This is a genomic window from Sorangium sp. So ce367, assembly GCF_051520455.1.
Classification (GTDB): Bacteria; Myxococcota_A; Polyangia; order Polyangiales; family Polyangiaceae; genus Sorangium; species Sorangium cellulosum_B.
Map to the genome: position 1 here is coordinate 3,329,270 of NZ_CP150334.1, position 115,343 is coordinate 3,444,612.

A 115,343-nucleotide genomic window follows, 5' to 3' on the forward strand; every position below is an offset into this window, starting at 1 on the left:
CTCCCTCGTGCTGACGCGCGGGTAGCCGAGCGTCCGCCGGATCGCGGCGTTGGGGGTTGCGTCTTTCATTTGTTTCACCTGTCCGAAAGGTTGATCATGCTCCAGCCCGCCCGGCTGAGCAAATCGCCGGTTTTGGCCGGAATTTCGGCCTCCTCTGCGTGTACTAAAAGTTCCGCTACTCTGGCGCGGCGGCGTCGGCGCCCTCCTCGGGAGCGCGGCGCCGTGGGTCTCGCCGCACGACGTGCTCGCGGAGCTGGTCGACGGGGAGGTGATCGTCCGCCGCAAGGAGAGCCGCTTTCCGGGGGACGAGGAGTTCATGTTCCGCCACGCGCTCCTGCGGGAGGGGGCCTACGAGATGCTCACCGAGACGGATCGCGTCCTCGGGCACCGGCTCGCGGCCGCCTTCCTGGAGGAGCGAGGCGCGAGCGATCCCGCGATGCTCGCCGAGCACCTCGAGCGCGGGCTGGACCTTCCGCGCGCCGGGAGCTTCTACCTGCGCGCCGCCGAGCAGGCGCTCCGGGGGAGCGATCCGGACGCGGCGATCGCGCGCGCCCGGCGAGGGCTCGAGTGCGGCGCACCGGACGCGGTGCACCTCAGCTTGCTCGGCGTGCTCTCGGAGGTCCACGCGTGGCGCAGCGAATGGGACCAGGCCTTCCTGTACCTCGACGAGGCGCAGCGCCTCCTGACGCCAGGGAGCATGCCCTGGGTGAGGACGGTGCCCGCGAAGATGACCGCGGACATCCACCTCGGCAGGCTCGACGAGCTCATGACGACGGTGCGCACGCTGCAGGCGGTCGAGCTCTCCCCGGAGGGGGTCGCCTCGGCGGCGTTCGCGCTCGCGGCCGGGAGCTACTACGCGGCGCAGCTGGGCGAGTTCAGGCTCGCCGACGCGCTGACCAGGCGGGTGCGCGAGGTGACCGAGCCGGTCGCGGAGCGGGACCCCGTCGCGCGCGGGTGGCTGCAGACCGCGCTGGCGTTCCACGAAGCGTGGAGGGACGGGGATCTGTGGACGGGCCTGTGCATGGCCGAGGCGGCGCGCGCGAGCTTCGTGCAGGCGGGGTACTGGCGCGGCTCGATCGTCGGGCAGGTGGCGATCGGGATGAACGCCCTGCTGCTCGGCGATCTCCGGCGGGCGGAGCGCGAGCTCGGCGAGACGATGCCCGCGGGGGAAGAGCTCGGGCCGGTCTCGTGGCTCCGGACGTTCCTGTGCATCGAGGTGCAGATCGATCTCGGCGCGCTCGACCGCGCGCGCGCCGAGACGGGGAGGATGCTGGGGGTGGGGCTCGAGCGGCGCACCCCGCTGCAGCAAGGGTTCGCGCGCTGGGCGCTCGCGAGCCTGCTCCGCCGCGAGGGAGACCTCGAGGCCGCGGAGCGCGAGGCGCTGGCCGCGATCGAGCTCCTCGCGTCGTTCCCGCTGGAGCAGGTGGGGGCGAAGGCGCTGCTGTCCTCGATCCTGCTCGCCGCGGGCCGCGCCGCGGACGCGCTCGCCACGGCGCGGGAGGCCGCGTCGGCCCACGAGCGCTGGAGCGCGCCGGGGTACAAGAGCACGCTGGCCGAGCTCGTCCACGCGGAGGCGCTTCACGCGGCGGGCGATCGGGAGCGCGCGTCCGCGGTCATCGCCGGCGCGCGCGAGCGGCTTCTCGCGCGGGCAGAGGCGCTGCCAGCGGCGCACCGCCCGAGCTTCCTCGACATCCCCGAGAACGCGCGCGTGCTCGATCTCTCCCGGCAGTGGCTGCGCGCCGCGAGCTGACGCGCCGCGGGCGCCAAGCATCGGCCGGCAGGCGGCCCGCTCCGCCGGACCGCCGCGCCCTGGCGCGCAGGCACGCCGGCGTATGGTAAAAATGTCCTGTGCCTTCCACGAACTCGGTGCGCTCCCCGCGGCTCCACCCCGTCTCAGCGGGCTTGCGGGCGCTGGCCGGCGCGTGCTGCGCCTGGGCGATGGGCTGCGCGGAGAGCGCGCCCTCCTCGACGGCGCCGGCGGCGCGGGTCGCCTCGACGGCGCGGGCGGCTCCGGCGCCCGCCGCGAGCGCCGCGCCTGCTGGCACGCCGCCGGCGTCTCCGCCGACAGCGGGGGCGCCATCTGGCGACGCGCCGGCGCGCGAGCGCTGGGTCGGTACGCTGGAGCTGACGAAGGGCTCGCAGCCCCTCATCGCCGGGAGGATGATGTCGAGCGAGGACGCCGAGCGCTGGCTCGGCCCCGAGTGGCGCGCGCTGACCGGGCAGCGCGTCCGCGTGCTGGCGGTGCTGCGGGACCACGTCTGCGAGCCGCACGCTCAATGCATGATCGGGGGGATCATCCCGCTGCTGGAGCAGGTCGCGTCCGTCGAGCTGTGCAGCGGCGCGGGCTCCTCCGGCGGCGCAGCGGTCGTCGATTGCGCGCCGTCGCCCGCCCAGAAGGAGCGCTGTCAGGACGAGTGCCGCACGTTGAGCGAGGACTGCGGTCGGCGCGCCGACGGCGACCGCGGAGGGCTGCGCCGCTGCGGGTGCGCCAAGGTCACGTGCGAGAACGGCTGCGAGGAGACCGGCGAGCCCGCCTTCACGTGCAGGTGACCGCTCCCTGCCGGCAAGGGCAGGGGGCCAAGGGGACAAAACGGCGAAGGCCGCCTGGCACCCGCCAGACGGCCTCCGCAAACGAGCCTTCGCTGCGCTGGATCAGGCGCCTTCGCGCGCGAGCACAGGCGCCGGCGCCGGCCTGGCCGGGGGCTCGCTCTCGACGGCATGCGCGCCGCCCTCGCCGAGCGAGTAGGCCTCTTCGCCGTGGAGGGCGACGTCGAGACCCTCGTCCTCGATCTCCTCGTCGACCCGGAAGCCCATCACCGCGCTGATGCCCTTCACGAGCACGAAGGTGACCACCGCCGCGTAAGCCGCCGCGACGGCGGCCGCGATCGCCTGCTCGGTGAGAAGCGCCGAGTTGCCCTTGATCAGGCCGTCCTGGCCGGCCGAATTCCACACCTTGGAGGCGAACACGCCGGTGAGCAGCGCGCCGAGCAGCCCGCCCACGCCGTGGATGCCGAACGCGTCCAGGCTGTCGTCATAACCCAGCTTGCCCTTCAGCATCACGGCGCCGTAACACACAGCGCCCGCCGCGAGCCCGATCGCGACAGACGCCATCGGGCCGACGAAGCCCGCCGCCGGGGTGATGGCGACGAGGCCCGCGACGAGCCCCGACGCCACGCCGAGGAGCGACGGCTTGCCGAAGCGCACGGCCTCGATCAGGGCCCACGCGAGCGCCGCGATCGCCGCGGCGATGTGCGTGTTCACGAACGCCACCGAGGCGAGCCCGTTCGCCGCGAGCGAGGAGCCGCCGTTGAAGCCGAACCAGCCGAACCACAGGAGTCCGGCGCCGAGCAGCGTCATGGTGAGGTTGTGCGGCACGATCTTGCGCGTCGGGTAACCCTTGCGCTTGCCGAGCATGATCGCCATCACCAGCGCGCTCGCGCCCGAGGCCAGGTGAACGACGGTGCCGCCGGCGAAGTCGAGCGCGCCGCGCGCAAGGAGCCACCCGCCCGGGTTCCAGACCCAGTGGCAGATCGGGCTGTAGACAAGGAGCGACCAGAGCAGCGTGAACACCACATACGACGAGAACTTGATGCGCTCCGCATAGGCGCCCGAGATCAGCGCCGGCGTGATGATGGCGAACATCATCTGGAACGCCATGAACAGGAGGTGAGGCACCGTCGTCCCGACGCGCGGCTCGGTGCCAACGTTGTTCAGGAACGCGTAGTCGAAGCCGCCAATGAACCCGCCCTTGGATTCGGCGAACGCCATCGAGTACCCGAGCGTCACCCACGCCAGGGTCACGATACCCATGGCGAAAAAGCTGTGCATGAATGTGCTGAGCGTGTTCTTCGTTCGGACCATGCCCCCGTAAAACAGGGCCAGCGCTGGCGTCATCAGCAGAACCATTGCCGACGAGACCAGGAGCCAGGTGGTGTCCGAGGCGTTGATTTCGTTCACTGGTGGCCTCCTCGACGGCGACACTAAGAGAACGCAGTTTTCCGGAATGTTTCGTCGGCATATACTTCGCGACAGCACGAAACATACCGCGACGACGCAGCGAGTCAGCGCGTGGGCGCCTCCGCGGTCAGCGCGCCGGGGGACTCGCTCCTACAGCGGGTCGATGGATTTGCAGTGAGACTATATCGCCGGTGGGGCCGAGGGGGCGTGAGACGGCGGGAGATGACGCGTTATCCGCGCCCGCTGGACTCGATGCTCTCGCGCACGCGATCGAGCGCGGCCCGCACCTCGGGATCGCGATCGAGCGCAGACGGCGGCGCCGGCAGTCGGAGCGACCAGTTCTGCGGCCCCACCGTCCCCGGGACGTTGATCCGGTCGCGCGTGGCGAGCACGTCCTGGAGGAGCAGCAGCACGAGCTCGCTCGTCGAGCCGAGGATCAGGTCGAGCAGCGCGCGGTGGGTCTCCTTCGTGAACTGCGGGCCGAGCTCCTGCCGGCGCGGCGCGAGCTGCGGCAGCTCGAGGACCCCTGCGCGCTCCCGGTCGTCCCGCGACTCCCACCACACCACCACGGAGTCGGTGTCGTGCGTCCCGAAGCAGGCCACCGAGAGCGCCGGATACTCCGCCGGATCGCGGAACACGACGTCGTTCTTCTCCCAGATCAGCACCTTGTAGCCAGGCACCCCGAGCTCCGAGAGCGACTCCCGGACCCACCCCGGCACCGCGCCGAGATCCTCCGCCACGAGCTGCGCCCCGGTCTCCGCCGCCCCCGCCAGCATCGCCCGCACGACCCGATCGCCGTGGTCGCGCTGCTCCGCCTCCTCCGCGGGATCGAAGGTCGCCCTGGGCCGCTCCCCCCCAGGGGGCGTCTGCCCTTGCTCCGGGAAGATGTACGTCCGGTAGAAGCCGACCAGGTGATCGATGCGGAACCGGTCGTAGAGCAGCCCCGTGTAGCGGCAGCGGCGCCTGAGCCACGCGAAGTCGTTCTCGCGCATCCGGGCCCAGAAATACGGCGGGAGCCCCCACCGCTGCCCCTCGGTGTCGAACTGGTCGGGCGGCGCGCCGACCGTCATGTCGTGCCGGAACTCGCCCTGGTGCGCCCACACGTCGGCGCTGTCGCGCGACACCATGAACGGGAGATCCCCCATGATCTCCACGCCCTTACCCCGGAGATCCGCGCGCGCCGCCTCCCACTGCGCGTGCGCGAGCCACTGGACGTACTCGTAATAGAGGATGTCCCGCGCGCGCTCGCGCCGCAGCGCCTCGAGCGCCTCCGGCCTGCGCTCGCGGATCGCCTCGGGCCAGTCCCACCACGCCCTGCCCTCGAAGGCGTCCTTGAACGCGCGGAACTGCGCGTAGTCGGGCAGCCAGTCCGACTGCCGCTTCACGAACTCGCCGAGCTCGGCCGCGCGCGGCGTCTGCTTCGCGTGGTGCTCGCGCTCGAACACGTCGAAGGCGAAGCGGAGCGCCCGACCCTTCACGCGGCGCACGAGATCGTAGTCGACGCGCGCGCTGCTCCGCGCGCGATCGAGTGCCCCGAGGTCGTCGCCGAGCGCCTCGCCGAGGCGCTCGGCCGGGAGCTCGGGCACGGCGGACAGCGAGATGAACATCGGATCGATCCCGAACGCGGAGAGCGCCATGTACGGCGACGTCTCGCCCCCCGACACCTCGCCGAGCGGCAAGAGCTGCACGAGGCGCAGGCCAGCGGCGCGCATCCACGCGGCGAACTCGGGGAGATCGCCGATCTCGCCGATGCCCCACGAGCGATCGCTGCGCAGGGAGAAGAGCGGCACCGTGACGCCGGCGATGCGGCGGCGCGCGGCGGAACGGGGACCGGAAGGGGACGGTGAGCTCTGGGACTGATTTTCAGCAGAGGGGGAAGACATGGGCGTTTTTCGCTTGGCTCCAGGCGTTCGGGGGCGAAGTCTATCCCGGGTCGCGCCGCCCTGGATGCTCCTTCTTCGACCGTGCGGTAGCGCCGCCGCGCCGCCGTCGAGGCCGTCGAGACCGCGGCCGCTGCCGAGCTCGCGAGGAGGGCCGCGACGTCGCGCGCGGCGCGGGGGCGGGCCCGCCGTGCGGCCGGGGGGCGGGCGATCCCGGGGGCGGCGACCGAAAAATCAAGCCGCGCGCGCTTGTGTCTCGACAGCGGCGCCGATCTCGCGAATAGGGCGGCTTCACAGGTTTTTCAGATGACCAGACGCATATGGCCCGGCACGCCCACCCCACTCGGCGCCGTCTTTGACGGCGAGGGGGTCAACTTCACGCTCTTCTCCCAGTCCGCCACCAAGGTCGAGCTCTGCCTCTTCGAGGCCGTCGACGACGTCGTGGAGCGCGAGCGCATCGAGCTCCCCGAGCGGACGGCCCACGTCTTCCATGGCTACGTGCCGGGGCTCAAGCCCGGCCAGCTCTATGGCTACCGGGTGCACGGGCCCTACGACCCGCGCTCCGGGCAGCGCTTCAACCCGGCGAAGCTCCTCGTCGATCCCTACGCGTACGCGCTCTCCAGCGAGCCGAACTGGAAGGCGCCGCTCTTCGCCTACGACCGCGGGGGGCACCCCGAGCGCGGCGAGGGCGGCCCTGGCCGGCCCAAGGAGGCGGGCCGGGACGGCGCGGCGCCCGAGAAGGGCGAGGGCGGGCGCGGCGGCAAGACGGCGAGCGATCGCCGCGCCGCCGAGGCGCGCGGGAAGGACTCCACGCCGCCGCCCCCGCCGGCCCCGCTCGACGACCTGGAGATCTGCCACCGCGACAGCGCCTGGGGCGCGCCGAAGTCCGTCGTCGTCGACCACCGCTTCGCGTGGGACGGCGACCGGCCGCCGGCGACGCGCTGGCAGGACACGATCATCTACGAGGTCCACGTCAAGGGCTTCACCCAGCGGCACCCGGGCATCCCGAAGGAGCTGCGCGGCACCTACGCCGGGCTCGCCTCCGAGGCGGCGATCGCCCACTTCAAGAAGCTCGGCGTGACGGCGATCGAGCTGCTCCCCGTGCACGAGATGGCGAGCGAGCGCGAGATCTGGGAGCGCGGCCTCGTCAACTACTGGGGTTACAACACGCTCGCGTACCTCGCGCCCGCGGGCCGCTACTCGTCGAGCGGGCGGCTCGGCCAGCAGGTGACCGAGTTCAAGGCGATGGTGAAGGCGCTCCACGCCGCCGGCATCGAGGTGATCCTCGACGTCGTGTACAACCACACGGCGGAGGGGAATCACCTCGGCCCGACGCTCTCCCTGAAGGGGATCGACAACTGGACCTACTACCGGCTCGTGCCGCACAACCCGCGCTACTACATGGACTTCACGGGCTGCGGGAACACGGTGAACACGCGCCATTACCAGACGCTCCAGCTGGTGATGGACAGCCTGCGGTACTGGGTGACCGAGATGCACGTCGACGGCTTCCGCTTCGATCTCGCGTCGGCCCTCGCCCGCGGTCACCATGACTTCGACCGCCTGAGCTCGTTCTTCGACATCATCCATCAGGATCCCGTCCTCTCGCGCACGAAGCTCATCTCCGAGCCGTGGGACGTGGGCGAGGGCGGCTATCAGGTCGGCAACTTTCCGGTCCTCTGGACGGAGTGGAACGATCGTTACCGCGACTCGGTGCGCCGCTTCTGGAAGGGGGATCTGCTGGCGGCCGACCTCGGTTATCGGCTCACCGGGTCGAGCGATCTGTACGCGTCCAGCGGGCGCCGCCCTTACGCGAGCATCAACTTCGTGACGGCGCACGACGGCTTCACGCTGAACGATCTCGTCTCGTACAACGAGAAGCACAACGAGGCGAACGGCGAGGGCAACCGGGACGGTACGAACAACAACCACAGCTACAACCACGGCGTCGAGGGCCCCTCCTGCGACCCCGCGGTCGTCGAGCTGCGCGAGCGCCAGAAGCGCAACCTCCTCGCGACGCTCCTCCTCTCGCAGGGCGTGCCGATGATCAACGCCGGCGACGAGATCGGAAAGACGCAGCTCGGCAACAACAACGCCTACTGCCAGGACAACGAGCTCTCCTGGCACGACTGGGACCTCGACGAGCGGCGGAAGCAGCTCTTCGAGTTCACCTGCCGCCTCATCGCCCTGCGCCGCAGCCAGCCCGTGCTGCGCCGGCGGATGTTCTTCTCGGGCGGTTACGTGCACGGGAGCGGGCTCAAGGACATCGTGTGGTTCCGCCCCGACGGCGCCGAGATGACGCCGGAGGACTGGACCCACCCGAACGCCCGGGCGGTCGGCTACCTGCTCGGGGGCGACGCCCTCTCGGCGCTCGGTCCGCGCGCCGAGCCGATCTCCGGCGACACGCTGCTCGTGCTCATCAACGCGAACCACTCGCCGCTGGAGTTCGTGCTGCCCGCGATCGAGTTCGGCGAGCGGTGGGAGGTGCTCATCGACACCCGCACCGCCGGGGAGCCGGCGCGCACGGTGCCCGCGAGGGCAGGGGGAGAGCGCTACCTGCTCGTCGACCGGTCCGTGGCGGTGCTGCGGCTCCTGGAGCGCAAGGAGAAGAAGAAGGTCAAGCGGGTGAAGGCGCAGCGGGCGTAGTCGTCCCGACGCGCGCTCTCTCTCTCGGACGGCGATGGGTTGATGTCGCCCGTGAAGCGCTGTTCGAACCCGTTCTCGCCACGCGAACCCATGCCGCGCGACCGGTGTCGTGCGGTGCAACCGATGTCGTGTCGCGGCCCGGACGCGCACATCGGCGGCGGACCGGGGTGCATGAAGGGGCGCTGCTGCTTCGGCGCGGCGCGCGGCGTCCGGTAGCCATCACCCTCGGCGCCAACCATCAACAAGTACAGCACCGCTGCGCCTCGCCACGCTGCCGCGTGGGCCTTCACGTGCACGTGCGCGAGGAGGGCGGGGGTTCGCCGTTCAAAGGCATCCGCATTCGCGATACGCTGAGATCATGTCGTCGCCTCTCTCCTCAGGTCGTTGTCCCATGGACGCATCGACCGGTCCGGGGAACGGCGGCGGCACGAAGATCACCGGCGTGTTGCAGCCGCCCTCCCTGGGTCGACCGCCGGATTCCTCGGCGAGAGACGCCGCGCGCGACGCCACCACGCTGGGCGGACAGCCTGGGCCGCTCGGTCTTCCTCCTCCGAGCGGCGCAAGGCGGGACGAGGCGCGCTGCGCGCTCCTTCCGGGCCGCGTCGTGGCCGGGCGGTACCGGCTCGTGCACCCGCTCGGCCAGGGCGCGATGGGCGAGGTGTGGTGCGCGCACGACAGCGTCCGGCGCTTCGATGTCGCGCTCAAGTTCCTCGTGCTCCCGCGCCAGAACCTGGCCATCGACGCGATGGAGCGCTTCCGCTTCGAGGCGCAGGTCGCGGCCCAGCTCGGGCGGAAGACCGATTTCATCGTCACGGTGCACGACGCCGGTGAGGATTCCGAGGCGGGCCCGTACCTCGTCATGGAGTACGTGCGCGGCCGGTCCCTCCGGCAGCTGATCCACGAGCGAGGGCCGGTGCCCGCGCCCGAGCTGGCCGCGCTCCTCCGTCAGATCGGAGAGGCCCTCTCGGTGGCGCACGGCCTCGGGATCGTGCACCGCGACATCAAGCCGTCGAACATCCTGCTCCGCGAGGGGCGCGACGGGCGCCTGCGCGCCAAGGTCGCCGACTTCGGGATCGCCAAGTGGATCCGCCAGGATCTGGCGGCCGATTTCCCCCGCCAGACCGCGGAGGGCGTGGTGCTGGGCACGCCGGGCTACCTCAGCCCGGAGCACACGTGCGACGGGCACGCGGACCCGCAGCTCGACATGTGGGCCCTCGCGGTGGTCGCGCACGTGGCGCTCACCGGCGAGCAGCCGTTCGCCGGCCGCACCATCGCCGATGTGCTCGCCTCCATCCTGGGGAGCGCGCGCCCCCCGCTGTCGACGCTGTGCCCCGGCGCGCCGCCGGAGCTGGAGACGTGGTTCGCGCGCGCCTTCGCGCTGGATCCGGGGGAGCGGTTCCCCTCGATCGAGCCGATGATCTCCGCCTTCGTGGCCGCGGTCGGCCCTTCGGCTGCGCCGATCGCGCCGGCGCCCGCCGCGCCGGCGCGGCGGACCGGGTTGCACCTCGCGGCGGCTGGCCTCGTCGTGGCGCTCGGGCTGGGGCTCCTGCTCACCACCGCGCTGTCCTCGCAGCGCCTGGAGGCCACCGCCGAGCTGCGGGTGATGAGCGGCGAGGTGCTCTCCGCCGCCCGCGGCGCTCTCGTGGCGCAGGCGCCCGCGGCGCCCCAGGCGGGCGCGACCTCGACGGTTCCCGCGGCCGGGCCCGCGACGGCGCCGCCCCCCGTCCCGCAGCCTCCGGAGCCCGCGCCGCTGCCAGCCGCGGCGCGCCCCGCCCCGACGCCTCCGGCGTCCACGCTGCCGTCAGCCGCGGCGCGCGCCGTCTCGACGCCTCCGGCGCCCGCGCTGCGGCCAGCCGCGGCGCGCACCGTTCGTGCGCCCGGCGCGCCGGCGAGCACAGGCAAAGCGCCCGCGCGAAAGCGAGACGCTGGCACACAGAAGAGCGCGATCTTCTGAGCGTCGATGCGCGCAACAGATCGTTTGCCACGCGAGTCCAGCGGCCAGGGCCCCTGAAGGAAGCCTTTGCCCGCGGCTCCTGGGGGGCGAGGCGCGGTATAGTCCGCGCCGGATATGAGCCTCCCGTCGCGTCCTCCCGAAGCCATCCTGCGCGCCGATGGGGATCCCGACGACCGCGGCGCCCCTGGGGCGTCGCGGGGCCTCGAGAGCGACGGCGAGGAGCAAGAGCGGGCCCAGGCGCGGATCGCCGGCGAGCAGCGCCTCCTGGAGATGCTCGCCCGCGGCGAACCGACGTCCGCCATCCTCGAGGGCGTCGTCCGTCTCGTGGAAGGCACCGAGAGCGGCCTGCATGCCTCGATCCTCCTGCTCGACGAGGACGGGCGGACATTGCGGCACGCCGCGGCGGTGACCTTGCCGCGGAGCTACACCGAGGCCATCGACGGCGCCGCGATCGGCCCCGAAGCGTTCTCGTGCGGCACGGCGGTGTGGCGGCGGGAGCGGGTGGTCATCGCCGACATCGAGGCGGATCCGCTCGGGGCTCTCTTCCGGGCGCAGGCGCTGGCTCACGGCCTTCGCGCCTGCTGGTCGGTGCCCATGCTGTCGTCCGACGGCCGGGCGCTCGGCGCGTTCGGCATCTACGCGACGGAGCCGCGGACGCCGACGACGGCCGACCTCGAGCTGCTCGAGCGGTGCGCGCACGTGACGAGCATCGCGATCGAGCGCAGCCAGGCGGAGGAGGCGCTCCGGCGCAGCGAGGCCTACCGCGCCGAGGCAGAGCGCCTCAGCCGCACCGGGAGCTTCGGTTATGACATCGAGACCCGGGAGTTCACGCTGTCCGACGGCGCCTGCGAGATCGTCGGCTTCCCCCGGAAGCCCCGACCCACGCTGGCGCAGCTGGCCAGCCGCATCCACCCGGGCGACCGCGAGCGGGTCGCGGACATCGTGCGGCAGGCGCTGCGCGACGGCGCCACGTTCGACCACGAGCACCGCCTCGTCATGGACGACGGGTCGGTGAAGCTGGTCCGCGTCCTCGGCGGGACGCGCGTCGCCGCCTCCGGAAGGATCGAGCTCGTCGGCGCCGCGACGGACATCACGGCGAGCAGGCGCGCGGCCGACGAGCTGCAGCAAGCGCAGGCGGCCCTCATGCACGTCACGCGCGTCACGACCCTCGGGGAGCTCGCGGCCTCCATCGCCCACGAGGTGAACCAGCCGCTCGCGGCGATCGTCGCGGACGCGAACGCCGCGCTGAACTGGCTCGCGGCCGATCCGCCCGACCTCGGGAACGTGCGCGCGTCGCTCAACGCGATCGTCGGCGACGGCGAGCGCGCAGGCCAGGTGCTCCTGCGGATCCGCTCGCTGCTGTCACGATCGGCGCCCCATCACCGCCTGTGCAACCTCAACGACGTCATCCGCGGGGTAGTCCCGCTCGTGGCCCCGGAGCTCGGGCGTCACGGCATCTCCGTCCGGCAGGCGCTGCTCCACGATCTGCCGCACGTGCCGGGAGATCCCGTGCTGCTACAGCAGGTGGTCCTGAACCTGCTGCTCAACGCGGGCGAGGCCTCGAAGGACGTGCCGCCGGCGCGGCGCCGCGTGGTGGTAAGCTCGCTCGTCGAGCGGCGATCGAGCGGGTCCTTCGTGCACGTCGCGGTCGAGGACGCCGGCGTCGGGTTCGGCGGCGGGAACGACAGGGCGCGCCTGTTCGACGCGTTCTACACCACCAAGGAGAACGGCCTCGGCATGGGCCTGTCGATCAGCCGCTCGATCATCGAGCGTCACGGCGGCAAGCTGTGGGCGAGCGAAAACGAGACATTCGGGGTGACGTTCCAGTTCGCGATCGAGGTGGCGCCGTGATCGCGGAGGCGTCCGTGGTCTCGAGCTCCTCACCGAGACGTTCCGCGCCGAGGAGCTGATTCGCGCGATCCGTGAGGCGCTCGCCTGGCGGAGGGCGGTCCGCGCCCGCCGCGCCGCCCGCGCGAGCCAAGCAACGGGGCCTGACCTCGACACCCGACCTTGGTCGGGTTCTCTGCGCCGGCCGTGTCGCAGTACATCGTCCGCTCCGAGGACCAATGTCAAGGAGCCGTGCCATGAATGCAATCTCCAGCGCCGTCACCGTGCCCAACCAGTTTGTCGAGTCGAGCGGCCGGAAAATCGCCTATCGCTCCGTGGGAATGGGAAAGCCGATCGTGCTGTGCACGCGCTTCCGCGGCAACATGGATGTCTGGGATCCCGCCTTCCTCGACGCCCTGGCGGCCCACGGCTTCCGGGTGATCACGTTCGATTACAGCGGCCTCGGCCTCTCGACGGGCGAGAGGAGCTACGCCCCTCCCTCGCTCGCCAGGGACGCGATGGACCTGATCGAGGCGCTGGACTTGAAGGACGTGGTGATCGGCGGCTGGTCGCTCGGCGGGCTGGCTGCCCAGGTCGCGGTGGCCATGTTTCCGGAGCGGCTCAGCCACGCTGTCCTGATCGGCACCTCGCCGCCCGGCCCGAACGTCAAGCCCGCAGAGCAGCTGTTCTACGACACGGCGGTGCTTGCTTCGTACGGCCTGGACGAGGAGATCATCCTGTTCTTCGAGCCGCGGTCCCAGGCGAGTCGGGAGGCCGCGCGGCGCTCGGTCGATCGCATCGCGCAGCGAACGCAGGATCGCAGCGTCCCCGTCCCCGTCGACTGGGCCGCTGCCTACCTCGGCGACAGGCCGCACAGCCCGCTCTTCCCCGCCGATGCCGTGCTGGAGGCCTTGAAGGTCACCCACCTGCCGATCCTGCATGTCGGCGGGGATCACGACATCATCTTTCCGGTCGAGAACTGGTACGCGCTCAACCAGCAGCTGCCGACGGTGCAGCTCTTGACCTACCCGCGGGCCGGCCACGGGCCTCACCACGAGCACCCGGAAGCCACGGCCCAGCACATCGCGGCCTTCGTGCGCAGCACGTCGTGACCGACGCCCGCGGAGAGCGCCGCGGCGCCCGCGCGTCGATCTCCGCCGGGTCCTCCGGCGCGCCGTGATCGTCCGGCCGACCCGTCATCCGGCGGGCGCGCGGCCCGGGGTCGACGGCGTCGACCGCGGCCGAGCGAAGAGGCGGAAGAACGTGCGAGCCAGCCGCCTGTCGCCCTGGAGCTCGACCGGCGCGTCGGCGAGCTTCTGGTCCCCGAAGACGACCGCCCGCAGCGTGGCTGGGTCGGTCGCGATCACGGCGTCCGGCGTGCGCGGAGCGCCCCGCGCGAGGGTGATGGTCGCGCGATCGACCTCGATCGAGAACCGCTCTTCGCCGAGCCGGAGCTCGTAGGTCGCGCGGAGGTCAGCCGCCTCGCCCGCGACGAACGTCGCCTCGAGCGCGATCAGCAGCGCATCGACGCTCAGGGCGCCCGCGGGCCGGACGGGCGAGCGCGCGCCCCAGCGGCCGAGCTGCACGAGCAGCGGATGGAGCTCGCGGCCCCAGTCCGTGAGCTCGTAGGTCGGCGCGCCGACCTTGTGCCGCCGCACGACGCCGCCGCCCTCGAGCTCGCGGAGCCGCTGCGACAGCACGTTGGGGCTCGCGCCGGCGAGGCCGTCGCGGAGGTCCGTGAACCGCTTCGGGCCGAGCAGGAGCTCACGCACGATGAGGAGCGCCCACCGCTCGCCGACGAGATCGAGCGCTCGCGCGATGCCGCAGGGATCCCCGTAGCTTCTCAGACCGGTCATGGCGGCCACATCCTACCGCACTTACGCAGCACTTGCGAAAGAGGACAAAATGGTCCTAAAATAGGACTAACGCAGAAGCGGACATCAGGAGGAACAGCATGCGCAAGCTCACCGTCTTCAACCAGATCTCGCTGGACGGTTATTTCTCGGACGGCCACGGCGACATGAGCTGGGCACACAAAGCGGACGCGGAGTGGGGCGCGTTCGCTGCGGAGAACGCGCGCGGCGGGGGCGAGCTCGTCTTCGGCCGCGTCACCTACGAGCTCATGGCGAGCTTCTGGCCCACCCCCGCGGCGCTGGAGCGGGCTCCCGCCGTCGCCGAGCGGATGAACAGCCTGCCGAAGGTCGTCTTCTCGAGGACCCTCGACAGGGCGTCGTGGAACAACACGCGGCTCATCAAGGGCGATCTCGCGGAGGAGGTGCGCAAGCTGAAGGCGGAGCCCGGGCCGAACATGGTAATTATGGGGAGCGGCAGCATCGTCGCCCAGCTGACCGACGCGCGTCTGATCGACGAGTACCAGCTCGTGGTGAACGGGATCGTCCTCGGCAGCGGAAGGACGCTGTTCGAGGGGGTCAAGGAGCGGGCGAACCTCCGGCTGACGAAGACGCGCAGCTTCAGCAACGGGAACGTCGTGCTCTGGTACGAAGCGACGGCGTGACAGGGCCTGACGGAGGCGCGCTGCGCCGGCGGGCTGGCTGCGGTCTCCGGGATCCACGTCGAGGCGAGGACATCGTCGCTCGGATCCGTCTGACGGACCGACCTCAGCGCTACCGAGGGTTTCTCGGCACCCGGAACAACGTCACCGTATGCTGGAAGAACGCCGGCGCCGCGACCACCCTCCGGGCCGGATCGAGCCCGAGGTCGTTGATGGCGGTGAGGCCGTCGTCCCTGAAATCACGCACCAGGGTCGAGCTCGTCGGCGTGACCCAGTAGATGGCCGGAGGCGCGTTCACCGAGACGAGGTATCCCTCGCCGTATCGCTCGATGCCGTCCAGCTTTGCCTCGAGCGTCCCGAACCGCGTGAGGTCCTTGCTCTCGAGATCGAGCATCCAGACCTTGCCCAGCGAGGCGGGATCCCTGAAGGTGCCGAGCGTGACGATGGCCAGCTTGTCGCCGTCCACGAGCAGGCCGTTTGGAACGTTGAGGAGCGGGGACCAGAAGAACGGAGCGCATCGAGCGTCCTTGCAGCGCCACACGGTGCGGGTGAAGCTGTCGCTTATATAGACTGTGCCATCCTCGGCGAGCGCGAGATCGTTGAGGAAGATCGCGCCGAGCGCCGGGATCCTGCGCACGTCCTTGGTGGCGAGATCGATGATCAAGAGCTCATCCATGTCGGAGGTGTAAAGCTTGCCCTGCGCGACGCGGATGCCCTTGGGCGCGTTCATCCCCGAGAGCCATTTTGCCTCGACGATGTTGCCGCACCGGTCGAGCTTGCTGATCCAGCCGCGACCGTCCTTGAACCTGGGCCTCTCGAGCATCTCGTCAGGGACGCCGGCCATGTTGGCGACGTACCACGCGTCCGTCCCCTCGTCCCAATAGGCGCTCTCCGGCGCCTCGAAGCCGGCGTCCAGGCCGCCCACCGTTCGCGGGAAGCGCAGGCAACCGTCGCCGGAGGCATCGCCGTGCGAGAGCGGGGTAGCGGCGGGCGGATCCTCCGCGCGGACAGGCGGATCGTCGGCGGAGCAGGCAGGGAGCGCGAGCAGCGACAGGAGCGCGATCGCGGCGAGCGGAGAACGGTTCGCGGGCATGGGTGCCTCCTCGCGGCGGCGCATCGTCGCGAACACTCGCGGCGATCGCGCCATCACAATGCCCGCCAGGGTAGGCGACGCGACATCAACTCACCTGTCAGGATGGACCGCAATCCAGTCTACGGAGCGCCGCTGTGGCGTCAGCCTTCGTCGAGGGTGGAGTCGCCGCCGTTCGTTGCGCCCTGGATACCGCACGTGGCGTCGGACCAGCGCTCGAAGGTGCGCTCGGACGGGACATCGAGCGCGACGGAGCTCACCGGCGCCGGAGGAGCGCAGCCGCGCTGGGCGGCGCTGGAGGGATCGTCTGCCGCCGCGTGCGATCGTCGCGGTTCAGCCTCGACGTCCTCGAGCTGATCCGGCGACGGGTGCTAGCCGGCCAGCGACTCCGTCCGTGCAGCCGCGACCCACTCCGCGAGGCCAGGGTGCCGCCACATCGCCTCGGCGTACGCTGCCGCGGCGCCCGCGAGCGGGACGGCGTAGGTGCGGAAGCGCGTGACCACCGGCGCGAACATGGCATCGGCGATCGTGAAATGCCCGAAGAGGTACTCCCCCTTCTGACCATGCGCCCGCCGGCACTCGGTCCAGATCGACGTCACACGATCGATGTCCGCGTCCACGGCGGCGTCGCGCGCGATCGGGGCGATCTCCCGGCGGAGATCCATGGACATCGCGTTGCGCAGCGCCGTGAACCCGGAGTGCATCTCGCTCGACACCGACCGGGCGAGCGCGCGCGCCGCACGATCGCCCGGCCAGAGCCGCGCCTCGGGGAAGAGCTCGGCGACATACTCGCAGATCGCGAGGGAGTCCCAGAGGACAAGGTCACCGTGCCGCAGCGCTGGCACGCGCCCCGAGGGGGAACGCCGGAGGAGCGCCTCGCGCGACCCCGGCTGGTAAAGGGCGATGACCTCCTCCGTGAACGAAGCGCCGGTGTGCCTCAGCGCGAGCCAGGCGCGGAGCGACCAGGTCGAATACGTCTTCGTACCAAGATACAGCACCAGCGGTTCCATGACACCTCCCGTCGGCTCGCCGTCGGACGACGAACGCGCCGGCTTCTAACTCAGGCGCTGGCGTATGTCTCGTCCGATCTCGCGGTGACCTGGGCGTCGCCCACGAGCTGGCCGAAGTCCATCTTGAGGACGCGATCCGCCAGCCCGAAGTACCTGTCGTCGTGGCTGATGACGAGGATCGTCTTGCCGCTGGCCCTGAGCTCCGGGAGGATCTGGCGATAGAAGAAGTCCTTGAACACCGGATCCTGGTCCGCCGCCCACTCGTCGAACAGGTAGACCGGCCGGTCTTCCAGGTAGGCCGTGAGCAGCGCGAGGCGCTTTCTCTGCCCCTGCGACAGCGACGTCGTGGAGAGGACGCCGCCCTCGACAGACACCTTGTGATCGAGCTGCAGGCGAGAGAGGTAACCCCGCGCGCGCTGGGTGAGCTCGGGAGAGTCGAGCCCGATCAGGCTCTCGAACAGGTGGAAATCGAAGAACACCACCGAGAAGAGCTCCCGGTACGCCTGCCGGTTCCGGTCGGTGATCACCTCGCCGTCGAGCCGGATCTGGCCCGACTCGGGCGCGTAAAGGCCCGCGATCAGCTTCGCGAGGGTCGTCTTGCCGCTGCCGTTGCCTCCGACGAGGAAGATCAGCTCGCCGCGCCGCACGCTGAGGTGGATGGGGCCCAGCGTGAAGGTGTCGTCCTTTCCCTCGGACCTGTAGGCGTGCGTGACCCCGGCGAGCTCCAGCCGCTTCCACCTCTCGGGGAGCGGGGCCTCTGCCTCTGCCCCGCTCGCCTCGACGTTGAGGCTCGCGCCGAGGTCCTCGACCTTCTGCACGGCGATGCCCGCCCGGCTCAGGGCCGGGAGCGCGCCGATAAGGACCTGCATGGGCGTCATCAGGTAGAGGAGGACCAGGGCGTAGCCGACCGACGCCTCGGAGCTCGCCTCCTGGAAGAGCGGCACGACGAAGAGCGTCACGCCGATGATGGTGAACACCATCGCCTGTCCCCACCCGTTCGCGGCGGTGAGCGCGACCATGCCGCGCAGGTTGCTCGCCTGGACGACGCCGGCCTCCCCCTCGAGCGACGTCGCGAGGAACGCCTCGCGGCGCCGCGCGTGGAGCTTCAGCTCCTTCACGCCGCGCGTGAGCGCGCGGAAGGTCTTCATCAGCTCCTCGGTCGCCTCGCGCGCGCGGCGGAAGTGCCGTGTCGCCCGGCTCATCGGGAGCTGATACCCGACGATGCCAAGGACGATGAGCGTCAGCACCGACGCCAGCATGACAGGAGACATCCACCCCATGTAGAGCAGGCCTCCGACCACGATGACGAGGTTGATGCAGACGATCGGGATCTGCATCAGCGCCGTGGTGATCACGGGGACGTCGTCCGTGAGCGCGGTCAGCGCCCGTGACGGGCCGATCTCCTCGATCTGGCGGAGCGGCGCGCCGAGGATCTTCCGGCAGATCTTCACCCGGAGATCGAAGAGCGCCCCCTGGCTGAGGCGCGTGAGCAGGATCTCCGAGTGGTAGCGGGCGAACGGGAGCAGCAGGCACACCGCGGCGAAGCTCCACATCACCGCGCCGCGCTTGCGCTGCAGCGCCTCGTTGATCAGCACGAGGAGCGCCGTGTTGCAGGCGCCGCAGAGCGTCCCCGCGAGGATCGCGAGGACGAGGATCCGCCGGGAGTAGCCGGCGACGAACGCGAGGAGCTTCATGGGCGATCGGTGGTGGTGGGGCGCTCCCCTCGCGCCGACGGGCCGCGGGCGGCCGCGACGAGGATCTGGCCGAGCGATATCCCGCCGTCGTTCGGCGGGACCAGCCGGTGGCAATACGGGGTGAGCCCCTCGCTCTCGAGGCGTCGGAGCGCGTTGATCAGGACGAACTCGTTCATGAAGACTCCGCCGCTCATGACCACGCGGCGCACATCGAACTTCTCCGCCAGGCGCAGGCACACCGCGGCGATCACGTCCACGATCGTCGAGTGGAACCGGCGGCTGAGGTGCGCGGGCGTGGCGTCCGGCTGGTCGAGGGCGCGCAGGAGATCCCGGACGAGAGGCCGGTAGTCGACCACGAGGCGGCCGTCCCGCTCGTCTATCCCGTACTGGAGCGGCGGCGCTGTCCGGAAGTCCCTGTCGAGCAGCGCCTCCATCTCGATGGCGGCCTGCGCCTCGTACTCGACCTCGTGGCAGATGCGGAGGAGCGAGGACACGCCGTCGAACAGCCGGCCCATGCTCGTCGTGGCCGTCGCGTTCAGCCTCCGCTGCGCCATCTTCACGAAGACGTCGCGGCGCTCCTCCGCGACGTCCATGAGCGCCGGGACGCGGATCCCGCCGAGCTCTTCCCCGAACGTCTCCACGAGCAGCGAGATCGCGACGCGGATGGGCTCCTTGACCGCCTTGTCGCCGCCGAGGAGGTACATCGGCCGGAGGTGGCCGGCGCGCACGAATTCACGGTAGTCGCCGACAAGGAACTCGCCGCCCCAGATGCTGTCGTCGAGGCCGTAGCCGGAGCCGTCGAAGATGACGCCGATCACCCGCTCGTTCAGCCCGTTCTCGGCCATGCACGCGGCCATGTGGGCGTGGTGGTGCTGCACCGTCGCGACCTCCGCGCCGGCCTGGCGCTTCGCCGCCCGCGTGGAGCGGAACGCCGGGTGCATATCGCAAGCGACCGTGTCCGTCTGCACGGACAGGAGCCGCTGGACGTGCGACGAACAGTCGATGTGCGCGCCGAACGTCGCGTCGTTCTTGAGATCGCCGATGTGCTGGCTGATGAAGACCTGGTTGTCCTTGCCGACGGCGACGGTCGTCTTCAGCTCGCCGCCGAGGGCGACGACCGCACCGACGTCCTGCGGGAGGTGGATCGGGTACGGGGCGTAGCCCCGCGAGCGCCGGATGAACGAGACGAGCGGCGCGTCGAGCCCCTCCGCCTCCGTGAGCCGGACGACGGAGTCGTCGACGCGGGTGCGGATATCGCGGTCGTGAAGGACGAAGTAATCCGCGATGTCGCGGAGCTGCGAGAGCGCCGTGTCGTTGTCGAACGCGATGGGGTGTCCGGAGAGGTTCCCGCTCGTCATGACGAGGACGTCGAGCGCCGGGTCCTCGAGCAGGAGGTAGTGCAGCGGCGTCGAGGGCAGCATGACGCCGAAGCTCGGGTTCCTCGGGGCGATCGCCTCGGACAGGGCGCCTGGCCGCCTGCGCAGGAGCACGATGGGGCGCTGCCGGCTCTCGAGCAGCGCCCGCTCCGGGTCGCTGAGCGAGACATGGCGGCGCGCCGCCTCGGCGTCGGCCACCATGATCGCGAACGGCTTGGCGTCGCGGCGCTTGCGGCGGCGCAGCTCCCGCACCGCCGCCTCGTTGCGCGCGTCTGCCACGAGGTGGAAGCCGCCGAGGCTCTTCACCGCGAAGAGCGCGCCCTCGCGCAGCCGCTCGATGGCGAAGCGCACCGGATCGTCGGCCTCGATCGGCGCGCCGAGCCGATCGGTGAGCGTGAGCCGGGGGCCGCACGCGGGGCACGCGTTCGGCTGCGCGTGGTAGCGCCGATCCTCGATGTCCTCGTACTCGCCCGCGCAGGCGGGGCACATCGGGAAGCTCTTCATCGTGGTCTGCGGCCGGTCGTACGGCATGTCGCAGATGATCGAGTAGCGCGGCCCGCAATGGGTGCAGTTGATGAACGGGTAGCGGTGACGGCGGTTCGAAGGGTCCCTGAGCTCCCGCAGGCAGTCGGCGCAGACGTCCGAGTCGGGCGGGATGAGCGTGTCGGTGCTGCGCAGATCCACGCTGCCGCGGATCTGGAAGTCGTCGTACCGGGGGGCGGGCTCGGCGAGCGCCTCCTCGCGGACGCCCGTGATCCGGGCGAGCGGCGGCGGCGACTCGACGAGCGCGCGCAGGAACGCCTGGATCGCCTCGTCGCCGGCCTGCAGCTCGAGCAGCACGCCGCGGGAGTCGTTGAGGACCCAGCCGCGCGCCCCGACGGCGCGGGCGAGCCGGTGCACGAAGGGCCTGAAGCCGACGCCCTGGACGATGCCCGAGACCCGGAATCGGCGGGTCACGGTCGCCGGCCGCGCGTCAGCAGAGTCGGGGGAGTTCGGCTCCATAAAGCTCCTCGAGCAGGGTTTGAGTCCCATCGGGCTCGGTCATGGACACGACGGGCTCCGCCGCGGCCTTGACCTCCCCGATGACCGCCGCGTTGCGGCCGTAGGGGTGCGCGCGGAGGATCCCGAGCACGTCACCCGCCTTGTCCGCCTCCACGAACAGGCAGAGGCACCCCTCGTTGGCGAGGTGGATGAGGTTGATGCCGAGCATGTCGGCCGCCATGACGGCCTCCGGCAGCACGGGCAGCGCCGCGCGCGCGAAGGAGAGCTCGGCGCCCGACGCGCGGGCGAACTCGTGGAGGACGGCGCACAGGCCGCCGCGCGTCACGTCGCGGATCGCCGCCACGGCGCCCTGGGGCACGCCCTTGAGGACCGCGTCGATGAGCCCGTTGAGCGGCGCGCAGTCGCTCTGCACCCGCTTCTCGAAGCCGAGCCCCTCGCGGACCGAGAGCAGGTGGATGGAGTGGTTGCCGAGATACCCGCTCACGATGATCTTGTTGCCGGGCCGCACGGCGCGGCTCACGAGCGGCGGGCGCTCGAAGACGCCCACGCCGGCCGTGTTCATGAAGAGCCGGTCGGCCTCGCCCTTGCCGACGACCTTGGTGTCGCCGGCGACGATCTTCACGCCGGCCTCCCGCGCCGCGTCGCGCGCCGACTCGAGGGCGCGGAGGAGCAAGGGGATCGGGAAGCCCGCCTCGATGATGAGACCCAGGGTCAGGTAGAGGGGCCTCGCGCCGCTGACCGCGAGATCGTTGACGGTGCCGCAGACGGCGACCTTGCCGATATCGCCGTTGCCGAAGAACAGCGGCGTGACCACGAACGAGTCCGTGGTGACGGCGATCCGGCCGGTGGGCACCTCCAGGATGGCGCTGTCCTCCATCGCGCCGATGTACGTGTCGCCGAGCGTCGCGGCGATCCGCTCGACGAGCTCCCGGCTCAGGCGGGCGCCCGTCCCGTGGTCGAGGACGACCTCTTCGTTCTCTTTCGCGTGTTCTTTCGTCATGTGAGGCTCCAGCGTTGGCACCGCAGAGCTGCGGTGAGGGTCGTGAAAGAGACGAGGCCGCCCGGCTGCGCGGCCTCGTCGTGCCTTGTCAGCCGAGCAGCTCTTCCCGGCTCGGCAGGTCGTCGCTCTGGCGCAGGCGCTTGATGATCTCCGCGCCGGGGGCGATCGCCGCGCAGTACGACGCCATCCACTCGAGGGAGCGCTTCTTGTCCTCCTCCTTGAGGGAGAACACGCCATCCTCGGGGACCCAGACCTTGTACCCGCGGAAGAAGCCGTCCGCCGCCGTGGTCTGCACGCAGATCTGGGTCTGGATGCCCGTGACGAGGATCGTCTTGACGCCGAGCTCCTTCAGCTTGTCGTCGAGGGGCGTCTCGTAGAACCCGCTGTCGCGGTGTTTGACCATCACGATGTCGGACGGATGGACGAAGTCCTTGATCAGCTCGGCGTTGGGCGTGCCCTTGATCGCCGGGATCTCCTTCCCGCGGAAGCGGCGCTGGATCTGCGGATCGGCCGGATCATTGATGAGCTGGAGGTGGACGACGACGTGCCCCAGGGCGCGGATGGCGCCGAGGAACATGTTGAACTGCGGCGCCACCCTGGAGAGGAGCTCGCGACCTCCCGGCATCTTGTCGATGAACTCGTACTGAAGGTCGTTGGTGAGCACTGCGATGTTGGGCATGATGTTCCTCTTGGATTCGGTTGATGGATTCGAGACGAGTCAGTCAAAGGCCCTTGCCTGGCAACGAGCGCGGCAGAGCGGCGAAGCGCGGCGGCGAGAGCGCCGATCACCCCGGCGGCCGGGCGGCTCCGGCGCCTTTGGGCGGGGCGCCGGGGTCCGCCTCGAGCAGCGCGGCCCGGAGGCGCTCGGCGAGCGCGCCGACGTGAGGCTTTCGGAGCAGCGTGTAGTGGTCGCCGGCCGCGACGTGGCTCCGCAGGCCGGGGGCCCACTTCGCCCACGCGGGCCGCGGATCTCTCCGCGGTGAGGCCTCGGCGCGGAAGAGCTCGACCCGGGCCGAGACCTCGCCGGGGGCGTAGCGCGCGAGCAGCGCCGCGTTCCGCTGGAACGCGTCGAGCAGCGCCTCCAGCTCGCCGAGCGCCGTCCCGCGGGGCAGCGCGCCGAGCTCCTGCGCGCGCTCCAGCAGCCACGCGGCGTCGGCCGCGCCGCCGTCCGGCCAGGCGAGGGCCGCGGCGGCCGGCGCGCCCGCGATCCGCGCGAGATCCGCGGCGAACTGCGCGATCGGCGGGAGGTCGTCGCCGGGCTCGTCGAACGGGGGGAGGTAGGCGTCCAGGAGGACGACGGCGGCCACGCTGCGCCCGTCGCGCTCGAGGACGCGCGCCATCTCGAACGCCACCACGCCGCCCATCGACCAGCCGCCGAGCAGGTAGGGCCCCTCGGGCTGGACGCGGCGGAGCTCCTCGCAGTACGCCTCGGCCATCTCGCCGACGCTGGCGAGCGGCCGCGGGGGGGTCTCCAGGCCGAACGCCTGGATGCCGTAGAAGGGACGATCCCGCCCGAGCTCGCGCGCGAGATCCGCGTAGCAGAGGACGTTGCCGCCGATGGGGTGAACGAAGAAGAGCGGCGCACGGGCGCCCCCTTCGTGGAGCGGGACAACGACGGAGGCGCGGCCCCGCGGCGCTCCCCGATCCTCGCGCAGGAGCGCCGCGAGGCCCTCCACCGTGGGCGCGCGGAACAGGCTCGTGAGCGGCAGATCGCGGCCGAAGCGCCCGCGGATCTCGGCCATGAGCCGCACCGCGAGCAGCGAGTGCCCGCCGAGCGAGAAGAAGTCGTCGGTCACGCCGACGCCGCCCTCGCCGAGGAGCTCCTCGAACAGCGCGCAGAGCTCGAGCTCGAGCCCGGTCCTCGGCGGGACGCGCGCTCCGCCCGCGAGCGCCGCGAGCGCCGCGGGCACGGAGGCGGCGAGCGCCCGGCGATCGATCTTGCCGCTCGGGGTCTGCGGCCACCGCTCGACCGGCGCGATGACCGGCGGGACCATGTAGTCGGGCAGCCGATCGGAGAGGTACCCGCGCAGCGCGTCGCTCGCCGCGGCGCGCCCGCCGCGCGGGATGAAGAAGGCCGCGAGCCGCACGTCGCCCGGGGCGTGCTCCCGGGTGACCACCGCCGCCTCGGTCACGTCGGGGTGCGACGCGAGCACCGCCTCGATCTCGCCGAGCTCGATCCGGAAGCCCCGGATCTTGACCTGCTCGTCGAGCCGGCCGAGGAAGTCGATCTCACCGCTCGGCAGCCACCGCACGAGGTCGCCCGTGCGGTAGAGCCGCGCCCCCTGCGCCTCGGGGAACGCCGCGCGCACGAAGCGCGCCGCGGTGAGGTCGTCGCGGTTCAGGTAGCCCCGCGCGAGGCCGATCCCGCCGATGTGGAGCTCGCCGGGGATGCCGATGGGCGCCGGCTGGCCCCGCGGGTCGAGCACGTACGTCTGCGTGTTCGGCAGCGGGCGGCCGATCGTGGGCCGCGCGACGTCGGGCGCGTACTCGGCCGCGGTCGCGAGCACCGTCGCCTCGGTGGGGCCGTATCCGTTGACGAACCGCCGGCCGCGCGCCCACCGCCGCGGCAGCTCCGCGGGGCACACCTCGCCGGCCACGCACAGCACGCGCAGGTCCGGGAGCGTGTCGAAGCCGACCGCCATGAGCGCCGAGGGGGTCAGCGACGCCACCTGGATCCGCTGCTCGCGCAGGAGGTCGACGAGCCCGGGCCCGGGCATGAGCGCGTCGGCGCGCGCGAGGCACACGACGCCGCCGGCGGAGAGCGGCACGAAGATCTCCATCACGGAGACGTCGAAGCTCAGCCGCGTGAACTGGAGGACGCGGGTCCCCGGCTCGACGCCGAGCAGCTTCCGCTGCGCCATGGCGAAGGCGGAGAGCGAGCGGTGCTCGATGAGCACCCCCTTCGGGCGCCCTGTCGAGCCGGAGGTGTAGATGACGTACGCGAGGTCCTCGGGGAGCGACCCGGCGTCGGGGGCGTCGCTCCGCTCTTGCGGGAAGGCGTGCTCGCTCTCGCCGAGCCGCACGACCGGCGGCAGCGCCGCGGGCAGCGCGGCGAGGAGCTCCGGCTGGGCGACGAGCAGCGCGGGGCGCGCGTCCTCGATCATGAAGGCGAGCCGATCGCGCGGGTAGGTCGGGTCGAGCGGCATGTACGCGCCGCCGGCCTTCAGCACCGCGAGGAGCGCGACGATCATGTTCGGCGAGCGCGGCAGGCACACGCCGACCAGCGCGCCGCGCCGCACGCCGCGGGCGCGGAGGTGGTGCGCGAGCTGGTTGGCCCTCCGGTCGAGCTCGCCGTAGCTCACCGTCGCGCCCTCGAAGAGGAGCGCGGCCCGCCCGGGCGCCTCCCTGGCCTGCGCCTCGAACAGGCGGTGCGCGCACGCGGGCTCCGGCGCGGGCTGCGCCGATCGGCCCCCGCTGAACGCGTGCAGCACGAGGTCGCGCTCGTCGCGCCCGAGCAGCGGCAGGTCGCCGACGCGCAGCTCGGGCTGCGCGGCGCTCGCCGCGAGCAGGGCCTCGAGGTGGCCCCGCCAGCGCTCGATCGTGGCCCTGTCGAACAGGTCGGCGCTGAACTCGATGCCGCCGGAGACGGCCTTGTCGTCCTCCTCGAGCGCGAGCAGGAGGTCGAACTTCGCGGTCGCTGTGTCGACCTCGAACGGCGAGGCGTCGAGGTCGCCGAGCTTCCGCGGGCGCTCCGGCGCGCCCTGGAACGCGAAGGCCGCCTGGAAGAGCGGGGTGCGGCCGAGGTCGCGCTTCACCTGAAGGGCGTCCACGACCTGCTCGAACGGGACGTCCTGGTGCTCCTGGGCCTCGAGCGTCGCCTGCCGGACCCGCCGCACGAGCTCGACGAACGTGGGGTCGTCGTCGATGTGGACGCGCAGGACGAGCAGGTTGACGAAGAAGCCGACGAGCGGCTCCACCTCGACCTGCGTGCGGCCGGAGACCGGCGAGCCGACGGCCACGCCGGCGCGGCCCGTGTAGCGGTGCAGGAGGGCGACGAAGCCGGCGAGGAGCACCATGAACATCGTCGCGCCCTCGCGCCTGCCGAGCGCGCGGAGGGCCTCGACGAGCGGCGCGGGCAGGCTCACCGGGACGGTGTCGCCGCGGTGGGAGAGGGCGCTGCCGCGCGGCCTGTCGGTGGGGAGCTCGAGCGGCTCCAGGTCGGACAGCTGCCGCTTCCAGTACTCGAGCTGCCCCCGCCACGCGTCGGCCTGGGCGCGCTGCCAGATCGCGACGTCGGCGTACTGCACCTGGAGGGGCGGCAGATCCGCCGCGCGGCCATCCCGCGCGGCCTCGTAGAAGGCGGACAGGTCGCGGAACAGGACGGGGATCGAGCCGCCGTCGCAGGCGATGTGGTGCGCCGTGACGAGCAGCACGTGCGCCTCGTCGGAGAGGCGGATCAGCGCCGCGCGGATCGGCAGGCCCGAGGCGAGATCGAACGGCCGCCGCGCCTCCTCCTCTGCGGCGCGCTGCGCCGCCCGGTCCCGCTCGTGCCGGGGGACGGCGGACAGGTCGACGAGCCGCAGCTCGAGGCGCGCCTCGGGGAGCACGACCTGGAACGGCTGGCCGTCGCGCGCCTCGATCCGGGTGCGCAGCGCCTCGTGGCGCGCGACCACCCGATCGAGGCTCCGCTCCAGGGCGGCGCGGTCGAGCGGCCCGCGGAGCAGGACCCCGATCGGCATGTTGTAGACCGCGGTGCCCGGCTGGAGCGCCTCGATGAACCAGAGGCGCTGCTGGGCGTGGGACAGCGGCGCGTCGCCGCCCCGGGGCGCCGGGCGGAGCGGCTCGGGCGCGCCGCGGCGCCCCTCCAGCTTCGTCCGATCGATGCGCTCGGCGAGCGCCGCGACCGTCGGCGCGTCGAAGGCGGCGCGCAGCGGCAGATCGACGCCGAACAGCCGCCGCGCGCGCGCGATCACCTGGACCGCGAGGAGGGAGTGCCCTCCGAGCGCGAAGAAGTCGTCGGTCGTCCCGATGCCGCCGCGGCCGAGCACCTCGCCCCAGACGCCCGCGAGGGCCTGCTCGGTCGGCGTCGCCGGCGCGCGCCGCGCCTCGCCCGCGATGTCCGGCGCGATCTCCGGGGCGATCTTCGGTCGACTGGGCGCCGGGAGCGCCTTCCTGTCCACCTTGCCGTTGGCGTTGAGCGGCCAGGCGTCGAGCTCGACGAAGGCGGACGGGACGAACGGCTCCGGCAGCCGCTCGGCGACGAGCGCCCGCAGCGCCTGCGCGTCCACGGGCCGCCGGACGAGGAGGTAGGCGACGAGCCAGCGGCCCGAGGGGCCGTCGTCCCGCGCGAGCACGAGCGCCTCGCGCACGTCCGGGTGCGCCGCGAGCGCGGCCTCGGTCTCCGCCGGCTCGACGCGGAAGCCGCGGATCTTCACCTGATGATCGAGCCGCCCGAGGTACTCGAGCTCTCCGCTCGCGAGCCAGCGCGCGCGGTCGCCGGTGCGGTACATCCGCGCGCCGCGGGCCTCCTCGAGCGGGCAGGGGACGAACCGCTCGGCCGTCAGCTCGTCGCGCCCCAGGTAGCCGCGCGCGACGCCCGCGCCGGCGATGTAGAGCTCCCCGGCGACGCCGATGGGCGCCGGCTGCAGCCGCGCGTCGAGCACGTAGACCTGGGTGTGGTCGATGGGCCTGCCGATCGTCGGGCGCGCCGAGGCGGTCACGGTCGCGCCTGTCGAGTACGTCGTGGTCTCGCTGGGGCCGTAGAGGTTCAGGAGCCGCTCGACGTGCGGCAGCGCGAGCACGTCGCGCGCGAGCGAGGCGCGGAGCGGCTCGCCGGCGAGGCACACGGTCCGGACCGACCCGGGGATGCCCGACACCGCGAGGAGCGCCGCCGCCGCGGAGGGCACCGTGTTGACGAGCGTGACCTCGTCGCGGCGCCGGTGCGCGGGCAGCGCGAGCGCGTCGTCGGCGAGGACGATCTTGCCGCCCCAGCAGAGCGGGACGACGAGCTCGAAGACCGAGAGATCGAAGCACGTGGACGTGGACGCGAGCACGCCGGCGAGCTCCTGGTCCGAGAACGTCCGCCTGGCCCACCACGCGAGCGCGACGGCCTGGCGGTGCTCGATCACGACGGCCTTGGGCCGGCCCGTCGAGCCGGAGGTGTAGATGAGGTACGCCGCCTGATCCGGCCGCCCCGCCGGCGGCGCGCCGCCCTCCCCGCCCTGCGCGTGCTCCACGTCGTCCGCGCCCGCGACGATCTCGTCGAGCAGGAGCACCTCGGCCGACCCTGCCGGCACGAGCCCCGACAGCGCGCTTTCGGTCACGAGCAGGTGCGCCGCCGCGTCCTCCAGGATCACCTGCAGCCGCTGCCGCGGGTAGCCCGGGTCGAGCGGCACGTGGACGCCGCCGGCCTTGAAGATGGCCCAGAGGGCCACGACCATGTCGAGCGTCCGCCGCACGCACAGGCCCACCCGCGTCTCCGGCCGCACGCCGAGCGCGCGCAGCCGCCGGGCGAGCGCGTCGGCGCGGCGGCGGAGCTCGCGGTACGTGAGCTCGCCGGCCTCGGACGCCACGGCCACGGCCCCGGGCGAGCGCTCGGCCTGCGCGTCGAAGAGCTCGTGCAGGCACGCGGCGGGCGGCGGCGGCGCGCTCGTCGCGTTCCACGCGATGAGGAGCTCGCGCCGCTCGCCCGCCGTGAGGAGCGGGAGCTCGGCGACCCGCGCCCCCGGGTCCGAGGCCACGGCGCGGAGGATCGTCTCGTAGTGCCCCGCGAGCCGCGCGGCGGTCTCGGGGTCGAACAGATCGAGATCGAACTCGAGGGCGCCCTCGATCGCGTCGCCCGACTCGGTGAGGAAGAGCGTGAGATCGAACCGCGCCCGCTCCACGTCGAGCGGGACCGGCGACGCCTCGACGCCCGGCAGCGTGAGCGCGGGCGGGGGCACGTTCTGGAGCGCGAACATCACCTGGAACAGCGGGTTCCGGCTGAGATCCCGCTCCACGGCGAGCGCGTCGACGACGGCCTCGAACGGCAGATCCTGGTGGCCGTACGCCTCGAGCGCGTCCGCCTTCACGCGGCCGACGAGCTCCGCGAAGGTCGGGTCGCCGTCGAGCCGCGCGCGCAGGACAAGGGTGTTGACGAACAGCCCGATGAGCGGCTCGAGCTCGGTCCGCCCGCGGCCGGCCACCGGCGTGCCGACGCAGAAGTCCTGCTGTCCGCTGTAGCGGTGGAGCAGCGCCTCGAAGGCGGCCAGGAGCGTCATGAACAGCGTGGCCCCGAGCTCCTGGCTCCGGCGCCGGAGCGCGGCGGCGAGGTCCTGCGGCAGCGCGAACCGGTGCGTGCGCCCGCGCGACGAGCGCGCCGCGGGGCGGGCACGGTCCGTCGGGAGATCGAGCGGCGGCGCGCCCTCGAGCCTCCGGCGCCAGATCTCCCGCTCCGCCTCCAGCGCCTCCGGGGCGTGCTCCTGCCGCTGCCAGGCGGCGTAGTCGGCGTACTGGACCGGCAGCGGGCGGAGCGCCGGCGCCGCGTCTCTCGCGAACGCGGTGTAAGCCGCCGTGAGCTCGTGCGCGAGCACGCCGAGCGACCAGCCGTCCGAGGCGATGTGGTGGAGGGTGACGACCAGCGCGTGCTCGTCGGGCGCGAGCCGGAAGAGCGTCGCGCGCAGGAGCGGCCCCTTCTCCAGGTCGAACGGCCTCGCGGCCTCCCGCGATGCGTCGCTTTGTAAAGCCACCTCCCGATCTCCCGCGGGGATCTCCGAGAGGTCGACGAGGGGGAGGGGCCACGCGTCCGGCGTCTGGCCCGCGCCCTGGAAGCGCTGGACAGGGCGGCCGTCGACCGCGTGGATCGTCGCGCGCAGCACCTCGTGCCGCCGCACGACCTCCGCGATGGCGCGCGCGAGCGCCGTGAGGTCGAGCGCGCCGCGCAGGCGGAGCGCCGCGGGCACGTTGTACGTGGCGCTCTCGGGCTCGAGCTGATCCAGGAACCACAGCCGCTGCTGCGCGAAGGACAGCGGCGCCTCCTCGCCGACGCGCGGCGCCGGCGCGAGGGGCGCCCGCGCCCGGCGCGCCTCCCCGCGGGTCGACCGCTCGACGTGCGCGGCGAGCCGGGCGATGGTCGGCGCCTCGAAGAGCGACCGGACGCCGACGTCGACGCCGAGCACGTCGCGCAGGCGGGCCGCCGCGCGCGTGGCCGAGAGGGAGTGCCCGCCGATCGCGAAGAAGTCGTCGTGGACGCCGACCCGATCGAGGCCGAGGACGGCGCGCCACACGTCGCCGATCGCCTGCTCCAGGCCGGTGCGCGGCGCCGTCTGCGCCGCGAGCTCGCCCGGGGCGTTCCACGCGGGCGCGGGCAGCGCCTTGCGGTCCACCTTGCCGTTCGCGCTCAGCGGGAGGGCGTCGAGCGCGACGATCGCGGCCGGGATCATGTAGGCCGGCAGGCGCGACGAGAGCTGGTCCTTGAGGGCGCCCGGCTCGAAGGACGGCGCCTCGGGGACCACGTAGGCGACGAGCCGCGGGTCCCCCGGCGCGTCCTCGCGCGCGACGACGACGACATCGCGGATCCCGGCGCACCGCGCGATGACCGCCTCGATCTCGCCGAGCTCGATGCGGAAGCCGCGGAGCTTGATCTGGTGGTCGATGCGCCCAAGGAACACGAGCTCGCCGCCGGGCAGCCGGCGCACCAGATCGCCCGTCCGGTACAGGCGCGCCCCCGCCGCGGTGGAGAACGGATCCGCAAGGAACGCCGCCGCCGTGCGCTCCGGGTCGAGGAGGTACCCCCGGCCCACCCCGTCGCCGCCCACGTACAGCTCGCCGGCGACGCCGAGCGGCACGGGCTGCCGCCGTCGATCCAGCACGTAGAGCTGCGTGTTCTGGATCGCGCGGCCGATCGGCACGTACGCCGCGTCCTCCGCCGGCGGCTCGGCGATGACGTGCTGGGCGACGTCGTCCGAGCACTCCGTCGGGCCGTAGGCGTTCATCAGCGGGATCTGCGGGTAGAGCGAGAGCCACCTGCGCGCGAGATCGGGGGGGAGCGCCTCGCCGGTGAGCACGAGCCACCGCAGGCCGTCGAGGCGCGGCCGCCACGCCGGGCGTGCCTCGAGCTCGTCGAGCGCCCCGCGCAGGAGCGACGGCACGATCTCCAGGACGGTGATGCCGAGCTCCCCCACGGCGTCGAGCAGCCGCGCGGGGTCGGTCGCGATCTCGTCCGGCACGAGGCGGCACGTCCCGCCCGCGAGCAGCGGGGAGAGCAGCTGCCACACCGAGATGTCGAAGGTGATCGGCGCGGTCTGCGCGACGACGTCCTCGGGCCCGATGCCGAGGGAGCGCACCTTCGCGAAGAGGTGGTTGAGCATCCCCCGGTGCTCGACCATCGCGCCCTTGGGCGCGCCGGTCGATCCGGACGTGAAGATGACGTAGGCGAGGTGCTCCGCGCGCGCGGCCGGAGGCGCCCCGCGCTCCGCCGCGGCGTCGGCGAGCAGCGCGCCGGCCGGGAGCACCTCGATCGCCCCGGCGCCCGCCGCGGCGATCTCGTCCAGCAGCGCGCCCGGGATCGCGGCGCCGGCGAGGAGGGGAGGGCCGCCCGCCCGCGCCAGGATGTCGGCGTTGCGCCGCGCCGGGTGCGCGGGATCGAGCGGCACGTACGCGCCCGCCGCCTTGAAGGCGCCGAGCGCGAGCAGCATGAAGTCGAGGTCGCGCCGCGTCAGCAGGGCGACGAGGCGATCGGGCCCGACGCCGCGCGCCGAGAGCGCCCGCGCCACGCGGTCGGTGGCGCTGTCGAGCTCCGCGTACGAGAGCCGCTGCTCGCCGCACGCGACGGCGATCCGCTCCGGCGTCCGGGAGGCCTGCTCCCGGAAGAGATCGTGGAAGCAGGCGTCCCGAGGGAAGGCCGCCGCGGTGTCGTTGCAGCCCGCGAGCAGGTAGCGCTCCTCGTCGGGCGGGAGCAGCCGGAGCTCGTCGATCGGGCGGTCCGGCTCCGCCCCGGCCGAGCGAAGGAGCTCCCCGAGGTGGCCCGTCATGCGCTCGATCTCGTCGCGCGCGAAGCGGTCCGCGCGGAACTCCAGCGCGGCGGCGAGCTCGCCGTGGAGGCGCGCGACGCTCAGCCCCAGATCGAACTTCGCGGTGCCCTCCACGGCCCCGTCGGGGGCCCAGAGCACGGGCCGCCACAGCGCCCCCTCGACCTCCGCCGGCGGCTCCGAGGCGCTCTCCAGCACGAAGCTCGCCTGGATCAGCGCGTCCCGCTCCCCGTCCCGCCCCGCTGCCGGGGCCGCGGCGCGCGCGACCTCGTCGAACGGCAGCTCGGCGTGCTCCATCGCCTCGGCCATCGTCCGGCGCACGCGGCGGACGAGCTCGCGGTACGTCGGCCTCCCGCCGAGATCGACGCGCAGGACGACCGTGTTCGCGAAGAAGCCGACGACCCCCTGGTGCTCGGGGCGGCTCCGGTTGGCGACGACGACGCCGATCCCGAGGTCCTCCTGCCCGGTCGTGCGGTGGAGCAGCGCCGCGTAGACGGCGGCCAGCGCGACGAAGAGCGTCGCGTTCTCCGCCCGGGCGACGGCGAGCGCCGCCTCGACGTGCGGCGCGGAGAGCGCGAAGCGGACCGTCCCGCCCGCGAACGGCGACGCCGCCGCTCGCCGGCGCTCGGCGCCCAGCTCGAGCCGTGGCAGCCCCTCGAGCTTCGCCTTCCAGTAGGCCCGCGCCGCGTCCATGCGCGCCAGCGAGGCCCGCTGCGCGCGCGCGTAGTCGGCGTACCCGTACGCGAGCGCCGGCGGCGCGCCCGCGCGGCCGGCGTAGATCGCGGCGAGATCGCGGACGAGCACCTCGATCGACCGGCCGTCGGTCACGAGATGGTGCTGCGCGAAGAGGAGCACGTGGTGGCGCTCGCCGAGCGAGACCAGGCACACCCGCAGGAGCGGCCCCTCCTCGAGCGCGAACGGCGCCTGGCCCCACGCCGCGGCGAGCTCGCGCAGGCGCTCCTCGCGCTCCTCCGCGCGCGCGGCGTCGTCGTCGACGACCCGCGCGCGCGCGAGGGGCACCGCCACCTCCGGCAGCACGATCTGCCGGGGCTCCCCGGCGATCTCGCGGAACACCGTGCGCAGCGCCGGGTGCCGGCGGACGACGGCCGCGAGGCTCTCCTCGAGCCGCGCCTCGTCGAGCGCCCCCACGATCCGCGCGCCGAACACCACGTGGTAGAGCGGGCTCTCCGGAGCGAACCGGCAGAAGAACCACAGGCGGAGCTGGTGCGACGAGAGCTCCGCCGGCTCGCCGTCCGCCGCGGCGGGCGCGGGGGCCGGCCCGGCGGCCGGCGCGTCGACCGCCGCCGAGAGCGCCGCCGAGAGCTCCTCGACCGTCGTCGCCTGCCAGAGCAGCTGCGGCGGCACCGCGGCGCCGAGCAGCTCCTCGAAGCGCGCCTGGAGCTCGACGCTCGCGAGCGAGTCGAGCCCCAGCGCCATCAGCTTCGAGGTCGGGGTGACGCTCCCGAGATCCACCCGCGCGAGCCGGGCGAGCTCCTCGCGCACCACCTCGACGAGCAGGCCCACCCTCCCCGGGGCGGGCACCGCGCGCAGCGCGAGGCGCAGCACCCGCGCCGGATCGGCCGCCGCGCGCGCGCCCTCGGCCCCCGCGGGCGCCGGCGCCTCCTGCGCCACGGACACCGCGAGCGTGTCGAGCGTCCCCTCGCGGAAGCCCTGGGCGCACGCGTGCCGCTGGACCTTGCCGCTCGACGTCTTCGGCAGGGTCCGGGGGCGGAGCAGCAGCACCGCGTGCGGCTGCACGTCGTGCTCCCTGGCGACCGCCGATCGCAGCGCCTCCACGACGTCCGGCGGCGTATCGCCGCCGCGGCCGTCGAGCTCGGCCGCGACGCCGAGCCGCTCTTCACCGCCGACCTCGATCGAGAACGCCGCGCAGCAGCCCGGGCGAACGCGCGGGTGCGCCGCCTCCACCGTCCGCTCGATGTCGTCGGGGTACAGGTTCCGCCCCCGGATGACGATGAGGTCCTTGATGCGCCCGGTGACGAACAGCTCGCCTCCCGAGAGGAAGCCGAGATCCCCCGTCCGCAGGTACGACACCTCGCCGTCGCCCTGGAGGCGCGCGCCGAACGCGCGCGCGGTCTCCTCGGCGCGGCCCCAGTACCCCCCCGCGACGCTCGGGCCGGCGATCCAGATCTCGCCGATCTGCCCGTCCGCGACCCGCTCTCCGCGCTCCGGCGACACGACGGCGACGCGCGCCCGGGGCGCCCCGGACGACACGAGCCGCCGCGCCCCCGGGGCGGCCGGCTCCACCGGGAGCGAGACCCCTCGCGCGAGCGCGCCGGCGTCGACGCTCACGCAGGTGGGCGGCGCGGCGCGGAGGCCCCCGGAGGCGAACAGCGTCGCCTCCGCGAGCCCGTAGCACGGGTAGAACGCCTCCCGGCGGAAGCCGCAGGGCGCGAACGCCGCCGCGAACCGGTCGAGCGTCTCGGCGCGGATCGGCTCGGCGCCGTTGAACGCCACCGTCCACGAGCGGAGGTCGAGCGCGGCCAGATCCTCGCGGGTCGCCTTGCGTGCGCAGAGGTCGTACGCGAAGTTCGGCCCGCCGCTCGTCGTGGCGCGGAAATGGGAGATCGCCTTGAGCCACCGGAGCGGCCTCTCCAGGAAGGCGAGCGGCGACATGTGCGTGCACGGAAAGCCGACGAAGATCGGCTGCAGCACGTTCCCGATGAGCCCCATGTCGTGGAAGAGCGGCAGCCACCCCACGCCCGACGAGCCCGCGTCGTGCTCGAAGCCGGCGCGGATGGCGCGCTCGTTGGCGATCACGTTCGCGTGGCTCACCATCACCCCCTTGGGGTGCCCGGTGGAGCCCGACGTGTACTGGAGGAACGCGAGCGTCTCCCCCGAGATGTCCGGCGCGCGCCACGCCGAGGCCGCCCCGGGCTCGAGCGCGTCCGTCGCGATCCAGCGGAGCTCCGAGAGCTCGGGCGCCTGCGCCCGGAGGGCCTCCGAGAGGGAGGCGATCAGCCCGGTCGTCAGCACGAACCTCGCGCCTGCGTCGCGGGCGATCGCCCGGAGGCGCGGCAGGGTGCGATCCAGCTGCGCCGGGTTCGGCGGGTACGTCGGGACGGCGACGACTCCGGCGTAGACGCAGCCCATGAACGCCGCGATGAAGTCGAGCCCGGGCGCGTAGAGGAGCAGCGCGCGGTCCGATGCGGCCCCCGCCGCCTGCAGCGACGCGGCGATGCCCATCGCGCGGAGGTGGAGATCTCGAAACGTCCACTCCTCGGAGCCGCCGTCCACGTCTCCGGTGGTCAGGAACCGAAAGGCGAGGGCGTCGCCCTGGGCCTCCGCGCGCAGCCGGAGGAGATCCACGAGGGTCTCGCAGCGATCCAGATCGCCCAACAACACATCACCGTTCATCGAATCTCTCCAGCGCCCTGTCGCGATCTGCGAAGCCCGCCCGGCGTCAGCGCGTCATGTCGAAGAAGTCGTCGATCCACACCACGTCGCCCGCCGCCTCGGCGCGCGCGTAAGCCCACCTCGCCACGGCGAGGTCGAGCGTCCCCATGCCGAACGGCGAGAACACGATCGGCTTCGTCCGCGGCGCCGCGCGCTGCCCGAGGAGCACCTCGGCGAGCGTCCCCGTCACGAACTCGCGCCCGCCGGACTCCTGCTCTGCGAGGTGCAGCGACGTCCCGGCGCTCATCACGTGTTCCACGCTGTCCACCACGTTGAACGAGGAGAGGACGATGCGCGGCGACAGGTCGCGCAGCGACAGGTGCAGCACCACCGGCGCGTGCGAGAACCAGCCCGGATCGTGGACGTGCGGCGTGGCGGCCGAGGTCGTGAAGACGAGGAGATCGCTCCGCCGCACCACCGACTCCAGGTCCTTTGCCACCTGCACGTCGCGGCGCCGCTCCGGCGCGAAGGCGGCCTCGCGGAACCGCTCCGGCTCCGCGGGGTTCGTGTCGAACAGGAGCACCTCGGGGATCTCCCAGCCGAGGCGCGACAGGAAGGACACCACGTACCGCGCGATGAGCCCCGTCCCGACGATGCCGAGCGTGCCCGCGCGCCGCCCCCCGGAGAGCGCCGCCGCGGCCGAGACCGCCGACGCCGCGGTGCGCGCCGCCGAGATGATCGAGCCCTCGAGGCACGCGAACGGATAGCCGTTGTCCGCCCGGTTGAGGACGATCACCGCCGACGCCCGGGGGATGCCTTGCCGGATGTTCGCCGGATAGCTGGCGATCCACTTGATCCCAGACACGGGCTCACCACCGCCGAGGTGGGCCGGAAGCGCGATGATCCGCGCGTCCGGTCGGTCGGGGAAGCGGAGGAAATAGCTGTTGGGACAGACCACCTCTCCCCGGTGGCCTGCGAGGTACACGTCCTCGACCGCCTTGACGCACTCCTCGGGGCTCTCCTCGATGAGGCGGCGGATGACATTGCCAGATACCACACCAAAGCGCATCGCTCATCCCTCGGCGTAACGCGACGCCCAAGCAGGGTTGTAAACAGTGTCCAGGTAAGGCACGCCGCGGTCCGCGCAGAGGAACAGGACCTTCGGCCTCACGAGGCCGGTCGCCCTGCTGAAATAGCGCTGGATCGCGGCGTAGACCGTCCCCGTCGAGCCGCCGACGAGCAGCTTGTGGCGGTCGAGGAGGGTCCGGCACGCGGCGATCGACTCGACCTCGGGCACGATCACCACATCGTCGATCAGCGCCTCGCGGAGCAGATCCGGGACGACCCCCGCGCCGATCCCCGGGATGCGCCGCGGCCGCGGCGGGCCGCCGAAGATCACCGAGCCCTCGGCGTCCACCGCGACGATCTTCACGCCCTGGAAGTGCTCCTTCAGGCGCCGCGAGAGCCCCGCGATCGTCCCCGCCGAGCTCACGGCGACGAACACGAAATCGAGGGCCGTGAACGCCTCGCAGATCTCCCGCCCCGTCGTGTGGAAATGGGCCATCATCCCGTCAGGGTTCTTGTACTGGTTGGGCCAGTAAGAGCTCGGGAGCGCGGCGCAGAGCGACTGCACCCGGGCGAGCCGCGTCTTCAGGAATCCGCCCGTGTCGTCGCGCTCCTCCACCTTCACGACCCTCGCGCAGAGCGAGCGGAGCACGTGCTCGTTCACCGCGGAGATGTGGGGATCGATCACGGGGATGTAGTCGAGCCCGAGGAGCTGAGCGTACGCGGCGAGCGCGATCGCGAAGTTGCCTGACGACGACTCCACGATCGTCGTCAGCGGGTCGACCTCGCCGCGCTCGATCGCCGTCTTCAGGATCCAGAGCGCGGGGCGGTCCTTGATGCTCCCGACCGCGTTGCAGTACTCGAGCTTCACGGAGAGATCGAGCCGCTCGTGATCGAGCTTCACGACCGGCGTCTCACGGAGCATGCTGACGAGCGTGGCCGCCCGCGCCAGGAGTTGCTCTTGTTTAAGCATGCAAGCTTCACCACCTCAAGACAACGGACAGGCGACGTGCGAGCGGACGAGGGCGCTCGCGCCAAAGGCTCATCACGAGACGACGGACAGGCGCTCTCGCTCTACGCTCCTCGCGGGCGCAGGGAGACGAGCCGCTCCGCCCAGAGCCCCTCGAGCTCCTGGGCAGCCTTCTGCGCGCGCGCGGGCTCGCCCACGCCGGCGTCCGCGAGCAGCTCGGCCAGGGAGCGCGCCCCGTCCGCGCGCATCAGCGCCTCGCCCAGGTCGGCCGACACGCTCACCCGCACGCCGGCGTCGTACGTGTTCCGCAGCTCGAAGGCGGTGGCCGCGCGATCCATCGCGACGAAGCGGCGGATCTGGTCCACGCGGACGTGCCTCGGGATGTCGAGCGCGAGCGTCGCCACGTCCTCCCACGTCCACGCGCGCTTCTCGACGAAGAAGCCGCCGATCGCGAGGTAGCTGAGCCCGGTGGTCAGGAAGCTCGTTACCACGTCGTGCGCGGAGTCGACGATCGGCTCCACGTTGTTGTTGAACGAGGTGTTGAGCAGCACCGGCACGCCCGTCCTGTCCTTGAACGCCTTGAGGACGCCCCAGAAATGCGGGTTCGAGCCCCGCGCCACCGTCTGGACGCGGGCCGTGCCGTCGACGTGCGTCGTCGCCCCGAGGACGCTCCGCTTGTCCTCTCGGACCTTCAGCACGAAGATCATGAACGGGAACTCGCCCTCACCGGGCGGGAGCTCGAAGAACTCGCGCGCGTCCTCCGCGAGGACGGCCGGCGCGAACGGCCGGTAGGCCTCGCGCTTCTTGACCATCGCGTTCACGAGGTCCTTGTTCGCGGCCGGCCTCGGGTCGGCCAGGATGCTCCTGTGCCCGAGCGCCCGCGGCCCGAACTCCGATCCTCCCTGCGCCCAGCCGACGGCGGCCCCGGCGGCGATCACCTCGGCGACGCGCCCCGGCAGATCCTCGGCGCGCTCGTGGCGGAGGAAGCGGGACCACCCCGAGAGCTCGCGCTCGATCTCGGCCTCGCCGCCCACGTCGCGGCCCCAGAACACGTGCTCGATCCGCCGCCGCGACTTCAGCGCTCCCGCGGCGAGCGTCGTGTGCAGCGCCGCCCCGAGCGCGCAGCCCGCGTCGTGCGCCGCCGGCTGCACGAAGACGCGCTCGAACATCCCCGAATAGAGGATCTTCCCGTTCATCGTGCAGTTGTGCGCGACCCCGCCGGCCAGGCAGAGCCGCGTCTTGCCCGTGGCCTCGCGCTCGTGGCGGATCACGTGCAGCGCGAGCGCCTCCAGCGCCTCCTGCAGCGACGCCGCGACGTCGCGGTGCTGCTGGGTGAAGGGCCCGCCCTTCCTGCGCACCTCGATCGCCTGCGCCAGCGCGCCCACGCGGTCGCGGTGGATCTCGTAATCTCCGTCCGGCAAGAGCGTGTAGAGCGAGCTCATCAGCGCGCGGTACCTCGCCGGATCGCCGTAGGGCGCGAGCCCCATCACCTTGTACTCGTCGAACACCCCGTATCCGAGGAGCGCGATGACGGAGACATAGAAGTTCCCGAGCGACTTCGACTCCGGGATCGTCTTCAGCACGTCGATCCTGTCGCCCGAGCCCACGGCCACGAGGCCTGACAGGAAGTCTCCCGACCCGTCGATCGCCACGATCAGGCTGTCGTCGTACCCCGAGAGCAGGTACGTGCTCGCCGCGTGCGCCTGGTGGTGCGGCACGAACACGATCTTGTCGCGATCGATCGGGCGCCCTAGGCCCTGGCCGAGCTTCGCCGCGAGCAGCGTGCGCGCGTCGATCCGCGGCAGCGCGCCCCCGGTCAGGAGCCGCACCCGCCCGAGGAGCGCATTGCAGTACTCCTCGCTCGCGTAGAACGCGATCCGGTCCACACGATCGATGTCGACGCCGCCCCGGGCGAGGCAGAAGCGGATCGCCTCGATGGGGAACTTGTTGGAGTGCTTGATGCGGTTGAGCCGCTCCTCCTCGATCCCCGCGATGACCTCCCCGCTGTCGACGAGCACGGCCGCGCCGTCGTGCGTGAAGCTCTTCGGGATGTCGTACATCTCCTCGTGGGCGAAGCTCAACCCGCCGGAGAGGCCCAGCGTCAGCATGTCTCCTCCTTGCCGCTCGCGCTCATCGCGCCATCGAGCCACGGCGACGACGCCGCGCCGTCGAACTCGCCCTCTCCGAGCGCTCGTCGCCCGTGGGCGCGCTCGATGACGGCGTTCACCTCCGGCCCGAGCGGGCCGAAGACGACCTCCTTGCACAGGCGCTCCAGGGCGCCGTCCCCCGCGTACGCGCGCGCGCCGACGATGCCGCGCGCCGCCGCGACGGTCTCCTCCGCGCACCTCGTCCCCGTGTACTTCGCGGCCCCGGCGAGCTCGTAGAGCCGCGGCAGCCGCTCGGCGCGGTCTCTCGCGGAGGCGATCGTGCCCATCGCCTCGCCCGCCTCGCGGACCGCCGCGCACGCGGCGCGGTAGCGGATCACGAGGCGGCCGATATCCACGACCATGCCGTCCAGCTCGGCGAGCGGCGCCCCGTCCCGGCCGCGCACCGCGCGGAGGAACCGGCGCGACTCGTCGATCGCCTGCGCCGCGGCGCCGAGGTACAGCGATGGAATCAGCACCTGGTGCCACACCATCTCGAACAGGAGGAGCTGCACCACCTCCGGCCCGGGGCCGCCGAGCAGGAGGTCCTCCTCCGGCACGAAGAGATCGTGGAACACGATCCGGCGTGTATCGGAGTCGAGCATCGCGTCCGGGAACAGGTACGGGCCTATCTCGACGGCCGGGTTGCCCCGCGGCCGCACCATGAAGACCGCGGGGAAACCCTCCTCCAGCGCCGTCGTGAAGATCAGGAGATCTCCCTCGGTCGCGAGGGACGTGTACGACGCGGCGCCGCTCACCACGTGGCCTCCGGGCACCTTTCGCGCCCGCGTCCCCACCGCGTTCACGCGGTCCGCGTGGACCCGCGAGTTCGTGTTGGCCACGAGCCGGCGCCCCTCGACGACCTCCGAGAGCAGCGCGCGCCGCCGCGCGTCGAGCCGCGCGTCGTCCGCGATGGGGAAGGTGGCTATCGCGGAGGTCACGTAGAAATGGTTCTCCACCGCGAGCGCGACAGCAGGGGAGATCCCCCCGAGCCGGTGCAGCACGTGCGCGCACGCGCGGAACAGGCCTGCTGCGTCTCCCTCATAGATGCGCCCCAAAAAGGGCAGATCCGTCGACCGGAACACCCGGTAGAAGGCTGGCAGATCCCGGTCCGCGAGCGCCTTCTTCAGCGCTTCTGCCGCGAGCTGCGTCTGCCGATCGAGGTCGATCCTGGGGCGCGCCTTGCGTCCAGCGCTCATGGTCATGTCATCCGAGCTCACAGCGCTCTTCTCCTTGCACCCGTCGTGTCCCGAGCCCCGCGGCCACGCAGGCCCGCGTCGTCTCTTCCCTGTGCGTCCGGCCGGCGCGCTCACTGCACGTCCGTCAGGCCGGCGCGCGCCCTTCATGCGCGTCTGGCGTCGCCCTTCACCCGCGCTCGGCCGGCGCGAGCCGGACGAGCCGCTCTGTCCAGAGGGCCCAGAGCTCGCCCGCGACCTCGGCCCCCGCGCCGTCGAGCAGCGACGACAGCGGCCGGCTCCCGTCGGCCCTCACCAGCGCCTCGTACGCGGAGCGCGAGATCTTCCGGCGGATCCCGCGGTCGTAGCTCGTCCGCAGCTCCCACGCGTCGCCGATCCGCGCGCCGTCGAGCCACCCGCGCGTGCGGCACACCTGGGTCGAGCGCGGGATCTCCACGATCATGCCGAGCCTGGCCTCCAGCGAAGGTCCCTTCCCGCGGACGAGCACGTCGTCCACGAAGGCGGCCTCGAGGCGGCTCGTCACGAGCAGCGCGACAACGTCGTCGACGGTCTCGGCGGGCGGCTCCGCCCCGTGATCGAGCGACGTCGCGAGCAGCGCCCCGACCCCGGAGATCTCCTTGAACGCGCAGAGCAGCGCGAACAGCCGGGGATCCGCCTCCTTCAGCACCACCTGCGCGCGGACCGTGCCGTCCGCGTGCAGCGCCGCGGCGAGCGCCACGCGGCGCTCGCGCCTCACGCGGAGGGCGAAGCTCTTCCAGCGCAGCTGCTCGGCCGGGCACGGCAGCATCAGGCACTCGGCCGCGTCCTCGGCGAGCATCGCGACCGACAGCGGCCTGTGCGGCGCGCGCCGCTTCAGCTCGTTCAGCGCCTCCCGCCGCCGCTCGTCCCGCGGATCGGCGACGATCGCGCGGCGCCCGAGCGCCACGAGCCCCATCTCCGAGCGGCCGTTCGCCCAGCCCACGGCGGCGCCCCCGGCGATCAGCTCCGCGGCCTCGCGGGCCGGATCGGCCGGGCGCTCGGCCGTCACGAGCGCGCCCCAGCGCCCGAGCGCCGGGAGCACCGCGTCCGCGTTCCCGATGTCCGTGCCCCAGGCCACGTGGTCGAGCGGGGCGCGGCGCGGCGGCGCGTCGCTCGCGAAGAGCGCGGCCCCGAGGGCGCAGCCCGCGTCGTGCGCCGCGGGCTGCACGAACACCTCGTCGAACAGGCCGCTCGCGAGGACGCGCGAGTTGACGGCGCATATCTGCGCGCCCCCGCCGGCCAGGCACAGCCGCCGGAGCCCGCTCTTCGTGCGGTGGTGGCGCAGCACGTGGAGCACGATCTCGGAGATCGCCTCTTCCAGCGCGGCGATCACGTCCTTGTGCGCCTGCTCCACCGGATCGCCGCGCAGCCTGCCCGGCGCCCTCGAGAGCACGGCCGCGAGGTTCTGGAAGGCGAGATCGTAGTCGCCGTCCGGCAGCAGCTTGTACACCTCGCGCATCGCGCCGCGGAGCGCGGCGGGGTCGCCTTGCGGGGCGAGCTCCATCGCCTCGGCCTCCTCGAACGGGCTGTATCCGAGCGCGCGGATCGTGCGATGGCACAGCTCGCCGAGCGACTTGTACGGTGAGAAGGCCGCGAGCGACGTGAGGCACGACCGGCTCCCGCTCGCCGACGTCCCGGCGAGGACCCCGCCCTCGTTGTCGATGACGTAGACGAGCGCCTGATCGAAGCCCGACAACGCGATGGCGCTCACCGCGTGCGTCATCATGTGCGGCACGAAGACGAGCCGCGCCGGATCGATCGCGCACCTCATCTCCCGCTGGATGGCCGCGTGCAGCAGCCCGCGCGCGTCCGGCACGCCGGCGAGCTCCGGGAACGCCGCGCGCAGGCGCCCGACGAGCAGATTGGCCGTCTCCTCGCCTGAATAATAGGCGATCCGGTCCACGTCCGAGAGCGCGACGCCTCGCTGTCTCAGGCAGGCGCGCAGCGCGTCGAACGGGAACTTGTTCGTCCGCCGGACGCGGTTCAGCCGCTCTTCCTCGATGGCGGCCACCACCTGCCCGTCCTCGACCAGCACGGCCGCCGCGTCGTACGTGAAGAACTGCGGCGAGTCGTAGCGGCAGTCGTAGACGGGATCCAAGCCTCCTGCGAGGCCCAGAGTCAGCATGCGCTCCTCCATCCTTCTCGGTCGGGACGTCCACCGCCCTCCCGGGTTCCGTCTCGGCCGTTTCGCAAGGGTCGTTCCATCGAACGACGCGACGGTTCCGGCGGCGCCCTCGGGAGGGGGTGAACCGTTTTGTTAAGATTCTTTAAGAAGCTGGAGAAATGTGGAGCGATGGGGGGCGAGCGCGGCGCGGATCCTCGCCGACGCGCGCTCGAGGATCTCGGTGCTCTGGAGGTCCTTCGGCTTGATACCGAGCTTCGCGAGGCGGCTGTAAACGTACGGCAACGAGCGATCGATTCGCCGCGACAGCTCGCGCGCATTCCTCGTCTCCCTGGCCCACGTCAGGAACAGGAGGTCGTAGAGCTTCTCGACCTCTTGTGGGTGTACCTGGGATATCGCCGCAGCGTCGTCGTGTGGGGGCGCGCCTTGCTGGGCCAGCAGGTCGAGCGCGCACGCGGCCCGCCAGTTTTGCTCGACGGTGCGCTCCGGGTCTCGCACGAGGAAGTACCGCTCGACGGCGTTGCGGAGCTCGCGGACGTTGCCCCTGTACACTCCGCAGCTCGCGAGCTCGCCGATGGCGCTCACCTCGCGCGCGGGCAGGAGCGTGCGGTAGCGCTCGCCGAGCTCCACGGCGAGGACCCTCGAGAGGCTGCGCAGGTCCTCCCGGCTGGGCGGCGGCACGACGATGGTGAGCACGCTGAGCCGGAAGAACAGGTCGGCTCGAAACGTCTTGTCGAGACCGGCGGCGAGGTCCCGGTTCGTGGCGGCGAGGACGCGGACGTCGACGCTCTTCTCCTCGCTGCCGCCCACGGGCCAGAACGAGCCGTCCGCGAGGAAGCGGAGGAGCTTCGCCTGCGCCTCCGCCGGCAGCTCGCCGATCTCGTCGAGGAACAGGCTGCCTCCGGACGCGAGCTCCACGACGCCGCGCTTCGATACGGTCGCCCCCGTGTACGCGCCGCGCGCGTGGCCGAACAGCTCGCTCTCGAACAGCGTTTGCGTGAGGGCCGCGCAGTTGATGGTGATGAGTCGGTGCTTCGAACGCTTGCTGTGCTGATGGATGTCGCGCGCGAGGATGTCTTTCCCCGCTCCGGTCGGCCCGACGATCAGGACCGAGCAGTCTGCGGACGCTGCCTGTTTGGCGAACCCGAGCGCCCTGCGCCGCGCCTCCGAGTGCGCGACGAATCTCCACGAGCTGGTCATCAATACCTCTCCTGATCCTTCATGACGGAAACGGTTGTTGTCTCACTCCGCCCGCGAGTACGGGCATTTGGCAACATATCGTTTCCCGAGCGCGCGCCTCCGGCCGCGCGCCGCCGACCATGCGCCGATCGAGCCATCTCGACGGCGGACTCCAGGGACACGCGACGAGCGCGCGCGGGCGGTGCAAACGAACACCGGAGCAGGAATGCGCTCGCCGCGACGTCCGCGGGGCGCGGCTCCGGAAACATGCAGTCGGCCGCCTGAACGACGCTTGCTAGTCGGGTATCGGTGCGGCCATGCACGAAGGGGTGGAACAGCAAAGGAGAACGGCGGCGATGAGGGGGGTCCGCGTTCCCCTGGGAAGCGCAGCGCGCTGACGGCGACTCCTCCGACGACGGCTGAGCCTGGCGCGCGCCCGACAGCGGCTGAGCCCGTCACCCCTCCATGCCTGATGCCAGCGCTGCTGCGTTCCCCGTAGGCGCATCAGGCCATTCCTTCGTGCCGCACGCCGAAACGACAGGAGCCGCGCGAGCTGCGCCGATCCGCGGGTGCTCATCGCTTCGTTCGCAGTAGATTCTGCCGCCGGAGGCAACCGAGGGATGACCGGAACGTCGGACGAACAGCAGACGAGCGGCCATGCGGACGGCGCTGGCCTGCAGGCGAATGCAGCGCGGCTCGCCGACGCGGCGTGCGAGGGCGTGGCGCCTCGCCTGCCGCGCGCCACCTACCGCGTGCAGCTCAACAAGGACTTTACCTTCGAGCAGGCGCGCCAGGTCGTCGTCTACCTCGACGCCCTCGGCGTCAGCGATCTCTACTCGTCGCCGTTCTTCAAGGCGCGGCCGGAGAGCATGCACGGCTACGACCTCGTCGACCACAACGCGCTCAACCCGGCGATCGGCGAGCGCGCCGACCTCGACCGGCTCACCGGCGAGCTCGCGGCGCACGGCATGGGCCTCCTGCTCGACTTCGTCCCCAACCACATGGGCGTCGGCACCTCCGACAACGCCTGGTGGAACGACGTCCTCCAGAACGGCCCGAGCTCGCTCTACGCGCCGTTCTTCGACATCGACTGGGCGCCGCTCAAGACGGAGCTCAAGCACAAGGTGCTGCTCCCCGTGCTCGGCGACCACTTCGGGCGCGTGCTCGAGCGCGGCGAGCTCAAGATCGAGTTCGACAGCGGCGCGTTCGTCCTCCGGTACTTCGATCACGTCTTCCCGGTGAACCCGCGGACGTACGGCATGATCATCGGGCCGCTCGTGTCCGGGCTCGTCGCCGCGCTCGGCGAGGAGCACGACGCGCTCCTCGAGCTGCAGAGCATCCTGACCGGGCTCCGCAACATGCCGCCGCGGACCGAGACGCAGCGGGCCAAGGTGATCGAGCGGCGCCGGGAGAAGGAGATCCTCAGGCGGCGGCTCGCGTCGCTCGTCGCGGACTCGCCCGACGTCGCGGCGGCGGTGGCCGAGGGCGTCCTGCGCATCAACGGCAAGCCGGGCGATCCGCGGAGCTTCGACCCGATCGAGGCGCTGCTCGAGGAGCAGGCCTACCGCCTCAGCTTCTGGCGCACCGCCGCCGAGGAGATCAACTACCGCCGGTTCTTCGACATCAACGACCTCGCCGCGATCCGGATGGAGCACCGGCCGGTGTTCGCCGAGGCGCACCGCCTCGTCTTCGAGCTCTGCGAGCGGGGTCAGGTCACGGGGCTGCGCATCGACCACCCCGACGGCCTCTGGGACCCGATCGGCTACTTCGAGGATCTCCAGCAGGGCTACCTGATCGAGCGCTGCCGGCGCCGCTTCCTCGCCGAGGCCTCGGACGAGCCCGAGCAGAAGAGCCTCCTCGACCCGCGCCGCCGCCCCGAAGCCCGCTTCGCCCGGCTGGAGCCGGCCCTCCGCGCAACCCTCTCGGAGCGCGGCGCGCGCGGCTCGCTGAACACGCCGCTCTACGTCGTCGTCGAGAAGATCCTCGCGCGCGGCGAGACGCTGCCCGAGGCCTGGCCCGTCCACGGGACGAGCGGCTACGACTTCACCGCGCTGGTGGGCGAGCTCTTCGTCGACGCCTCGAGCGAGGCGCAGATGACCGCGATCTACGAGCGGTTCATCGACGAGCACGTGCCGTTCGAGGCGCTCGTCTACGAGAAGAAGAAGGTGATCCTCCGGACGGCCCTGGCGAGCGAGCTCAACGTGCTCACCCACGCCCTGAACCGGCTCACCGAGCGCGACCGCCGCTTCCGCGACTTCACCCTGGGCTCGCTCAACGAGGCGCTGCGCGAGGTCATCGCGTGCTTCCCGGTCTACCGCACCTACATCAACGACCGGACGCCGGCGATCTCCGATCACGACCGCGTCGCCATCGGCCGCGCCGTCGCCCTCGCGCGCCGGCAGAACCCGACGATGGAGGGATCCATCTTCACGTTCGTGCGCTCGGTCCTCATGCTCGACGGCACGGATCTCTTCCCCGAGGAGGACCGGCACCTCTTCTGCGACTTCGTGATGAAGTTCCAGCAGCTCACCGGGCCGGTGATGGCCAAGGGGCTCGAGGACACGTCGTTCTACATCTACAACCGGCTCGTGTCGCTGAACGAGGTCGGGGGCGAGCCCGAGCGCTACGGATCGAGCGTCCTCGCGTTCCACCGCGGCAACGTGCAGCGGCACAGGGCGTGGCCGTACTCGATGCTCGCGACGTCGACGCACGACACGAAGCGGAGCGAGGACGTGCGGGCGCGCATCAGCGTGCTCTCGGAGCTGTCGTCGGCCTGGGAGGAGGCGCTCCACCGCGCCGCCGCCGCCGCCGCGCCGCTCAAGGCCGAGATCGAGGGCCGCCTCGCGCCGGACAGCAACGAGGAGTACCTCTTCTACCAGACCCTCCTCGGCAGCCTGCCGATCGAGCCGCTGCTCGGCGGCGAACGCGAGCCACGCGACCCGCGCGCGCCCGAGGGCGACGCCCTCTCGGCGTACGCCGACCGCCTCGTGGACTACATGCGCAAGGCCACGAAGGAGGCGAAGGTCAACACGTCCTGGATCGACGCGCAGCCCGAGTACGACGCCGCCGTCGAGGCGTTCGTCCGCAAGGCGCTCTCGTCCGCGGAGGTCGTGGGCGCGCTCCTGCCGCTCGCGCGCGTGGTCGCGTACCACGGCATGTGGGGCTCGCTCTCGCAGACGCTCCTGAAGCTCACCTCGCCGGGCGTGCCCGACATCTACCAGGGCAACGAGGTGTGGGACTTCAGCCTCGTCGACCCGGACAACCGCCGCCCTGTCGACTACGCCGTGCGCGAGCGGGCGCTCGCGGAGATCCGCGCGCGCTGGCGGTCCCGCGGCGGGGGCCGCGCGCTCGCGCGCGAGCTCTGCGCCGAGGCGCGCGACGGCCGCGTCAAGCTGTTCGTCACGCACGTCGCGCTCGAGCTGCGCCGGCGCCACCCGGCGCTCTTCGGGGCCGACGGGGACTATGTGCCGCGCGCCGTGATCGGCGAGCGCGAGGCCCACGTCGTCGCCTTCGCGCGCCGCGCGCCGGACGGGCGCTCGATCGTCGTCGTCGCGCCCCGGTTCAGCGCGCGGCTGCTCGGCGGCGCCTGCTCCCCGCCGATCGGCGCGGCGTGGGCCGGCACCGCGGTCGACGTGGAGCCCGGCCTCTACACCGATCTCTTCACCGGCGCCGAGATCGAGGCGTCGCCGTCCGCCGCTCCGCCGCGCGGCTCGGACGCGCCGCACGAGCGGGGCGAAGGCGCGTCGCTCCCGCTCGACCGCGTGCTCTCCGATTTCCCCGTCGCCCTGCTCCTGCGGGCGGCGCAGCGAGGCCAGTGACATGAAGGCGATGCGCACGATGGGCGCGTGGCTCGAGGGGGGCGCGGTCCGCTTCCGCGTCTGGGCGCCCGACCACGATCGGATCGAGATCGTCACCTACGGGGCCGACGGCCAGGAGGTCACGGGCGTGCTGCCTGCGGCCCCGACCGGCGGCGGCTACTTCGAGGCGACGGCGCCGGGCCTCGGGGCCGGCGCGCTCTACAAGGTGCGGATCGACGGCGAGGGCCCGTTCCCGGATCCGTACTCCCGCGCGCAGCCGCTCGGGGTCCACGGCCCGTCGGCGGCCTTTGACCCCTCGTTCGCGTGGACCGACGCGGGGTGGCGGGGCGTCGCGCTCGAGGATCTCGTCCTCTACGAGGTCCACGTCGGCGCGGCGACCCCGGAGGGCACGTTCGACGCGCTCATCGGTCGGCTCGCCGAGCTCCGGGAGCTCGGGATCACGGCGATCGAGCTCATGCCGGTCGCGAGCTTCCCGGGCGAGCGCGGGTGGGGCTACGACGGGGTCGACCTCTTCGCGCCGCTCGCGGCCTACGGCGGCCCGGCGGGCCTGCGCCGCCTTGTCGACGCGGCCCACGCCGCGGGGGTCGGCGTCATCCTCGACTGCGTCTACAACCACTTCGGCCCCGACGGGAACTACCTTCGCGCCTACGCGGGGCGCTACTTCACCGATCGGCACAAGACGCCCTGGGGCGACGCGGTGAACTACGACGGCGCGGGCGCCGAGCAGGTCCGCGCGCTCGTCCTCGAGAACGTCGAGATGTGGATCCGCGACTTCCACATCGACGGCCTCCGCCTCGACGCGACCCACGCGATCGTCGACGACTCCGATCCCCACATCCTCCGGGAGATCGGCGAGCGCGCGCGGGCGGCCGGCGAGGGGCGGCGCGTCCTCGTGATCGCCGAGGACAGCCACAACGACGCGCGCCTCGTGACGCCCGTCGAGCAGGGCGGGTACGGCCTCGACGCGGTGTGGTCCGACGACTTCCACCACGAGCTGCGCGTCCTGTTCGCCGGGGATCGCGACGGCTACTTCGAGGATCACACGGGCACCGCGGAGGACATCGCGGCGACGATCCGCAAGGGGTGGCTCTACGAGGGGCAGATCTCGAAGCACGCGGGCAAGCCGCGGGGCACGCCCGCGGATCCGGTGCCGCCGCCGCGCTTCGTCCACTGCATCCAGAACCACGATCAGATCGGCAACCGCGCCGTCGGCGATCGGCTCGGCGACAAGGTGAGCCCGGCGGCCTTCCGGACGATGTCGGCGCTGCTCCTGCTCACGCCGTACACGCCGCTCCTGTTCATGGGCCAGGAGTGGAACGCGCGGACGCCGTTCCAGTACTTCACCGATCACGAGGCCGAGCTCGGCCGGCTCGTGACCGAGGGCCGCCGGCGCGAGTTCCAGTACTTCGCGGCGTTCGCGGGCGAGGAGGTGCCGGATCCGCAGGATCCGCGGACGTTCCAGCGCTCGAAGCTCGACTTCGCCGAGCGGGAGCGGCCCGAGCACGCCGGCGTGCTCGCGTGGTACCGCGAGCTCCTCCGCCTCCGCGCCTCGCACCCCGCGCTGCAGAGCCGCGCGCGCGGCGCCTTCTCGGCCGACGCGCTCTCGCCGGACGCGATCTGCATCGAGCGCCGCGGCGGCGGGGCCGCGGTGATCGCGCTCTGCGCGCTCCGGGGCGCGCTCTCGCTCGACCTCGGCCGCCCGGAGGCGCGGGCGCTCGCGTTCAGCGAGGAGCCGCGGTTCGGCGGCGCGGCGCGGCGGCCCCCGATCGAGCGCGGCTGGGTGGAGCTCGAGGGGCCGTCGGTCCTGATCGTCGAGGTGCCCGATACCTCCGGGGCGCGATGCTGAAGCCCGTCACGTTCACGCCCATCGGCGTGGTGCGCACGCCGTTCTCCGACAAGGTGAGCGCGCCGCGGCAGCCCCACGCCGCGGGCAGCGCGGAGGGGACCATCGAGCTCGTGCCGGGCCTCGGGCTGGAGCACGCGCTCTCGGACATCGAGGGGTGGGACTACCTCTGGGTGGTCTTCTGGTTCCACCTCAACGAGGGCTGGCGCCCGAAGGTGCTGCCCCCGCGGAGCGCCGGCAAGCGGCGCGGCGTGCTGTCGACGCGCTCGCCGCACCGCCCGAACCCCATCGGCCTCAGCGCGGTGAGGCTCCTCGCGGTGGACGGGCTCACCCTGCGCGTCGGCGGCGTGGACATGGTCGACGGCACGCCGGTGCTCGATCTCAAGCCCTACGTGCCGTACGCGGACGCCCACCCGCACGCGCGCACCGGCTGGCTCACGCCGCTCGCGGAGGAGCCGGGCGGCGGGGCGCCCGTCGACCCCGAGCCCGGCTTCGAGGTCGCGTGGGGCGCGCGCGCCGCCGAGCAGGCCGCGTGGATCGAGGAGGCGCACGGCTTCGCGCTGCGGGAGCGCGTCGACCGCGTGCTCGCGCTCGGCCCGCAGCCGCACCCCTACCGCCGGATCCGCGCCGACGGGGACGCGATGCGCCTCGCCGTGACGTCGTGGCGGGTGCGGTTCAGGGCCGAGGGGCGGCGGATCGACGTGCTGTCGGTGGCGACGGGCTACCGCGAGAAGGAGCTCGTCGGCGGCGAGGGCCCCGATCTCGAGGCGCACCGGCGTTTCGTGGAGCGGTTCGGCCGCGGCTAGCGGCGCGGTTAGCGGCGCGGCTAGCGATCGACGCTCGACCGGCGCGCCGCCTGCTCGCGCTCGCCAGGTACGCGCAGATCGCCTTGTATTCCTCGGATCTCGCGTGACGATTCACGCTCGCGCCGCTTGCAGCACGCGCTCGAGGCGGACAAATGCTGAGTGTGATCATCGGGGACATCTGGCCTGGGTTTCGAGCCGGCGCGCTCGACGGAGATGCCTGCTGACGGTGCGGTCGGAGCGTTGCTGCGGGTTGGCTGGCCAGGCGGTGCGCCCCCTCCTCTGCGCGCCCTCGCCGGTCCCGAACGCGGCCTCGCCGGAGGACGGCCGCGGCGACAGGGGGCGGGCCGCGGGGGAGCTGCAGCTGAAGGCGGCCCTCCTGGATCGGCTCGGCGAGGCGGCCCTCGCGTGGGAGCTCGGCGGCGCGAGCGCCGTCGTGTACTTCGGCGCCGGGGCCGAGCAGCTCTACGGCTTCCCGGCGCGCGACGCCCTCGGGCGGTCGAGCCACGAGCTCCTGCGCACCGTCCTGCCGGCGCCGCTCGCGCAGATCGAGGCGGCGCTCGCGCGCGACGGCCTCTGGGACGGCGAGATCCGGCGCACGACCCGCGACGGCCGGGAGATCCTCGTCGAGAGCCGCCTGCGGCTCGTGGAAGGGGCGGAGCGCGGGCGGCTCGTCCTGGAGACCGGGCGCGAGAGCACCGCCCAGCGGCGCGCCGAGGCCGAGCTCCAGCTGCGGGAGCGGGAGCAGGGGCTGCGCCGCGCCATCATGGCGACCTCGTTCCCCATCATGATCTACGCGGAGGACGGGCACGTCGTCTGCGTCAACAGCGCGTGGACGGACATCAGCGGCTATACCCGCGAGCAGATCCCCACGGTCACGGCGTGGCTCGACAGGGCGTTCGGGGCGAGGAGCGCTGCCATCCACGCCCGTGTGGCGTCCCTGTTCGATATGGATGAGGCCTCGGGCGAGAACGAGCTCACCCTCACCACGGCGAGCGGCGCCGAGCGCACGTGGGTCTTCAGCTCCGCTCGGCTGGGGAGGGACGCGGCGGGCCGGCGGCTCCTTGTCACCATCGCCTACGACATCACCGCGCGGAAGCGGGCCGGCGACGCCTGGGAGGCGACGCTGAGGGAAGCGGACCAGCGCAAAGATGCTTTCCTGGCGATGCTGGCGCACGAGCTGCGCAATCCGCTCGGGCCCATCCGCAATGCGGTGGAGATCCTGCGGAGCACCGGGATCGAGGAGCCGTCGCTCCTGCGGGCGTGCGGCGTGATCGAGCGGCAGGTCGCGCACATGGCCCGGCTGGTGGACGACCTGCTCGACGTGTCCCGCGTGGCGCGCGGGAGGATCCAGCTGAGGGCGGAGCGCTGCGACCTGCCCCGGCTGCTCCGGCAGACGGCGGAGGACTACCGCAGCACGCTGGAGGCGAGCGGCCTGGAGCTCCGGCTGGACGTGCCGATCGAGCCGCTCTGGGTCTCCGGCGATCCCACGCGCCTGTCGCAGGCGGTCAGCAACGTGCTCCACAACGCCAACAAGTTCACCGACGCCGGCGGTCGGGTGACGGTCGCGCTGTCGGCGACGCCGGACGGCTCCGCCGTGATCCGCGTCCGCGATACCGGCATCGGCGTGGAGCCGGCGACGCTGGCGCGCATGTTCGAGCCGTTCAGCCAGGCCGAGCGCAGCCTGGATCGCAACCGGGGTGGGCTCGGGCTGGGGCTGGCGCTCGTAAAGGGTCTTGTCGAACTCCACGGCGGCGCGGCGTCGGCCGAGAGCGCGGGCGTCGGCCACGGGACGGAGATCGTGCTCCGCCTGCCGCTCGCGCGCGGGCCCGAGTCGTCCCCGGAGCGCGCCGGGCCGCCGCCGGGCCCCGACTCGATGTCGGCGGGCGCCGTGAGGTCGCTGCGCGTCCTGATCATCGAGGACAACGAGGACGCCGCCGAGATGCTGCAGGCGCTCCTCGCGATGAACGGCCATCAGGTCGAGGTGGCCCTGTCGGGGGCCGCGGGGGTCGAAGCGGCCCGCTCGTTCCGGCCGGAGGTCATCCTGTGCGACATCGGCCTCCCCGGCGGGATGGATGGCTGCGGCGTGGCGCGGACCTTGAAGGCCTTGGAGGAGAGCGCGGACGTTGCCCCGTCGCTGATGATCGCGCTGACGGGTTATGGCCAGGAGCGGGACCAGCGCCGGGTCCGCGAGGCCGGCTTCGATATGCACTTCGTCAAGCCGATCGATCCTGGCTCGCTGCAGAGCCTCCTGGCCTCCGTGGCGACGCGGGCGTGACGGCAACGAGGGCGCGGGCGTGACGGCGACGGGGGCGCCGCCGCGCCGGCCCGGCGGCTCGATGTGGCTCGCTCGCACACAGGCGCTGGCTCGACCTTTGAAAAGGCCTCCGCCTCAGCGCGGAGGATCATGGAGCGTCGGGGCAGGGGCTGGATCGATCTTCGTGGCGGGCGCAGGGGCCGCGGCGGCGGCGCGCGGCGGCGCGCTCGCGCAGATCGCACGCCTGCGCGCGATCTGCACGGGCCCGCCGGGATCGCGCGGGTGCGCGCGGAGGTGGCCGGCCTCTTCGGAGACGCTGCGCGCGCCGCGCGCATCGAGCGCGACCTCGCGGCGATCCCCGGCGTCGTGTCCGCGCGGGCGAGCGCGCGCACCGGGCGGGTGCTCGTGCGCGTGGGGGAGGACGCGGCCGATGAGGCCGCGCTCGTGCTTGGCGCCCACGCCGTGCCCGGCGCCCCGCCGCCGCCGTCCGCGCGCCGCGCCGTGCGGGCCATGGCCGAGGGCGTGGGCGCGCTCGTGCGCGCGGCGCGCCGCTGCGCGCGCCCCCGCGAGGGCGCGGCGGGCGAGGACGAGCGCCGCGCGTGGCAGGCGCGGGCCTGGGGGAGCCAGGTCGCGCCGGCCGGGCAGGGTGGAGGCGCGCCGACCGGGCAGGGTGGAGGCGCGCCGACCGGGCAGGGTGGAGGCGCGCCGACCGGGCAGGGTGGAGGCGCGCCGGCCGGGCAGGGGGGAGGCGAGCGCGCCCGCCGCGTCGACGTGGCGCTCTGCGCCCACGCGGAGGACGCGGGCGAGGTCGCCCGCGCGCTCGGCGTCGATCCGCGCGAGGGGCTCACCGCCGCCGAGGCGCGCCGCCGCCTCCGCGCGGTCGGCCCGAACGAGCTCGCCGGCGTCGCGACCCGCTCGTCGATCGAGATCCTCGCCGGGCAGATCTTCACGGTGCCCACGGCGATGCTCCTCGGCGCGGCGGGCGTGTCGCTCGCGCTCGGCGACACGATCGACGCAGGCGCCGTCCTCCTCGTCGTCGGCGCGAACGCCGCGATCGGCACGTACACGGAGTCGCGCGCCGAGGAGCTCCTGCACGCGTGGGGCGACCTCCGCGTCGGGTGGGCGCGCGTCGTGCGCGACGGGCGCGAGCAGCGGCTCGCCGCGTCGGAGATCGTGCCGGGCGACGTGCTCGCGCTGCGCGCCGGCGAGCCGGTCGCGGCGGACGCGCGCGTCCTGACCTCGCGCGCCCTCGCCGCCGACGAGAGCACGTTGACCGGCGAGAGCGAGCCCGCCGAGAAGTGCGCCGCGAGGGTCGACGGCGGCGCGCCGCTCGCCGAGCGCCGCGGCATGGTGTACGCGGGCACCACGATCGCCTCGGGCGAGGGGGCGGCGGTGGTCGTCGCGACCGGCCGGTGGACCGCGCTCGGGGACATCCAGCGCGCGCTCTCCCGCGAGTCCGAGCGCACCCCGCCGCTCGAGCAGGAGCTCGCCTGGATCGGCCGGCGCCTCGCGACCTTCGCGCTCGCGAGCTCGTCGGCGGTGATGGTCGTCGGCCTCGCGCGCCGGAGGCCGCTCCGCGCGCTCTTGCGAAGCGCCGTCGCGCTCGGCGTCGCGGCCATCCCCGAGGGGTTCCCCACCGTGGGCACCACGGCGCTCGCGCTCGCGAGCCGCCGCCTGCGCGGCTCCGGCATCGTGATCCGCCGCCTCGCCGCGGCCGAGACGCTCGGCGCGGTGAGCGTCGTCTGCGCCGACAAGACCGGCACGCTCACCGAGAACCGGATGCAGGTGGCCGAGATCTTCCTCCCCGGCGAGGGCGCCCTGCGGGTGGAGCGCGCCGCGCGCCGGGGCGGCGGCGCGGGGCCTGGGCGCGGGATCGCGCTGATCGGCGAGGACGGGCGCGAGGTCGACGCCGCCGCCCCGCGCGTGCACGCGCTCGCGCGCATCGCCGCCCTCAACGCCGACGTCGAGCTGAGCGAGGCGGGCAAGGTCGTCCAGGGCAGCGGCACCGAGCGCGCCCTTGTGGAGTTCGCGCTCGCCGCCGGCTACCCCGTGTCGGCGCGGCGCCTCGCGGCGCGGCGCGTGAGCGAGGCGCGGCGCTCGGCCGAGCGGGCGTTCATGGTGACGGTCCACGACCACCCGGAGCTCGGGCACATCGAGCTCGTGAAGGGCGCGCCCGAGCAGGTCGTCGCGCGCTGCGACGCGCCGCCGCGGCGCGAGGGGGCCGGCGACGAGCGCGGCGAGGTGCTCCGGCACAACGACGCGATGGCCTCGCGGGGGCTGCGCGTGCTCGCGCTCGCGTGGCGGCAGAACGGCCGGCCGGACAACGACGCTCCGCTCGAGTTCGCCGGCCTCATCGGCCTCCGCGACCCGCCGCGCCCCGGCGTGCGGGAGGCGCTCGAGGCCCTCTCCGGCGCCGGCATCCGCACCCTGATGCTCACGGGCGACCAGGAGCGGACCGCGCGCGCGATCGGCGTCGAGCTCGGCATCCCGCCGGACGCCGTGCACAGCCGGGTCACCCCGGAGGCCAAGCTCGACATCGTGCGGGCGCTCCAGCAGGGCGGCGCGATCGTGGCGATGACGGGCGACGGCGTGAACGACGGGCCCGCGCTCAAGGCGGCCGACGTCGGCGTGGCCATGGGCAAGCGCGGCACGGACATCGCGCGGGCCGTGGCCGACGTGGTCCTCGCCGAGGACGATCTGCCGAGCCTCACCGAGGCGGTCCGCGAGGGGCGGCGGCTGCACGACAACGTCCGCCGGGCGATCGCCTACTTCGTCGCGACGAACGCGAGCGAGGTCCTCACGATGCTGGTCGGCGCCCTCTGCGGCGCCTCGCCGCTCACGCCGCTGCAGCTGCTCTGGATCAACCTGCTCACCGACGTGGCGCCGGCGCTCGCGCTCGCGCTCGAGCCGGCCGAGGCCGGCGTCATGCGGCGCCCCCCGCGCGACCCTGCGGCGCGGCTGCTCGGCGCGGCCGATCTCCGCGCGCTGGGCGTGGACGCGGCCGCGATGTCCGGCGCGTCGCTGTCGGCGTACGCGCTCGGCGGACGGGCCACCGCGGGGACGAGGGCGTTCACGGCGCTGGTGACCGCGCAGCTGCTCCACATCCTGGCCTGCCGCGCCGGCGCCGGGGAGGGCGCAGCGGCGGCCGTGCTCCGCCGGGACAGCCCGCACGTGGCCCGCGCGCTCGCCGCGACGTCCGCGCTCCAGGCGCTCGCGCTCGGCTCCGGGTCCCTGGGCCGCCTGCTGGGGGCGCAGCGCCTCCGCGCCGGGGAGATCGCGCTCGCCGTGGCCGTGGGCGCGCTGCCCGCGCTGCTTCGCGGTCCTCTGGGGCGCTCCGCGAGCGCTGGCCGCGAGATCGTGATCGTCAACGGCAGGCGCGCGGAATCGGAGTCGGAAGCGGAATCGGAGTCGGAGTCGAAGTCGGAAGCGGAATCGGCGTCAGAAGCGGAATCGGACGCGTCAGCCGAAGCGGAAGCAGCAGGCGCGAGAGCGGAAGCGGAAACGGACCAGGGCGCAGGCGAGGATGCGGGGGCGGCCGCGAGACGCAAGCAAGGCGTGCGCGCCGCGCGCGTCGCCGGGCTGCGCAAGGGAGACATGGCATCATGAAGTTCCATCCACCGTCGTTCGCCCTGGGGGTCGGCACGGCCGTCCTCCTGATGGGCAAGAAGCAGCACCTCCGGCCGGTGGTCGTCGAGATCGCGGCGCTCGGGCTCCACCTGGGCAGGCTGGGCGTCGGCTTGCTCGAGCGCCAGCGGGAGCACGTCGAGGATCTCTTCGCCGAAATCGCCGAGCGGGTGCGCCACAAGGCTGCGGGCGGGGCGCGCGGCGAGCGGGCTGCGCGCAAGAGCAACGGCGCCTCGGAGCTCCACGGCGAGCCGTCGTCATGATGTCGCCGGCGGTCCTCGTCGTCCACGCTCTGGAGCGGCGCGTCCGCCTGCGCGCGCCGGCGCTGGCCGGCCATCGTCGGGTGTGCGAGCGGATCGCGGAGCAGCTCGCGGCCGATCCGGCCTGCGAGGTCGTCTCGATCCGTCCGATGACGGGCTCGGTGATCGTCGAGCGCTCCGAGGGCGGGCTCGATCCGGAGCGGCTCCGCGCCCGGCTCGCCGGGCTGGTCGACGGGGCCCGCGAGGACGACGGCCACCCGCTCGGCGCGCCGCGGCCCGAGGGGCATCCTGGTCCGACGCGCGTCGCCCGCGCGGTCGCGCACGCCTTTGCCGGGATCAACGCCGATGTGCGCGAGGCGATGGATTACCGCGCGGATCTCGGCACCATCTTGCCGGTCGTCTTCGCGGCCGCGGGGCTCGCCGAGGTCGGGGCCACGCGCAGGCTGCCTGTGCCGGCCTGGTTCAACCTGCTCTGGTGGTCGCTCCGGTGGTTCATGACGTTCAACCCCGGGGCGATCTCGGAGGAGCTGAACAGCGGCGGCGGGGCGCAGGGCCAGCCGGGCGTCGCGGGCGAGGGGCCCGGCGAGGCGGGTCCAGTCTGCGACGATCTCTAGAGCGGCGGGCACCCGCTTCGGATACGGGCCCACCTCGGCGTTTTCGGTGCTCAGCGCACCGGAGTGCGCTTGCGCGCCGAAAACGCCGATCTGGGCCCGTCTCCTGTGCGGGTGGCCGCCGCTCTGCACGTGGCAGAGGTGGGCGGAAACCGCTGTAGAAAGGCATGTCCGCTCCGCGGACGCACCGCCTCGGGGCGCTCCGGGAGCGGCCGAAGGCGGGCCTATCGGCGCGGCGCGCTGGGGCAGCGCTCGGCGGGAGATGCCCCCGCGCGCGGGGAGGGCAGGAGAGCGTGGGACGAGGGCATTCCGCCGGCGGGGCCAGGATTCTCGGCGTTCAGCTCGCCTCGGACATCGCCTTGCGATCGCGGCGTGAGCGTGTCGGCGCGCTTTCGAGCCCGTGGCGCCGCATGTCGACCCCGACGTAAAGCGGCGATGTATCACAATGGCTCGGGAATAGATTGAACCTTGGTGGCCGGGCGCGTACCTTCCTGGTCCGGATCGTAAGCCCCGGAAGCAGAGGGGAACACGTTGATGGCGCGACTGCAATTCCCGGTGTGGCTAGGCTTGACTGTTGCATCGCTCGCCGTGTCTCCGGGCTGTAGCTGTGGCAGTCCCGACGTGTCCGTGCCTGGGGCCGGGTCGGGGGGTGAGGGTCTCGGGGGGGCTGGCGGGGCCGGTGCAGGCGATCCTGTGGCTTCGGCGGGCGGGGGTGGGGCAGGTGGGCGTCCCGAGGTGGGGGATCGGGGCATCGCCGCGGGCGAGATGGTCAGCGCGGGGAAGGTCGTGAGGAGCCCGAGCTATCGCATGGTCTTCACGCTCGGTCAGCCGACGCAGAATCAGGGAAAGACGACCTCACCGAGTTACCGCGTGCAGGGCGGTCTGGTCGGGGCGAACGGGAGCGTGCCATGAACGGGATGGGACGGCGTGTCCTCGCGATGGGTGTTTTTCTCGCCGCCTCCGTCGGCCTCGTGCGCGGCGCCGCCGCCGCCGTGCCGATGCAGATCTCGCATCAAGGGCGGCTCTTCACGGCCAACGGCGAGCCGGTCAATGACGTCCTCTCGGTGACGTTCGCCATCTACGCCGCCGAGGACGACGACGAGCCGCTCTGGAGCGAGGAGATCGCGCTCTCGTTCGACGAAGGCTTTTTCTCCACCGTGCTCGACTTCACCGAGGAGCAATCCGCGAAGGTCTTTGACGGCTCGGTTCGCTACATCGGAATCACGGTCGGGGACGATCAGGAGATGGAGCCCCGCGCTTCGATCGGGAGCGTCCCGTACGCGATGGTCGCGAACAACGCTGTTGGTGAGATCACGCCGAAGCTGGTGAAGATCGGCGGCAGGGTCGTCATCGACGAGAGCGGCAACTGGGTGGGCAACTCGAGCGGAATCGCGGGTCCCATGGGACCGCCGGGTCCGACAGGGCCCCAGGGGCCGAAGGGGCCGGAGGGACCGACAGGGCCCCAGGGGCCGAAGGGGCCAGAGGGGCCGACGGGGCCCGTGGGCGCGACAGGGCCCGAGGGGCCGGCGGGGCCGACGGGGCCGGCTGGCCTGCCCGGCGAGAGGGGACCGATGGGGCCCGAGGGGCCAATGGGGCCCCAGGGACCGATGGGGCCCGAGGGGCCGATGGGGCCCCAGGGACCGATGGGGCCCGAGGGGCCGATGGGGCCCGAGGGACCGATGGGACCCGAAGGACCGATGGGACCCGAGGGCCCAATGGGACCCGAGGGACCGACCGGGCCAGTGGGCGCGACAGGGCCTCAGGGGCCGACGGGTGTGGTCGCGACGATCGCGATTGCGGGCAACGTTGCTCCCCTTTTTGATGGTGGCAGCGCCGCGTATGTCTTCGTCGGCCCCCCGGGGTCGGTGACCATCACCGGCAGCCAGCGCGTGACCGGATCGGCCTCTGCGCCGCTCGGGCTGCGGGCGTCCAGCGCTGCGTTCGTCGCCCCGCTCGGCCTCTGTTACCAGCGGCGCGGCGGCACCGGCGAGCTCGTCAACTTCTTCGGCGGCACCTTCGCGAGCCACTACTTCACGCCGACCCGCACGACCTACTCGGTCTCTGCCACGACGGTGCTGCCAGAGGGCGAATGGAATGTCGGCATGTGCCTCCGCAATGAGGGGACCAGCCCGATCCAGGGATCGACCTCGTCGACCGGCAACGGCATGGTGAACGGCTGGTTCATCGTCACGAACGACTGAGGGCGAGCCCGCCGTCTGGGTTCGTGCACCTACCTCTGCTCTGATGAAGTCGGCAGGCCCCGTGCGGGGGCATCCGTCGCGGGGCGCGGCGAGGGCCGGTGTTGGTTCTGCTCTCGGGAGGGCAGCCGGCCCCGTGGGGGAGTGTCCGTCGCGGGGCCGGGCGGCTCGGTGCAACCTCCCGAGCCACCCGGAGCCGCTCTTCGCCGCGCTAGCGCTTCAGGTCACCTGAGCGCCACCGGGCTCCGCGCGAGGTACTCGTCGTAGGACAGGGTCCGCAGATCCTCGATCCTCTTCGCGCGCATCGCCCCGATGACCGCCCGCGCCAGCTGGAGGTCCGTGAGGAGCGGGATGTTCGCGTCGACAGCGCGCCGCCGGATCAGGTAGCCGTCCGGACGGCCGAGCTGGTCGTACTCGCGGGGGATGTTGATCACGAGATCCACCTTCCCCTGCTCGATGGCGCTCATCGCCGTCTCCCCCTCGTCGGGCTGCTTCGCGAGGCTCGTGCACTCGAGCCCGAGCGCCCGGAGCGCCTCGGCCGTGCCCGGCGTCGCGAAGATGGGGAGCTTCAGGTGCTCGGCGATGACGCGGGCCTCGTCGGCGAACCAGTACTTGTCCTCGAGCGGCCCGAGCGAGAGCAGCACACCCTTCTTGGGGAACCTGAAGCCGGTCGCGAGCAGCGAGTGCAGGAGCGCCTCGTGCATGTCGTCGCCGAAGCAGCCGACCTCGCCGGTGCTCGCCATCTCGACGCCGAGCATCGGATCGGCCCCCACGAGGCGCGAGAACGAGAACATCGGCGCCTTCACCCCGACGTAATCGAGGTCGAGCCCGCGGTTCTCGACCGGCTGCGACACGCCGAGCATCCTGCGCATCGCCTCCCGGACGAAGTTGTTCCCCGTGACCTTCGACACGAAGGGGAAGCTCCGCGACGCGCGCAGGTTGCACTCGATCACCTTGACCGTGTTGTGCTTGGCCAAGAACTGCATGTTGAACGGCCCGGTGATCGAGAGCGACCGCGCCACCTGCTGGGCGATCTGCTTGATCCTGCGGATCGTCGCGATGTAGAGCGACTGCGGGGGCAGGACGAGCGTCGCGTCGCCGCTGTGGACGCCGGCGTTCTCGATGTGCTCGCTGATCGCCCAGAGGATGATCTCCCCGCGATCGGCGACCGCGTCGATCTCCACCTCGCGGGCGTGGGTCTCGAACTTGGACACGACGACGGGGTAGGTGGGGGAGACGGCCTTGGCCCGGGCGAGGATGCGATCGAGCTCGTTGGGCTCGTGCGCCACGCTCATGGCCGCGCCGCTCAGCACGTAGCTCGGCCGGACGAGGACGGGGAAGCCGCCGAGCTTGTTCACGATCTCGCCCGCCTGGCCCGCGTCGACGACGTGCGCCCAGCGCGGCTGGTCGATCTCCAGCCGGTCGAGCAGATCGCTGAACTTCTTCCGGTCCTCGGCGGTGTCGATGCTCCCCGGGCTCGTGCCGAGGATGCGCGCCCCCGCCTCGTGCAGCCGGAGCGCCAGGTTGTTCGGGACCTGCCCGCCCATGCTGACCACGATGCCGTAGGGCTGCTCCCGCTCGTAGATGTCGAGCACCGTCTCGAAGCTGATCTCGTCGAAGACCAGCTTGTCGCACGTGTCGTAGTCAGTGCTGACCGTCTCCGGGTTGTAGTTCAGCATCATGGTCTCGTAGCCGAGCTCCGAGGCCGCGCGGATCGCGTTGACGCAGCACCAGTCGAACTCGACGCTCGATCCGATGCGGTAGGCGCCGGAGCCGAGCACCATGATCTTCTTCCGCCAGGACGGCGCGACGTCCGTGGCCGACGCGTGGTAGCTCGAATAGAGGTAGTTCGTCTCGGCGGGGAACTCGGCCGCGAGCGTGTCGATCTGCGCGAGGTGCGGCACGACGCCGTGCCGCTTCCTCGCCTCCCGGATCGAGCCCCGCGGCGCGCCGGTCAGCGTGCCGATCATCCGGTCGCTGAAGCCGAGCTGCTTCGCCTCCCGGAGCGTCGCCTCCTCGAGCGCCGGCTCCTGCGCGGCCTTGTCGGACTGCGCGGGGACGGCGACCTTGAGCGTCTTCAGATCCCGGTGCATCCGGACGATCGGCTCGATCTGGTTCAAGAACCACCGGTCGATCTTGGTGAGGTTGTGGATCTCGTCGACCGACATCCCCTCCTGGAGCGCGCGGGCCACGGCGAAGATCCGGAGCGGCGTCGCGTTCTGCAGCTCGTCGCGGAGGTCCTTGAAGGTGAACGCGTCGGGGTCGAGCCCCTTCACCCCGATGTCGAGCATGCGGAGCGCCTTCTGGATGACCTCGGGGAACGTCCTGCCGATGGCCATGACCTCGCCGACGCTCTTCATCTCGCTGCCGATCCGCATCGACGCGCCGCGGAACTTGCCGAGATCCCAGCGCGGGACCTTGCAGACGAGGTAGTCGAGCGCCGGCTCGAAGAACGCGGTCGTCCTGCGGGTGATCGCGTTGGCGATCTCCGGCATGGTGTAGCCGACGGCGATCTTCGCGGCGACGTAGGCGAGCGGGTAGCCCGTCGCCTTGCTGGCGAGGGCGCTCGACCGGGAGAGGCGCGCGTTCACCTCGATGACCCGGTAATCGGCGCTGTGCGGGTCGAGCGCGTACTGGATGTTGCACTCGCCCACGATGCCGAGGTGGCGGATCGTCTTCAGCGCGACCGAGCGGAGGAGCTGGTACTCCTCGTCGTTCAGCGTCTGCGACGGGGCGACGACGATCGACTCCCCGGTATGGATCCCCATCGGGTCGAGGTTCTCCATGTTGCAGACGGTGATGCAGTTGTCGCGCCCGTCGCGGACGACCTCGTACTCGATCTCCTTCCAGCCGCGGAGGCACTCCTCGACGAGCACCTGGGGCACGCCGCCGGCGAAGCCGCGGCGCACGGCCTCCTCGAGGTCGCGCTCGCTCTCGACGATGCCGCTGCCCTTGCCGCCGAGCGCGTAGCCGCCGCGGAGCATCACGGGGAACCCGATCTCGCGCGCCGCCGCCATGGCCTCGGCCGCCGAGCGGCAGGCGCGGCTGCGGGCGGTCTTCACGCCGATCTCGTCGAGGCGCTCGATGAAGAGCCGCCGGTCCTCGGTGTCGCGGATCGCCTTGATCGGCGTGCCGAGCACCCGCACGCCGTACTTGTCGAGGATGCCCGAATCGTGGAGCTCGAGCCCGCAGTTGAGCGCCGTCTGCCCGCCGAAGGAGAGGGCGATCGCGTCGACCTCCTCCTTCACGATGATCCGCTCGACGAACTCCGGGGTGACCGCGCAGAGGTGGATGCGGTCGGCGAGCCCCTCGCTCGTCTGGATGGTGGCGATGTTGGGGTTCACGAGGACGGTGGCGATCCCCTCTTCCTTGAGGGCCTTGATCGCCTGCGACCCCGAGTAGTCGAACTCGCCGGCCTGACCGATCTGGAGCGCGCCGGAGCCGAGCACGAGGACGCGCCGGGGTTTCTTGGGGAGATACGCGCCGTACATGGCTCAGCTCCTTCCTGCGGTGGGGGTGGCGCGGGGATCCGCGGCAGCGGTCCCCGCGGTCTTGAGTCGCGAATCGGAGGACCCCTTCATCGCGCCGCAGAGGCGGAGGAAGTCGTCGAACAGGTAGCCCGCGTCCTCGGGCCCGGGCGTCGCCTCGGGGTGGAACTGGACGCTGAAGAAGGGGCGGAGCCGCGAGCGGATGCCCTCGTTGGTGCCGTCGTTGATGTTGACGAACCAGGGCTCCCACTCGGCGGGCAGCGACTCGTGCTTCACCGCGTACCCGTGGTTCTGGCTCGTGACGTAACAGCGGCGGCTCAGGAGGTCCTGCACCGGCTGGTTCACGCCGCGGTGGCCGTACGGCAGCTTGAAGGTGTCGCCGCCGGCGGCCAGCGCGAGGATCTGGTTGCCGAGGCAGATGCCGAAGATCGGCTTCGTGTAGGTCCCGAGCAGGCCGCGCACCGCGGCGACCAGCTGGCCGAGGTCCTTGGGGTCGCCAGGGCCGTTGCCGATGAGGACGCCGTCGGCGCTCTCGGCGAGCTCGGCGATGGGCGCGTGGTAGGGGGCGCGGATGACGGTGACCCCGCGCCGCAGGAGCGAGCGGACGATGTTGTCCTTCGCGCCCGCGTCGATGAGGAGCACCTTCAGGGGGCCGCCCTCGTACGTGATGGGCTCGCGGGGCGAAACGAGGCGGAACACCTCCTCGCGCATGTCCACGGCCTCGGCCGAGCGCTTCACCCGCTCGAGGTCCATCTCGGCCGGACACAGCCAGCCCTTCATCGTCCCGACCTCCCGGAGCCGCCGCGTCAGCGTGCGCGTGTCGATCCCCGTGATCGCCGGGATGCCCTCGCTGGCGAGCCAGGCGCCGAGCGAGCGGACCGCGGCGTGGTGGCTGTAGCGCTCCACGTAGCTCTGGACCACGAGCCCTTGCACCTGGATGCGGTCGGCCTCGTAGGGCCCGTCGACGCTGCCTGCTTTGCGCGGCGCGGGCACGCCGTAGCTGCCCACGAGCGGGTACGTCATCGTCAGGATCTGGCCTCTGTACGAGGGATCCGTGAGCGTCTCGACGTACCCCGTCATGCCGGTGTTGAAGACAACCTCGCCGCTCACCGCGCGCGGGGCGCCGAAGCACCGGCCCGTCATGGTCGTCCCGTCTTCGAGTACGAGCTTCATCCGATTCGCATCCATCCTCTTTGACCGCCTGGGCCGCCGCGGCGCGGACCCTTACGCAGGAGGGGCCGTGAGCGCATGCAGCGCCGTGGGCCCATGGGGTACCAGGTCCGCGCGCACGCCGCGCGGCGGGCCGGCATCATGCTCGAGGCAAGGCGTCCAAGCACCCCCGGTCGTCGGAGCCGGTTGCTCCGGCGCTCCGTCGAGGTGGGGCAGGGCGCCCGGCGTCCCGTTCTTCCACATGCCGGGGACGCCCATTTGCCGTCCCCTCGCTCCACGTCAACCACGAACTTTCGGCCGCGCCTCCACGGCCGCTTCCGGCGGGCTTTTCGCGGCCTGCCCGGAGCGCGCGCGGTCTGCCTAGAGGGCCGGCGCGCGCTCGAGGTAGGCCCGCTCGAGCACGAGCACGTCCATCTTGGTCCGGAGGAAGCAGTCGAGCGCTTCCTTTGGGGTGCAAACGATCGGCTCGCTCGCGTTGAAGGAGGTGTTCAGGAGGACGGGCGTGCCCGTCTGCCGGCCGAACTCGCTGAGGAGCGCGTGGTAGCGCGGGTTCTCCTGGGCGGTCACCGTCTGGAGGCGCCCCGTGCCGTCGACGTGGGTCACGGCGGGAATCTCGGCGCGGCGCTCCGGCTTGATCTTGTAGACCTTGACCATGAACGGGTCCGGCGAGGTCTGCTCGAAGTAGTCGCCGACGCGCTCGAGGGGCAGCGCCGGCGCGAAGGGGCGGAACATCTCGCGGCGCTTGATCCGCTCGTTCATCGCGTCCTTGATGTCCGGCCGCCGCGGGTCGCAGAGGATGCTGCGGTTGCCGAGCGCGCGCGGGCCGTACTCCATCCGCCCCTGGAACCAGCCGACCACCTTGCCCTCGCTGATCGCCCTGGCGACGCGGGGGATCAGGTCCTCGTCGGGGAGGGTCTCGAACGCGACCTGCTCTTTCCGGAGCAGCTCGTCGATGGTCTCCTGCGAGAAGGCCGGGCCGAAGTAGCTGTGCGTCTGGTGGAAGCCGCGCGGGTTGTCGAGCTTGTGGTGGTGGACGTAGAGCGCCGCGCCGAACGCCGTGCCCGCGTCGCCGGCCGCGGGCTGGATGAAGACGTCGTCGAACAGCCCCTTCGGGCGGATCTTCCCGGCCGCCACGCTGTTGTAGGCGCAGCCGCCCGCGAGGGCGAGGCGCGGCGAGCCGGTGAGGTGCTTCGCCGTCGCGAGCAGCTCGAAGTAGACCTCCTCGAACGCCGCCTGCGTCGAGGCGGCGACCGCCATGAAGCGATCTTCCATCCCGCTCTTCGGGCTGCGGGCAGGGCCGAGCAGGTCGATCAGGCGCTCGGAGTGGATGGGGCCGTAGCGGGGCTCGCCCTCCCAGGTCATCGCGATGCCCTTCGTGTGGTGCTGGAAGTACTCGAGCCCGAGCTCGAACGCCCCGTCCTTGACGCGCACCACCTGCCGGAGCTTGTCGAGCAGATCCGGCTGGCCGTAGGCCGACAGCCCCATGACCTTGTACTCGTCGCCGAACTTGGGGAACCCGAGGTACTGCGTCAGGCCCGAGTAGAACAGCCCGAGCGAGTGGGGGAAGCCGACGTGCCGGAGGATCTCCAGCTTGTTGCCGCGGCCGCGCGCCCACATCGTGCTGACGAAGTCGCCGAAGGCGTCGATGGACAGGACCGCCGCCTCGTCGAAGCCCGAGGGGAAGAACGCGGAGGCGAGGTGCGCGCGGTGGTGCTCGACGCTGTGCGACGCGGCGCGGATGCGCTTCGGGTCGACGCCGAGCGCGGCGCCGAGGTGCACCTTCGGGTCGCTCGCGCCGAGCGAGCCCTTGAGGAGCCCCGCCGGCGAGCGCCGCGTCAGCGCGTAGAGGAGCTTGTCGCCGAGGTGCGCCCTCGTGTCGCGGCTGATCGCGATGTGATCGATGTCCTCGACCCGCGCGCCCGCGGCGCCGAGGCAGTACTCGACCGCCAGCCGCGGGAAGCCCGCGCAGTGCTTGATCCTGCTGAACCGCTCCTCCTCCGCCGCCGCGACGAGCTGGCCGTCGACGAGCAGGGCTGCCGACGCATCGCCGTGGTAGGCGTTGATCCCGAGGATGAGCATGGCTCCGCCATCTTCCGGCGCCCCCGCGCGAGGGTCAAGGTGAGCCCTCCGCCCGAGCGCGGCGTGATGGAGCGCGGGTTCGTGACGTAAATTCGCCGGCCGCGTGGCAATGCTGTGCGCTGGAGGCAATGCCGCGCGCTGCGGGCAATGCGCGGCATTGCGCGGCGCGCGATCAGATCTCCGCGAGGCGGATGGCCTCGAGGCGATCGCCCTCGTCGATGCGCTCCCGATCGGCGGGCACGAGGACGAGCGCGTCGGCCTCGGCGAAGCTCGTGACGGCGCCCGACGCCTGGTTCGCCGCGATGCGGGCGACGAGCTCGCCGCTCGAGGCGTCCAGGCGGGTGCGGAGGAACTCGGCGCGACCGGTCTGGCGCCGGAGCGCGCTGTCCGCGCGGACGATCACGCGGGGCGGCCGCGGCGCCGCGTCGCCCTGGAGCGCGCGGAGCAGCGGCACGCCGAAGAGGACGAACGTGAGCGAGGCCGAGGCCGGATTGCCTGGCAGCCCGAGCACGTGGACGACGCCGCACCGCGAGAGCTCGGCGCGCCCCACCGCGAGCGGCTTGCCCGGCTTGATGGCGACGCGCCAGAAATCGAGCGACACGCCGGCCGCCTCGAGCGCGGGGCGGACGATGTCGTGGTCGCCGACGCTCACCCCGCCGACAGTCACCACGAGATCGGACCCGCGCAGCGCCGTCGACACCGCCTCGGCGGCGCGCGCCGCGTCGTCGGGGACGAACGGCGCGATGCGGACCGCGGCGCCCGCCGCGCGCGCGGTCGCGGCGATGAAGTAGCTGTTCGACTCCGGGATCGTGCCGGCGGGGCCGGGCGAGCCGGGCGCGCGCAGCTCGTCGCCGGAGCACATCACCGTGACCACGGGGCGGCGCGCGACGAGGACGCTCGGGCGATCGAGCGCGGCCGCGAGCGCGACCTTCCCCGGGGTGAGCCGCGCTCCTCTGCGCAGCGGGACGGCGCCCTCCGCGAGGTCCGCGCCCCGGCGGCGCACCCAGGCGCCCGCCCGCGGCGCTTCCTGCAGCGTGATCTCGTCGCCGCTGCGCGCGGCGTCCTCCTGCGGCGCGATCGTGTCGGCGCCGGGCGGCAGCCGCGCGCCGGTGAAGATCCGACACGCCGTGCCCGGGTGGAGCGCCGGCAGCGGGCGGCCGGCCGCGCTCTCGCCGCGGACGGGCAGCCTGAAGGGCCCGCTGCCCGCGAGGTCGGCCGAGGCGATGGCGTAGCCGTCCATCGCGCTGTAGTCGAAGGCGGGCATCGCGTCGGCCGCCGCGATGTCCTCGGCGAGCACGCGCCCTGCCGCGTCGTCGAGCGGCACCCGCTCGGGGCCGACCGGGGCAGCGGTCGCGAGCAGTCGATCGAGCGCCTCTTCGAAGGGGATCATCCGCGCTGCTCCTCGCCCTGCACGGGCTGCGGGGGCCGGTGGTGGTGTCCGCCCTTGCCGGACGCCAGCGTGACCGCGTGCGCGAGGACGGGGCCGATGATCTGCGTGACGGCGAGCTCCACCGCCTTCGGGCTGCCGGGCAGCGCGATCACCACGAGCCCTCGCGCGACGCCGGCCGCGGCGCGCGACAGGATGGCGTTCGGCCCGATCGCGTCCCAGCTCAGGCGCCGGAACGCCTCGCCGAAGCCGTCGAGCGTCTTCTCGAAGAGCGGCGCGAGCGCCTCGAGGGTCCGGTCGCGCGGTGCGATCCCGGTCCCGCCCGTGGTGACGACCGCGTCGGCCGAGCCTGCGTCCGCGATCTGAGCGATCGCCGCGCGCAGCAGCTCGGGCTCCTCGCGGAGGACGGCGTGGGATGTCACGGAGAAGCCGGCGCGCTTCAGGAGCTCGCCGAGGAGCTGTCCGCCCTCGTCATCGTCGAGGGTGCGGGTGTCACTGAGCGTCAGCGTGGCGACGCGCACGGGGGAGCGGCTCATGCGGCAGGTTTACGCCTGTCCCCTGCGGTTGGCGAACTCTTCCCGCGGTTGACGAACTCTTGACGACACCGGCGCGACGTCGCGCCGGACTTCGCGCGGGCGCGGTGGCCTCGCGGCGCGGCGGCGCGGCGCTCGACCGGGCGAAGGCGGCCTCGCTGCGTCCCTGGCGCCCCCGCCGCGCTCAGCGCGCCCCCGCCGCCCGCGCGTGGCGCGGCCTTGTCGCTCCGACGTCATCGACGGCGGATGGCTTTCGCCTCGTCGCTGCGCTAGGGGAGCGACGTGTCAGGCCCTCTGATCCCTTACATCGAGCTCCCCGAGATCCCGCTCGCTTTCCTGGAGCACATCCCGCTCGTGGGGCAGCTCATCGATCCGGCGAAGCCGCCCTCGATCAAGCCGTTCGGCACGCTGGTGGCGCTCGGCGTCTACATCGGCGCCGTGGTCGCCACGAGGCACGCGCGCGAGCGGCGCCTCGACGAGAAGAAGATGAGCGAGTTCATCTTCTGGGTCGTGGCGGCCGGGTTCATCGGTGGGCACGTCCTCGACGCGATCTTCTATCACCCGCAGCGGGTCGCCCGAGATCCTCTCTACCTGTTCGCGCTCTGGGACGGCCTGTCGAGCTTCGGCGGCTTCACCGGCGCGCTGATCGGCGCCTTCGCGTGGCGCTTCTATCGCCGCGAGCGGATCATGCCCTACTGCGAGGTCGTCAACAGCGCGTTTCCGCTCGCGTGGGTCTTCGGGCGCGCGGGCTGCGCGTCGGTCCACGATCATCCGGGCCGTATCTCCGACGCATGGTTCGCGGTCCAATACCCGCTCGGGACGGGACATGTCGGCCGGTTCGATCTCGGCCTATATGAGTGTGTGCTCGCGATCCCGCTCGCGATCGCGTTCGCGGTGCTCTGGCGCCGGAACCCCCATCGTCCGCTCGGTTTCTATACCGGGATCATGTGCACCGCGTACGCTCCGGTGCGCTTCGCGCTCGATTTCCTGCGCGAGCGGGAGGGCACGGTCGTCGGCGGCGATCCGCGTTATGCCGGTCTCACTCCCGCGCAGTGGGCATGCTTTGGTCTGTTCGCGGTGGGGCTCTATTTCCTGCGCATGGCGGCGCGCGGCGAGCCGTCGAGCGCCGGGGCGAGCCCGCTGGACGGCGCTTCGCGCGTCGCGGACGACGATCCGTCCGACGAGGACGGTGAGGCCGAGGCGCCTCGGGCCTCCCGCGCCCGGGCCGAGAGGTGATCCCGCACCTGGGCGCCTTGGACCGGTCGTTTCGGGTTTCGGGCAGATCCACGCCGCGCGATGCGCTCATCCGCCGGGCGGCGCTGGACCGCTCGGCCCTCCCGAGCGCCGGGTTTCCCGAGCGCCGGTCCGGCGACGCCCGCCTGTGACGGAGCGCGCGCTGCGGGGTCCCTGGTCGCCTGGACCGGCGCCCCGGTCCTCCGGACCGGCGCTCGCGTGAGGGGCGAAGGCGCGGAGGGGGCGCGGAGGGTCCGCTGACGGCTCCTTCCGGGCCTTCATTTGGCTCGCCCGCCCGTGGCGGGTCCCTTGACGCGCCAGGGGCGCCAGATATCGTGGGGTGGAGTTTGCACCAGAGGGTCGGCCTGCCGACCTTCGCTCGATTGAGCTCGGTCGCTCCTTCCGCCGATGGAGGAGCGACCGAGGCGCGCTCGCGAAAGGCTCCGCGTCATCGACATCGATCACGGAGCGAGTGGACCAAAATAAGAGGGAACGCAGGGGCCAACCCCAGGTTTTTCTACAATGGCTGAAGATTCGCGTAAGTTGTTCGTGGCGGGCTTGCCCGACTCCATCACCGAAGACGTTTTGCGGCAGCTCTTCGAGGCCACCGGCGGCAACGTCGTCGAGGTCAGTCTTCCGAAAGATCGCGCGACGGGTCGTCCGCGCGGGTTCGGCTTCGTCACACTCTCGACGACCGGCGAAGCCAACGCCGCGCGCGAGTCGCTCGACGGTTCATTTCAGGGCGGCAAGTCCATCTCGGTCCGCCCCTTCCAGGCCGAGCCGCCGCGGCGCGAGGGGCGCCCGATGGGCCCCGGCGGTGGCCCCGGCGGCGGCGGTCCAGGTGGCCCTGGCGGCGGTGGCGGTATGGGCGGCGGCGGGCTTGCAGCGCCCGATCGCACCCTCTACGTCGGCAATCTCCCCTATGACGCGAGCGTCGAGGAAGTCGAGGGGCTCATCGGCTCGACCGGCGCCGGTCCGGTGGTGCGGGTCCACCTCCCCATGGATCCTGACGGTCGCAAGCGCGGGTTCGGCTTCGTGACGATGGCGAGCGCCGAGGCGGCGCGCGGCGCGATCGATGCCCTGCGCGGCGTGGACGTGCGCGGCCGGCGCCTCGTCGTCAACCTCGCTCACCCGAAGGGGGAGCGGCCGGCGCGCGAGGACCGCCCGGGCGGCTTCGGCGGCGGTGGCGGCGGCTTCGGCGGCGGTGGCGGCGGCTTCGCCGGCGGCGGCGGCGGCTTCAGCGGTGGTGGCGGCGGTTTCGCCGGCGGCGGCGGCGGTGGTGGAGCTCCTCCGCCGCCTGCGCGCAAGACGTTCGATGATCGCCGTCGGCGCGGCGCTCACGACGGGGACGGTCCTCCCGGGGCCGGTGGCGGCGCTGGTGGTGGTGGCCGGCGCAGCAACAACAAGAACTGGGATCGCGGCCGCACCGGTGACGACTGGGACGACGAATGAGCGCTCCCGGTTGACAACTGCATCGTTTCTCGTAGGGTAGCGCCCTCCAGACGGGCGGTCGGGCGTCGCTGATCCGACATACGTCCTCTGGTGCCCCCCGCCGGTTGCGGTGCTAGCGCTTCCCGTGCTGCCCGTGCCTAGGTTCAACCAGGGCCGCCTGTTGAAACAGGTCGGCCCTGTCTTCGGAGACCTCCGATGCGCGACATCATCAAGCTGACGTGCGGCAACTGTGGCCGCGCGAATTACCACACGACGAAGAACAAGCGGACGATGACGGACAAGTTCGTCATCAAGAAGTTCTGCCCGACCGAGCGCAAGCACACCGAGCACAAAGAAGGCAAGATCTCGAAGGGCTAGGCCACGCTGCACCGCTGGCCGCTGCCGCCGGACCCGCTCGAGCGGGCGTCTGGTCGGGCTGCTGCGTCCTCCGCGGTGCTCGGCTTAACCTTTTTCCTTTCTAGGGCGAAGCGATGATCTTCGACTGGCTCTACGGCCTGTTCTCGAACGATCTCGCGATCGATCTCGGCACCGCAACCACCCTCATCTACGTGAAGGGCAAGGGGATCGTGTCATGCGAGCCCTCGGTGGTCGCCGTCCAGCGCGATGCTCGCGGCGGCAAGAAGGTGCTCGCCGTCGGCCGCGAGGCGAAGGAGATGCTCGGTCGCACCCCCGGCAACATCCAGGCGGTGCGGCCGCTGCGCGACGGCGTCATCGCCGACTTCGAGATCACCGAGGCGATGCTCCGGTACTTCATCGCGCGCGCACACAACCGCCGCACGCTCGTCAAGCCGCGCATCATCATCTGCGTCCCGTTCGGCATCACCGAGGTCGAGAAGCGGGCGGTGAAGGAGAGCGCCGAGGGCGCTGGCGCGCGCGAGGTCTACCTCATCGAAGAGCCCATGGCGGCCGCGATCGGCGCAGGGCTGCCGATCACCGAGCCGAGCGGCAACATGGTCGTCGACATCGGCGGCGGCACGACCGAGGTCGCCGTGATCTCCCTCGCCGGCATCGTCTACTCGCAGAGCGTCCGCGTCGGCGGCGACAAGATGGACGAGTCGATCATGGCCTACATGAAGCGCAAGTACAACATGGCCATCGGCGAGCAGACCGCGGAGCGCATCAAGATCACGATCGGCAACGCGTACCCGCTCGAGCAGCAGCTCACGATGGAGGTCAAGGGGCGCGACATGGTCGCGGGCATCCCCAAGACGGTCGTCGTCAACTCCGACGAGATCCGCGACTCGCTGAGCGAGCCGACGAACGCCATCGTGGACGCCGTTCTCATCGCGCTGGAGCGCACGCCGCCCGAGCTGGCGGCCGACATCGTCGACAAGGGCATCGTGCTCACCGGCGGCGGTTCGCTCCTCAAGAACCTCGACGTGCTCCTCCGCGAGGAGACGGGGTTGCCCGTGATGGTGTGCGACGACCCGATCAGCGCCGTGGTGCTCGGCAGCGGCAAGGCGCTGGATCACCTCGAGCTCTTGAAAGAGGTCACGATCAGCTGAGGGTCGTCTTCGTGTCCCGCCCGTGAGCACGCCGGCGGGGGTGTTTGCGGCGCGCGGCGAGCCGCCCCGCGCCGGGGTGGGCGCCGCGCGCGGCGTCGAGAGGGGTGGCCTCGCGGGGCGCCTCGTACTACCTGGGTCCGGGAGCCACGGTGAACCTCAAACGCTACCGCGACTTCGTGATCGTGCTGTTGGCGCTCGCGGTGCCGTTCTGGTTCCTGCGCGCCAGCATGCGCGACCCCAAGCAGAACACGGGGGCCGACCGGATCATCATCAGCATCGCGGCGCCGATCCAGTACGCGGCCGCGACGCTGGCGCGCGGGATCTCGAACCTCTGGGGCGACTACATCTACCTGGTCGACGTCAAGGAAGACAACGCCAGGCAGGCCTCGCAGATCGCCCGCCTCCGAGAGCGGGTGCGGAAGCTCGAGGCGCTCGAGGAAGAGAACCGCCGCCTGCGCAGGCTGCTCGACCTGCGCCAGAGCCTCCGGACCGACGTGGTGAGCGCCCAGGTCGTCGGCAAGAGCACGAACGATTTCTTCCGGGTGGTCCGCGTCACGCTCGATCGCGAGGCGCGGGACATCGGCTCCAACTTGCCGGTCCTCTCCGCGGACGGCGTCGTCGGCACCACGCTGAAGAGCGCCGGCGACACGGTCGACGTGCGGCTCGTCGTCGACGGGGGCAGCGGCGTCGACGTGGTGGTCGAGCGCACCGGCGCGCGCGGCTTCGTCCGCGGCACGGGCGACGAGAGCAAGTACTCCTGCAGCGTCGAGTACGTGCAGCGCACCGACGAGATCGAGGTCGGCGATCTGCTCGTGACGAGCGGCGTCGGCCGGCGCTTCCCGAAGGGGATCCCGGTCGGGACCGTGACGCAGGTCGTCCGCCGCGACTTCGGCATCTACCAGCAGGTGTACGTCGCGCCGGCGGTCGATTTCTCCCGGCTGGAGGAGGTGCTCATCGTGACGACGACGCCTCCGGAGGAGACGCCCCCCCAGGCGCAGCGGAGGTGACGCGATGAGAAACTCCGCGTTCCTGGCGATGGGGGCCGCCCTGCTGATCCTTCAGTCGAACCTGTTCCGGCTCATCGGCAAGCTGAACATCCCGGGCTCGACGCCGAGCCTGCTCCTGCCGCTCGTCGTGTTCATGGGGGTGCACGAGTACTCGATCGCGCGGGGCGCCGCGCTCGCGTTCCTGCTCGGGTACCTGCTCGATCTCTTCACCGGCGCGCCGGTCGGCCTGTTCACCTTCATCACCGTCGCGACCTTCGTCGTCTCGCGGGCGGCCGGCGTGCGGCTCGCCGCGCAGACGCTCCTCACGAAGATCGCGCTGGCCTTCGTCTTCGGCCTCGTCGAGGGGGTGCTCATCGTGATCCTCACCGCCATCTTCGGGGGCGACGCGGCGCGCACCCGCGCGCTCGCCCGGCTCGTCGCGCCGCACGCGATCTCGACGGCGCTGTTCGCGCCGTTCGTCTTCCGGCTGGCCGAGCGCGTGCACCAGGCGACGATCAACGTCCCGCGGCCAGGGGAGAGCCCGCGGTGAGCCTGCTCGTCCAGCGCTCCGACGTGAGCGAGTTCCGCCGGCGCTTCCGGTGGATCGCGCTCGGCATGGTCGTCGGATTCATGGTGCTCCTCGGGCGCCTGTTCTACCTGCAGATCCTCGAGGTCGACGAGAACAAGGCCATCGCTCGCGAGAACATCGTTCGGCGCGTGACGCTCGCGACCACGCGCGGGATCATCCGGGACAAGAACGGCAAGGTGCTCGCGGCCAGCCGGCCGTCGTACAACGTCTACGTCGTCCCGCGGCGCCTCGACATGGAGACGATCTGGCCGAAGCTCGTCGAGTACCTCGGCATCGGGATCGAGGAGCGCGCGCGGCTGGAGGCGCTGATCACCTCCATCCGCGCCGACGAGGGCCCGCGCAAGAACCAGCAGATCCTGCTCAAGGAGGACATCTCGCGCGACGCCGTGGCGACCTTGGCGACGCACGACGCCGAGCTGCCGGGGGTCGACGTGGTGCCCGTCCCGGTGCGCTACTACCCGTACGAGGAGGTCGGCTCGCACGTCCTCGGCTACATGGCCGAGGTGGACGCCGAGCGGCTCGCGTCGCTCCGCAGCGTCGGGTACATCGAGGGCGATCGCATCGGCGTCACCGGCATCGAGCGCGCGTGGGAGAGCTACCTGCGCGGCACGCGCGGCTGGGAGAAGGTGCTCGTCGACGCCAAGGGGCGGCGCAGGACGGGCGGCGACGGGATCATCGAGGAGCCGCGGCGGGTGGACCCGATCCCCGGCCGCGATCTCCGGCTGACGCTCGACGCCGACATCCAGAAGGCGATCGACAAGGCGATGCGCGGCGAGCTCGCCGGCGGCGTCGCGGTCATCGACGTGCGCACCGGGCGGATAATCGGGCTGTACTCGAAGCCCGGCTACAACCCGAACGCGCTCTCCGGCGGCTCGGGGAAGCAGGTCATCCGCGACGCGTTCCGGAGGCTCTACTCCGATCCGCTGAAGCCCGCGCTCGACAAGACGCTGTCCGGGGCGTACCCGCCCGGCTCGACGTTCAAGCCGTTCACCGCGCTGGCGGCGCTCGAGAAGGGGCTCATCGATCCCCGCCAGTCCTCGCGGTGCCGGGGCGCGCTGACGTTCGGCAAGCGCACCTTCCGGTGCACGCACGTGCACGGGCCGGTCGCGATGCAGCAGGCGATCGCCGAGTCGTGCAACGTCTACTTCTACCGGCTCGCGGCGGAGTACGGCGTCGGCATGGACGTCATCGCGGAGATGGGCCAGCGCTACGGGCTCGGCGCGCGGACGGGGCTCGGCATCAACGCCGAGGCGGGGGGCAGGATGCCCACCCGGGCGTGGATGACGCTCCGGAACAAGGGCCAGTTCCGCCTCGGGTTCGGCCTGAACGCGGCGATCGGCCAGGGCGCGACGACGGTCACGGTGCTCCAGCTCGCGCTCGCGTACGCGGCGCTCGCGAACGGCGGCACGCTGTACCAGCCGCAGATCGTGCGGGCCGTCGAGACGAGCGCCGGCACGGTCGTCCAGGAGTTCACGCCGCGCGTGCGCCGCCAGATCGACATCCGGTCGGAGAACCTCTCCCTCGTGCACCGCGCCATGGTCGCCGGCGTGAACGAGGAGGGCGGCACGGCGTTCAAGGCGCGCGTCGCGGGCGTGGAGATGGCGGGCAAGACGGGGACCGCGCAGGTCTCGCACCGGCTCACCCGCGGCGTCGAGGCCGAGCGGGTCTGGTACTTCAACCGCGAGCACGCCTGGTTCGCCGGCTACGCGCCGGCGCGCTCGCCCGAGGTCGCCGTGGTCGTGCTCGTCGAGCACGGCGGTACGGGCGGCAAGCACGCGGCGCCGGTCGCCTTCGAGGTGGTCCGCGCGTACCAGGAGCTCGCGAAGGAGCGCCGCGGCGGCCCGAACGAGGGGCCGCGCGCGGGAAAGAGCAGCGCGGGCCGCGCGCCCGCCGCGTCGGGGCGCACGCCATGATCCGGGGTGACTCTCTCTCTGCGCGCGATCGCGATCATTTCGACTGGCCGCTCTTCATCGCCGCGGTGGCCATCGCGGTGCTCGGCGTCGTCAACCTCTACAGCGCGACGAGCGTCTACTCCGGCGCGCGCGCGGAGCTCTACATCAGCCAGGTGTACTGGCTGTTCATGGGCGGCATCATCGGCGGCGTGCTGATCGCGGTCGACTACCGGCACCTCGAGCGCCTCGGCTACGTGCTCTACACGTTCGGCGTCTTCTCGCTGGCGCTCGTCTTCGTGCTCGCGCGCGACGTGCGCGGCTCCGCCCGGTGGATCGAGTTCGGCGCGTTCCGGTTCCAGCCCAGCGAGTTCATGAAGGTGTTCCTGGTCATCGCGCTGGCGAAGTTCCTGCACGACGATCCGCGCAACGAGGGCCGCACCCTCCGCGATCTGGCGATCCCGGCGGCGCTGACGGCGGTCCCCGCGCTCCTCGTGCTCAAGCAGCCCGATCTCGGGACGGCGCTCATCCTCGTGTTCGTCTTCCTGACGATCGCGGCGGTCACGCGCGTGCGGTGGAGGAGCGCGGCGCTGTTCGTCGTGTCCATCGCGGTGGCGATCCCGATCGTCTGGGAGTACGTGCTGCTCGACTACCAGCGCGCGCGCGTGCTCGTGTTCCTCCACCCCGAGGAGGATCTCCTGCACCGCGGCTGGCACGCCCACCACTCGCGCGTCGCGATCGGCAACGGCGGCCTGTTCGGCAGCGGGTACCTGCGGGGCACCCAGAACCAGTTCCTCTTCCTGCCGGATCAGTTCACGGACTTCCCGTTCCCTGTCTTCGCCGAGGAGTGGGGGTTCGTCGGGTGCATCGTCCTCGTGTGCCTCTACGCGTTCCTCGTCGTGTGGGGGATCCGCATCGCGTCGATGGCGAAGGATCGCTTCGGCGCGGTGCTCGGCGTCGGCTGCGCGGCGATCATCTTCTGGCACGCGGTCATCAACCTCGGCATGACGTCGGGCGTGCTGCCCGTCGTCGGCGTCACGCTGCCCCTGTTCTCGTACGGCGGATCGAGCGTGACCACGGTGATGGTGGCGATCGCGCTGCTCATGAGCGTGTCGATGCGCCGCTACTCCGGCGTCGCCTCGCTCGATCGGCTCTGACGGCGCGGCGAGCGTGCGCCCGCCGCGTGGGCTCAAATCGCGCTCTCTGCGAGCCGCGCCTCGAGGACGAACGCGAAGGCCTTGAGCGCGTCGCGCTCGGTGATCTCGCCGCCCGCGCGCGCTCTGCGGACCACGGCGCGAAAGCCGAGGTAGCGGCGCCCGTCCAGGCCGAGCAGCGCCGGCACCGTCGCCGGATCGCGCGCCGCGCCGCTCGATCCCGCGAGCTCCGCCGCTTTGTCGAAGATCCCCGCGACGAGCGCGTCGCAGCGCTCGAGCGCGACGGCATACCGCTCCGCGGCGATCGTCGCCTCGATCTCCGCGATCGCCTCCCGGTCGGCGGTCGGCCAGAGCGCGACGAACGAGAGGCCCGGCTGGGCGAGGTGCCTCGTCGCCGCGGACGGGCCGTCCGCGCGCGCGGTCGCCGGGGCGTCGGCCGGCGCGGCCAGCCTCCGGGCGGCGAGCCGCAGCGACGGCGGGAGCCCGCGGCTCGCCGGATCCCTGACGCCGGCGCTGCGCGGCGCGAGCTCGCCGCCAGGTGACACCGCTACGCCGGGCGCGGCGGCGCCCTCGCTCGGATCGCCGATCGTCGAGTCCGGCGGCATCGTCGACCACGGCTTGCTGGGCGGCGCGAGCCGCGAGATCACCGCGTCGAGCGGCGCCGATGGCGGCGGCGACGCGTCACGCAGGGCGGTGGCGAGCCCGCCCTCGATCGCGTCGAACCCGCCCAGACCTCTCCCCATCGCGTCGGGCAGGCGGCTCTCGAAGGCGCGCAGGACCGCGGCGCTGATCTCCTCGAGCCCCTCGTAGAGGCCGAGCCCCGTCTTCGCCGACGTGGCCAGCGAGAAGACGCGGGACGGGTTCAACATCGCGTCGAGCTCCGAGAGCGGCAGCAAATCGGGCAAATCGCGCTTGTTGTGCTGGAAAATGTGCGGGACATGCTCCAGCGCCCGCCCCTGCTCGGCGAGGTTCTCGCGCAGGTTCTCCATGCTCTCCATGTTGGCGTCGGCGCGAACGGCCTGCGAATCGCTGACGAACACGATGCCGTCGGCGCCCGTGAGCACCAGCTTCCGGGTCGCGTTGAAGTAGACCTGCCCTGGCACCGTGAAGAGCTGGAGCCTCACGTTCATCCCGCGCAGCTGCGGGAGCCGAACCGGCAAGAAGTCGAAGTAGAGCGTTCGATCGACCGGCGTCGCGAGGGAGACGAGCTTGCCGCGGTACTCGGGCTTCGCCGTGGCGTGCAAGTACTCCAGCGTGGTCGTCTTGCCGCCCAGGCCGGGCCCGTAATAGACGACCTTGAAGACGAGCTCGCGCGACAGTGGGTTCACCGACGCCATGGGCGGCGGCGACGATACACGAAAAGGAGAACGAGAGCGCCGGGGTGTGCGCGGGCACATGAAAGCCGGCCGCGCGCCCCGCGCGCCCGCCAGGGCGGGGCACGGAGGCGCGGCCGGCGCGGCGCGCCGTCAGCGGAGGCCGACGAGCGGCTCGAACTTGTCCTTCTGGCCGATCTGGAGCATGAGCGCGACCTGGCCGCGCTGCGCCTGGAAGTAATCGAGCCGCAGCCGGTGCGTCCCCTCCGTGAGGCGGGCCTCGCCGTCCACGGTCTTCGCGCTGTGGACTCCGTCGTTCGCGACCACGCGCTTGTCGTCGATGTAGAGGACCGCGCCGTCGTCCGAGGTGAGCCTCAGCTGGAACACGCCTTCCTGGGGCGCCTTGAACTCGCCCTCGAACCGGATCGCGAACCACTCGTTCTGCGCGAGCGCGCCCGGGAAGCCGCCGGAGAAGTCCTGCGACTTCACCTCGAACTTGTCCGTGAACAGCACAGCGAACGGCACGAGCCCGTCGAAGGTCGGGAGCTTCTGGGTGTTCTCGGGGATCACGTACGCGAGCCCCCGGAAGGCGCCGCCCTCCCCGTTGCCGAACGCGTTCGGGGCGGTGATGCGCGGCGCGTTGTTCGTGGGCAGGCGCCACTTCGGGGTCCTGCGCCGCTCGGGCTCCGGGTCGGGCTTGGCCGGCTTGCGCGTCCGGGAGGTCTTCTTGGCGGGCGGCGGGGGCGGCGGCGAGGCCTCTGCCGGCGTGTTGCCGCTCTGGATGGTGACATGGCAGCCGCTGAGCAGAGACGCGGCAAGCACGCACGAGGCGATGTGCGACGAGGTTCGGACCATGACGTCTCCTGAGAGGGAACGGACGGATTGGCCCGCCCCCACGTGAATGCGAGGATGGCGCTTAGACGTTCGAGCCGTGCGCCGCAATCAGCGTCACGTCGCGTCAGGAGCCCCCGGCACGAGCGAGCCCGCCGGTCGAGCCCCGAGCGCGTCGAGCGCGTCCTCGGGGAGCCCCTTGGCTTGGCCGTGCAGCGCGGGCCCGGGCGCCTCCTGCCGCGCGTTCCCGTCGAGCGACTCCGCGGCGCGCCAGACCGGCGAGCCCTGGGCGAGCGCGAGCGCGGCGAGGCAGGCGAGCACGCTGGCGAGCGCGCCGGCGTTCATCACGCCCTCGTACCGGCCCCGCGCGGGGCCCGCGTAGGTCAGCCCGAGCAGCGCGCCGCTCACAAGGCCCCCGATGTGCGCGGCGTTGTTGATGCGGATGCCCGTGCTCGACGCGTTCACGACGAAGCCGAAGAGGACGATGTAGAACACGGCCTGGAGCGCGAGGTCCTTCCATCGCGGGTCGCGGCGGCGGAGCAGCCAGCCGAGCAGGAGGCCCATCACGCCGAACACGGCGCCGCTCGCGCCCGCGGTGCACACGACCTCGGGCTGCACGAAGAGGTTCCATGCGGCGCTCGCGCCGAAGCCGAACAGGCCCGTGAGCACGTACGCGATCGCGAACCGCGCCGAGCCGACGGCGGGCTCGGCGGCGCGGGCGAGCATGCCGAGCGTCACCATGTTCATGCCGAAGTGGAGGACGCCCATGTGGACGAAGACCGCGGAGAGCAGCCGGAACGGCTCGAAGGGCACGCCGGGCGCGAGGAGGAGCGCGCCGAAGCGGAGGTAGCTCGACGTGTCCCACGCCGAGAGGAGCCCGAGATCGCGGGAGTGCGCGGCCATCAGCTGGCCGACGAACACGAACGCCGTGAGCCCGCCCAGGATCTTGGTCGCGAGCAGGCTTCGCCCGTCGAGGCGTCCTCGGGCGGGCGCAGCGTGGGCGGGAGGCGCGAGGAGCGGCGCGCCGCAGCGGATGCAGCGGCTGAAGTCGCCGCCGTTGAGGGCGCCGCAGCGCGCGCAGTGCAGCGAGCGCCTCCGTTCTCCGGACGGCCCCGCCGTCACAGGGCGGCCCCGAAGCGCTGCCCGGCGCCGGGGTGTGGGGGGGACCTGAACGCTGTATCGAGGGTCACCTGGGCTCCTTTCACGCCGGACGCTCGGCGTGGAGGCCGGCACAATGTGGCGGCTCCTGGCCGTAAGGTCCACGGGTTTGGGCCGTTGTCGAGGGGTGAATGCCGTGGCCCTCCCGCGTTCGGTTCCGCCTGTCGCTGGCGAGCCGCCGCGCGCCCTCCTCGCGGGGGGCCCGCGGCGGCTCGCCGGCGGCGCGCAGGCGCTCCTTCCCCGCGGGGCGCGCCGGCCGGAGAGGGGCGCGAGGCGGACACCGGTGCGCTCCGTTCTGCGTCCGGGTATCGTCGCCGCTGTGACGGCGGTGGCAGCAGCGAGGCCCGATCTCGAGGCGGAGCGCCTGCTGTGCGAGCGCGCGGCGCAGGGCGATCGCCTCGCGCTCGGGCAGCTGCTCCGCAAGTACGGGCCAGCGCTGTACCGCGCGGTGCTGTTGCCCCGCCTCGGCTCCGACGCGGCCGCGCAGGACGCTCTGGCCGAGACGTACGCGCGCGTGATCGAGCGGTTCTACCAGTTCCAGTGGCAGAGCTGCGGCATCTATCCCTGGCTCCGCGTCATCGCGCTGCGCATCGCGCTCGACATGCTCCGCGCGCGCCGCCGCGAGGCGCTCTTCGAGCCCGAGGATCTCCAGCGCGAGATCGACGCCGCGGAGACCGACCTCACCGCGCGCGGAGAGGCCGAGCTCTGCGAGAAGCGCGATCTCGCCGACGCGCGGGCGCGCGTCGAGGACGCGCTCGCGCGCCTCAACCCCCGTTACGCCGAGGCGATCCGGCTACGGGTGCTCGACGAGCGCCCCCGCGACGAGGTGGCCCTCGCGCTCGGGGTCAGCGTGGCGACGTTCGATGTCGTCCTGCACCGCGCCATGACCGCGCTGAAGAAGGCGCTCGCCGCGCCGCGCGCGGAGCGCAAGGAAGGAGCGCGATGAAGCCGCGGCCGCCCTCGGATCCGCGCTCGCCGCCGGCCGGCGACGGGCCCCTGGAGCGCCGCGCCGGCGCGGATCGCGGCCGGCGGCTCGCGCTCGTCGTGCCCGGCGCGGAGCCCGTCGCGCCTGCGTCCGACGACGAGCTGGGCGCGGCGCGCGCGCTCGCGGAGGCGCTCGATCGCGGCGAGGTCCCGCTCGCGGACGCGCTCAGGGCGGCGGCCCGCCCCGCCGGGCTCGACAGGGCGGACCACGAGGCGCTGCTCGCGCGCGCGCTCGGCGACGAGGGCGCGCCGCCGACCAAGGCCGAGCTGCGCGCCGCCGAGCGCCTGCGGGAGGCGCTGGAGCCCCGGGCCGCGTCCGGCGGCGGACCGGGGCGCGGCGGCTCCGGCGGCGAGGGCGCGCTCGGCTCGCCTGACGCGCGCGACGAGCTCGCGGAGCTCGCTGTCGCGCTCCGGGCCGCGTGGCGTCCGGCGGCGCTCCCGGAGCTCCCGGGGCGCGCGCTCGTCGACCGGGCCTTCCGCGCCTCGCCCGCGCGCGGCCCCCGGCGCATCGCGCCGGTGACGATGGCGGCCCTCTCGACCCTCGCCGCGGCCGCGGCGGCCGTGGCGCTGATCGTCGGCCAGATCAGCGAGGAGCGCGCCTCCGTCGCGCGCGCGCCCGGGGCCGCTGCTCCGGCCGCGGCGCTCGCCGCGCGGCCTTTGCTGATCGAGGCGCGCTCGACCGCCGCGCTCTTCGATCCGGCCGCGCCCTTTCCGCGGGAGGGCGGTCAGACGGAGCGGATCGATCGCATCGCCGCCGCGCGCGCGTCCGATCTGCGCCAGAACCGCTACGCGGCGTGGGGGGTGCGCTGATGCGGGGCCCGCGCCTCGTCGCCGTCTGCCTGGGGCTCTTCGCGGCGGCGCACCTCGGGTGCGCCCCGGGCGACGAGCGGACGCGCGCTGCCGGGGGCCAGGGCGATCCGGCGTGCGCGTGCGCCCCGGCCCAGGTCGTCGATCCCACGCTCCTGGCCTTCCTCTCGAGGGCGCGCGCGGCGCACCATGCCGCCGACGTCGCGCTCGGCGCGGGCGATCGCGCCGCTGCGCTCCGCGCCCTGGAGGGGATCATCGCCGCGCCGAGGCCGCCGGGGGCGCCGCCGGAGGTCGCCGAGGTGACGGCGGACACGTACGCCCGGCTGGCGGAGCTCCGGAGCGAGGCCGGCGAGTTCGACGCCGCGGCGCGCGACATCGACGCGGGCCTCCGGTTGGCGCCGGCGCCCTCTCATTATCAAGGCCACCTCTACGAGGTCGCGGGCGTGGTCGAGGAGCGCCGCGCGAAGGCGCTCGAAGCGAAGGGGGATCGCGAGGCGGCGACGCAGGCCCGCGCGCGGGCGGTCGGGCTGCTGGAGCGGGCGATCTCGATCCAGGACCAGGTGATCACCGAGGCGCTGGCGGGCCCCGGGGAAAAGCCGCGCTGAAGGGCGCGCTCGCCGTGGTCTGCAATTGCGACGGGCGCGCGTTCGTCGCTAGACTCGAGCGCGAGGGGGCCGCTGCTCGACCCGATGACGTTCCGTGTTCCAAGGCCGAAGCCCGGGTACGATCTCAAATCGCTCCCGCTGAAACCCGCGGAGGCGTTCCTCCTGTCCCGCATCGACGGCGTCCTGACGGATCGGGATCTGTCGTTGATCACGGGAATGTCGCACGTCGATACCGTCGAGGTGCTGCGCCGCTTGCGCGACCTCGGCGCGATCCTCCTGGACGGGGAGCCCTCCGGACAGCCTCCGCCGCGGGACGCCGCGCGGCGCGCGGCCGCGGTGGATCCGGAGAAGACGATGCCGTCCGGGTCCGAGGCCGCTCCGCTCGGCCGGGACGCGCTGCAGCAGATGGAGTCCCTGCCGCTCTACGATCCCGCCGAGCTCGACGAGCCGGTCGAGCTCGCCCCCGACCGGAAGCGGCGGATCCTCGACCTCTACTACCGCCTCGAGGATCTCAGCTATTACGCGCTGCTCGGCGTCGCGGATCAGGCGGACAAGAAGCAGATCAAGAGCGCCTACTACCAGCTCGCGCCGGAGTTCCATCCGGACACTTACTTCCGGAAGCAGCTCGGCTCCTACAAGCCGAAGATCGAGGCCATCTTCACGCGCATCACGCTGGCGCACGACACGCTGACGTCGAAGCAGCGGCGCGCCGAGTACGACGCGTACCTCGAGCAGTCCCACAAGAACCGGACGATGGCGGCGCTGATCGAGCAGACGCCGCGCGACATCGCCACGATAACGACCGCCGTCGACGCCACGGTGCGCGCCGCGTTCGCCGATCCGCGCGACATGGGCGCGTCGCCCGGGCGTTATTCCTCCGAGCGCGCGCCCGCAGGGCAGGGCGCGTCCGCTGTGTCCTCCGGCGCCGCCGCGCCGGTTCAGCCGTCGCCGGCGCAGCCGCCCGCAGGAGGAGGCTCGCCCGACAGCGGAGGCGCGCCGGCGCGGAGCGCAGCGCCGGCCTCGCCTGCCGCGCCTGCTCCCACCGCCAAGGACCGGCGTGAGACGTTCGCGCGTAAGCTCACCGGAGGCTTGAGGCGCCCTCCGCCGGGGGCGCCCTCTGCCTCGGTGGCCGCTGCGTCCGGGGCGGCCGCAACGCCGGCCGCGGTGACGGCTGCGCCTCGGGTGGCCGCCCCGCCGCCTGTGGCGACGGCTGCGCCTGGAGCGGCCGTCGTGCCGGCTGCCTCGGCAGGCGCCCCTGCGGCGCCGCCGAAGACCCCTTCCGGCGTGCGTTCGCCGGAGTCGATTCGGGCGGTCGAGGCGCTCAAGGCGCGTTACGAGAACGCCCGCAACGAGGCGCTCCGGAGCCAGATCGCGCGGTACTCCGACGTGGCTCGGGCCGCGCTCGAGCGGAGCGAGTTCGCGAGCGCGGCCAACGCGTACCGGATCGCCGCGTCGCTGGCTCCGGAGGACGCCGAGCTCCAGAGGGCGTCGGCCGAGGTGGAGCGCCTCGCGGCGGTGGCGCTGGCGGAAGGGTACCTCAAGCAGGCCGAGTACGAGGCACAGAACGGCCGCTGGGTCGAGGCGGCGCTGAGCTACGTGAAGGTGTGCAACGGCCGCCCGGACGACGCCGGCGCGCACGAGCGGGTCGCGCACGCGACGCTCCAGGCCGGGGAGAGCTCGCGGCGGGCGGTGGAGTTTGCGCGGCGGGCGGTGGAGCTCATGCCCGCCTCCGTGGAGTACCGGATCACGCTCGCGCTGTCGTACGCGGCCGCGGGGCTCGCGAAGAGCGCGGCCGGCGAGCTCGAGCGCGCCGCCGAGCTCGCAGGGAGCGATGGTAGGCTGCGCGGTCTCGTCGCGCAGGCGCGCGAGCAGGCCAAACAGCAGGGGAAGCAAGTCTAGCGCCGGCCCTTACAGAAGGCGCGCCGGCCTCGGGAAGGCCCGGGGCGGCGCCTTCCGCATGGGCGGCGCACGATTGGCCCGCTCGGCTCCGCGAAACGGTCTAGCATCGTGGCCTCAGCGGCCGTTCGGGCCGAAGATCACAAGAGGAGCAGCGGCATCGATGGAGCGTGTCATCGGCATTGACCTTGGCACCACGAACTCGTGCGTTGCCATCGTCGAGGAGGGCGTCCCGACCGTCATCCCGAATCGCGGTGGGTACAAGACGACGCCGTCCATGGTCGCGATCACCGAGGCCGGCAAGCGGCTCTGCGGGCACATCGCGAAGCGGCAGGCGATCACCAACGCCGAGAACACGGTCTACGCCGCGAAGCGGCTGATCGGCCGGAAGTGGTCGTCTCCGCAGGTGAAGAACGCGATCCTGACCGCCTCGTACAAGATCGTCGAGGGGCCGCACGGCGACGTCCGCATCCAGCTGCGCGACAAGACGTACTCGGTCCCCGAGATCAGCGCGATGGTCCTCCAGGAGATGAAGCTGTTCGCCGAGGACTACCTCAACGAACCGGTCTCGAAGGCGGTCATCACGGTCCCCGCCTACTTCAACGACAACCAGCGGCAGGCGACGAAGGACGCGGGCCAGATCGCGGGGCTCGACGTCATCCGCATCGTCAACGAGCCGACGGCGGCGGCGCTCGCGTACGGGTTCGGCAAGAACGTCGAGAAGACGATCGCCGTCTTCGACCTCGGCGGCGGCACCTTCGACATCTCCGTGCTCGAGATCGGCGCGGGCGGGGTCTTCAAGGTCATCGCCACGGCGGGGGACACGTTCCTCGGCGGCGAGGACTTCGACGCGCGCGTCATCGACTGGCTGGTGCAGGGCTTCAAGGAGCAGCACGACGTCGATCTGCGGCAGGACCGGATGGCGCTCCAGCGGCTCAAGGACGCGGCCGAGAAGGCGAAGTGCGAGCTGTCCAGCGTCCTGGAGACCGAGATCAACCTGCCGTTCATCATCTCGAGCGCGCGGAACGAGGCGCTGCACCTCCAGCGGACGCTCTCGCGGGCCACGCTGCAGGAGCTGTGCGAGGACCTCGTCGAGCGGTGCATCGAGATCTGCAGCCAGACGCTCGAGGACGCGCGGCTCGACCGCGACGAGATCGAGGACGTCGTGCTCGTCGGCGGCATGACGCGCATGCCGCGGGTGCAGGAGGCCGTCCGCGACTTCTTCGAGCGCGAGCCGTGCAAGGGGGTGCACCCCGACGAGGTGGTCGCGCTCGGCGCGGCGGTGCAGGGCGCCGCGCTCGTGGACGAGACGAAGCAGATGATCCTGCTCGACGTCACGCCGCACGCGCTCGGCATCATGACGTTCGGGTCGAACTTCGAGGAGCTCATCCCGCAGAACACCACGGTGCCCACGAGCCGGTCGAAGATCTTCACGACGAGCCGCGACAACCAGACCGCCGTGAAGATCCTGGTCATGCAAGGCGAGCACCAGAAGGCGACGGACAACGAGCTGCTCGGCGAGTTCATCCTCACCGGCCTGCGCCGCGCGCCGAAGGGGCAGGTCGAGATCGAGGTCACGTTCGAGATCAACAGCGACGGCATCGTCTCGGTGAGCGCGAAGGATCTGGAGACGGGCCAGCAGCAGTCGATCCAGGTCACCGCGTCGAGCGGCCTCACGAAGGAGGAGGTCGGCGAGATGATGGAGGCGGCGAAGGAGTACCTCGTCGATCGCCGCGCGAGCGACCAGTTCGAGGGCGTCCGGCAGGAGGCCGAGAAGCTCATCGCCGAGATCGAGCGGATGTTCCCGCAGGTCGAGCAGATCGTGGCGTCCAGCGACTTCGGCCGCGACGCCATCGGCAAGGCGCGCGGGATCGTGGACCGCTCGCGTCAGGCCATCGGCCGGCGCGACGCGGCCGCGGTCAAGGAGCAGATGGAGGCGCTCTCGCGCACCCACCGGATGTTCAAGGGTGTCGTAGCCAGGCCGCAGGGGTGAGGGGTGGCCGCGATGAGGGAAGACGATGCGGTCGGTGCCGCCTGACTCCAAGACCCTGGACTCCTCCTGGGGGCTCGACGAGGTGGACGAGCTCGAGGACACCCAACCGGTCGCCTCGGAGGAGCTCCTCGCGCTCGCCGCGCTCGCCCGCGAGGAGAAGGGCTCACACCGCATGGAAACCCCGCCCGCCGGCACGCCTCTCCAGCCGGACGGCGAGGGCAAGATCACGCTCCCGCCGCCGATCCCGGTCAGCGACTACGTGGCAAAGATGATGACCCGCCGCTCTCACTCGAGCTCCGAGATCACCGCCCAGCGGCAGCGCCCTCCGGAGGCCTTTCCGCCGGAGGGGTATCCGCCCGTCCCGCCGCCGCGCAGGACGATCCCCTGGGAGCCGCCGCCAGGCTCCTCGTTCTCGGGCAAACACGGCGCTTCCGGCCGAGAGGCGGCGCGGCTCGGCCTGGAGTGCGACGAGCCCGGGGTCCCGTCGCGGCCCGGCGGGCGGATGGGGTTCGGATCGCTCGACGCCGAGCGCGACTTCGGGTCGGAGCTCGACGACGATCTCCTGCGCGAGCCGAGCCCATCGTACCCGCGCAGCTTTGGCGAGATCGACGTCTTCGGCGGTCCGCCGGTCGATGCGCGGGACGTCCACGTCCCCCCGGCGGCGAAGGGGCGCGTCCCTCGTCCGGACGACGGCGGGCCGCTGGGCATCGATTTCCGCCTCGATCTCGGGTTCGAGGAGCCGGGCCCTCCGATGGACGAGCCGCCGATCACGCCGCCGCCCGGCACGCTCCGTTACGGCCTGCTCGTGGAGGACGACGAGCCCGCTTTCCGCGGCGGGACGGGGGCGCTCGCCGGTTCGACCTCGTACAGGGTCTCGGGCGAGGCGCAGGGCGCGGCGCGCGCTCCGCGCCGATCCGAGACCGAGCGCGCGCCCGCGGCCGTCGCGAAGGTCGACAAGGGGGTTCATTCACGCGCAACCGAGCCCCAGCTGAGCGCCCAGGGGCCGCGGGAGCAGATGCAGCACCGGTTCGATCAGGGCGATTTCGGCGGCGCGCTCATCCTCGCGGAGGGCCTGCTCGAGGAGAACCCGAAGGACTGGATGGCGCGGCAGTACGCGGACAGCTGCGTCGAGATGCTCCGGCAGATGTACCAGTCGCGCCTCGGAGACGGCTCGCGGGTGCTGCGGCTCGCGGTGTCGCCGGATCAGCTCCGCTCGCTGAACCTCGATCACCGCGCGGGCTTCCTGCTCTCGTGCATCGACGGCTACAGCTCGATCGACGAGATCCTCGACGTGTCGGGCATGCAGTCGCTCGAGGCCCTGCGGCTCCTGTACGAGCTCGTGCAGGAGGGGATCGTCTGCAGCGTCTAGGCGCCGGCCTCGCCTGACGTCGCGGCGCCGCCTCATCGTTCCGAGCGGACCGCCGCGTCCCCAGACCCGCCTTTCCGTGATGCCGCAACCTCGCTAGGTTGCACCGGTGCGCACGGCTCTCCAGGCCGCTGTCGGTCTCCTCCTCGCGCTGCTCGCCGGCCGCATGGGCGCGTCGCTCCTCTCGACGGTCCAGCCGATCGAGCCCGACGCTCCGGCGCGGCGGTCGCCGGCCGCTCCCTCCGGCGCGAGCGCCGCGCCGGCGCTGGCAGCTCCGGCGCCCGCGCCTCCGCCGGACGCCGAGCTCGCGGCCCACGCCGATCCGATCGCGAGCTACACGCTGCGCGCGCGCCTCGATCCGGCGCAGCACACGATGCACGGCGAGGGCACGCTGGTCTGGCGGAACGCGTCGCGCGAGCCGCAGCGCGAGCTGTTCGTCCACCTCTACCTGAACGCCTTCAAGGACCCGCGCACCGTGTTCCTCCGCTCGTCCATCGACGGCTTTCGCGGTGGAGAAATGCTCTATGATTACGGGCATATCCAGGTGACCCGCTTCGCGGTTCGCGAGATGGACGGCGCGGACGTCTGGCCCCGCGGGAAGCCCACGACGCCCGGCGATCCCGACGACGAGACCGACATCCGGGTGGAGCTGCCGCGGGCCGTGGCGCCGGGCGAGGCGATCACGATCGATCTCGCGTGGGACGCGGACCTCCCGTCGCTCGCGCTCAGGACGGGTCACCACGGGAGCTTCCACATGGTGGGGCAGTGGTTCCCGAAGATCGCCCGCCTCGAGCCCGACGGGCGCTGGGCGCACTTTCCTTACCACCGGCTCTCGGAGTTCTACGCCGACTTCGGGGCGTACGACGTGACGGTCGACGTCCCCGAGCGCTTCGTGGTCGGGGCGACCGGCCGGCTCGTGGAGGAGCGGCGGGCCGACGGGCGAGCGATCCGCCGGTTCGTGCAGGAGGACGTGCACGACTTCGCCTTCGCCGCGTGGGACCGCTTCCGCGAGCTGCGCGCCACGACCGGCGACGGCGTCGCGATCCGGTGCCTCTTCCCCGAGGGCAGCGAGCGCGAGGCGGCGCTGGAGATCGACCTGGTCCGGTTCGGCCTCGAGCGCTTCGGCGCGGCGTTCGGCCGCTACCCGTACGGCACGCTCACGATCGTGCACCCGCCGGAGGGCGCCGAGGAGGCGGGCGGCATGGAGTATCCGACGCTCATCACGACCGGCGGCAGCTGGCTCTGGCCCGCCGTGGGCGTGCGCTTCGTCGAGGCGGTCACGGTGCACGAGCTCGCGCACCAGTGGTTCTACGGCCTCGTCGCGACGAACGAGCACCGCTACCCGTTCCTCGACGAGGGCCTCACCACCTACGCGGAAGCGGACGCGCTGCGCGCGCGCTACGGCGACGGCTCGTGGGCGCGCCTGCTCGGGCTCGAGATCGACCTCCGCCCGCAGTACCGCGCCGACGCGCTCACGTCGGGCCACAACGGCGCCGTCGCCCAGCCGGCCGCAGGCTTCGTCGACGGAAAGGACTACCTCGGGCTCGTGTACGGGAGGCCCGCGGTGCTCCTCGCGACCCTCGCCGGCGTGTACGGCGAGGACCTCGTGCGGCGAGCCGTCGGCCGCTACGCGCGCGAGAACCGGTTCCGGCACCCCGGCCCCGAGGCGCTGCTCGACGCGGTGCGGCGGGAGGTGGGCGACGAGGCGGCCGAGGCGCTCCGAGCCGGGCTCTTCGAGCGCGCGTGGGTCGACTACACCGTCGAGGCGTTCGACGCATGGCCCGCGGACGGCGCGGCGCCCGCGCCGGGCGAGGCCGGGATCGAGGCGGCGGGCTACCGCGGCCGCGCCGTCGTCCGGCGCCGCGGCTCGCTCGTGCTCCCCGTCGACGTCGCGCTGCACGGCGAGGACGGGAGCGTGCAGCGGGCGCGGTGGGATGCGCGCGAGAGCACCGCCGCGATCCCTTACGCCGGCGCCTCTCCGCTCGCCGCGGTGGTGATCGACCCCGACCACCGGGTGCTGCTCGACGAGGACCTCGCGAACAACGCGCGCCGATCGCGCCCCGACCTCCTCGCGCCCGGCGTGCTCTCGCGCGCGAGCTTCGCCGTGGGGCTCGCGCTCACGCTCCTCGGGCCATGAGCGCGCCGGCGGAGCGGGGCGCGAGCGATCCGGGCTCGCAGGGGGCCGCGGTGGCCGAGCCAGGGCGCGCGCGGCGCGCGGCGGGGCGCCCCGCCGCGCACGAGCGGCCAGCGGCGGTCGCGCTGTACTTCGGCTACCGGGCGCTCGCCTCGCTCGTGGTCGCGGCGCCGCTGTCCGTCTTCGTGGCCCAGATCGTCGGCGGATACCCGCGCGGCGACGCGATCCTCTTCGATCCCGGCGGCCTGATGCTCAGCGAGCTCGCGCGTCTCTCGGCGCACGCCGCCGCTGCCCTCGCCACGCAGCTCGGCCTGGGAACCCTGCTGGCCGCCGCGCTCGGGCTGCTCCCGCTCGCGGTGCTCCTCGCCGCGCTGAGCCAGAAGGGACCGCTCTCCGCGCAGGACATGGGAGGCCGCGCGGCGCGCGCCCTGGGCCCGCTCGCGCTGCTCTGGGGCGTCGCGCTCGCGGCGCAGGTCGCCGCTGCGGCGCTCGTCCTGCTCCCCGGGACGAAGCTCTGCGCGGAGCTCCCGATCCTGCCGCGCGGCCGCGACCTTGCGGCGATCGCCGTCGCCGTTGTCGCGCTGGTACCGGTCGCGGCCATCGCCCTGCTCCACGATCTCGCGCGGGTCGCCGTGGTCGGTGAGCAGCGGGGCTTCTACACCGCCGTCTCCAGAGGGCTCGACGCGCTGCGTGGTGCTCCGCTCGCGGCCGTCTGGGCCTGTGCGTCCCGGGGCGCCCTCGCGGTCGTCGCGCTCGCCGGCGGGGCGTGGGGCATGCATCTCGCCGGGGTCAGCACCGGCCCGCGCGTCGCGGCCGCGTTCGCCGCGCAGCTCGCGGCGCTCGCCGCCGCGGCCTACCTGCGCGCCTCGTGGCTCGCGGCCGCCTTCCGGCTGCTCGATCGCTCCGCGCCCTGGCACGAACGCGACCAGCACAGCGCGCCCGACGACGCGGCTGGGTGATCGCTCCGCGCCCGCCGCAGGCGGGGGGGCCCGGCCCGCGAGGAGCGCGGCGGAGCGCCGAAGAATTCCTTGACATTCAGCTACATCCGCGTAACGTAGCCCGCCCGTGACCGACGCTTCCAGCGTAAGCGCGGGGCCCGCAGCAAGCCCAGGTAGCTCAGTTGGTAGAGCAGAGGATTGAAAATCCTCGTGTGGGCGGTTCGATTCCGTCCCTGGGCACTACCGTTCTCTTGCTTGGACCGGCGAGCAAACGCCGCCGTCGTCGTCCTTATACGCTAGCGTGAGCAGCCGTTCCGCACGGCGCAGCCGCTTGTCGTGGGTTCGAAGGATTGCGTTGAACTCCTCCTCTCGCCAGCTGGCCTCGGCAGCTCGCTGCGGGTGAGCGCGCAGCGGTCTGTTCAGGAGTACTTTCGCGGGTTTGGCCACATCGGGTGACAGTGGAACTTGGTTCCGGTGCGGTAGCGATCCTGATAAGGTGACGGGGGGATCACTCGTTGCAACCTGAACACTCCGGAGGCGCCCCAGGGAACGGCGCCTCCTCATGGAGGCTCCCTCATGGCCGATCGTCGTGTCGACTCCTCGCGAAAGAGCTCTCCGGAAACGGCCTCCGCTTCCGACTCGGCGCCGCGGAGCCGGCCGTCAGCGCCAAGTAGCCAGGCCAGCGAGACCGCTCGAAAGAAGAAGATCCTCGTCGTCGACGACTCGCTGACTTCGCTGCTGTCACAGCAGCTGACGCTCGGCGTGGACGACTACGACATCATCATCGCGCGCAACGGCAAGGAGGCCATCGCGAAGGCGATTGCGGAGCGCCCCGATCTCATCCTGATGGACGTCGTCATGCCGGCGATGGACGGCTTCCAGGCCTGCAGGTGGCTCCGCGCGTTCGATGCGACGAAGACCGTGCCGATCATCATGATGACGACGAGGAGCGATCAGACGAGCATCAAGATCGGCTTCGCGAACGGGTGTACCGACTACCTCATCAAGCCTTTCGACAGCAATACGCTGCTCACGAAGGTCCGCACCCACCTCGGCGAATAAGCGATCTCGCCCTCTCGGCGCGCGCCAGGCGCTGCTTCGACCGAACCCTGGCGACCGGAAAGGCCCTCCGCGCGCGGGAGCAGCTCGCAGGAAGATGGGACGGCAGGCGCCGCGCGAGGCCTGCCGCGACGCATACGCGAGCGCCGCGAGCGCGCCTCGCGGGAGGTGCCCTGTCACGAGGGGCGCAGAGCAGCCACGCGGGCGCGCGCGACAGGCTCGGCGCCGGCCGTCGATCAGAGGAAGAACTGGCCCACGAGGGCGCCGGACACCGGCAGCCCGGCGCATTTGCGCAGGTTCTCTATCACCGTGTTGCACCCGGCGATGGCGACGTCGTTGCCGTCGCACCTGAACTCATCGTCGATGCAGGAGATGGCCTCGTCGAACTGGTCCTCGCAGCCGTCGTACTCCGCGGATCTCTCGGCGTCCTCGAGGGCGTCCACGCACTCCACCTGGTCTCTGTCGCTGCACGAGCCAGTGCAATCGCACTTGTCCTCGCACAGGCCGGACAGCGAAGCACCACAGCCCGGAAGCATGGCGAGCGCGAGGGCGATCGTGAACGAGGGGGCGAGCTTCAAGGGGTATCCTCCGAGCTGGACGCGCAGCGCGCGAGCTACGATGACGGTGGCCCTCTTATCGCGTCCGCGGAGGAGGCACAAGCCGCACGTGCGCCAGGGAGCTGGCCAGTGTGCGACACCGCCTCCCTCTCAGTTCCGCTGGCCCCGCTTCGCTCCTTCGGACCGCGCCGGCCAGAGCCGGCGGAAGCCGACGCCGAGGAGGGTGCCGTCGTCGCGCCGCACCAGGCCGCCGAAGCGGCACTTCTCGACCAGCGTGCCTTCGGCGAGATCGCCGCCGTCTTGAAACCGGATGCGCTGGCCCTCGCTCAGGGCCGCGAAGACGCGCGCGTCGGCCGCGATGGCGATCAGCGACTCGGGCGCAGCGACGCGCAACGGCGCGAGGTCGGCAGGGCGCGCTCGGTGAACCACGCCCCGGCGGGTCACGGCGTTCGCGAGGTCCAGGCCTCGCGCTTCGTCCGGGGTGGATGATGCCGTTGTGGTGGTGTCAATCCACACATCGACGGTGGTGCCGCCCCTGTACAGGACCACGCCGGGGAGCGCCTTGCCCGTGGCGGTGGTCAGCAGGACCAGCTCGCCCACGCCGGGCTCGGTCGACGCGCGCCCGCCGAGGCGCTCACGCACCGCGTCCACCGTGGGCGTGGCCGACGCAGGCGCCGTCGCGCGGTCGGCGCGGGCCAGGTGGAGCAGGGGGAGCGAGAACTTGCGCGTCATCGGCCCCAACCATTCTACGCGAACCGACGCGCCCTCGCTCGGGCGCGGCCCTGGAATCCGCGCCTGAAGCCGCCTGCGTGTCTCCCGTCAGGCTGACGCTCGCGGCCCCCGGTTACAGGCCGATCGCGCCGCGGTACATCCACCCCGTCTTGCCGCGGTGCTCGATCTTGTACCAATCGTTCTGCCGGCCAACGAGCTTGACCCGAGTGCCACGCACCAGCCGCATCACCACATCACCCTCCTTGGGCGCGCCGCGGACGAGCGCAGTGTCCCAGCTCACCGTGGCCAGGCCGCTCACGGCGGTCTCGCTCGTGGTCGTGCCGGCGGCCTGCTCCTGTTCGCCGCCGCCGGCCTCTGCCTTCGCGGGGTCGGCCTGCGCGCCAGGGGGATAGAAGGTGGCAGTGTAAACGAGGGAATACCGGCGGTACTTGTGCGGGACTTCCTCGAGGGACACGTTCGAGAACTCCCGCGCTGCGCACTGGAGAATGCCGCTGACCGTCGAGGCCGGCAGGCTCGTCTTCTTCCCCTTGACGACCTGGACCTCCTTCTTCTCGAAGTTGAGCTCGAAGCCGATCGGGAGCTTGCCGTCCACGCCGAGCGCCGCCGGACACTGGGCGAGCTCCTTCAGCCGGGGCAGCGCGATCGGATCGAACTGGAGCTCTCCGCAGTCCTCGACCTTCTTGTTCTTCTTGTCGGAGCAGCGCGTGATCCTGCCGGGGCCGACCACGACCTGCTGCTGGTTCTTCGCGGCGGCCTCGGGAGGCTTGGCCTCGGGCTCCGCGGTCCCGGGTGCCGCTGCCGCGGGGGGAGGGGACGCCGGCGCCGCCGTGGCCTCGGCCGTCGCCTTGACGTCGGAAGGCACGGTCGGACCGATGCGGACGCCGGCGAGCTTGGGCCACGCGACGCCGACGACAAACCCCACCAGCGCGATCACCCCCACCCGCGACCAGACCGGCTGCTCATCGCCGGGACGGGGGATGTCGACCGTCAGCGGGCGCTGCCTCTTCGCCATGTCCGCCTTCGCCATGTCCAGCACGTCGCCTAGCACAGGTGAGCCATCAGAACGAAATAGTCCGTTCGATCGGGCGGCGGACCGCTCAGTCGCCCGCGATGCCCGCCGCCTCGAGGAGCGGTCGCACCCGCGACTGCGCGATGGCGTAGACCGCGCGCACGCCGTCACGCCGGGCGTAGACGACGTTCGTGCCGCGGAAGGCGTCGCCCGCGCCGATCGCGATCGTGAACGACCCCGCCGGCGCCCGCGGCGGGACCGCGTCGCTTTCCTCCACCGGGGCGGCCTGCGGCCGGGAAAGCTCGACGCTGACCCGGAGGCGCGGCGGGCCGAGGCCATGGCGCCGCTCCGGCTCGCCCAGCGCGACGGCGCCCTCGGCCCGGAGATCGGCCAGCGCGTCCCGGACGCTCGCGGCCAGCGCGGCGGCGCTCGCCTGATCGGCCGCTCCCGCGATCGTGAAGCCCTCCGGCGAGCGCTCGATCACGACCGGCTTCGCGCCCCGAGGGGCCAGCGTCACCCGCGCGATCTCGTGCGGCGGGACGAGGAAGACGTCGCGGCGGAGCAGCAGGCGACCGGCCGCGGCCTCCAGCGCTGGCGGCGCGACGAACACCGGAGCGCCGTCCCCGGCGCGCGCGAAGGAGCCCGCGCCGCTGCGCGCGCCGAGCGCCACCCGGGCCGCGCGCGTCGCCGCGCCGGTGCTTCCGCCGCCGGGCTCCGGCGCGGGGTCGAGCTCGGCCTCGACCACGAGCCGGGGCGCGCCGAGCCCGTAGCTCTGGCCAGCATCCTCGGCGATCCAGCGCTCGGCCTGGAGGCCGGCGAGCAGCTCGGCGAGCTCGTCCGCCAGCCCGCTGTCGGCCGCGAGGCCCTCGCCGGTCGGCTCGACGAGCCGCCAGGCGCCCTCGCCCGTCCGGCGGAGCCGCTGGACCAGGCCGGGGCGCTCGATCCGCAGCGCGCTGACCCGATCGGGGGTGAAATCGAACACCTTCATGGAGCGCAGCGACACCTCGGAAGGGAGGAGCGCGCCGGCGGCCAGAGCAGGGATCTCGGCGATCGCGCCGTCCTCGAGCCGCCGGACGTGCACCACGCCGGCCTGCTCGGCGCCGATCTCGAGCGTCTCGATCCGCTCCTGCGGCTCGCCCTCGGCGACCGCGCCCGGCGGCGTCGAGACGACGCGGAGGGTGGCCCGAGGCGAGGCGAGGCCGAGCGCCGCGAGATCGCTCGCCGCGGGCAGGAGGCGCGTCGCGCGCACGTCGAGGATCGCCTGGACCAGGGCGCGGCCCGTCTCCGTCGGGACAGGCCGGTCCTGCGGGGCCCGCAGGTGCCACTCGGTGCCGGCGCGCGCGAGCTCCAGCGAACGCTCGCCGGCGGCGAGCTTCACCTCGGCGACCTCGTCGAGCGGCGCGGCGACGAGCGCGAGATCGACGAAGCGCGACGCCTCCTCGGAGAGCGGATCGAGCACGCTCGCGGGCACGCAGGCGGCCGCGCGCGTGGGCTCGCGCCGCGCCGCGACGACGTGGTCGGGCCGGCCCGGGCAGGCGCCGCCCACGTCGATCACGCCGCGCTTCGCCGCGGGATCGCTCGGCTCCAGCGTCAGCGTGACCCGGGGGCCGCCGGAGGACGCGGCCTGCCGCGCTTCCGCCTCGGAGAGGAACGCCTCGGCCTGCATGCGGCCGAGCGCCGAGAGCACGAGGTCGAGCGCCGGCGCGCTGACCCGGACGCCGCTGCCCTCGGGCGAGCCCTCCGCGAAGCGGAAGCCGGCCCCGCGGCCGCCGCCCCAGGGGGCGCGCGAGAACCGCCGCGAGCCGCCGTCGCCGTCGAGCGTGAGGCCCGAGAGCTCCGCGGCGACGTAGGGGACGAAGCTCCGCGAGCGGAAGCGATCCGGCGCCACGTCGAGGGCCGAGGCGAGCTGCTTCGTGATGACGAAGACGCCTCGGCCCGCGACCTCGGCGTAGACCGCGCCGGGCGGCGTCGGGGCGCCGCCGCCGAGCAGCAGGCGCTCGCGGCGCGGGCCCATCGCGAGCGCGATCGAGAGCCTGGGCGAGGCCAGGCCGAGGGCGGCCGGGTCGCTCGCCTCCGCGGAGACGCGCCGCTCCGCGGTCGCGAACTCCAGCGTGCCGAGGAGCTGGTCGACCGTGGGCTCGTCGGCCGGGTAGCGCTGCCCGTCGATCTCGACGTTCCAGGGGCGCTGGCCGGCGTCGTCGACCTCGCCGCGGGTGAGCCGCGCGGTCTGCGGCGCGCCGGGCGCGGCCATCGTCACGGTGAGCTCGGTGATCTCGTCGGGCCGCCACGCCTCGATCAGGTGCTTCTTGCGGCGCTCGGCCTCGTCGGTGGACACCGAGCCCCGGTCGAGGACGAGCAGCGCGACGGCCGCCGCGGCGGCGAGCGCGACCAGGAGCAGCGTCGTCGCGTGCCGGCGCAGCGGCCGCATCACGGCGATCCTTCGCGCTCGGCCTCGGCCTCGGCCGACGCGCCGCGCGCGCCGCGTCCGGCCGGCGCGCCGGGCCCCCCCTTGTCGCCGGGGCGGCGCTCGGAGCCGCGCCGCGCCAGGTACACGGCGAGGCCGAGGAGGGCCGCGGCGAGCGGCATGTACACGATGACGTAGCGGAAGATCCCGGCGAGCGAGTCCTCGCTGATCCGCAGGCCCGCCGTGAACGCCGGCTTGTCCGGGATGTCGAGCATGGGCGGGCTCGCCGCGAGCCAGGACAGCGCGCTCTCGACGAGCACGGCTGTCCCGCGGAGCTCGGGGCTCTGCCAGTTCGCGCCGTAGAGCGCGCCGGGCGAGCCGACCACCACGACGCGCGGCCCGTGCGCGGCGCTGGACCCCGCGGGCTTCGGCAGCTCCGAGGCGCAGGCGATCGTGAGCGGACCCGGGTGATCTCCGTCGCGCGGCTTCGGCTCGGACGGATCCCGGGCCCAGCTGAAGAAATCGACCATGCCGAAGGCCTGGTCGCTCGTCACGAGCAGGGGCGCCGGGACCACCGGCCCGCTCGCCGTGGGCGCGAGCGAGCTCGCCACCGTGAGCACCGGGCCTAGCCCGAGATCGGCCGCCTTGATGAGCCCCTCGGTGATCGGATGCGGCCTGACGATCGGCGCGAAGGTCTCGCCGAAGCCCTGCGTCGACCGGAGCTTCGGGTCGAGCTCGAACACGAAGTCCGACCGGAGCTCGACCCCCGCCACGGCCAGCAGGCCCGAGAGCCCGAGGTCCACGTACCGCTGATCGCTCTCGTCCGGCACGGGCCCGAGCGCGATCAGCGCGCTGCCGCCCTTCTCGATGAACGCGCGGTAGCGGGCCACGTCGCTCGCCGGCACCGGCCGGCTCGGCCCGGCGAGGACGAGCACCCGGCAGCGGTCGAGATCGACCTCCGGCGCGGGCTCCGGCGGCGCGGCGAAAGCCGCCTCCTCGTCGTCGTGGCCGTGGCCATCCGCGCCCCGGCCGCCGCCGAGCGCCACGACCTCGTAGTTGTTCTTGTTGAGCCGGTCCTTCAGCGCCGCGAGCCCGCCGGCGCCGCCGGCCTCGATCGACTTCTCGCCGTGCCCGGCCGCGAAGCAGATCAGCGGCCGCTCGCTGCGCAGGACGCTCCGGAGCGCGCCGGTGAGCGCCTGCTCGAGCCGCGGGCGCGACCGCAGGTCGTCCTCGTCCTCGACCTCGACCAGGTCGCTCGCCGTCAGGAAATGGGGCCGATCGCCGCGCGCGACGATGATCGCCGCGTCCGTGACGATGCGCCCGTCGTCCGTTTTGCCCGCGACGACGCCGTAGCGCTGCTGCACCGCCAGGAACTCCGCCGGGCGCCGGTCGGGATCGGTCACCTCGACCTCGATCCGCGGGTTCTCGGCCCGGTACGCGTCGAGCAGGTGCCGCACCGAGAGCGTCAGGGGGTCGGCCTCCGAGAGCAGGACGTAGACGCGGATCGGCTCCTCGATCGAGCGCAGCGTCGAGACGGTCGCGTCGCTCAGCGTGTACAGGCCGCCCTGCGTCCAGTCCCAGCGCCTGTAGTGGCGGGCGACGAGCAAGTTGACGAGCACCGCGAGCACCATCGCCGCGATGATCCCGACGCTCGTCGAGAGCTTCTCGCCGAGCGAGGTGCCCGGCGGCGGAGCCCCGGCTTGCGCGGGCCGCTCTCCGGACATCAGCCCCACCTCCACGCGTCGACCGCGCGCACGGTCACGAACAGCGGCAGCGCGACCACCGTCCCGTCGAACACGAGGCGGCGCAGATCGACGATCCCGCGGGAGAAGTCGTTCATCTGCGTCCACACCGAGACGTAGGCGCAGAGGTCGTGGGCCGGGCCGTCCGGGAAGATGAACTCGCCGATGCCGAGGATGAACATGCCCATCACCGCCATCGTGCTGAGCACCGCGGCCATGAGCTGGCTCTTGGTGAGCGCGCTGGTCATCGTCCCGATCGCGAGGTAGCCGGCGCCGACCGCGAAGACGGCGAGGTAGCTCGACCCCACGACCCGCCAGTCGAGCTCGCCGGTCCTGCCGATGAGGACGACGTAGAGCAGCGTCGGCGCCCACATCGCGACGTACGTCACGAGCGTCGCGGCGTACTTCGCCAGCACCACGCCGGCGGAGCCGACCGGCGCCGTGAGGAGCGCCTCGATGGTGCCGCTCCTGCGCTCCTCCGCGAAGAGCCGCATCGTGAGCAGCGGGCAGACGAAGAGCAGCGGCAGGTAGATCAGGATCGTCTGGCCGAAGAAGACCTGCACCGGGCCCGTGTCGGCGGAGAGCTCCACCTCGCCGGCGAACTGCGTCGCGATCAGGAAAAAGTGCACGCCCTGCACCAGCAGGAACGTGGTGATCAGCACCCACGCGAGCGGCGTCACGAAGAGCGAGAAGAGCTCCCGCTTGAAGATCGGCCAGAAGCCCCTCACCGCCGCTCCTTCCCCGCGCCGCCCTCGCCGCGCCGGGCCGCGCTGCCCTTCTTCTTCCGGTTCCCGGCCGCCGGCCGAGGCGCCTCGCCGCCGCCCGCCCCGGGCTCGGCCGGCTCTCCGGCGCCGCTCCGCGCGCCGGCGTCGTCGGCCGCGGTCAGCTCGGAGAAGACCTGCTCCAGCGATGGGGCCCAGGGGACGAGCTCGCGCACCCCGAGGCCCGCGGCGACCAGCGCGGCGACGAGGCGCTCGGCGGCCTCGCCCGCCTCGGCGCCGGCGTCGAACTCGACCGTGATCCGCGCCGCTTCACCGGCGTCCTCCGCCTCGGCCGAGCGGACCTGCGCCGCGCCGCGCGCCACCGCGAGCGCCGCCTCCACCGCCCCGCGCACGACGACGCGCGCGCCGGACGACCGGCGCATCGCGCGGATCTCGTCGATCGAGCCCTCCGCCACGAGCCTCCCGCGGGCGATCACGAGCGCCCGCGTGCACGTCGCCTCGACCTCGGAGAGGATGTGCGTCGAGAGGAGCACCGTGCGGCCCGGGCCGAGCCGGCGCACGAGCGCGCGTACCTCGCGGATCTGGTTCGGATCGAGGCCCGCCGTCGGCTCGTCCAGGATGAGCAGCGGCGGGTCGCCGACGAGCGCGTCCGCGAGGCCGACCCGCTGGCGGTAGCCCTTCGAGAGGTGGCCGATCAGGACGCTCGCGACGTCCTCGACGCGCGCGTCACGGAGGGCGCGCGCGACGGCCTCGCCGCGGGCCCTGCGCGGCACGAGCTTCAGCTCGGCGCGGAACGCGAGGTACTCCGAGACGCGCATCTCCGGGTAGAGCGGCGAGGTCTCGGGCATGTATCCGAGCGAGGCGCGCGCGCGCATCGGCTCCTCCGTGATGTCGTGGCCGGCGATCCGCACCCGGCCGGACGTCGCGCCGAGGAACCCCGCGAGGATGCGGAGGGTCGTGCTCTTGCCTGCGCCGTTCGGCCCGAGGAACCCGACGATCTCCCCCTGGCTCACCTGGAACGAGAGGTCGCTCACCGCCTGGTGGGGGCCGTAGGACTTGGAGAGGTGCTCGACCTCGATCATCGTGGCATCGGGCGCAGGGGGTCAGGGCCGCCGGCGCGGTGCGCGCGGGCAGGCCGGTCGATCGCGCGGAACGCTTAGCGCACCGGGCGGGGCAGGGGAAGCGCGCGCCGGTCTGGCGTGGTCTGACGGCGGTCTGACGACGAGCGCGCCGGCGAGTAGCCAGAGCCGCGCGTCTCTGGTAACCCTGCGCCGTCGCGCCCGGCGGCCCGGGCGCTCACGCCACGGGCCCCTCTGCAAGGCGACGCACCCGGTGCGCCGAGCGCCGCGGCCCCCTCACACCACCGCTGCACGATGGATCAGACGCTCCTCCGGTCGTATTTCTCGACCATCTACGAGTTCCCCACCCCGGCGGGGACGCTGCGCGTCTCGCTGGACGGCGAGATCGTCCAGGATCAGGCCGGGCTTCCCGAGCTCCTGACCCGCAAGTTCGCGGTGCTCACCGCCTACAACCCGCGCTCGATGCTCATCCCGCGCCGGGTCAACGATCAGCGCCACCACGTCCTCCGCGATCTCCTGATCCTCGGCTGTTACCGGGTGGAGCCGTGCGTCGGCTCCGAGGCGGAGCCGGAGGGCATCTGGCGCGAGCCGGCGTGGCTCGTCCACGGCATGGACCGGGACGAGGCGATCGCCTTCGGCCGCGTCTTCCGGCAGAACACGATCGTGTTCGCGCAAGGCGGCCGGCCGGAGCTCATCATCACCGATCCGACAGCCGACGACATCGGCCGAACTTTCCAGGGGAACTGGCGGGTGCGGTCCTGACCCACGCGGCGGCCGTGGACGCGGATCGCCGATTCCATGTTGAAACGTACCCGCAAAATGTGGGTTCATGCCTTGGCGTTTAGGGATGGGCGGACCGGCCTCGCTCACCACATGAGGAGACACAGCAGAATGCGCACCCAGGTCACCCTCGCAGCGCTCGTCGCAGCGCTCGGGCTCGTCGCCGGCGCTGGCGGCTGCGGCCAGAACAAGGTCTCGGAGTGCAACGCGCTCATCGAGGTCATCAACAAGGGCGTTCAGAGCATCGAGAAAGGCACCAAGGCCGGCACCGACCAGGGCGGGTCGAGCGAGCTGAAGGCGATGGCCGACGCGATGGACAAGGTGGCGGCCGACGCGGCGCAGGTGAAGCTGACCACCCCGGAGCTGCAGAAGTTCTCGGGCGAGTACCAGGCCATGGCGAAGGACGTCGCCAAGGCGGCGCGCGATCTCGCGACCGCGGCGGACGCCAACGACGCGGAGAAGAGCAACGCCGCCCAGGCGTCGATCGAGAAGGCGATCAAGCAGGAAGATCCCCTCGTCGACAACATCAACAAGTTCTGTCAGGCGCCCTGACGGGCGCGCCCCCCGGAGCGCTCGCCCTCCGACCGCCGCTCTAGGGGACGAAGCGATAGCCGACACCGCGCACCGTCAGCAGGTGGCGCGGCGTCGTCGCGTTCTCTTCCAGCTTGTTGCGGAGCTGGAGGATGAAATTGTCGATGGTGCGCGGGGTCCCGTGGTGCGTCGGGCCCCAGACCTTGGCCTGGATCTGCTCCCTCGACAGGACCCTGCCGCCCGCCTCGGCGAGGCAGAGCAGCACGTCGAACTCGGTCGCCGTGAGCTCGATCAGCGCGTCGCCGCGGCGGACCTCGCGCGTCGCCGCGTTGATCACGATGTCGCCGGCGCGCAGCTGCGCCCCGTCGGCGCGCGCGATCGCGTCGCGCCGGAGCACGGCCTTCACGCGCGCGAGCAGCTCGGCCAGGCTGAACGGCTTCGTGATGTAGTCCTCGGCGCCGAGCTCGAGGCCCATCACCTTGTCCATCTCGGCGCCGCGCGCGGACAGCATGATCACCGGCAGGGTGCGCCGCTCGTTCCGGAGCATGCGGAGCAGCTCGAAGCCGTTCAGCCGGGGGAGCATGACGTCGATGATGATGAGATCGACGCCGCCGCCGCGGGCCAGCGCGAGCCCGCGCTCCCCGTCCTCGGCCACGAGGACGCGGTAGCCCTCGGCGGTCAGGTTCATCTCGAGACCCATCGCGATGCTGGGGTCGTCCTCCACGAGCAGGACGGTCCGCGCCGGTGTCTGAGGGGTTCGGGTCATGCTGAGGAGGTCCTCTAGCATGTTCATGTCCTGACCGGCGGCGGCCGCGCTACGGCGGCGCGCTCGCGTCGGCGCCGTGATCCGACGCGTCGTTGTGCGCCGCGGCGACCGCGGGCGCCGCGACCTGCGGGCGTCGCTCGGCGCTCGCCTTGGGCACGCTCCGGAGCGGGAGCACCAGGGTGAACGTGCTGCCCTTCCCGGGCTCGCTGTCGACGAGGATCTTGCCGCCGTGCGCCCGGATGACATGCTTGACGATCGACAGCCCGAGCCCGGAGCCCTCCTGCTGCCGGGCCAGGAGATCGTCGACCCGGTAGAACTTCTCGAAGATCCGCTTGTGCTCCGCGCGGGCGATGCCCTTGCCGTTGTCGCGGACCGTGAGCAGCGCCGACCGCTTGAGGACGTGGGCGGAGACGCTGATCTTCCTCGGCTGACCGGCGTACTTGTAGGCGTTCGAGAGGAGGTTCACGATCGCGTCGACGAGCGCGCTGCGATCGCAGAGCACGGGCGGGAGGTTCGCGTCGATGGAGACGTCGAGGTCGACGCTGCGCTTCTCGCGGGTCGGCTCGAAGGCGTGGATCGCCTCGTCGGCGATCTCCCCGAGGTGGTGCTCCGAGAGCTCGTAGACGCGCCGGCCGCTCTCCATCCGCCCCCAGTCGAGCAGCCGATCGATGAGCTGCTGGAGGCGGGCGCTCTCCTTGGTGAGCGCCTCGATGCAGCGATCCTCGCTGATCGTGTCGCCGCGCCGGAGCGTGAGGGTCTCGGTGAACATCCGGATCGACGTGAGCGGGGTGCGCAGCTCGTGCGAGACCTTGGACACGAAATCGGCCTGGAGCTCGGACAGGTTGCGCTCGCGCCGGAGGAAGACCCACACGAGGATGACCCCGGTCGCGAGCGTCCCGCAGAACGTGAGGACGATGATCCCCATGATGAGGTTGTACTGGGCCTCGCCCAGGACGAGCAGGAGGAAGCCGACGCCCGACAGGAGCACGCCGGGGATGATCACCAGGTAGACGAGGAGCTGGATGATCCGCCGGTAGCCGAGCGTGGTGAGGTCGCGCCTCGGGGTCCGCATGCCGGCAGCTTAGTGGGGCCCCGCGCCGCCGGCGAGCCGCCGCGAGCGCCCGCGCGAGGCTATGCCTCGATCCGCTCCAGCACGAGCGCGGGCGCCTCGGCGGGCGCCGGGCCGAGCCGGAAGGCGGCGCGGACGCGATCGGCCGCGGCCCGCGCGTCGTCCGCCCGGCGCGCGTGGATGCGGGCGAGGGGCGCGCCGCGGTCCACGCGATCGCCGCGCACCGCGGCGAGCTCGATCCCCACGGCGGGGTCCACGCGCTGGTCGGCGCGCGTCCGCCCGGCGCCGAGCGCGACCGCCGAGAGGCCGATCTCCAGCGGATCGACGGCGGCGACGTACCCCTCGTCCTGCGCGGCGACCTCGACCACGACGGGGGCGCTGGGCAGCCGGCCGGCGTCCTGCACCACGGCCGGATCGCCCTTCTGCGCGGCGATCATCCGCGCGAGGACCTCGGCCGCCGCGCCGCTCGCGATGGCGGCCTCGAGCTTCACCCGCGCCTCGGCCGCGCTCGCCGCTGCGCCGCCGGCGATCAGCATCTCCTCGCCGAGGGCGAGCGTGCACGCGACGAGGTCGCCCGGCCCGCGGCCGTGCAGCACCTCGATCGCCTCGCGGGTCTCGATGGCGTTGCCGACGGTGCGCCCGAGCGGGGCGCTCATGTCGGTGAGCAGCGCGGAGACGCGCTTGCCGGCCGCGGTCCCGACGCGCACGAGCGCGGTCGCGAGGGCGCGGGCGTCGCCGAGGGTCTTCATGAACGCGCCGCGCCCGACCTTGACGTCGAGCACGAGCGCGTCGATGCCCTCCGCGAGCTTCTTCGAGAGGATGCTGGCGACGATGAGCGGGATCGACTCGACCGTGGCGGTCACGTCGCGCAGCGCGTAGATGCGCTTGTCCGCGGGCGCGATCCGGGCGGTCTGCCCGATCATGCACGTCCCCACCTCGCGGACGATGCGCGCGAACGCGTCGGCGTCGAGCGCGACGTCGAACCCCGGGATCGCCTCGAGCTTGTCGAGGGTGCCTCCGGTGTGGCCGAGGCCGCGTCCGGACACCATCGGGACGGGGACGCCGCAGGCGGCGACGAGGGGGGCGAGGCAGATCGAGACCTTGTCGCCGACGCCGCCGGTCGAGTGCTTGTCGACCTTCCGCCCGGGCACGCCGGACAGATCGAGGACGTCGCCCGAGTGGAGCATCGCGCGCGTGAGCGCGACGGTCTCGGCGTCGTCCATGCCGCGGAAGAAGATCGCCATGAGCAGCGCGGCCATCTGGTAATCGGCGAGCTCGCCGTCGCTGAGGGCGCGGACGATCCGCGCGATCTCGTCCTCGGACAGCCGCCCGCCGTCGCGCTTCTTCGCGACGAGCTCGACAAGGGTCTGCATCGGCGTCGAGCTTACCCGGGTTCGCCCCTATTTGTCCCTGGCGCGGGCCCCCCTATGGTCGGCGGGAGCGCGCGGACCGTCCCCGCAGGAGAGCGGGCACGGCGTCGGTCACGGTCGCGCGGGAGAAGGGAGCCGCAAAGGGCCTCATGAACAGCCTCCTCTACGCCCGGGCCCAGATGGGCCTGTCGCTGGCATTTCACATGATCTTCGCCGCCGCCGGGGTGGCGCTGCCGCTGATCATGGTCATCGCGGACGCGCTCTGGCACCGGACGGGCGATCGAGACTACCTCGAGTTCTCGAAGCGCATGGCGAAGGGGACGGCGATCCTGTTCGCGGTGGGCGCCGTATCGGGGACGGTGCTCTCGTTCGAGCTCGGGCTCCTGTGGCCGAGCTTCATGGGGACGTTCGGAGAGGTGATAGGGCTCCCGTTCTCGCTCGAGGGGTTCGCGTTCTTCACGGAGGCGATCTTCCTCGGCATCTACCTCTACGGGCGCGGCAAGCTCTCGCCGAGGCTGCACCTGCTCTCGGGCGCGCTGGTCGCGCTGAGCGGCGCGCTGTCCGCGTTCTTCGTGATCCTTGTGAACGCGTGCATGAACGACCCTGCCGGGTTCACGATGGTCGACGGGCGCCCGGCGAACATCGACCCGGTCGCGGCGATGTTCAGCCCGCCGTGGAAGCACGAGACGCTGCACGGCATCCTCGCGTGTTATCAGGCGACGGCGTTCGTGATGACGGGGATCCACGCGCTGGTGCTCCTGCGGCACCCGTCGAGCCCGCTGTTCCGCAAGGCGTTCGCGGTGACGCTCGTGGTCGCCGGGGTGACGGCGCTGGCGCAGCCGCTCGTCGGTCACTACGCGGCGGTGGAGGTCGGGAGGGGGCAGCCCGCCAAGCTCGCGGCGATGGAGGCGCACTTCGAGACCTCGGCCCGCGCGCCGCTCCTCGTCGGCGGCCTGCCCGACGTGGAGCGGGGCGAGGTCGACTACGCGATCGAGATCCCGGCGGGGCTCTCGGTGTTCCTGCACGCGGATCCTGACGCGGTGGTGCCCGGGCTGGATGCGGTCCCCCGGGACGAGTGGCCGCCGGTCACGGCGACCCACCTCTCGTTTCAGGTGATGGTGGGCGCGGGCTCCGCGATGGCGCTGCTGGCGGTGGTCGGGGCGGTGCTCGCGTGGCGCCGCCGGGGGATCCCGGATCAGCGCCCGTTTCTCTGGGCGGCGATCCTGGCGAGCCCGCTCGGCATCGTGGCGATGGAGGCGGGCTGGCTGGTGACGGAGCTCGGTCGCCAGCCGTGGATCGTGCGGGGCGCGATGCGCACGCGCGACGCGGTGACCCCGTTCCCGCACCTCGCGGCGCCTTTCTGGACGTTCACGGCGCTCTATGTCTTTCTCGGCGTGGTGGTGGTCTACCTGCTCGTGCGCCAGCTCCGCGCGGCGCCGCTCGGGGTGACGGGGGGCGGTGGCGCGACGCTCGGGGGGACTGGCGGCGGCGGCGCGCCGCTCGGGGGGACTGGCGGCGGCGGCGCGCCGCGCGCGTCCGGGGGAGGCGAGGCCGATGCGCACTGAGTGGTTCATCGGCGGGGTGATGATGGCGGCGCTCGTGCTGTACGCGCTGCTCGGGGGCGCCGATTTCGGCGGCGGCGTGTGGGATCTGCTCGCCTCCGGCCCGCGGAAGCGGGAGCAGCGCGCCCTCATCGAGCGGGTCATCGGCCCGATCTGGGAGGCCAACCACGTGTGGCTCATCCTGGTCGTGGTGCTGCTCTTCACCGCGTTTCCTCCCGCGTTCGCGGCGATCTCGATCGCGCTGCACGTCCCCCTCACGCTGTTCCTCGTTGGCGTCGTGTTTCGCGGCTCGGCGTTCAGCTTCCGCAGCTACGACTCCCGGGGCGATCGGCGGCAGAGGCGCTGGGGGTTCGTCTTCTCGCTCGCGAGCGTGATCGCGCCTGTGCTGCTCGGCATGATCGTCGGCGCGGTGGCGTCCGGGCGGATCCGGGTGGTGTCGGGGGTGGTGACGAGCGGCTTCTTCGCGCCGTGGCTCTCGCTGTTTCCGTTCGTGGTGGGGCTGTTCGCGCTGGCGCTGTTCGCGTTCCTGGCGGCGGTGTACCTGACGAACGAGGCGAAGGAGCCTGCGCTGGTCGACGATTTCCGGCGGCGCGCGCTCGTCTCGGGCTGCGTTGTGGCGGCGCTCGCGCTGGCGTCGTTCGCGGCGTCGTTCCGGGGCGCCCCGCTCATTCGAGAGGGGCTGACCGATCATCCGATCACGTGGCCGCTCCACGTCACGACGGGCCTCGCGGCCACCGCGGCGCTCTTCGCGTTGTGGACCCGCCGTTTCCGTCTGGCGCGCTTCGCGGCGGCGGCGCAGGTCACGCTGATCCTGCTCGGCTGGGCGGCCTCGCAGTACCCGTTCCTGGTGGTGCCGGACGTGACGCTCGAGGGCGCGGCGGCGAACCCGAGGACGTTGCGATTGCTTGTCTGGGTGCTCGGCGTCGGATCCGTGCTGCTGTTCCCATCGCTGTACGTGCTCTTCCGCGTCTTCGGCAGCGGCCGGGCGGGGGCTGCGTCGGACGGCGACGACGACCATTGAGCGGGAGTGGGGCCGACGTACGTGGAAGTCGCGGTGGCCAAATCTGATGCACCACCTCGACCTACCCGCAGGAGAGGCGTGAGGACGACTGGCTGAACAGCGGCTCTGTGTCCGTCCGGGCGCTAGGGGCCGATGGCGCGATGCCGGTCGCCCATTGCATTCCTGGGACCTGCAACCCGCTCTCGCTGCGCCCCCGAAAAAATGCGAACGCTTTCGCGGGCCTCCCCACGGCGGTCGAACCGTGTTACGCTCGAAGGCGCGAAGTTTCAGGATGCTTGTGGGGGAAGGAGCCCTGTAGAGATGGCGAACATGGCTAGATACCGTCGACACGCGATTGTGGGGTTACTTGCAGCGACAGCCGGTGTGACGGGCTCGTTCGCCGCGTGCACGGACTCGTACCGTCATGGGCTCACCGGCTCCGGCTCGGGCCCCACCGGGACCGGCGGCAGCAGCGGCGGCACCGGCGGCGCGGGCGGGGAGGGGGGGAGCACGGGGACCTTCGGGGAGGGGGGGCGGTGCGATCCGGTCTGCTCCAACGATCTGAAGAAGATCCTCAGCTGCAATGGCGTTGCGTTGGAGACTTGCGGGCCGGAGGAGGGCTGCGTCAACGCGGAGTGCGTGCCCAACCCGTGCGAGGCGGCGGAGAAGTCGAAGAGCTCGTACGGGTGTGACTACTGGGCGCTCAAGCCAGCGCTCCGCACCGAGTCGAGCGGAGCGTGCTTCGCTGCTTTCATCGCCAATACGTGGGAGAAACCAGTCCACATCAAAGTGGAGAGGGATGGTGTCGAGCTCCCCGTAGCGACTTTCGCGGGCATTCCGTCTGGCCAAGGGCAGGTTGAATTTGAGCCGTATAATGAGGCTAACGGACTTGGCGTCGGTGAGATAGCCATCCTGTTCCTCTCTCGACGCAACGCCGGAGGAACTGGTCTGCCTGCTTGTCCGCTGGGGCCGGCAATTGCGTCTAACCCTGCAACGGGCGAAACCGGAGAAACCGGGGTCGACGGCACCGGAATCGGCTCGGCTTTCCACATCACGACAGATTATCCCGTGGTCGCTTACCAGATCGTTCCGTACGGGGGCTCACAGTCTGCCGTGACATCGGCGTCATTGCTTCTCCCGACGAGTGCGTGGGACACGAACTATATCGCGGTGAATGCCTACAAGTCGTCAGAACCGCTGGTTCCGGGTGGCAATCCGTCGCTGGAGATCCTCGCGAACCAGGACAACACCAAAGTCACCATCTTGCCGAAAGTCGCGATCCTCGGTGGTAACGGCGTCGCGGGCGCCAGCGAGAGGGAGCCTGTCACATACACGCTGGATGCCGGTCAATTCCTTCAGATCGTGCAACCCGAGGAACTCACGGGAAGCCCGATTTTGTCGGACAAACCCATTGGCGTGTTTGGCGGCTCGTCCTGCATGTTGGTGCCTGACGTGGAGTTAGATTGCGACTCAGGACACCAGCAACTCGCACCGATCAAGGCGATGGGTAACGAGTACGCCGCAGTGCGGTATCGTAATAGAGGGCAGGAAGAGGAGTCTCCTCCTTGGCGCCTCGTGGGCGCTGTGGACGGCACGAAGTTGGAGTGGATTCCCACGAAACCCGACAATGCTCCGGACGAGCTCAACCTCGGCGAGGTGGTGGAGTTCAATAGTCCGGGGCAGTTTGTTGTGCGCAGTCAGGATGCTAATCATCCGTTCTATCTGGGATCGTACATGACTGGCGGATTCGCGTACGACAGGGTCGGAGACCCTGACTGGATCAATGTGATTCCGCCATCGCAGTACCTGGATTATTACGTGCTGTTCACCGATCCCACCTACCCTGAGACGAGTTTGGTCGTCGTCCGCACCAGGTCGAAGTTTGACCAGAAGTTCGCCGACGTGACGCTCGACTGTCTTGGTGAATCATCCGAAGGCGGAGCGATCACGGGCTGGGAGTCGCTGGGGCAGGACTACGAGTATGCGCGCATTGATCTCGTGAAGGGCAGATTCGAGAATCAGGGCAATTGCGCCAACGGGCGGCATGTGATGTCCAGCGCCCTGCCGTTTGGCGTCACCGTCTGGGGCTGGGGCGCCTTTGACCCTCACCTGCAGGTCTCCTACGCGTACCCCGCTGGAGCTGGCTTCCAGCCGATCAACAATGTCGTCGTGCAGCCAGTTCAATGAGGCGCTTCTCTAGCTGATGGGGGCACCGGAACTCTCGGGGAAACGAACTGGTATGGCCAAAGGCATATTGCCAGCGTTCTCCCCGAGCGGTGTGGCTGGGGGCATGATGGCAGCGTGGCTGCCCCACGGATGAGCACGAGTCGGCCGTCCCTCAGGGCTCGTGGGTTCGGAGCGCCAGCTCCGGGAGTGCTGTCCGTAGCGTTCTTTGCGAGCGTTTCACCTATAAATGATTTGACGATCCTGGCTGCCGATGAGGCGTCATCATGGTGCCACGCTGTCTCCACACTCAGCTCGATGCTGGAACCCCGCGCAGTATTACGCGTTGGGACCGCCGCTTGACATCAATGCGCCCGGCTTGATTCTATTGATGTCATGGGAACTCGTATGTCGAAAATGGTCTTCGGGCCTGAAGCGGGATGCCTCGCTGTCGTCGTGTTTCTCGCGGGTTGCGGCAAGACCCTCGGCCTCGAAGAGTTCATTGACGCTCCCGCCGCTTCGGTGGCCGGCAGCGTAGGTTGAACGCCTCTCTCTACCTGGGAGGTGCATCCGAGATCGATGCGCCGATCGAGCTTGGAGAGCATGTAGAGAATCTGGAATATGCGATCTCGCGTGCTTCATCGGATAGAGAGTTCGGCTTCGCCGTGGCGCACCGGTGACGCCGGCATGGGCGCCGCGCCCGCCGCCTCCTACGGTGACGGGGCAGTGGCGGGCCCTGCGTACTGCCCCATGCCCACCGACCGTGCGACCTGGACTCCGACACGCCGCGGAGCGGTCCTCGCTCCTCTACCGTGGGCGCGAGCACTCTCGCCGCCGGCGGCCGGCACGCATGCAGCGGAACGTTCGCGTCAGCATCTGTCCACGGCTCTCGTAGGAAGTGTCGACGCTGACATCCGAAATCTCCGCCTCATCGGCCGGTCTTGTCACTCAGCTTGGGTCTTTCTGGCGCAGCGCACGCCCTGGGTCCTGACTGTGCGATATTCTCTGTTTCTGAACGTTGTATCGTAGAGCGGGGCGATGGCGTTCCCGCCACGAACCACGTGTCCTGTTGAGCCCGAGCAGCCCTGGTTCGAGCAGTCCTCGCACGGCATCGGATAATCATCGCTGCAATCCAGGGTCCACTCCGAGACATTTCCTAGCATGTCGGCGTGGCCCCACCTCGCATCGCCGGACGGCGAGAACGAGCCAACAGGTAGGAACGCGGCGACGTTGCATCCGCTGGAAGAACCGTTTCCTCTGCACTCGTTGGCAGCGAACCCGCGCTCTCTCGACTCGCCCCACGGATACATCCGCTGCTCCGCGCCGCCCGCGGCGGCGTAGTTCCACTCGGCCTCGGTGGGCATGTACCCCCCGTCCCATACGCAGAATGCGAATGCCTCATACCACGTGACGCAATGGATCGGCCGGTGGTCGTTGGGGCCCGGCTCGGTGGTCCATGTCGGGTAGTAGTCGCATTCGAGCTGTGCTTTGAGCTCCTCGGTGTTTGCAGAGAGCGAGGATGTCCAATCGAAGCGCCACCCGCTATCGGTCACGCCGGGGCGCTCCCCGGCTTTGAGCGCCGGGGGATCTCTCTGCGTCCCCTTCAACGCCTCCACGAACGCCCGAAATCGTCCTACCGTGACCTCGTATCTGTCGAGCCTGAAGTCGCTGACGGTGGCTGGGTAGCTCTCATCATTGCTCCGGTCGAACGTTCCTCCCGGCACGACGTCAGCAGCGCAGCAATCCTTGTCCCCGTCGGCCCCGCAGCTCACTCCCGTGCCAGGCGCGTCGCCGCCCTGGCAGCTCGTCGGGACGCACACCCCGTCGCGGCACCCCGGGAACGGCGTCGCGCAGGGCGCCTCCTCGACCCACGCGCCCCCTTCGCATCGCCGCGGCTTCTCACCTGAGCACCCGCGCTCGCCCTCGGTGCATGGTACACATCGGCCCTTTGCACAGACTGGCGTCTCTCCACTGCAAGGCCGCTGGTGAACCCACTCCCCATCGGCGCACTGCCGGGGCGTGTCGCCGACGCAGTCGCGCTCGCCGTGCGCGCAACCCCCGGCGCCCGAGCTCGAGGCGCTGTCGCCGCCGGCTCCGCCTCCCCCAGCACTCGCCCGCGGAGCGTCCTTGAAGTCGTCAAGCCCGAGCACCAGGCCGCAGCTCGTCATCCCGGCCGCAATCGCCAGCGGAGCCATCCGCGCGCCCGCACCGTAGCCCGTTCGCCGCTTTTTCACCGTCGCCACGCGGCCCACGCTACACATCGTGTCGAGGACGCGGAAGCACCGCGTGCCAGCCCGCCGCCCAACCCCGCGCGCCCCGGACACAGCCGCCCGCTTCCGCGCCGGTCCTCGCACCTCCTGGTTCGACCCAGGAGACATCCTCCCCCGGCCCGAGTAGGCTCCCGCCCGGACGCCGGCCCGCATGCGGCGGAACGCCCGCGTCAACCTCGTTTTTCGAGCGTTGCTTGGAGGACAGCTCACCGTGATGGATCGACGAAACCTGCCGGGCCGTGCGCCGCGACGCCCGTCGCGCCTTCGCTGCGCGCTGACCGCAGCGGCCCTGGCCGCACCGGCCCTCGCCGCGCTGGCGCCCTCCGCCGCCCGCGCGCAGGACCGGACCTTCTACCTCGATCGCCTCAGGATGGCCGGCGCCCCCGACGACGGGATCGGCGTCTGGCGCCCGCACATGGGGGAACGGACGCGCTTCTTCGGGCAGCTCGGGCTGGGGATGTCGGTCCACCCGCTCCGCGACGACAACTACGTTGACAACCTCGCCATCGAGGAGCGGGTCGAGGGCGACGGGCCCGTCACCTCCCAGCTCATCACCTACCTGAACGCGGGCGTCGAGATCCTCGGCCGCGGCGCCCTCCAGGTCTCGTTCCCCATCGTCCTGTTCCAGGACGGCAACCAGACCTACCACCGCGAGCTCGGCCTCAACCAGAGCGTCGACCTGAAGACCGCCACCCCCATGGACCTCCGGGTCGACGCGCGCTTCGTCGCCCTGGAGCTCGACGAGCGCCGCTTCCGGCTCGGCCTCACCGGGGCGGTCTTCGTGCCCATCGGCAACACGTACTCGTTCGCAGGCGACCGGGGCGTGAGCAGCTCGTTCGGCCTCGGCGCCGAGTACGACTTCAAGGATTTCTTCGTCACCCTGAACACCGGCGTCGCCATCCGGCCGCGCGTGGCGCTCAACGAGCTCGTCGTGGGCAGCGAGCTCACGTACGGCGTCGGCGGCTACGTCCCGCTCCTCGACGGCAAGCTCCGCCTCGGGGCCGAGATCTTCGGCTCGTTCGGCCTCCTCAAGGAGACCGCGGGCGAGCTCGATGCCTCGCCCATCGAGTGGCAGCTCAACAGCAAGATGTTCCTCACCAAGGACAAGGCGGTCTACGTCGGCGCCGGCGTCGGCACCCGCATGAGCGGCGGCTACGCGCCCGATTTCCGGGGGGTCGCCCTCGTCGGCGGCTCGTTCGGCATCGCCGACTCCGACGCCCGCTCGCCGGGCTTCAACTACGTGATCACGGCGGAGAAGGACACCGACGGCGACGGCTACCCCGACGTCATCGACCTCTGCCCGGAGGACCCCGAGGACGGCAAGCAGCCCAAGCCGAGCGACGGATGTCCGGACATGCCCGACCGCGACGGCGACGGCATCCCCGACGTCGTCGACAAGTGCCCGGACGACCCCGAGGACAAGGACGGCATCGACGATCGCGACGGCTGCCCCGAGGAGGACGCGGATCAGGACGGCATCCCCGACGCGCAGGACAAATGCCCGAAGGAGCCGGGGCAGGTCGTCGTCGAAGACCCGGAGAAGAACGGCTGCCCGTTCTACATCCGCAGGATCACGGGCTCCGCCGAGATCGAGATCATGAAGCAGGTCGAGTTCGAGTTCGACAGCTCCAGGATCCTCCCGCAGAGCTATCCGATCCTCGACGAGGTCGTGCGCCTGCTCAAGGCGAACCCCGAGATCAAGCTGCTCAGCATCGAGGGGCACACCGACAACCAGGGCACCATCGACTACAACGACCGGCTCGCGCACAACCGCGCCATCGCGGTCAGGGTCTACCTGATCAACAAGGGCGTTCAGTCGGAGCGGCTCACCTCCGTCGGCTATGGCTCCCGCCGGCCGCTCCTGTCCAACGACACGCCGGAAGGCCGGCAGCGCAACCGGCGCGTCGAGTTCCATATCAAGTCGCAGACGATCGAGGGCCGGTAAGCTCCAGCCGGAGCGGCTGGCCGATCCTCCCCCCGGGATCAAGCGACGTTTGCGTGCACGTGCCCCGGCATGGGCACGCAAACGTCATCTCCTGAGAGCCGGCCGGGTTCGGCCCGGCCACGCGGGCGCGTCCCACGCAGGCGCGCTCCCGGGGATCGGCGTTCAGTCGTCGCGGTGCGCGAGCGCCGGGCGACGATGGTCGCACTTGCCGGGGATCGGAAAGCCGCAGACCGCCTCTTCCGTCAGGCAAACCTGCTCCGCGGGACACTGCTCCGGATCGAGGACGCCGGGATCGCAGGGACGAGAGCAGAAATCGGGCCTCGCCAGCGGGGCGTCGTAGCGGCCGTTGCCGTCGACATCGATGGTGATCGGGTTGGTGATCGCGTAGGGCGGGACCGGCGACCAGTCGGGCACCGTCGGCGTGGGCGCGAACAGGGCGCTGAGCGCGGGGATCCGGCCGAACGCGTCGCCGGCCAGCCGGGACAGCTGGATCTCACCGAAGGGGACGTCCAGGGAGACAGGGCTCATGAGGTTCCTGTCCTCGAGCCCCATGGCGATGATCACCACCCAGGAGTCGCGATCCGGCGCCGTGAAGGTGACCTTGCCGCGCACGTCCACGATCGCGCTCGGCGGCATGGCCGGCTCCAGCAAGCGGACCATCCCGCCGTTCAGGTAGATCTCCACCCGATCGACGCCGAACCAGCTCGCCGTCTGGACATCGAACAGGAGCTCGAGCGACTCCCCGGCGCTCGCCGCCGCCACCTCGCCGTAGGTCTTGCCGCGGATCGTCGCGCGGATGAAGGGGCCGTACGTCGCGAAGGCGTGCGCGCCCCGCAGGCTCTCGACCGCGGCCGGCATCTCGAGGGCGGCTGGGGAGTCGGTCGCGCTCCGGAAATAGGTCCGCGGGAAGCCCGGCTCCTTCGACCCGTCGTGGCTGTCGCTGCTGGCGATCTGCGCCGGGGCGAAGCCCCGCTCGAGGTAGCGGAAGTAGTCGTCCACCTGGCCCGCGCGGTACGTGCACGGCGCGTCGCGCGCGTCCTCGGGGACCGGATCGCCGCCGAGCGCCGCGGGCCCGCAGAGCTCCTGGCTGTCGGAGGTCGTTCCGGAGAAGGTCCAGTCGTTCGCCTGCTCGTCGGGCGTCCGGGCGAGGATGCGCTTCATCAGCGCCCACGCGAGCTCGGTGCGGGCGCGGCGCTTGCAATCGGAGACAGCAAGAGCGACGGCAGCCGCGCCTGCGCCGGGGGCGCCCGGCGCGGACGTCGCCGCGCACGGCGCGCGCAGCCAGCCCGCCTCCTCGGGGCACGCGGCCTCGATCTCGGCGGCGCTCCCGGCGGCGTTCAGCCGCGCGAGGCAGCGGTTCCAGTCGACGACCTCGGCCACGCTCGGCGTGCGCACCAGATCGAACCGCTTGCCGTTGATGACCTCCATCGCGTCGAACGCGCAGCTCGCGGTCCGGAAGACGGGGTTGTTCTCCTCGAGGAACGTCGGCGTCCGGCCCATCGTGTAGGTGTCGACGCCGAGCTGGTCGATGTAGCCGAAGAAGCCGTCGCGCGGGTGCGCGACGATCGTCAGCGGCGCTACGGTGCCGTCGCCGGAGGCCCGGATGGCGTCGAGGATCGCCCCGCCGGGCTCGCACGTCCAGTCGTGCGCCCCGTGGCCCGGGACGTCGAGCTCGTCGTACCCGAGCGGGAACCCGATGAAGTGCCCCTGCTCCAGCGTGGTGATCTCCGCCCCGA

76 protein-coding genes and 1 tRNA gene (2 of these 77 running past the window's edge) are annotated in these 115,343 nt (G+C 72.2%); 40 read left to right on the forward strand and 37 right to left on the reverse strand.

Annotated features, from left to right (window positions below; genetic code table 11):
- Window positions 1-69, reverse strand: the 5' end (the start) of a protein-coding gene (locus tag WME97_RS12960; RefSeq protein ID WP_437552210.1) for a recombinase family protein. 1,626 nt of this gene lie to the left of the window's left edge; the window shows 69 of its 1,695 coding nt (coding positions 1-69); the start codon lies at window positions 67-69; its stop codon lies beyond the left edge, outside the window.
- A gap of 172 nt (window positions 70-241) precedes the next feature.
- On the opposite strand from WME97_RS12960, the gene WME97_RS12965 reads away from it, so the two are divergent.
- Together WME97_RS12965 and WME97_RS12970 are read left to right on the forward strand one after the other, a co-directional pair.
- Entirely contained in the window at window positions 242-1,750 is a 1,509-nt protein-coding gene (locus tag WME97_RS12965) for a hypothetical protein (RefSeq protein ID WP_437552211.1), read from the forward strand.
- A gap of 98 nt (window positions 1,751-1,848) precedes the next feature.
- A complete protein-coding gene (locus WME97_RS12970) occupies window positions 1,849-2,550 on the forward strand; it encodes a hypothetical protein (RefSeq protein WP_437552212.1) in 702 nt (233 codons plus the stop codon).
- 102 nt (window positions 2,551-2,652) lie between these two features.
- Here the strand turns inward: WME97_RS12970 and WME97_RS12975 are convergent, their stop codons facing one another.
- Together WME97_RS12975 and WME97_RS12980 are read right to left on the reverse strand one after the other, a co-directional pair.
- The gene (locus tag WME97_RS12975; RefSeq protein ID WP_437555378.1) at window positions 2,653-3,957 is read right to left on the reverse strand and encodes an ammonium transporter; all 1,305 of its coding nucleotides are present in this window, start codon (window positions 3,955-3,957) and stop codon (window positions 2,653-2,655) included.
- Window positions 3,958-4,187: 230 nt separating this feature from the next.
- Complete coding sequence (locus tag WME97_RS12980) at window positions 4,188-5,840, reverse strand: 4-alpha-glucanotransferase (RefSeq protein ID WP_437552213.1); 1,653 nt, start codon at window positions 5,838-5,840, stop codon at window positions 4,188-4,190.
- Window positions 5,841-6,143: 303 nt separating this feature from the next.
- Here WME97_RS12980 and glgX point away from each other — a divergent pair, with 303 nt between their 5' ends.
- The 4 genes from glgX (at window position 6,144) to WME97_RS13000 (ending at window position 13,376) form a co-directional block, all read left to right on the forward strand.
- Window positions 6,144-8,483, forward strand: coding sequence for a glycogen debranching protein GlgX (glgX, locus tag WME97_RS12985; protein ID WP_437552214.1), 2,340 nt, complete (start codon window positions 6,144-6,146; stop codon window positions 8,481-8,483).
- A 391-nt stretch (window positions 8,484-8,874) separates the two neighbouring features.
- Window positions 8,875-10,437, forward strand: coding sequence for a serine/threonine-protein kinase (locus tag WME97_RS12990; RefSeq protein WP_437552215.1), 1,563 nt, complete (start codon window positions 8,875-8,877; stop codon window positions 10,435-10,437).
- A gap of 114 nt (window positions 10,438-10,551) precedes the next feature.
- On the forward strand, window positions 10,552-12,288 hold the full coding sequence (locus tag WME97_RS12995) for a GAF domain-containing protein (protein ID WP_437552216.1): 1,737 nt from the start codon (window positions 10,552-10,554) through the stop codon (window positions 12,286-12,288).
- Window positions 12,289-12,521: 233 nt separating this feature from the next.
- Complete coding sequence (locus WME97_RS13000; protein WP_437552217.1) at window positions 12,522-13,376, forward strand: alpha/beta fold hydrolase; 855 nt, start codon at window positions 12,522-12,524, stop codon at window positions 13,374-13,376.
- A gap of 84 nt (window positions 13,377-13,460) precedes the next feature.
- On the opposite strand, the gene WME97_RS13005 is transcribed toward WME97_RS13000, so the two are convergent.
- The gene (locus tag WME97_RS13005; RefSeq protein WP_437552218.1) at window positions 13,461-14,120 is read right to left on the reverse strand and encodes a winged helix-turn-helix transcriptional regulator; all 660 of its coding nucleotides are present in this window, start codon (window positions 14,118-14,120) and stop codon (window positions 13,461-13,463) included.
- 98 nt (window positions 14,121-14,218) lie between these two features.
- Here WME97_RS13005 and WME97_RS13010 point away from each other — a divergent pair, with 98 nt between their 5' ends.
- On the forward strand, window positions 14,219-14,779 hold the full coding sequence (locus WME97_RS13010) for a dihydrofolate reductase family protein (protein WP_437552219.1): 561 nt from the start codon (window positions 14,219-14,221) through the stop codon (window positions 14,777-14,779).
- 109 nt (window positions 14,780-14,888) lie between these two features.
- Here WME97_RS13010 and WME97_RS13015 read toward each other — a convergent pair whose 3' ends face one another.
- The 13 genes from WME97_RS13015 to WME97_RS13075 form a co-directional block, all read right to left on the reverse strand.
- Complete coding sequence (locus tag WME97_RS13015) at window positions 14,889-15,869, reverse strand: hypothetical protein (RefSeq protein ID WP_437552220.1); 981 nt, start codon at window positions 15,867-15,869, stop codon at window positions 14,889-14,891.
- A 368-nt stretch (window positions 15,870-16,237) separates the two neighbouring features.
- Window positions 16,238-16,876 (reverse strand): glutathione S-transferase family protein, encoded by a 639-nt coding sequence (locus WME97_RS13020; protein WP_437552221.1) that lies wholly within the window; start codon window positions 16,874-16,876, stop codon window positions 16,238-16,240.
- 50 nt (window positions 16,877-16,926) lie between these two features.
- Entirely contained in the window at window positions 16,927-18,570 is a 1,644-nt protein-coding gene (locus tag WME97_RS13025) for a cyclic peptide export ABC transporter (protein ID WP_437552222.1), read from the reverse strand.
- A complete protein-coding gene (gene hypF, locus WME97_RS13030; protein WP_437552223.1) occupies window positions 18,567-20,948 on the reverse strand; it encodes a carbamoyltransferase HypF in 2,382 nt (793 codons plus the stop codon). The genes WME97_RS13025 and hypF overlap by 4 nt, the downstream gene beginning before the upstream one ends.
- The gene (hypE, locus tag WME97_RS13035; protein ID WP_437552224.1) at window positions 20,920-21,948 is read right to left on the reverse strand and encodes a hydrogenase expression/formation protein HypE; all 1,029 of its coding nucleotides are present in this window, start codon (window positions 21,946-21,948) and stop codon (window positions 20,920-20,922) included. Before hypE ends, hypF begins: the two co-directional genes overlap by 29 nt.
- Before the next feature lie 88 nt (window positions 21,949-22,036).
- Window positions 22,037-22,627, reverse strand: coding sequence for a cysteine hydrolase family protein (locus tag WME97_RS13040; protein ID WP_437329113.1), 591 nt, complete (start codon window positions 22,625-22,627; stop codon window positions 22,037-22,039).
- A 106-nt stretch (window positions 22,628-22,733) separates the two neighbouring features.
- Entirely contained in the window at window positions 22,734-35,270 is a 12,537-nt protein-coding gene (locus WME97_RS13045; RefSeq protein ID WP_437552225.1) for an amino acid adenylation domain-containing protein, read from the reverse strand.
- 46 nt (window positions 35,271-35,316) lie between these two features.
- Window positions 35,317-36,318 (reverse strand): 2,3-diaminopropionate biosynthesis protein SbnB, encoded by a 1,002-nt coding sequence (gene sbnB, locus WME97_RS13050; RefSeq protein WP_437552226.1) that lies wholly within the window; start codon window positions 36,316-36,318, stop codon window positions 35,317-35,319.
- A gap of 3 nt (window positions 36,319-36,321) precedes the next feature.
- Window positions 36,322-37,287 carry a 2,3-diaminopropionate biosynthesis protein SbnA gene (gene sbnA / locus WME97_RS13055; protein ID WP_437552227.1) on the reverse strand — a complete coding sequence of 322 codons (966 nt, stop codon included), beginning with the start codon at window positions 37,285-37,287 and terminating at the stop codon, window positions 36,322-36,324.
- A gap of 101 nt (window positions 37,288-37,388) precedes the next feature.
- The gene (locus WME97_RS13060) at window positions 37,389-39,392 is read right to left on the reverse strand and encodes a carbamoyltransferase family protein (protein WP_437552228.1); all 2,004 of its coding nucleotides are present in this window, start codon (window positions 39,390-39,392) and stop codon (window positions 37,389-37,391) included.
- Window positions 39,386-40,627 carry an acyl-CoA dehydrogenase family protein gene (locus WME97_RS13065; protein ID WP_437552229.1) on the reverse strand — a complete coding sequence of 414 codons (1,242 nt, stop codon included), beginning with the start codon at window positions 40,625-40,627 and terminating at the stop codon, window positions 39,386-39,388. Before WME97_RS13065 ends, WME97_RS13060 begins: the two co-directional genes overlap by 7 nt.
- A gap of 166 nt (window positions 40,628-40,793) precedes the next feature.
- Window positions 40,794-42,767 carry a carbamoyltransferase C-terminal domain-containing protein gene (locus WME97_RS13070; RefSeq protein WP_437552230.1) on the reverse strand — a complete coding sequence of 658 codons (1,974 nt, stop codon included), beginning with the start codon at window positions 42,765-42,767 and terminating at the stop codon, window positions 40,794-40,796.
- A 132-nt stretch (window positions 42,768-42,899) separates the two neighbouring features.
- Window positions 42,900-43,964: a sigma 54-interacting transcriptional regulator gene (locus tag WME97_RS13075; protein ID WP_437552231.1), complete on the reverse strand. Its 1,065-nt coding sequence runs from the start codon at window positions 43,962-43,964 to the stop codon at window positions 42,900-42,902.
- Between the two features lie 599 nt (window positions 43,965-44,563).
- On the opposite strand from WME97_RS13075, the gene treY reads away from it, so the two are divergent.
- The 9 genes from treY (at window position 44,564) to WME97_RS13120 (ending at window position 59,360) form a co-directional block, all read left to right on the forward strand.
- On the forward strand, window positions 44,564-47,761 hold the full coding sequence (treY, locus tag WME97_RS13080) for a malto-oligosyltrehalose synthase (RefSeq protein WP_437552232.1): 3,198 nt from the start codon (window positions 44,564-44,566) through the stop codon (window positions 47,759-47,761).
- 1 nt (window position 47,762) lies between these two features.
- Window positions 47,763-49,607, forward strand: coding sequence for a malto-oligosyltrehalose trehalohydrolase (gene treZ / locus WME97_RS13085; RefSeq protein WP_437552233.1), 1,845 nt, complete (start codon window positions 47,763-47,765; stop codon window positions 49,605-49,607).
- On the forward strand, window positions 49,601-50,410 hold the full coding sequence (gene tsaA / locus WME97_RS13090; RefSeq protein WP_437552234.1) for a tRNA (N6-threonylcarbamoyladenosine(37)-N6)-methyltransferase TrmO: 810 nt from the start codon (window positions 49,601-49,603) through the stop codon (window positions 50,408-50,410). Before treZ ends, tsaA begins: the two co-directional genes overlap by 7 nt.
- Window positions 50,411-50,675: 265 nt before the next feature.
- Window positions 50,676-52,685, forward strand: coding sequence for a hybrid sensor histidine kinase/response regulator (locus WME97_RS13095; protein ID WP_437552235.1), 2,010 nt, complete (start codon window positions 50,676-50,678; stop codon window positions 52,683-52,685).
- Window positions 52,686-52,814: 129 nt separating this feature from the next.
- The gene (locus tag WME97_RS13100) at window positions 52,815-56,270 is read left to right on the forward strand and encodes an HAD-IC family P-type ATPase (protein WP_437552236.1); all 3,456 of its coding nucleotides are present in this window, start codon (window positions 52,815-52,817) and stop codon (window positions 56,268-56,270) included.
- Window positions 56,267-56,551: a hypothetical protein gene (locus tag WME97_RS13105; protein ID WP_437552237.1), complete on the forward strand. Its 285-nt coding sequence runs from the start codon at window positions 56,267-56,269 to the stop codon at window positions 56,549-56,551. The genes WME97_RS13100 and WME97_RS13105 overlap by 4 nt, the downstream gene beginning before the upstream one ends.
- Window positions 56,548-57,162: an HMA2 domain-containing protein gene (locus WME97_RS13110; RefSeq protein ID WP_437552238.1), complete on the forward strand. Its 615-nt coding sequence runs from the start codon at window positions 56,548-56,550 to the stop codon at window positions 57,160-57,162. The genes WME97_RS13105 and WME97_RS13110 overlap by 4 nt, the downstream gene beginning before the upstream one ends.
- A gap of 732 nt (window positions 57,163-57,894) precedes the next feature.
- A complete protein-coding gene (locus WME97_RS13115; RefSeq protein WP_437299446.1) occupies window positions 57,895-58,071 on the forward strand; it encodes a hypothetical protein in 177 nt (58 codons plus the stop codon).
- Window positions 58,068-59,360 (forward strand): collagen-like protein, encoded by a 1,293-nt coding sequence (locus tag WME97_RS13120; RefSeq protein ID WP_437552239.1) that lies wholly within the window; start codon window positions 58,068-58,070, stop codon window positions 59,358-59,360. Before WME97_RS13115 ends, WME97_RS13120 begins: the two co-directional genes overlap by 4 nt.
- Before the next feature lie 221 nt (window positions 59,361-59,581).
- Here WME97_RS13120 and carB read toward each other — a convergent pair whose 3' ends face one another.
- From carB to WME97_RS13145, 5 genes are all read right to left on the reverse strand, one after another.
- Window positions 59,582-62,848: a carbamoyl-phosphate synthase (glutamine-hydrolyzing) large subunit gene (gene carB, locus WME97_RS13125; RefSeq protein ID WP_437552240.1), complete on the reverse strand. Its 3,267-nt coding sequence runs from the start codon at window positions 62,846-62,848 to the stop codon at window positions 59,582-59,584.
- A gap of 3 nt (window positions 62,849-62,851) precedes the next feature.
- A complete protein-coding gene (gene carA / locus WME97_RS13130; protein ID WP_437552241.1) occupies window positions 62,852-64,018 on the reverse strand; it encodes a glutamine-hydrolyzing carbamoyl-phosphate synthase small subunit in 1,167 nt (388 codons plus the stop codon).
- 357 nt (window positions 64,019-64,375) lie between these two features.
- A complete protein-coding gene (locus tag WME97_RS13135; protein ID WP_437552242.1) occupies window positions 64,376-66,094 on the reverse strand; it encodes a carbamoyltransferase family protein in 1,719 nt (572 codons plus the stop codon).
- A gap of 172 nt (window positions 66,095-66,266) precedes the next feature.
- On the reverse strand, window positions 66,267-67,484 hold the full coding sequence (locus WME97_RS13140) for a molybdopterin molybdotransferase MoeA (RefSeq protein WP_437552243.1): 1,218 nt from the start codon (window positions 67,482-67,484) through the stop codon (window positions 66,267-66,269).
- On the reverse strand, window positions 67,481-68,017 hold the full coding sequence (locus tag WME97_RS13145) for a MogA/MoaB family molybdenum cofactor biosynthesis protein (RefSeq protein WP_437552244.1): 537 nt from the start codon (window positions 68,015-68,017) through the stop codon (window positions 67,481-67,483). Before WME97_RS13145 ends, WME97_RS13140 begins: the two co-directional genes overlap by 4 nt.
- A 279-nt stretch (window positions 68,018-68,296) precedes the next feature.
- Between WME97_RS13145 and WME97_RS13150 the strand changes: the two genes are divergently transcribed.
- From WME97_RS13150 to rodA, 8 genes are all read left to right on the forward strand, one after another.
- Window positions 68,297-69,250, forward strand: a complete 954-nt coding sequence (locus tag WME97_RS13150; protein ID WP_437552245.1) for a prolipoprotein diacylglyceryl transferase — start codon at window positions 68,297-68,299, stop codon at window positions 69,248-69,250.
- Window positions 69,251-69,796: 546 nt separating this feature from the next.
- Window positions 69,797-70,699 carry an RNA recognition motif domain-containing protein gene (locus WME97_RS13155; protein ID WP_437552246.1) on the forward strand — a complete coding sequence of 301 codons (903 nt, stop codon included), beginning with the start codon at window positions 69,797-69,799 and terminating at the stop codon, window positions 70,697-70,699.
- A 195-nt stretch (window positions 70,700-70,894) separates the two neighbouring features.
- Window positions 70,895-71,056 carry a 50S ribosomal protein L33 gene (gene rpmG, locus WME97_RS13160; RefSeq protein ID WP_012235039.1) on the forward strand — a complete coding sequence of 54 codons (162 nt, stop codon included), beginning with the start codon at window positions 70,895-70,897 and terminating at the stop codon, window positions 71,054-71,056.
- 113 nt (window positions 71,057-71,169) lie between these two features.
- Window positions 71,170-72,204 carry a rod shape-determining protein gene (locus tag WME97_RS13165; protein WP_276598056.1) on the forward strand — a complete coding sequence of 345 codons (1,035 nt, stop codon included), beginning with the start codon at window positions 71,170-71,172 and terminating at the stop codon, window positions 72,202-72,204.
- Window positions 72,205-72,353: 149 nt separating this feature from the next.
- The gene (gene mreC / locus WME97_RS13170; protein WP_437535265.1) at window positions 72,354-73,211 is read left to right on the forward strand and encodes a rod shape-determining protein MreC; all 858 of its coding nucleotides are present in this window, start codon (window positions 72,354-72,356) and stop codon (window positions 73,209-73,211) included.
- 4 nt (window positions 73,212-73,215) lie between these two features.
- A complete protein-coding gene (locus tag WME97_RS13175; RefSeq protein WP_012235042.1) occupies window positions 73,216-73,740 on the forward strand; it encodes a hypothetical protein in 525 nt (174 codons plus the stop codon).
- Window positions 73,737-75,692, forward strand: a complete 1,956-nt coding sequence (mrdA, locus tag WME97_RS13180) for a penicillin-binding protein 2 (RefSeq protein ID WP_437552247.1) — start codon at window positions 73,737-73,739, stop codon at window positions 75,690-75,692. The genes WME97_RS13175 and mrdA overlap by 4 nt, the downstream gene beginning before the upstream one ends.
- Window positions 75,689-76,825, forward strand: a complete 1,137-nt coding sequence (gene rodA / locus WME97_RS13185; RefSeq protein WP_437552248.1) for a rod shape-determining protein RodA — start codon at window positions 75,689-75,691, stop codon at window positions 76,823-76,825. Before mrdA ends, rodA begins: the two co-directional genes overlap by 4 nt.
- A 32-nt stretch (window positions 76,826-76,857) precedes the next feature.
- On the opposite strand, the gene WME97_RS13190 is transcribed toward rodA, so the two are convergent.
- The 3 genes from WME97_RS13190 to WME97_RS13200 form a co-directional block, all read right to left on the reverse strand.
- Window positions 76,858-78,159 carry a GTP-binding protein gene (locus WME97_RS13190; RefSeq protein ID WP_437552249.1) on the reverse strand — a complete coding sequence of 434 codons (1,302 nt, stop codon included), beginning with the start codon at window positions 78,157-78,159 and terminating at the stop codon, window positions 76,858-76,860.
- 129 nt (window positions 78,160-78,288) lie between these two features.
- Entirely contained in the window at window positions 78,289-78,990 is a 702-nt protein-coding gene (locus WME97_RS13195; RefSeq protein WP_437552250.1) for a PA14 domain-containing protein, read from the reverse strand.
- A 93-nt stretch (window positions 78,991-79,083) separates the two neighbouring features.
- Window positions 79,084-80,088, reverse strand: coding sequence for a rhomboid family intramembrane serine protease (locus WME97_RS13200; protein ID WP_437552251.1), 1,005 nt, complete (start codon window positions 80,086-80,088; stop codon window positions 79,084-79,086).
- 355 nt (window positions 80,089-80,443) lie between these two features.
- On the opposite strand from WME97_RS13200, the gene WME97_RS13205 reads away from it, so the two are divergent.
- The 10 genes from WME97_RS13205 (at window position 80,444) to WME97_RS13250 (ending at window position 91,909) form a co-directional block, all read left to right on the forward strand.
- A complete protein-coding gene (locus WME97_RS13205; RefSeq protein ID WP_437552252.1) occupies window positions 80,444-81,070 on the forward strand; it encodes an RNA polymerase sigma factor in 627 nt (208 codons plus the stop codon).
- Window positions 81,067-81,918, forward strand: coding sequence for a hypothetical protein (locus tag WME97_RS13210; protein ID WP_437552253.1), 852 nt, complete (start codon window positions 81,067-81,069; stop codon window positions 81,916-81,918). The genes WME97_RS13205 and WME97_RS13210 overlap by 4 nt, the downstream gene beginning before the upstream one ends.
- On the forward strand, window positions 81,918-82,520 hold the full coding sequence (locus WME97_RS13215) for a hypothetical protein (RefSeq protein ID WP_437552254.1): 603 nt from the start codon (window positions 81,918-81,920) through the stop codon (window positions 82,518-82,520). Before WME97_RS13210 ends, WME97_RS13215 begins: the two co-directional genes overlap by 1 nt.
- An 84-nt stretch (window positions 82,521-82,604) precedes the next feature.
- Window positions 82,605-84,419 (forward strand): DnaJ domain-containing protein, encoded by a 1,815-nt coding sequence (locus WME97_RS13220; protein WP_437552255.1) that lies wholly within the window; start codon window positions 82,605-82,607, stop codon window positions 84,417-84,419.
- A 160-nt stretch (window positions 84,420-84,579) separates the two neighbouring features.
- Window positions 84,580-86,409, forward strand: coding sequence for a molecular chaperone DnaK (gene dnaK / locus WME97_RS13225; protein ID WP_272103249.1), 1,830 nt, complete (start codon window positions 84,580-84,582; stop codon window positions 86,407-86,409).
- 34 nt (window positions 86,410-86,443) lie between these two features.
- Window positions 86,444-87,778, forward strand: coding sequence for a hypothetical protein (locus WME97_RS13230; RefSeq protein WP_437552257.1), 1,335 nt, complete (start codon window positions 86,444-86,446; stop codon window positions 87,776-87,778).
- A gap of 106 nt (window positions 87,779-87,884) precedes the next feature.
- Entirely contained in the window at window positions 87,885-89,912 is a 2,028-nt protein-coding gene (locus WME97_RS13235; protein ID WP_437552258.1) for a M1 family metallopeptidase, read from the forward strand.
- Entirely contained in the window at window positions 89,909-90,868 is a 960-nt protein-coding gene (locus tag WME97_RS13240) for a hypothetical protein (RefSeq protein ID WP_437552259.1), read from the forward strand. Before WME97_RS13235 ends, WME97_RS13240 begins: the two co-directional genes overlap by 4 nt.
- Before the next feature lie 146 nt (window positions 90,869-91,014).
- Window positions 91,015-91,087 (forward strand) — tRNA-Phe (locus WME97_RS13245).
- A 336-nt stretch (window positions 91,088-91,423) separates the two neighbouring features.
- The gene (locus WME97_RS13250) at window positions 91,424-91,909 is read left to right on the forward strand and encodes a response regulator (protein WP_437552260.1); all 486 of its coding nucleotides are present in this window, start codon (window positions 91,424-91,426) and stop codon (window positions 91,907-91,909) included.
- A gap of 233 nt (window positions 91,910-92,142) precedes the next feature.
- Here WME97_RS13250 and WME97_RS13255 read toward each other — a convergent pair whose 3' ends face one another.
- The 7 genes from WME97_RS13255 to WME97_RS13285 form a co-directional block, all read right to left on the reverse strand.
- Entirely contained in the window at window positions 92,143-92,484 is a 342-nt protein-coding gene (locus tag WME97_RS13255; protein ID WP_437552261.1) for a hypothetical protein, read from the reverse strand.
- A gap of 129 nt (window positions 92,485-92,613) precedes the next feature.
- Window positions 92,614-93,195, reverse strand: coding sequence for a hypothetical protein (locus WME97_RS13260; protein ID WP_437552262.1), 582 nt, complete (start codon window positions 93,193-93,195; stop codon window positions 92,614-92,616).
- Between the two features lie 112 nt (window positions 93,196-93,307).
- The gene (locus WME97_RS13265) at window positions 93,308-94,222 is read right to left on the reverse strand and encodes an SH3 domain-containing protein (protein ID WP_437552263.1); all 915 of its coding nucleotides are present in this window, start codon (window positions 94,220-94,222) and stop codon (window positions 93,308-93,310) included.
- Window positions 94,223-94,292: 70 nt separating this feature from the next.
- Window positions 94,293-96,632, reverse strand: coding sequence for a DUF4340 domain-containing protein (locus tag WME97_RS13270; protein ID WP_437552264.1), 2,340 nt, complete (start codon window positions 96,630-96,632; stop codon window positions 94,293-94,295).
- Window positions 96,632-98,332, reverse strand: coding sequence for a GldG family protein (locus tag WME97_RS13275; RefSeq protein ID WP_437552265.1), 1,701 nt, complete (start codon window positions 98,330-98,332; stop codon window positions 96,632-96,634). Before WME97_RS13275 ends, WME97_RS13270 begins: the two co-directional genes overlap by 1 nt.
- On the reverse strand, window positions 98,332-99,078 hold the full coding sequence (locus tag WME97_RS13280) for an ABC transporter permease (RefSeq protein WP_437552266.1): 747 nt from the start codon (window positions 99,076-99,078) through the stop codon (window positions 98,332-98,334). The genes WME97_RS13275 and WME97_RS13280 overlap by 1 nt, the downstream gene beginning before the upstream one ends.
- Entirely contained in the window at window positions 99,075-100,154 is a 1,080-nt protein-coding gene (locus tag WME97_RS13285) for an ABC transporter ATP-binding protein (RefSeq protein ID WP_437552267.1), read from the reverse strand. Before WME97_RS13285 ends, WME97_RS13280 begins: the two co-directional genes overlap by 4 nt.
- A gap of 291 nt (window positions 100,155-100,445) precedes the next feature.
- Between WME97_RS13285 and WME97_RS13290 the strand changes: the two genes are divergently transcribed.
- Both WME97_RS13290 and WME97_RS13295 read left to right on the forward strand, forming a co-directional pair.
- A complete protein-coding gene (locus WME97_RS13290; protein ID WP_012235064.1) occupies window positions 100,446-100,913 on the forward strand; it encodes a DUF3293 domain-containing protein in 468 nt (155 codons plus the stop codon).
- A 129-nt stretch (window positions 100,914-101,042) separates the two neighbouring features.
- Window positions 101,043-101,483, forward strand: a complete 441-nt coding sequence (locus WME97_RS13295; protein ID WP_437299476.1) for a hypothetical protein — start codon at window positions 101,043-101,045, stop codon at window positions 101,481-101,483.
- A gap of 40 nt (window positions 101,484-101,523) precedes the next feature.
- On the opposite strand, the gene WME97_RS13300 is transcribed toward WME97_RS13295, so the two are convergent.
- Genes WME97_RS13300 through WME97_RS13310 form a run of 3 tightly spaced genes read right to left on the reverse strand, consistent with a single transcriptional unit; the run spans window position 101,524 to window position 104,670 of the window.
- Window positions 101,524-102,228 carry a response regulator transcription factor gene (locus tag WME97_RS13300; RefSeq protein WP_437552268.1) on the reverse strand — a complete coding sequence of 235 codons (705 nt, stop codon included), beginning with the start codon at window positions 102,226-102,228 and terminating at the stop codon, window positions 101,524-101,526.
- 49 nt (window positions 102,229-102,277) lie between these two features.
- Window positions 102,278-103,300, reverse strand: coding sequence for a sensor histidine kinase (locus WME97_RS13305; RefSeq protein ID WP_437552269.1), 1,023 nt, complete (start codon window positions 103,298-103,300; stop codon window positions 102,278-102,280).
- 59 nt (window positions 103,301-103,359) lie between these two features.
- On the reverse strand, window positions 103,360-104,670 hold the full coding sequence (locus WME97_RS13310; RefSeq protein ID WP_437552271.1) for a thymidine phosphorylase: 1,311 nt from the start codon (window positions 104,668-104,670) through the stop codon (window positions 103,360-103,362).
- A 146-nt stretch (window positions 104,671-104,816) separates the two neighbouring features.
- On the opposite strand from WME97_RS13310, the gene WME97_RS13315 reads away from it, so the two are divergent.
- The 3 genes from WME97_RS13315 to WME97_RS13325 all read left to right on the forward strand — a co-directional run bounded on the left by WME97_RS13315 (window position 104,817) and on the right by WME97_RS13325 (window position 109,416).
- Window positions 104,817-106,232 carry a cytochrome ubiquinol oxidase subunit I gene (locus WME97_RS13315; RefSeq protein WP_437552272.1) on the forward strand — a complete coding sequence of 472 codons (1,416 nt, stop codon included), beginning with the start codon at window positions 104,817-104,819 and terminating at the stop codon, window positions 106,230-106,232.
- The gene (locus WME97_RS13320; protein ID WP_437552273.1) at window positions 106,222-107,250 is read left to right on the forward strand and encodes a cytochrome d ubiquinol oxidase subunit II; all 1,029 of its coding nucleotides are present in this window, start codon (window positions 106,222-106,224) and stop codon (window positions 107,248-107,250) included. Before WME97_RS13315 ends, WME97_RS13320 begins: the two co-directional genes overlap by 11 nt.
- A 300-nt stretch (window positions 107,251-107,550) precedes the next feature.
- Window positions 107,551-109,416, forward strand: coding sequence for an IgGFc-binding protein (locus WME97_RS13325; RefSeq protein WP_437552274.1), 1,866 nt, complete (start codon window positions 107,551-107,553; stop codon window positions 109,414-109,416).
- Window positions 109,417-110,336: 920 nt separating this feature from the next.
- Here the strand turns inward: WME97_RS13325 and WME97_RS13330 are convergent.
- On the reverse strand, window positions 110,337-111,164 hold the full coding sequence (locus WME97_RS13330) for a formylglycine-generating enzyme family protein (RefSeq protein ID WP_437552275.1): 828 nt from the start codon (window positions 111,162-111,164) through the stop codon (window positions 110,337-110,339).
- A gap of 712 nt (window positions 111,165-111,876) precedes the next feature.
- Here WME97_RS13330 and WME97_RS13335 point away from each other — a divergent pair.
- Window positions 111,877-113,607 (forward strand): OmpA family protein, encoded by a 1,731-nt coding sequence (locus tag WME97_RS13335; protein ID WP_437555380.1) that lies wholly within the window; start codon window positions 111,877-111,879, stop codon window positions 113,605-113,607.
- Window positions 113,608-113,769: 162 nt separating this feature from the next.
- Here WME97_RS13335 and WME97_RS13340 read toward each other — a convergent pair whose 3' ends face one another.
- A protein-coding gene (locus WME97_RS13340) for a PHP domain-containing protein (RefSeq protein WP_437552276.1) crosses the window boundary here: on the reverse strand, window positions 113,770-115,343 show its 3' end. The gene runs 2,062 nt beyond the window's last position; 1,574 of the gene's 3,636 nt are visible here — the last part of the coding sequence; its start codon lies beyond the right edge, outside the window; its stop codon occupies window positions 113,770-113,772.

What these genes read in the sequence shown, in the direction of transcription:
- WME97_RS12980 (WP_437552213.1), bottom strand. Translation starts at nt 5,840, where the DNA reads ATGTCTTCCCCCTCTGCTGAAAATCAGTCCCAGAGCTCACCGTCCCCT.
- glgX (WP_437552214.1), top strand. Translation starts at nt 6,144, where the DNA reads ATGACCAGACGCATATGGCCCGGCACGCCCACCCCACTCGGCGCCGTC.
- WME97_RS12990 (WP_437552215.1), top strand. Translation starts at nt 8,875, where the DNA reads ATGGACGCATCGACCGGTCCGGGGAACGGCGGCGGCACGAAGATCACC.
- WME97_RS12995 (WP_437552216.1), top strand. Translation starts at nt 10,552, where the DNA reads ATGAGCCTCCCGTCGCGTCCTCCCGAAGCCATCCTGCGCGCCGATGGG.
- WME97_RS13000 (WP_437552217.1), top strand. Translation starts at nt 12,522, where the DNA reads ATGAATGCAATCTCCAGCGCCGTCACCGTGCCCAACCAGTTTGTCGAG.
- WME97_RS13005 (WP_437552218.1), bottom strand. Translation starts at nt 14,120, where the DNA reads ATGACCGGTCTGAGAAGCTACGGGGATCCCTGCGGCATCGCGCGAGCG.
- WME97_RS13010 (WP_437552219.1), top strand. Translation starts at nt 14,219, where the DNA reads ATGCGCAAGCTCACCGTCTTCAACCAGATCTCGCTGGACGGTTATTTC.
- WME97_RS13015 (WP_437552220.1), bottom strand. Translation starts at nt 15,869, where the DNA reads ATGCCCGCGAACCGTTCTCCGCTCGCCGCGATCGCGCTCCTGTCGCTG.
- WME97_RS13020 (WP_437552221.1), bottom strand. Translation starts at nt 16,876, where the DNA reads ATGGAACCGCTGGTGCTGTATCTTGGTACGAAGACGTATTCGACCTGG.
- WME97_RS13025 (WP_437552222.1), bottom strand. Translation starts at nt 18,570, where the DNA reads ATGAAGCTCCTCGCGTTCGTCGCCGGCTACTCCCGGCGGATCCTCGTC.
- hypF (WP_437552223.1), bottom strand. Translation starts at nt 20,948, where the DNA reads ATGGAGCCGAACTCCCCCGACTCTGCTGACGCGCGGCCGGCGACCGTG.
- hypE (WP_437552224.1), bottom strand. Translation starts at nt 21,948, where the DNA reads ATGACGAAAGAACACGCGAAAGAGAACGAAGAGGTCGTCCTCGACCAC.
- WME97_RS13040 (WP_437329113.1), bottom strand. Translation starts at nt 22,627, where the DNA reads ATGCCCAACATCGCAGTGCTCACCAACGACCTTCAGTACGAGTTCATC.
- WME97_RS13045 (WP_437552225.1), bottom strand. Translation starts at nt 35,270, where the DNA reads ATGAACGGTGATGTGTTGTTGGGCGATCTGGATCGCTGCGAGACCCTC.
- sbnB (WP_437552226.1), bottom strand. Translation starts at nt 36,318, where the DNA reads ATGCGCTTTGGTGTGGTATCTGGCAATGTCATCCGCCGCCTCATCGAG.
- sbnA (WP_437552227.1), bottom strand. Translation starts at nt 37,287, where the DNA reads ATGCTTAAACAAGAGCAACTCCTGGCGCGGGCGGCCACGCTCGTCAGC.
- WME97_RS13060 (WP_437552228.1), bottom strand. Translation starts at nt 39,392, where the DNA reads ATGCTGACGCTGGGCCTCTCCGGCGGGTTGAGCTTCGCCCACGAGGAG.
- WME97_RS13065 (WP_437552229.1), bottom strand. Translation starts at nt 40,627, where the DNA reads ATGAGCGCTGGACGCAAGGCGCGCCCCAGGATCGACCTCGATCGGCAG.
- WME97_RS13070 (WP_437552230.1), bottom strand. Translation starts at nt 42,767, where the DNA reads ATGCTGACTCTGGGCCTCGCAGGAGGCTTGGATCCCGTCTACGACTGC.
- WME97_RS13075 (WP_437552231.1), bottom strand. Translation starts at nt 43,964, where the DNA reads ATGACCAGCTCGTGGAGATTCGTCGCGCACTCGGAGGCGCGGCGCAGG.
- treY (WP_437552232.1), top strand. Translation starts at nt 44,564, where the DNA reads ATGACCGGAACGTCGGACGAACAGCAGACGAGCGGCCATGCGGACGGC.
- treZ (WP_437552233.1), top strand. Translation starts at nt 47,763, where the DNA reads ATGAAGGCGATGCGCACGATGGGCGCGTGGCTCGAGGGGGGCGCGGTC.
- tsaA (WP_437552234.1), top strand. Translation starts at nt 49,601, where the DNA reads ATGCTGAAGCCCGTCACGTTCACGCCCATCGGCGTGGTGCGCACGCCG.
- WME97_RS13100 (WP_437552236.1), top strand. Translation starts at nt 52,815, where the DNA reads ATGGAGCGTCGGGGCAGGGGCTGGATCGATCTTCGTGGCGGGCGCAGG.
- WME97_RS13105 (WP_437552237.1), top strand. Translation starts at nt 56,267, where the DNA reads ATGAAGTTCCATCCACCGTCGTTCGCCCTGGGGGTCGGCACGGCCGTC.
- WME97_RS13110 (WP_437552238.1), top strand. Translation starts at nt 56,548, where the DNA reads ATGATGTCGCCGGCGGTCCTCGTCGTCCACGCTCTGGAGCGGCGCGTC.
- WME97_RS13120 (WP_437552239.1), top strand. Translation starts at nt 58,068, where the DNA reads ATGAACGGGATGGGACGGCGTGTCCTCGCGATGGGTGTTTTTCTCGCC.
- carB (WP_437552240.1), bottom strand. Translation starts at nt 62,848, where the DNA reads ATGTACGGCGCGTATCTCCCCAAGAAACCCCGGCGCGTCCTCGTGCTC.
- carA (WP_437552241.1), bottom strand. Translation starts at nt 64,018, where the DNA reads ATGAAGCTCGTACTCGAAGACGGGACGACCATGACGGGCCGGTGCTTC.
- WME97_RS13135 (WP_437552242.1), bottom strand. Translation starts at nt 66,094, where the DNA reads ATGCTCATCCTCGGGATCAACGCCTACCACGGCGATGCGTCGGCAGCC.
- WME97_RS13140 (WP_437552243.1), bottom strand. Translation starts at nt 67,484, where the DNA reads ATGATCCCCTTCGAAGAGGCGCTCGATCGACTGCTCGCGACCGCTGCC.
- WME97_RS13145 (WP_437552244.1), bottom strand. Translation starts at nt 68,017, where the DNA reads ATGAGCCGCTCCCCCGTGCGCGTCGCCACGCTGACGCTCAGTGACACC.
- rpmG (WP_012235039.1), top strand. Translation starts at nt 70,895, where the DNA reads ATGCGCGACATCATCAAGCTGACGTGCGGCAACTGTGGCCGCGCGAAT.
- WME97_RS13165 (WP_276598056.1), top strand. Translation starts at nt 71,170, where the DNA reads ATGATCTTCGACTGGCTCTACGGCCTGTTCTCGAACGATCTCGCGATC.
- WME97_RS13175 (WP_012235042.1), top strand. Translation starts at nt 73,216, where the DNA reads ATGAGAAACTCCGCGTTCCTGGCGATGGGGGCCGCCCTGCTGATCCTT.
- rodA (WP_437552248.1), top strand. Translation starts at nt 75,689, where the DNA reads ATGATCCGGGGTGACTCTCTCTCTGCGCGCGATCGCGATCATTTCGAC.
- WME97_RS13190 (WP_437552249.1), bottom strand. Translation starts at nt 78,159, where the DNA reads ATGGCGTCGGTGAACCCACTGTCGCGCGAGCTCGTCTTCAAGGTCGTC.
- WME97_RS13195 (WP_437552250.1), bottom strand. Translation starts at nt 78,990, where the DNA reads ATGGTCCGAACCTCGTCGCACATCGCCTCGTGCGTGCTTGCCGCGTCT.
- WME97_RS13210 (WP_437552253.1), top strand. Translation starts at nt 81,067, where the DNA reads ATGAAGCCGCGGCCGCCCTCGGATCCGCGCTCGCCGCCGGCCGGCGAC.
- WME97_RS13215 (WP_437552254.1), top strand. Translation starts at nt 81,918, where the DNA reads ATGCGGGGCCCGCGCCTCGTCGCCGTCTGCCTGGGGCTCTTCGCGGCG.
- WME97_RS13220 (WP_437552255.1), top strand. Translation starts at nt 82,605, where the DNA reads ATGACGTTCCGTGTTCCAAGGCCGAAGCCCGGGTACGATCTCAAATCG.
- dnaK (WP_272103249.1), top strand. Translation starts at nt 84,580, where the DNA reads ATGGAGCGTGTCATCGGCATTGACCTTGGCACCACGAACTCGTGCGTT.
- WME97_RS13240 (WP_437552259.1), top strand. Translation starts at nt 89,909, where the DNA reads ATGAGCGCGCCGGCGGAGCGGGGCGCGAGCGATCCGGGCTCGCAGGGG.
- WME97_RS13250 (WP_437552260.1), top strand. Translation starts at nt 91,424, where the DNA reads ATGGCCGATCGTCGTGTCGACTCCTCGCGAAAGAGCTCTCCGGAAACG.
- WME97_RS13260 (WP_437552262.1), bottom strand. Translation starts at nt 93,195, where the DNA reads ATGACGCGCAAGTTCTCGCTCCCCCTGCTCCACCTGGCCCGCGCCGAC.
- WME97_RS13265 (WP_437552263.1), bottom strand. Translation starts at nt 94,222, where the DNA reads ATGGCGAAGGCGGACATGGCGAAGAGGCAGCGCCCGCTGACGGTCGAC.
- WME97_RS13270 (WP_437552264.1), bottom strand. Translation starts at nt 96,632, where the DNA reads ATGCGGCCGCTGCGCCGGCACGCGACGACGCTGCTCCTGGTCGCGCTC.
- WME97_RS13275 (WP_437552265.1), bottom strand. Translation starts at nt 98,332, where the DNA reads ATGTCCGGAGAGCGGCCCGCGCAAGCCGGGGCTCCGCCGCCGGGCACC.
- WME97_RS13285 (WP_437552267.1), bottom strand. Translation starts at nt 100,154, where the DNA reads ATGATCGAGGTCGAGCACCTCTCCAAGTCCTACGGCCCCCACCAGGCG.
- WME97_RS13290 (WP_012235064.1), top strand. Translation starts at nt 100,446, where the DNA reads ATGGATCAGACGCTCCTCCGGTCGTATTTCTCGACCATCTACGAGTTC.
- WME97_RS13295 (WP_437299476.1), top strand. Translation starts at nt 101,043, where the DNA reads ATGCGCACCCAGGTCACCCTCGCAGCGCTCGTCGCAGCGCTCGGGCTC.
- WME97_RS13300 (WP_437552268.1), bottom strand. Translation starts at nt 102,228, where the DNA reads ATGACCCGAACCCCTCAGACACCGGCGCGGACCGTCCTGCTCGTGGAG.
- WME97_RS13305 (WP_437552269.1), bottom strand. Translation starts at nt 103,300, where the DNA reads ATGCGGACCCCGAGGCGCGACCTCACCACGCTCGGCTACCGGCGGATC.
- WME97_RS13310 (WP_437552271.1), bottom strand. Translation starts at nt 104,670, where the DNA reads ATGCAGACCCTTGTCGAGCTCGTCGCGAAGAAGCGCGACGGCGGGCGG.
- WME97_RS13315 (WP_437552272.1), top strand. Translation starts at nt 104,817, where the DNA reads ATGAACAGCCTCCTCTACGCCCGGGCCCAGATGGGCCTGTCGCTGGCA.
- WME97_RS13320 (WP_437552273.1), top strand. Translation starts at nt 106,222, where the DNA reads ATGCGCACTGAGTGGTTCATCGGCGGGGTGATGATGGCGGCGCTCGTG.
- WME97_RS13325 (WP_437552274.1), top strand. Translation starts at nt 107,551, where the DNA reads ATGGCGAACATGGCTAGATACCGTCGACACGCGATTGTGGGGTTACTT.
- WME97_RS13335 (WP_437555380.1), top strand. Translation starts at nt 111,877, where the DNA reads ATGGATCGACGAAACCTGCCGGGCCGTGCGCCGCGACGCCCGTCGCGC.